This is a genomic window from Chryseolinea serpens (assembly GCF_900129725.1).
Taxonomy (GTDB): Bacteria; Bacteroidota; Bacteroidia; order Cytophagales; family Cyclobacteriaceae; genus Chryseolinea; species Chryseolinea serpens.
In genome coordinates this window covers 576,712-692,054 of the sequence record NZ_FQWQ01000004.1, presented here as the reverse complement: position 1 = coordinate 692,054, position 115,343 = coordinate 576,712, and the positions used below count along the sequence as shown (strand labels likewise).

At 51.9% G+C, this 115,343-nt stretch carries 86 protein-coding genes and 1 pseudogene (1 of these 87 running past the window's edge); 29 read left to right on the top strand and 58 right to left on the bottom strand.

The features are described from left to right. Together BUB30_RS27445 and BUB30_RS27440 are read right to left on the bottom strand one after the other, a co-directional pair. Positions 1-395, bottom strand: partial view of a carboxy terminal-processing peptidase gene (locus BUB30_RS27445; RefSeq protein WP_073141273.1) — the beginning only. It extends 1,651 nt beyond the left edge of the window; 395 of the gene's 2,046 nt are visible here — the first part of the coding sequence; its start codon is at positions 393-395; its stop codon lies beyond the left edge, outside the window. A gap of 237 nt (positions 396-632) precedes the next feature. After that, positions 633-1,523 carry a hypothetical protein gene (locus BUB30_RS27440; protein WP_245804188.1) on the bottom strand — a complete coding sequence of 297 codons (891 nt, stop codon included), beginning with the start codon at positions 1,521-1,523 and terminating at the stop codon, positions 633-635. 439 nt (positions 1,524-1,962) lie between these two features. Between BUB30_RS27440 and BUB30_RS27435 the strand changes: the two genes are divergently transcribed. Further along, complete coding sequence (locus BUB30_RS27435; protein ID WP_073140968.1) at positions 1,963-2,217, top strand: hypothetical protein; 255 nt, start codon at positions 1,963-1,965, stop codon at positions 2,215-2,217. Between the two features lie 17 nt (positions 2,218-2,234). Beyond that, positions 2,235-2,462 carry a hypothetical protein gene (locus BUB30_RS34945; RefSeq protein ID WP_119756451.1) on the top strand — a complete coding sequence of 76 codons (228 nt, stop codon included), beginning with the start codon at positions 2,235-2,237 and terminating at the stop codon, positions 2,460-2,462. Between the two features lie 263 nt (positions 2,463-2,725). Here the strand turns inward: BUB30_RS34945 and BUB30_RS27425 are convergent, their stop codons facing one another. Both BUB30_RS27425 and BUB30_RS27420 read right to left on the bottom strand, forming a co-directional pair. Next, entirely contained in the window at positions 2,726-2,947 is a 222-nt protein-coding gene (locus tag BUB30_RS27425; RefSeq protein WP_073140964.1) for a hypothetical protein, read from the bottom strand. Between the two features lie 121 nt (positions 2,948-3,068). Further along, positions 3,069-3,539, bottom strand: coding sequence for a pyrophosphohydrolase domain-containing protein (locus tag BUB30_RS27420; RefSeq protein ID WP_073140962.1), 471 nt, complete (start codon positions 3,537-3,539; stop codon positions 3,069-3,071). Positions 3,540-3,701: 162 nt separating this feature from the next. Here BUB30_RS27420 and BUB30_RS27415 point away from each other — a divergent pair, with 162 nt between their 5' ends. The 4 genes from BUB30_RS27415 (at position 3,702) to tyrS (ending at position 7,726) form a co-directional block, all read left to right on the top strand. Next, positions 3,702-4,067, top strand: coding sequence for a hypothetical protein (locus BUB30_RS27415; protein ID WP_073140960.1), 366 nt, complete (start codon positions 3,702-3,704; stop codon positions 4,065-4,067). 105 nt (positions 4,068-4,172) lie between these two features. After that, positions 4,173-5,732, top strand: coding sequence for a SulP family inorganic anion transporter (locus BUB30_RS27410; protein WP_073141271.1), 1,560 nt, complete (start codon positions 4,173-4,175; stop codon positions 5,730-5,732). 9 nt (positions 5,733-5,741) lie between these two features. Further along, positions 5,742-6,395 (top strand): carbonate dehydratase, encoded by a 654-nt coding sequence (gene can / locus BUB30_RS27405; RefSeq protein ID WP_073140958.1) that lies wholly within the window; start codon positions 5,742-5,744, stop codon positions 6,393-6,395. Between the two features lie 47 nt (positions 6,396-6,442). Continuing rightward, positions 6,443-7,726: a tyrosine--tRNA ligase gene (gene tyrS / locus BUB30_RS27400; protein WP_073140956.1), complete on the top strand. Its 1,284-nt coding sequence runs from the start codon at positions 6,443-6,445 to the stop codon at positions 7,724-7,726. A 134-nt stretch (positions 7,727-7,860) separates the two neighbouring features. Here the strand turns inward: tyrS and BUB30_RS27395 are convergent, their stop codons facing one another. The 5 genes from BUB30_RS27395 to BUB30_RS27375 all read right to left on the bottom strand — a co-directional run bounded on the left by BUB30_RS27395 (position 7,861) and on the right by BUB30_RS27375 (position 13,285). Beyond that, positions 7,861-8,472 (bottom strand): porin family protein, encoded by a 612-nt coding sequence (locus tag BUB30_RS27395; protein ID WP_073140953.1) that lies wholly within the window; start codon positions 8,470-8,472, stop codon positions 7,861-7,863. A gap of 122 nt (positions 8,473-8,594) precedes the next feature. Continuing rightward, entirely contained in the window at positions 8,595-10,598 is a 2,004-nt protein-coding gene (locus BUB30_RS27390) for a urocanate hydratase (RefSeq protein WP_073140951.1), read from the bottom strand. After that, on the bottom strand, positions 10,595-11,365 hold the full coding sequence (locus tag BUB30_RS27385; RefSeq protein ID WP_073140949.1) for a patatin-like phospholipase family protein: 771 nt from the start codon (positions 11,363-11,365) through the stop codon (positions 10,595-10,597). Before BUB30_RS27385 ends, BUB30_RS27390 begins: the two co-directional genes overlap by 4 nt. Positions 11,366-11,417: 52 nt before the next feature. After that, positions 11,418-12,257: an MBL fold metallo-hydrolase gene (locus tag BUB30_RS27380; RefSeq protein ID WP_073140948.1), complete on the bottom strand. Its 840-nt coding sequence runs from the start codon at positions 12,255-12,257 to the stop codon at positions 11,418-11,420. Positions 12,258-12,337: 80 nt separating this feature from the next. Continuing rightward, entirely contained in the window at positions 12,338-13,285 is a 948-nt protein-coding gene (locus BUB30_RS27375) for an acetyl-CoA carboxylase carboxyltransferase subunit alpha (protein ID WP_073140946.1), read from the bottom strand. A 562-nt stretch (positions 13,286-13,847) separates the two neighbouring features. On the opposite strand from BUB30_RS27375, the gene rhaT reads away from it, so the two are divergent. The 3 genes from rhaT (at position 13,848) to BUB30_RS27360 (ending at position 16,169) form a co-directional block, all read left to right on the top strand. Continuing rightward, the gene (gene rhaT, locus BUB30_RS27370) at positions 13,848-14,927 is read left to right on the top strand and encodes an L-rhamnose/proton symporter RhaT (protein ID WP_073140944.1); all 1,080 of its coding nucleotides are present in this window, start codon (positions 13,848-13,850) and stop codon (positions 14,925-14,927) included. A 20-nt stretch (positions 14,928-14,947) separates the two neighbouring features. Then, complete coding sequence (gene rhaM, locus BUB30_RS27365; RefSeq protein WP_073140942.1) at positions 14,948-15,262, top strand: L-rhamnose mutarotase; 315 nt, start codon at positions 14,948-14,950, stop codon at positions 15,260-15,262. Positions 15,263-15,440: 178 nt separating this feature from the next. Then, positions 15,441-16,169: a hypothetical protein gene (locus BUB30_RS27360; RefSeq protein WP_143165105.1), complete on the top strand. Its 729-nt coding sequence runs from the start codon at positions 15,441-15,443 to the stop codon at positions 16,167-16,169. Positions 16,170-16,326: 157 nt separating this feature from the next. On the opposite strand, the gene bglX is transcribed toward BUB30_RS27360, so the two are convergent. The 9 genes from bglX to abc-f form a co-directional block, all read right to left on the bottom strand. Beyond that, entirely contained in the window at positions 16,327-18,549 is a 2,223-nt protein-coding gene (bglX, locus tag BUB30_RS27355) for a beta-glucosidase BglX (protein WP_073140937.1), read from the bottom strand. 176 nt (positions 18,550-18,725) lie between these two features. After that, positions 18,726-20,684: a glucoamylase family protein gene (locus BUB30_RS27350; protein ID WP_073140935.1), complete on the bottom strand. Its 1,959-nt coding sequence runs from the start codon at positions 20,682-20,684 to the stop codon at positions 18,726-18,728. An 82-nt stretch (positions 20,685-20,766) separates the two neighbouring features. Further along, positions 20,767-22,536 carry a LamG domain-containing protein gene (locus BUB30_RS27345; protein WP_073140933.1) on the bottom strand — a complete coding sequence of 590 codons (1,770 nt, stop codon included), beginning with the start codon at positions 22,534-22,536 and terminating at the stop codon, positions 20,767-20,769. 21 nt (positions 22,537-22,557) lie between these two features. Continuing rightward, a complete protein-coding gene (locus BUB30_RS27340) occupies positions 22,558-24,093 on the bottom strand; it encodes a RagB/SusD family nutrient uptake outer membrane protein (RefSeq protein ID WP_073140931.1) in 1,536 nt (511 codons plus the stop codon). 19 nt (positions 24,094-24,112) lie between these two features. After that, complete coding sequence (locus BUB30_RS27335) at positions 24,113-27,190, bottom strand: SusC/RagA family TonB-linked outer membrane protein (protein WP_073140929.1); 3,078 nt, start codon at positions 27,188-27,190, stop codon at positions 24,113-24,115. 280 nt (positions 27,191-27,470) lie between these two features. Beyond that, complete coding sequence (locus tag BUB30_RS27330) at positions 27,471-29,384, bottom strand: 7TM diverse intracellular signaling domain-containing protein (protein ID WP_073140927.1); 1,914 nt, start codon at positions 29,382-29,384, stop codon at positions 27,471-27,473. 671 nt (positions 29,385-30,055) lie between these two features. Then, positions 30,056-31,450: a glucoamylase family protein gene (locus BUB30_RS27325; RefSeq protein ID WP_073140925.1), complete on the bottom strand. Its 1,395-nt coding sequence runs from the start codon at positions 31,448-31,450 to the stop codon at positions 30,056-30,058. 310 nt (positions 31,451-31,760) lie between these two features. Continuing rightward, complete coding sequence (locus BUB30_RS27320) at positions 31,761-32,573, bottom strand: glucosaminidase domain-containing protein (RefSeq protein WP_073140924.1); 813 nt, start codon at positions 32,571-32,573, stop codon at positions 31,761-31,763. Positions 32,574-32,680: 107 nt separating this feature from the next. Beyond that, positions 32,681-34,270, bottom strand: a complete 1,590-nt coding sequence (abc-f, locus tag BUB30_RS27315; protein ID WP_073140922.1) for a ribosomal protection-like ABC-F family protein — start codon at positions 34,268-34,270, stop codon at positions 32,681-32,683. A 499-nt stretch (positions 34,271-34,769) separates the two neighbouring features. On the opposite strand from abc-f, the gene BUB30_RS27305 reads away from it, so the two are divergent. Continuing rightward, positions 34,770-37,082 carry a T9SS type A sorting domain-containing protein gene (locus BUB30_RS27305; RefSeq protein ID WP_073140918.1) on the top strand — a complete coding sequence of 771 codons (2,313 nt, stop codon included), beginning with the start codon at positions 34,770-34,772 and terminating at the stop codon, positions 37,080-37,082. Between the two features lie 111 nt (positions 37,083-37,193). Here the strand turns inward: BUB30_RS27305 and BUB30_RS27300 are convergent, their stop codons facing one another. The 17 genes from BUB30_RS27300 to BUB30_RS27220 all read right to left on the bottom strand — a co-directional run bounded on the left by BUB30_RS27300 (position 37,194) and on the right by BUB30_RS27220 (position 55,053). Further along, complete coding sequence (locus BUB30_RS27300) at positions 37,194-37,931, bottom strand: SLOG domain-containing protein (protein ID WP_073140916.1); 738 nt, start codon at positions 37,929-37,931, stop codon at positions 37,194-37,196. Positions 37,932-37,934: 3 nt separating this feature from the next. After that, positions 37,935-39,164: a toll/interleukin-1 receptor domain-containing protein gene (locus BUB30_RS27295; protein WP_073140914.1), complete on the bottom strand. Its 1,230-nt coding sequence runs from the start codon at positions 39,162-39,164 to the stop codon at positions 37,935-37,937. Between the two features lie 6 nt (positions 39,165-39,170). Beyond that, positions 39,171-39,578, bottom strand: coding sequence for a hypothetical protein (locus BUB30_RS27290; protein ID WP_073141269.1), 408 nt, complete (start codon positions 39,576-39,578; stop codon positions 39,171-39,173). A 242-nt stretch (positions 39,579-39,820) separates the two neighbouring features. After that, positions 39,821-41,254, bottom strand: a complete 1,434-nt coding sequence (locus tag BUB30_RS27285; protein WP_073140912.1) for an NADH-quinone oxidoreductase subunit N — start codon at positions 41,252-41,254, stop codon at positions 39,821-39,823. Further along, entirely contained in the window at positions 41,241-42,776 is a 1,536-nt protein-coding gene (gene nuoM / locus BUB30_RS27280; protein WP_073140909.1) for an NADH-quinone oxidoreductase subunit M, read from the bottom strand. The genes BUB30_RS27285 and nuoM overlap by 14 nt, the downstream gene beginning before the upstream one ends. Beyond that, a complete protein-coding gene (gene nuoL / locus BUB30_RS27275) occupies positions 42,773-44,650 on the bottom strand; it encodes an NADH-quinone oxidoreductase subunit L (RefSeq protein WP_073140908.1) in 1,878 nt (625 codons plus the stop codon). The genes nuoM and nuoL overlap by 4 nt, the downstream gene beginning before the upstream one ends. A gap of 4 nt (positions 44,651-44,654) precedes the next feature. Further along, positions 44,655-44,963: an NADH-quinone oxidoreductase subunit NuoK gene (nuoK, locus tag BUB30_RS27270; RefSeq protein WP_073140906.1), complete on the bottom strand. Its 309-nt coding sequence runs from the start codon at positions 44,961-44,963 to the stop codon at positions 44,655-44,657. Positions 44,964-44,984: 21 nt separating this feature from the next. Beyond that, a complete protein-coding gene (nuoJ, locus tag BUB30_RS27265) occupies positions 44,985-45,512 on the bottom strand; it encodes an NADH-quinone oxidoreductase subunit J (RefSeq protein ID WP_073140904.1) in 528 nt (175 codons plus the stop codon). Positions 45,513-45,515: 3 nt separating this feature from the next. Continuing rightward, the gene (gene nuoI, locus BUB30_RS27260) at positions 45,516-46,031 is read right to left on the bottom strand and encodes an NADH-quinone oxidoreductase subunit NuoI (RefSeq protein ID WP_073140902.1); all 516 of its coding nucleotides are present in this window, start codon (positions 46,029-46,031) and stop codon (positions 45,516-45,518) included. Positions 46,032-46,058: 27 nt separating this feature from the next. Beyond that, the gene (nuoH, locus tag BUB30_RS27255) at positions 46,059-47,021 is read right to left on the bottom strand and encodes an NADH-quinone oxidoreductase subunit NuoH (RefSeq protein ID WP_073140901.1); all 963 of its coding nucleotides are present in this window, start codon (positions 47,019-47,021) and stop codon (positions 46,059-46,061) included. Then, complete coding sequence (nuoG, locus tag BUB30_RS27250) at positions 46,994-49,714, bottom strand: NADH-quinone oxidoreductase subunit NuoG (RefSeq protein ID WP_073140900.1); 2,721 nt, start codon at positions 49,712-49,714, stop codon at positions 46,994-46,996. Before nuoG ends, nuoH begins: the two co-directional genes overlap by 28 nt. 2 nt (positions 49,715-49,716) lie before the next feature. Beyond that, positions 49,717-50,979, bottom strand: coding sequence for an NADH-quinone oxidoreductase subunit NuoF (nuoF, locus tag BUB30_RS27245; RefSeq protein ID WP_073140899.1), 1,263 nt, complete (start codon positions 50,977-50,979; stop codon positions 49,717-49,719). A 35-nt stretch (positions 50,980-51,014) separates the two neighbouring features. Continuing rightward, entirely contained in the window at positions 51,015-51,479 is a 465-nt protein-coding gene (nuoE, locus tag BUB30_RS27240) for an NADH-quinone oxidoreductase subunit NuoE (protein WP_073140898.1), read from the bottom strand. Positions 51,480-51,508: 29 nt separating this feature from the next. Continuing rightward, a complete protein-coding gene (nuoC, locus tag BUB30_RS27235; protein WP_073140896.1) occupies positions 51,509-53,254 on the bottom strand; it encodes an NADH-quinone oxidoreductase subunit C/D in 1,746 nt (581 codons plus the stop codon). 114 nt (positions 53,255-53,368) lie between these two features. Then, positions 53,369-54,004: an NADH-quinone oxidoreductase subunit B gene (locus BUB30_RS27230; RefSeq protein ID WP_073140895.1), complete on the bottom strand. Its 636-nt coding sequence runs from the start codon at positions 54,002-54,004 to the stop codon at positions 53,369-53,371. Next, positions 54,001-54,429 carry an NADH-quinone oxidoreductase subunit A gene (locus BUB30_RS27225; RefSeq protein WP_084138435.1) on the bottom strand — a complete coding sequence of 143 codons (429 nt, stop codon included), beginning with the start codon at positions 54,427-54,429 and terminating at the stop codon, positions 54,001-54,003. Before BUB30_RS27225 ends, BUB30_RS27230 begins: the two co-directional genes overlap by 4 nt. A 195-nt stretch (positions 54,430-54,624) precedes the next feature. Next, positions 54,625-55,053, bottom strand: coding sequence for a CBS domain-containing protein (locus tag BUB30_RS27220; protein WP_073141265.1), 429 nt, complete (start codon positions 55,051-55,053; stop codon positions 54,625-54,627). An 878-nt stretch (positions 55,054-55,931) separates the two neighbouring features. Between BUB30_RS27220 and BUB30_RS27215 the strand changes: the two genes are divergently transcribed. The 7 genes from BUB30_RS27215 to BUB30_RS27185 all read left to right on the top strand — a co-directional run bounded on the left by BUB30_RS27215 (position 55,932) and on the right by BUB30_RS27185 (position 68,138). Beyond that, positions 55,932-56,321 carry a response regulator gene (locus BUB30_RS27215; RefSeq protein ID WP_073140894.1) on the top strand — a complete coding sequence of 130 codons (390 nt, stop codon included), beginning with the start codon at positions 55,932-55,934 and terminating at the stop codon, positions 56,319-56,321. Positions 56,322-56,388: 67 nt separating this feature from the next. Continuing rightward, positions 56,389-57,438, top strand: a complete 1,050-nt coding sequence (locus BUB30_RS27210; protein ID WP_245804187.1) for a sugar transferase — start codon at positions 56,389-56,391, stop codon at positions 57,436-57,438. A 6-nt stretch (positions 57,439-57,444) separates the two neighbouring features. Beyond that, positions 57,445-58,650, top strand: a complete 1,206-nt coding sequence (locus BUB30_RS27205) for a glycosyltransferase family 2 protein (RefSeq protein ID WP_073140890.1) — start codon at positions 57,445-57,447, stop codon at positions 58,648-58,650. Beyond that, on the top strand, positions 58,650-59,555 hold the full coding sequence (locus tag BUB30_RS27200) for a glycosyltransferase family 2 protein (RefSeq protein ID WP_073140888.1): 906 nt from the start codon (positions 58,650-58,652) through the stop codon (positions 59,553-59,555). Before BUB30_RS27205 ends, BUB30_RS27200 begins: the two co-directional genes overlap by 1 nt. Then, on the top strand, positions 59,546-60,151 hold the full coding sequence (locus BUB30_RS27195; RefSeq protein WP_073140887.1) for an acyltransferase: 606 nt from the start codon (positions 59,546-59,548) through the stop codon (positions 60,149-60,151). The genes BUB30_RS27200 and BUB30_RS27195 overlap by 10 nt, the downstream gene beginning before the upstream one ends. A 533-nt stretch (positions 60,152-60,684) precedes the next feature. Then, a complete protein-coding gene (locus tag BUB30_RS27190; protein ID WP_073140885.1) occupies positions 60,685-66,771 on the top strand; it encodes a PKD domain-containing protein in 6,087 nt (2,028 codons plus the stop codon). Between the two features lie 23 nt (positions 66,772-66,794). Further along, on the top strand, positions 66,795-68,138 hold the full coding sequence (locus BUB30_RS27185; protein ID WP_073140884.1) for a PorP/SprF family type IX secretion system membrane protein: 1,344 nt from the start codon (positions 66,795-66,797) through the stop codon (positions 68,136-68,138). A gap of 12 nt (positions 68,139-68,150) precedes the next feature. On the opposite strand, the gene BUB30_RS27180 is transcribed toward BUB30_RS27185, so the two are convergent. The 10 genes from BUB30_RS27180 to BUB30_RS27135 all read right to left on the bottom strand — a co-directional run bounded on the left by BUB30_RS27180 (position 68,151) and on the right by BUB30_RS27135 (position 85,317). Beyond that, positions 68,151-69,284 (bottom strand): hypothetical protein, encoded by a 1,134-nt coding sequence (locus BUB30_RS27180; protein ID WP_143165104.1) that lies wholly within the window; start codon positions 69,282-69,284, stop codon positions 68,151-68,153. Then, complete coding sequence (locus tag BUB30_RS27175) at positions 69,247-69,891, bottom strand: class I SAM-dependent methyltransferase (RefSeq protein ID WP_073140880.1); 645 nt, start codon at positions 69,889-69,891, stop codon at positions 69,247-69,249. The genes BUB30_RS27180 and BUB30_RS27175 overlap by 38 nt, the downstream gene beginning before the upstream one ends. Next, a complete protein-coding gene (locus BUB30_RS27170) occupies positions 69,888-71,006 on the bottom strand; it encodes an acyltransferase family protein (protein WP_073140876.1) in 1,119 nt (372 codons plus the stop codon). Before BUB30_RS27170 ends, BUB30_RS27175 begins: the two co-directional genes overlap by 4 nt. Before the next feature lie 110 nt (positions 71,007-71,116). After that, positions 71,117-77,800: a fibronectin type III domain-containing protein gene (locus BUB30_RS27165; RefSeq protein WP_073140874.1), complete on the bottom strand. Its 6,684-nt coding sequence runs from the start codon at positions 77,798-77,800 to the stop codon at positions 71,117-71,119. A 198-nt stretch (positions 77,801-77,998) separates the two neighbouring features. Then, positions 77,999-78,706, bottom strand: coding sequence for a TolC family protein (locus BUB30_RS27160; RefSeq protein WP_073140872.1), 708 nt, complete (start codon positions 78,704-78,706; stop codon positions 77,999-78,001). A 74-nt stretch (positions 78,707-78,780) separates the two neighbouring features. Continuing rightward, positions 78,781-79,893, bottom strand: coding sequence for a glycosyltransferase family 4 protein (locus tag BUB30_RS27155; RefSeq protein WP_073140870.1), 1,113 nt, complete (start codon positions 79,891-79,893; stop codon positions 78,781-78,783). 30 nt (positions 79,894-79,923) lie between these two features. After that, entirely contained in the window at positions 79,924-81,819 is a 1,896-nt protein-coding gene (gene asnB / locus BUB30_RS27150) for an asparagine synthase (glutamine-hydrolyzing) (RefSeq protein ID WP_073140868.1), read from the bottom strand. A 73-nt stretch (positions 81,820-81,892) separates the two neighbouring features. Then, complete coding sequence (locus BUB30_RS27145) at positions 81,893-82,756, bottom strand: beta-1,6-N-acetylglucosaminyltransferase (RefSeq protein WP_143165103.1); 864 nt, start codon at positions 82,754-82,756, stop codon at positions 81,893-81,895. A gap of 34 nt (positions 82,757-82,790) precedes the next feature. Beyond that, positions 82,791-83,987, bottom strand: a complete 1,197-nt coding sequence (locus BUB30_RS27140) for a glycosyltransferase (RefSeq protein ID WP_073140865.1) — start codon at positions 83,985-83,987, stop codon at positions 82,791-82,793. 1 nt (position 83,988) lies between these two features. After that, on the bottom strand, positions 83,989-85,317 hold the full coding sequence (locus BUB30_RS27135; protein ID WP_073140863.1) for an oligosaccharide flippase family protein: 1,329 nt from the start codon (positions 85,315-85,317) through the stop codon (positions 83,989-83,991). Positions 85,318-85,368: 51 nt separating this feature from the next. On the opposite strand from BUB30_RS27135, the gene BUB30_RS27130 reads away from it, so the two are divergent. Continuing rightward, a complete protein-coding gene (locus tag BUB30_RS27130) occupies positions 85,369-86,106 on the top strand; it encodes a class I SAM-dependent methyltransferase (RefSeq protein WP_073140862.1) in 738 nt (245 codons plus the stop codon). After that, positions 86,107-86,871 (top strand): FkbM family methyltransferase, encoded by a 765-nt coding sequence (locus BUB30_RS27125; protein ID WP_084138433.1) that lies wholly within the window; start codon positions 86,107-86,109, stop codon positions 86,869-86,871. It abuts the gene before it with no gap. Here the strand turns inward: BUB30_RS27125 and BUB30_RS27120 are convergent. The 3 genes from BUB30_RS27120 to BUB30_RS27110 are packed head-to-tail and all read right to left on the bottom strand — an operon-like array spanning position 86,868 to position 91,413. After that, positions 86,868-87,803: a hypothetical protein gene (locus BUB30_RS27120; RefSeq protein ID WP_073140860.1), complete on the bottom strand. Its 936-nt coding sequence runs from the start codon at positions 87,801-87,803 to the stop codon at positions 86,868-86,870. The genes BUB30_RS27125 and BUB30_RS27120 overlap by 4 nt on opposite strands. A gap of 4 nt (positions 87,804-87,807) precedes the next feature. Further along, complete coding sequence (locus BUB30_RS27115; RefSeq protein WP_073140857.1) at positions 87,808-89,190, bottom strand: MBOAT family O-acyltransferase; 1,383 nt, start codon at positions 89,188-89,190, stop codon at positions 87,808-87,810. A 6-nt stretch (positions 89,191-89,196) separates the two neighbouring features. Next, entirely contained in the window at positions 89,197-91,413 is a 2,217-nt protein-coding gene (locus BUB30_RS27110) for a GumC family protein (protein ID WP_073140855.1), read from the bottom strand. Between the two features lie 110 nt (positions 91,414-91,523). Here BUB30_RS27110 and BUB30_RS27105 point away from each other — a divergent pair, with 110 nt between their 5' ends. Together BUB30_RS27105 and BUB30_RS27100 are read left to right on the top strand one after the other, a co-directional pair. After that, positions 91,524-92,390 (top strand): UbiA prenyltransferase family protein, encoded by an 867-nt coding sequence (locus BUB30_RS27105; protein ID WP_073140853.1) that lies wholly within the window; start codon positions 91,524-91,526, stop codon positions 92,388-92,390. A gap of 3 nt (positions 92,391-92,393) precedes the next feature. Next, entirely contained in the window at positions 92,394-92,990 is a 597-nt protein-coding gene (locus BUB30_RS27100) for an HAD-IB family hydrolase (RefSeq protein ID WP_073140852.1), read from the top strand. Here BUB30_RS27100 and BUB30_RS27095 read toward each other — a convergent pair. After that, positions 92,972-94,207: a PD40 domain-containing protein gene (locus BUB30_RS27095; protein WP_084138432.1), complete on the bottom strand. Its 1,236-nt coding sequence runs from the start codon at positions 94,205-94,207 to the stop codon at positions 92,972-92,974. The two genes, BUB30_RS27100 and BUB30_RS27095, sit on opposite strands and share 19 nt — an antisense overlap. A gap of 211 nt (positions 94,208-94,418) precedes the next feature. Here BUB30_RS27095 and BUB30_RS27090 point away from each other — a divergent pair, with 211 nt between their 5' ends. Beyond that, positions 94,419-95,606, top strand: a complete 1,188-nt coding sequence (locus tag BUB30_RS27090; RefSeq protein WP_073140848.1) for a glycosyltransferase family 2 protein — start codon at positions 94,419-94,421, stop codon at positions 95,604-95,606. A 429-nt stretch (positions 95,607-96,035) separates the two neighbouring features. After that, positions 96,036-96,173 (top strand): hypothetical protein, encoded by a 138-nt coding sequence (locus BUB30_RS35330; protein ID WP_178377212.1) that lies wholly within the window; start codon positions 96,036-96,038, stop codon positions 96,171-96,173. Positions 96,174-96,366: 193 nt separating this feature from the next. Here BUB30_RS35330 and BUB30_RS36025 read toward each other — a convergent pair whose 3' ends face one another. Together BUB30_RS36025 and BUB30_RS36020 are read right to left on the bottom strand one after the other, a co-directional pair. Continuing rightward, positions 96,367-96,669 (bottom strand): glycoside hydrolase family 95-like protein, encoded by a 303-nt coding sequence (locus BUB30_RS36025; protein WP_394334009.1) that lies wholly within the window; start codon positions 96,667-96,669, stop codon positions 96,367-96,369. Positions 96,670-96,723: 54 nt separating this feature from the next. Then, positions 96,724-98,783: pseudogene (locus tag BUB30_RS36020) on the bottom strand (glycoside hydrolase family 95 protein); the annotation flags it as partial. A gap of 317 nt (positions 98,784-99,100) precedes the next feature. Here BUB30_RS36020 and BUB30_RS27080 point away from each other — a divergent pair. Then, positions 99,101-100,063, top strand: a complete 963-nt coding sequence (locus BUB30_RS27080) for a zinc-binding alcohol dehydrogenase family protein (RefSeq protein ID WP_245804184.1) — start codon at positions 99,101-99,103, stop codon at positions 100,061-100,063. Here the strand turns inward: BUB30_RS27080 and BUB30_RS27075 are convergent. Together BUB30_RS27075 and BUB30_RS27070 are read right to left on the bottom strand one after the other, a co-directional pair. Further along, positions 100,060-102,798, bottom strand: a complete 2,739-nt coding sequence (locus tag BUB30_RS27075; RefSeq protein WP_143165102.1) for an alpha-L-rhamnosidase — start codon at positions 102,796-102,798, stop codon at positions 100,060-100,062. The two genes, BUB30_RS27080 and BUB30_RS27075, sit on opposite strands and share 4 nt — an antisense overlap. A 130-nt stretch (positions 102,799-102,928) precedes the next feature. Continuing rightward, positions 102,929-105,523 (bottom strand): ABC transporter permease, encoded by a 2,595-nt coding sequence (locus tag BUB30_RS27070; RefSeq protein WP_073140844.1) that lies wholly within the window; start codon positions 105,521-105,523, stop codon positions 102,929-102,931. 198 nt (positions 105,524-105,721) lie between these two features. On the opposite strand from BUB30_RS27070, the gene BUB30_RS27065 reads away from it, so the two are divergent. Beyond that, positions 105,722-106,477 (top strand): hypothetical protein, encoded by a 756-nt coding sequence (locus tag BUB30_RS27065; protein ID WP_073140842.1) that lies wholly within the window; start codon positions 105,722-105,724, stop codon positions 106,475-106,477. Positions 106,478-106,490: 13 nt separating this feature from the next. Here the strand turns inward: BUB30_RS27065 and BUB30_RS27060 are convergent, their stop codons facing one another. The 5 genes from BUB30_RS27060 to BUB30_RS27040 form a co-directional block, all read right to left on the bottom strand. Continuing rightward, positions 106,491-107,564, bottom strand: coding sequence for a hypothetical protein (locus BUB30_RS27060; protein ID WP_073140840.1), 1,074 nt, complete (start codon positions 107,562-107,564; stop codon positions 106,491-106,493). Between the two features lie 190 nt (positions 107,565-107,754). Next, positions 107,755-108,471 (bottom strand): SDR family oxidoreductase, encoded by a 717-nt coding sequence (locus tag BUB30_RS27055; protein ID WP_073140836.1) that lies wholly within the window; start codon positions 108,469-108,471, stop codon positions 107,755-107,757. Positions 108,472-108,501: 30 nt separating this feature from the next. Next, positions 108,502-109,245, bottom strand: a complete 744-nt coding sequence (locus tag BUB30_RS27050) for an SDR family oxidoreductase (RefSeq protein ID WP_073140834.1) — start codon at positions 109,243-109,245, stop codon at positions 108,502-108,504. Positions 109,246-109,291: 46 nt separating this feature from the next. Beyond that, positions 109,292-109,669: a nuclear transport factor 2 family protein gene (locus BUB30_RS27045; RefSeq protein WP_143165101.1), complete on the bottom strand. Its 378-nt coding sequence runs from the start codon at positions 109,667-109,669 to the stop codon at positions 109,292-109,294. Positions 109,670-109,769: 100 nt separating this feature from the next. Beyond that, positions 109,770-110,702 carry a helix-turn-helix domain-containing protein gene (locus BUB30_RS27040; RefSeq protein ID WP_084138430.1) on the bottom strand — a complete coding sequence of 311 codons (933 nt, stop codon included), beginning with the start codon at positions 110,700-110,702 and terminating at the stop codon, positions 109,770-109,772. Between the two features lie 194 nt (positions 110,703-110,896). Between BUB30_RS27040 and BUB30_RS27035 the strand changes: the two genes are divergently transcribed. From BUB30_RS27035 to BUB30_RS27020, 4 genes are all read left to right on the top strand, one after another. Continuing rightward, positions 110,897-113,527 (top strand): sigma 54-interacting transcriptional regulator, encoded by a 2,631-nt coding sequence (locus BUB30_RS27035; RefSeq protein ID WP_073140832.1) that lies wholly within the window; start codon positions 110,897-110,899, stop codon positions 113,525-113,527. A 179-nt stretch (positions 113,528-113,706) separates the two neighbouring features. Continuing rightward, positions 113,707-114,462: an SDR family oxidoreductase gene (locus BUB30_RS27030; RefSeq protein WP_073140830.1), complete on the top strand. Its 756-nt coding sequence runs from the start codon at positions 113,707-113,709 to the stop codon at positions 114,460-114,462. A gap of 244 nt (positions 114,463-114,706) precedes the next feature. Continuing rightward, entirely contained in the window at positions 114,707-114,904 is a 198-nt protein-coding gene (locus BUB30_RS27025) for a hypothetical protein (RefSeq protein WP_143165100.1), read from the top strand. A gap of 21 nt (positions 114,905-114,925) precedes the next feature. Continuing rightward, positions 114,926-115,192, top strand: coding sequence for a hypothetical protein (locus tag BUB30_RS27020; protein WP_073140827.1), 267 nt, complete (start codon positions 114,926-114,928; stop codon positions 115,190-115,192). The last annotated feature ends 151 nt before the right edge of the window (positions 115,193-115,343 follow it).

The window sequence follows — 115,343 nt, the reverse complement described above, 5'->3', positions numbered from 1 at the left end:
ATGAGCTTGGTCTTGATATAGCTCATGCGGGTGGCAAATCGCTTTCGGAAGACCTTATAGATGTCGTAAGCGGGGTCTACGTTTTCCGCCTTGGTGAGGTCGTCGATCTTTGTCCGGTATTTTTCAAATGCGGCCAGGTCGGGCGCGGTAAAATAAGTCTTATTGTTATCCAGGCTCTTCACATAACCGTCGAGGATGGCCGACGACAGGGAGTCGTTGAGGCTCAGTTTGCGGTAGTGGTTGTTGTCCAGGATATAGGCCATCACTTTCGCTTCTTTTCCATACACCGCGCTGGGTTTCAGGGCCGTAGTATCCGCTACGCCGGTCGCACCTTGTGCGGCCTGAGCGGTCCATAGTACAGTGGCGATTGCCGCCGCTAAAAAAGTTCTTTTCATGTCGTCTTTACATTTCATTTCTGCCTTTGTGACACCTCAACCGGGGACTTTCCCCGGCATGTTTCAAAAATCCAGCTTCACGCCTCTTCGGGGGTCACTTCAGGCTAATTCTGTTCTCTAGGGCAAATGTTATGCCTCGCTTTTTTCTCTGGAACGTAAAAGTGAGCATTTCGATCGTCCTGTACCCGCGATATACCACAAAACGTGGAATGGTTATGTCGCCGGTTCTTTTCTTCGTTAAGGTTTTTCGGAGTCGTATTCTTCCAGGAATTTCTGGGCCTGTCCCACGCTTTGAAACTCAAAGAATTTCTTCCCTCCGGTATTGGTTTGGATCTCCAGTCGTATCATTTCCACATTCTTGCTGCGGCGGAAGGCCATGCGGGGGGAGTTTTTGTAATCGTCGGCTTCGCGGGTGGAAATGTTGAAGGCTGTGGCGCGCACAGACTTGCAATAGTAACATTGATAGTGTTTTATGAGTTCGCCGGGGCCGTCGGGACCGGGCTCTTTGGTGATCTCTTCGCGCACCACTTTCATGGTGTAGAAACCGCAGCTGTTGCAGCGGAGGGCCTGGAGGTGTCCCGGATATTTCTCGATCTTCACTTCACCGCTCCGCTCATCGATCCACACGTCATAGTCGATGGAGAACGCGCTTTCTTCCGCCTTCATGCCCTCTTCCAGGTGCACGTCTTCCTCCTCTTCGCTCAGCAATCGCAATGTATTGCCGGTTTTTCCTTTGCGGGGCATGAAACGCCACTTGCGGAGTTTCCGATTGAGAATGGTGGGATAATAATAGTCCAAAATCAGGAAAGCAACATAGGCGATGAGCGTGCCGCCGGCAATGGAAATGAAGAGGCGCACAAAGAACCATACTCCGATCGTAAACAGTTTCCCCATGCCATACAGGTTGATGATCAGCATGGCAGCGATGCCAAAGCAGAGGAACACTTTTTTATAGTTCTTGATCTCGTGGGTATTGATGTAGTCGTACTTCCCCTTATAGTCCCGGATGGTCGATATCCGCAGGTTGTGCATGATGTAGATGAGGATTCCGATGGCGGCCACGGCGATGGCGCCGACGATCATGCTGAGATGCCAAATTTGTAGAAATGGGCTGGTTTCAGTTTGCATTAGAGAGAGCTTATAAAGGTTAGTTTTGCGGTTGATTAGTGCTTTTAAAGATAAGCATTAAAACGAATTCGCTTCTTCGGGCGTACGCATCGTTCCTAAAAAATTATGCTCCTTTTAACATGTCGGGAAGCGTTGTGTTGTGGGTCAAAGAATTTTCAGGAGGATGATCACGCAAAAGCCGTGACGCCCTCGGATACTCGTTAAGGTTCGTCAAAGGCTATGAAGTTCAGACAGCGCCCCGATCCTGGTTTCTATTCCTCTGGCCAAAACATTGATAATCAATGGCCTTCCTGATGCACTCGGGAGAGCGGATTGTGCAGCTATACCCTGCTTTCTGCCTCCAGTTATGCTATGAAGTCATATAGGTGTGAAAAATTGCACAGTTTCCCTTGGTTTCCTGAAAGGGAAAATCTATCATTGTGTAATAATACACAATTCTATGTCAGATTTCGACCGTAAGAAAATTGAGATGGACCTGTTGGCGTTCACTGCCAGAAACTTCCAAAGGCCCGCAGAATGCAGGAATCTGGAGCAAATCCGGTTCTATGTGCGCGAACTTTGCCTCAAGATCGAGGAACTGGAAAAGCGGTTCAGCTATGTGCCAAATTGCGCATATGCGTTGCTGGCACAATACAATTCCCGTCAGAATTCGATGCTTCATATGGATTTCCGAAACGCTTATCATGGGATGTAAGCCATGCCCAGCCCACTATGAGGTATATCCCCTCTCCCATTCCCCTTCAATTCAGCTTTGTCTATAGCGCCACGGCCAATGCGTCCGGCCGTATGCAATATCATAAGATCAAACCGGGGCACAGCAAGCTCCGGATCAGCCGTTCGGAATTCATAAAAGCCTACAACGACTCGCCTATCCTGGCTATTAATCCGATGCAACTGCGGGGGCAGGATGCGGTTTTTCAGTTTGAGTTTTATATCTAGGCCCAGTCGCTCTTCAAGCCATTTCTTAAGATTGCGCCAATGATCAAGATTTGTTTCTAACCTTTCTATGAGGCCTCCTGGTTATTTTATAGTCGTTAAACGGGGCGCATATTCTGGCTTCCCTTTTTGTTGCCGGAACTGCCTATCCAATTCCCTGTTTTTTTTTGTGTAGTGAATAATGCCGGCAACAAGAGGCACCATGCCTCCCAGGAACACACCGCCGATTATCAAATACGAAAACCAATCACTCGAATACCATGCATTCATTTTAGTAGCTTTTCAGTGTTACTATAAACTTTTAACCCCAATATTCCAGCGGTTATGCCAAAAGCCATACCGCCAAATGCTAGAATTGCCTCTGTGACCGCATCGATGCCGTCAGCAATTAACGATAATGCACCGCCTCCCGTTGTGATGAACAATAAAACCAGAAGCTTGGTGATTTCCGTGTTAAACTTTATGCGCTCTTTTACCTTTTCGTCCAATTTCCATAACTGTTAACGTGAAAAGGGTCACACGAATTTCAACATATTTTCATGAAATAGCAACCTGTCATGACCCAGGTATCCAATACGCAAATCATTTCGACTTCTTGAAAAAGAACAACTACTTCGCGATGATGCTCTCCAGGTCGGCGGGGCTGTAGTTGATGCTCTTCAGGGTTTTGTTGTCGGACGTGCGGTAGATGAGAAACTTGCCGGCTTCTTCGCGGTAGTAGCATTCGGTGCCGTCTTTCTTTTTGTAGTGGTCGATGGTGGCCTGGGCTTCTTCGAGGGTGTTGCAGGCTTTGCTCATGTTGGAGCGTTGCACCTCGTCGAAGAGGGTCTTGAATTTTTCGCCGAGTCCAAATTCCAGGATGGCGCCGGAGAGCACGTACTGGATGTCGCAGAGGGCATCGGCCACCGATACGATGTCCTTTTCGAGGATGGCCACTTCGAGTTCTTTCAGCTCTTCGGCGATGAGGGCCACCCGGAGACGGCAGCGGTTCTCGTCGGGGATGGTGGGACTTGGAAGAATGGGGTGTTTAAAGGTCTGGTGGAATTGGGCTACAGCGTTGAGCGTTTCGGGTTGATTCATTGCGATGACAAGGTTCGTTAGTGGTGGCCAAAAATAATAGATAAGATTTAACATTGCGCGAACCCACGGATTATCAATTCCTTGGCCCGATTGTTGCAAAATCCGCAACGAACGACGGGAAATCTATCCGTCAAAACACAAATTTTGGACTATCTTTGCACGATGAATCTCTGGAGACCCACCCTGCTACGTCGCATCCTGACGGCCTTTACGGGGCTTGTGTTTATCAACATGAGCTTCTTTCTGGTCGAAATGAACGCGCTCGAGCTCCGGAAAAAGAACAAAGTGTTGTGGGAAAATATGGTGAAGGTGTTTGCCGGCGTCAATGAAGAAGAAAAAGGTGGCGACGGAGAATTAGCCGACGAAGCCGACGTACTGACCAGGGAAATTGACCTGGAAGCGAACGTACTCACCTCCATCACCTTGCATTTCGTTATCGTCACCAAGCCTGTTGTTCACATTGAAGGCGCAGCCCTGCGACCCGGGGTCTTCGACATCCAGAATCCCCCTCCCGAATCTTTCGCATAAGTTATTTTTTGACACCGGTACTCTTCCCGTGTTGAGTTTGAATTGGCCATCCATAAAGCATGCGGTGTGCCGAAGTATTCATTCCATTTTTTCTATTTTATTTATATGCGAAACGTATCAAATCCACTTGGGAATCTTTCCCATGATATTCCTGCCAGTATAGTCGTCTTTCTGGTAGCATTACCGTTGTGTTTGGGGATTGCGCTGGCATCGGGCGCACCCATGTTTGCCGGGATCATTGCCGGTATTGTCGGAGGACTTGTCATCGGGTCGCTCAGTGGCTCGCAGGTGAGTGTGAGCGGGCCCGCGGCGGGACTCACTACTATTGTGATCGCCGCTATTCACGACCTGGGGTCGTTCCAGGTCTTTTTGTGCGCGGTGGTACTGGCCGGCGCCATTCAAATTGTATTGGGTTTTGTAAAGGCCGGATCGATTGGCCACTTCTTTCCGTCGGCGGTCATCAAAGGTATGCTGGCGGCCATCGGTATCATCCTCATCCTGAAGCAAGTGCCTCACGCACTGGGCTATGACCGCGACTTCGAAGGCGATGAAAGCTTCGACCAGCCCGACGGTCAGAATACGTTCACCGAGATCATGAATGCCTGGGACTACGTTACCCCCGGCGCCATCCTGATCTGCCTGTTGTCGATCGCCATCATCATTCTGTGGGAAAGACCGCAATTGAAAAAATATGCATTTTTCCAGTGGGTACCTTCTCCGCTGGTGGTCGTGCTCCTGGGCATTTCCGCCAATCTCCTCTTCGAGCATTCCGTGCCCTTCCTCGACATTCCTGCAGAGCACCTGGTGGCCATCCAGGCGTCGACAGGGGTCTCGGATTTTCTGGGGCAGCTCACATTCCCCGATTTCAGTGCACTGACCAACTCCAAGGTCTATTTCACAGCCATAACCCTGGCGCTAGTGGCCAGCCTGGAGAGCCTGCTAAGCCTGGAGGCGGCCGACAAAATGGATCATTTCAAACGCACTACACCTCCCAACCGGGAGTTGAAAGCTCAAGGCATCGGCAACATGATCTCAGGACTCCTCGGCGGGTTGCCCATCACAGCGGTAATTGTGCGCAGTTCGGCCAACATTTCGTCAGGGGGCCGCTCGCGGGCCTCCACCATCCTGCATGGTATGTGGCTTTTGCTGGCCGTCATTTTGATCCCCCGGTTTCTGAATCTCATTCCCCTCGCCTGCCTGGCGGCCATCCTCATCATGACCGGGTTCAAGCTCACCAAGCCCCAGCTTTATGTGGACATGTTCCGCAAGGGTATCGGCCAGTATCTGCCCTTCATTGTCACCGTGGTCGCCATTTTGTTTACCAACCTTTTGATTGGTATTTTTATCGGCATTATCGTAGGTGTTTTCTTTGTGTTGCGGTCTAACTTCCAGGAAGCGTTGTCGCTGGTGAAGCACGGTGAGAATTATTTGCTGCGCATGCACAAAGACGTCTCTTTCCTGAATAAAGCCTTGCTACGCCAAACTTTTGAGAAAATTCCACGGAATACAAACCTGATCATCGACGGTGGAGATTCACAATTCATCGACGCGGACATCATCGAGACCATCGAAGACTTTATGCTGAACGCTCCGAGCCGTCACATTCAAGTAGAAATAAAAAAGAGTTACGCTTCCCTGAACGATTTCTTTCGCAAACACGACTAATAAACCCATATGGATTCTTACAATAGACTTTTATTGCAAAACCAGGCTTGGTCTGAAGAAAAAACCAAACACGACCACGATTTTTTCATACGCAACCAATACACGCAGTCGCCCGATTTTTTGTGGATCGGGTGCAGCGATAGTCGCGTTCCCGCCAATGAGATCACCGGTACCGATCCGGGCGAGATCTTCGTGCACCGGAACATCGCCAACATGGTGGTGCACTCGGACATGAACATGCTGAGCGTGCTCGACTATGCGGTGACGATCCTGAAAGTGAAACACGTGATCGTCTGTGGCCACTACGGCTGCGGCGGCGTGAAAGCGGCCATGAACAATGACCAATATGGCCTGATCGACAACTGGTTGCGCCACATCAAAGATGTCTACCGTTTCCATAGCGACGAGTTGGAAGCCATAACCGACGAAAACGAGCGGTTCAAGCGCCTGGTGGAAGTGAACGTGATGGAGCAGGTTTTTGACTTGAGCAAGACCAGCATCATCCAAAACGCCTGGCGCGAGCGCAACTCGCCCTATGTGCACGGCTGGGTATACGACCTGGAAACCGGCCTGATCAAGGACCTGGAGGTGACCATGAACAGCACCTCCGAGATCCCTCCCATCTACCACATTGCCAGCAAAGTGGTGAAGGGCACCAAATAAGGGCGCAGGGTAAAATTTCATATATTTGCGCCCAATTGAATTTTGAGATGACGAAGAATTTTGTTGAAGAGCTTCGCTGGCGCGGTATGTTACACGATGTGATGCCCGGCACCGAGGAACAGTTGAACAAGGAACGCACGAGCGGCTACATCGGCTTCGATCCGACGGCCGATTCGCTACACATTGGCCACCTGGCCCAGATCATGACGCTGCTCAATTTCCAAAAGGCGGGCCACAAGCCTTACGCCCTGGTGGGCGGCGCGACGGGCATGGTGGGCGATCCGTCGGGCAAGTCGCAGGAACGCAACCTGCTGTCGGAAGATGTGTTGACCCACAACGTGGCGTGCGTGAAGCAGCAGTTGGAAAAATTCCTGGACTTCAGTGGCGACAATGCCGCGGAGATGGTGAACAACTATGACTGGTTCAAAGACTTCAAATTTCTGGATTTTATCCGCGACGTGGGTAAACACATCACCGTAAATTATATGATGGCCAAAGACTCCGTGCAAAAACGCCTGGAGTCGGGGCTGTCGTTTACGGAGTTTACCTATCAGCTGGTGCAAGGCTATGATTTTTATTGGCTGAATGCGCACAAGGGCTGCAAGCTGCAAATGGGTGGTTCGGACCAATGGGGCAATATTGTGACCGGAACTGAATTGATCCGGCGCAAATCGGGTGGCGATGCGTTTGCGTTGACCACCAAACTCATCACCAAGGCCGACGGCACCAAGTTTGGCAAAACAGAAGGCGGCAACGTGTGGCTCGATCCGAAGAAGACGTCCCCCTATACCTTTTATCAATATTGGTTGAATACTTCGGATGAAGATGCCGCGAACTTTATCAAGATCTTTACGCAACTAACACGCGAAGAAATTGAAGCTTTGCTGGCGGAACATGCAACGGCCCCCCACCTGCGCAAATTGCAGCATGTGTTGGCAAAAGACATCACTACGCGCGTTCACTCAGTGGAGGAATTCGACAAGGCGGTACAGGCTACCAATATTCTTTTTGGCAACGCGACCACCGACGAACTGAAGAGTATTGACGAGCGCACGTTGTTGGAGCTGTTTGCTGGCGTGCCTCAGACCACCATTTCCAAGGCTGCTTTGGAAACTTGTGCCAACGTAACGGAACTGCTGTCCGTCGCCACGAATAGTTTGGTGTTTGCCTCTAAGGGTGATGCACGGAAAATGATTCAGGCGGGCGGTGTGAGTATCAATAAAGCCAAGGTCGCCGATCCGAATCATGCCGTGGCATTTGATCTTTTGCAGGGTAAGTATTTATTGGCGCAGAAAGGAAAGAAGAATTATTATCTGATTGTGGTGGAGTAGCATTTTCACCACCTCACCTTCGCTAAAGCTTCGACGGCGCCCTCCTTCGCTAAAGCTTCGGCGGGCAAACAGAGAATACATAAAAAAAGCCGCAAGATGATCTTGCGGCTTTTTTATTGTCAGTATTCCGAGCTTTAATTTCCTTTGCCGAATTTGATCAGTTTGTAGCCTACTGAAATTTGCCAAACCTGATTTTTGGTTTCATACGCGGCCTGATCGCTTACGTCGCTTAGACCTAAGTTATAGCGGCCATCGATGGTAAGACCAAAAGGCAAATCCCAACCCACACCCATCGCGAGGCTGACGTCGGATTTTTTATAGGCATTTTTAAAATCTTGCGTGGAATTTATGGGTTCACCCGTAACCGGATTATAATCAGACTCGGCCTTGGTCAGGAAACCGAACTGAGGACCTGCCTGGAGGTTAATGCCGGCCACAGTATAAAGTTTAACCATGATGGGGATGTTTATGTAGCTGTAATTGGCATTCAAGTCATTCCCCTGGACTTTGATCTTTGAACCTTGTTGTGAGAAAAGGATTTCGGGCTGAATTCCTATCTTCGAAAACTTCATAAGTACAAACCCGCCTGCATGCCATCCTGTTCTTGCTTTATATGTTGCGCCGGGATCCGACACATTCAAGTTTGCAAAGTTAGGCCCCCCCTTGATACCGATGGCGAACTGCGCTTGCGCATAGGCCCCTGCGGAAGCGGCTATAAAAGCTAATACAATAATGATTTTTTTCATACTGGTTAAGTTTTTTAACTACAGGCAAAGATAGTGCCTTAAACTGCAAAATACCGGCCGTTCAGCGGTGGTTTTTACTTGTTAACGTCCTGACTAGCTATAAAGTATCTCTGACTCCTGGCTTAACCCAATCTATCCAAAAAAGCATCATCAACGCTGTGGGCAAACGTCAATGTCATGCCGGTGCCTTTTGTTTGTTCTTGTTGCGCTGTCCACTGAGCGTTTTTATTGCGTGCCCAGGCTCTGCGTGCGATGCCGTTGTTAACATCGTAATATAATATGTTGCGCAATTTGCGCGTGGCATCCGGTGTGCCGTCGAGCACGAGGCCGAAGCCGCCGTTCATCACTTCTCCCCAGCCCACGCCGCCCCCGTTGTGGAGCGATACCCAGGTGGCGCCGCGGAAAGAGTCGCCGATGACGTTGTGTACGGCCATGTCGGCCGTGAAGCGTGAACCGTCGTAGATGTTGGACGTTTCGCGGTAGGGACTGTCGGTACCTGATACGTCGTGATGGTCGCGGCCCAATACTACCGGGCCGATCTTTCCTTCTGCTACGGCTTTGTTAAAAGCTTCAGCAATTTTAATGCGACCTTTTGCGTCGGCGTAAAGAATTCTTGCCTTTGAGCCTACGACGAGCTTGTTTTGTTTGGCCTGGCGGATCCATTGTAGGTTGTCCTTCAACTGTTGTTGAATTTCTTCCTCAGCTTGGGTTAATATTTCCTGCAGCACATCGGCGGCCAACGCATCGGTAAAGTCGAGGTCACTGTCTTTGCCCGAGGTGCACACCCAACGGAAGGGACCAAATCCGAAGTCAAAACACAAAGGCCCCATGATGTCCTGTACGTAGGAAGGGTAACGGAAATTGATGCCGTCCTCTGCCATCACGGCAGCGCCGGCACGGGACGCTTCCAGAAGAAATGCATTGCCGTAGTCAAAGAAATAGGTGCCTTTCGCCACATGTTTTGCAATGGAGGCTGCCTGCCTGCGCAGCGACTCCTCCACCTTTTTTTTGAATACACTTGGGTTGCTCACCATGAGTGCATTTGACTCTTCCAACGACAGGCCTACGGGATAATAGCCGCCCGCCCAAGGATTGTGCAACGACGTTTGGTCGGAGCCCAATGCCACATGAATATTTTCAGCATCAAATTTCTCCCATACATCAACAATGTTGCCGTGATAAGCAAGCGAGACCACTTCCTTTGCGGCTTGCGCTTTTCGTACCCGGACCACTAAGGCCTCCAGTGTGCCAACGATCTCATCTACCCATCCCTGCTCATGTCGCTTGTGTACGGCCTTGCCATTCACTTCCGCCACGACGGAAATACATCCTGCAATGTTTCCTGCCTTCGGCTGCGCACCACTCATGCCGCCCAATCCTGACGTGAGAAAGATCTTGCCCTCCAATCCTTCGCCCTGGCGGCTGATGTTTCTGCCTGCATTGAGCACCGTTATGGTGGTTCCGTGAACGATGCCCTGTGGGCCAATGTACATGTAGGAACCTGCTGTCATCTGCCCGTATTGCGTCACGCCGAGGGCATTGTATTTTTCCCAATCGTCGGGTTTGGAATAGTTGGGGATCATCATGCCGTTGGTCACCACCACGCGCGGCGCCTCGGCGGAGGAAGGGAACACGCCCATGGGGTGGCCGGAATACATGTGCAGCGTTTGCTCGTCGGTGAGGTTGGCGAGGTATTGCATGGTCAGTAAATACTGGGCCCAGTTTTGAAACACAGCCCCGTTGCCACCATAGGTGATCAGTTCCTGCGGGTGCTGCGCCACGGCGGGGTCGAGGTTGTTCTGGATCATGAGCATGATCGCCGCGGCATGCAACGAACGGTGTGGGTAGTCGGTGATGGGCCGCGCATGCATCGCATAGTCGGGACGGAAGCGATACATGTAGATGCGGCCATAGGTGATCAGCTCGTCGTAAAACTCTTTTGCCAGGACAGCGTGATGCCGGGGATGGAAATAGCGAAGGGCGTTGCGCACGGCCAGCTTCTTTTCCTCGGCGGTGAGGATGTCTTTGCGCTTGGGCGCATGGCTGACGGCGGGGTCGATAGGTTTAGGCTGGGGCAACGCATCGGGTATGCCCTGCAGGATCTCTTGTTGGAAGGTTAGGCTCATGGTCGCTTCGGGTTTATCCTGAAATCTTCCGGTTTGAAATTTTCTTTGGTGTAGTGGTAGCCGGTCTCAAAAAGGTCTTTCGCCTTGCTCACATCAAAACCGCTCACGCCTCCGGCGCCTGGGGGATCGATCAACACGTCGCACAACGCTCTGCTGGTCGCGGTGTTGCCGTTGACGGCGATCATGAGGCTTCGCTCGATGACGGACCGGAAATTCAACGTATTGAAATTACCCCGGATGAAATTGCAATTGACCCCAATCAACAGGTCGCACGCGCCGCGGATGCTGTGGGCGGGCAAATTGTCGGTGATGCCTCCATCCACAAAGATCTTGTCATCGAATTGAATGGGGTTGAACACGAGGGGCACGCAACACGATGCCAGGATCGTGGGAATCAATTCGCCTTTTGTGAAATACTCGGTGGTACCCTGCCCGATGTTTGTGGTGGCGACGGTCATGGGCAGCTTCAGTGCTTCGAAATTGTTTTCGGGCATGTATTTCTGGAGGACATCGCGGAGTCCATCCAAACTCAGCAAACCTTTCATGGTCCACGCCGGACGGAGCGACCGAAGAAAACTGGTGGTGAGAATGATGTCCATGATCTTGTCGGCAGAATAACCATACGCGTACAATGACCCCACAATGGAGCCCGCACTGGTGCCGGCCACAACGTCGATCTTCACTCCAAATTCTTCCAATGCTTTCAACACGCCAATGTGCGAGATCCCCCGCGCACCGCCGCCTGACAATACCAATCCGATTTTCATGTCTCTAATGGTGATTTATACCTGTGATGATTTTTTTTAGCAAAACGGTTGATCAAAGAATTTCCGCCAGCCGGAAGGTCTGATCCACGCGAACGCCTTTATCCGTGTGCTTCACCGTACAGCATTCGTTCTCCGGGTCGTGCTCGAGAAAGAGGATGTAACCGTGGGTGGCGGCTTCGTTGAGAAAGCGTTCCTTTTCTTCTAACGTTATCAACGGCCGCGTGTCATAGCCCATCACGTAGGGCAACGGAATGTGGCCCACGGAAGGCAACAGATCGGCCATGAAACAGATCACTTTATTTTTATAGCGGATCATAGGGATCATCATTTTATCGGTGTGCCCCGAAACGTATTGGATGTCGAACGATGAGAACGGCGAAGGCGCATGAATGTCTACAAATTTTAAGTGGCCACTTTCCTGCATGGGGAGGATGTTCTCTTTCAGGAAGCTGGCTTTTTCGCGTGCATTGGGTTGGATGGCCCACTGCCAGTGGTCGGCGTTGCTCCAATATTGCGCTTTGGGGAAGGCCAACCCCACTGCGTCCCCTCTCCTTTCGACTCCACCGCCACAATGATCAAAATGCAAATGGGTGAGAAACATGTCGGTGATATCGCCCGGTTCAAAGCCAGCACGATGCAACGACGATTGGAGTGTTGCGTCTCCGTTCAGGAAGTAGTAACTAAAAAATTTCGCATCCTGTTTTGTGCCCAGACCGTTGTCGATGAGTATGGTCCGGTTTCCGTCCTCGATGAGCAGGCAACGCATGGCCCAGTTGCAGAGGTTTTGTTCGTTGGCGGGATTTGTTTTTTGCCAGATGGATTTGGGCACCACGCCAAACATGGCGCCGCCATCGAGTTTGAAAAATCCGGTGTCGATCACGTGGAGGTTCATGGGTTGCGCTCCGGGTTAGGGTCTCTGAAAAAGAAAAGGCTGCAACTTGCATTGCAGCCTTTGGTATATCGTTTCGTTGATTATTCTTTCACTACGCCCATCGCGCAGAACTTGTCGATGCGTTGGTCGATGCGCTTTTCGGGGCTGAGGGCCGAGAGTTCTTTCGTGGTCTCGAGGATCACGCGCTTGATCTCATTGGCCATCCACTTCACATCGGTGTGGGCGCCGCCCAGGGGTTCGTTGATGATGCCGTCCACCAGTTTCAGGGCATGCATGTCCTTGGCGGTGAGTTTGAGAAGTTCTGCGGCCTGTTCCTTGAAATCCCAGCTGCGCCAGAGAATGGTGGAGCAGTTTTCGGGGGAGATCACAGAATACCAAGAGTTTTCCAACATGAGCACGCGGTCGCCAATGGCGATGCCCAGCGCACCACCTGACGCTCCTTCACCAATCACGATACAAATGACCGGCACTTTGAGGCCGAACATTTCCTTGAGGTTGCGGGCGATGGCTTCACCTTGTCCGCGCTCTTCGGCTTCGAGGCCGGGGAAAGCGCCAGGGGTATCGATGAAGGTGACGATGGGCTTGTTGAACTTCTCGGCGATCTTCATCAGGCGCAGGGCCTTGCGGTAGCCCTCGGGGTTGGCCATACCGAAGTTGCGCATTTGGCGCTGCTTGGTATTGCGACCCTTTTGTTGGCCGATGAGCATGAACGTTTGGCCTTCGATCGTGCCGAAGCCGCCAATCATGGCTTTGTCGTCAGACACGGTGCGATCGCCGTGCAGTTCGATGAAGTCGGACGTGATCTCGTAGATGTAATCCAGGGTATAGGGACGATCCGGGTGGCGCGACAGTTGAACGCGTTGCCAGCCCGTGAGATTTTCGAAGGTCTCCCGCTTGAGGTCCAGAATTTTTCTTTCGAGTGCTTTCACAGCGGCCTGAACTTCCTTGTCGCTGTCGCTGGCCAACTGATTCATATCTTCAAGTTTTGCCTCCAGTGCAGCAATGGGCTTTTCAAAATCCAATAGCATATGGTCGATTTTGTCGGCACAAAGTTAGAAGGATTGTGAAATATCGGTAATTAATGGATAAGTTTCGCACTAAGGCCCTCATATTCAATACACTGTTACAACGTTGAGCATTCATGGGGGGTGTTGTGTGGCTTCCGTTTTGGCTTTTCTGACCTTCCGTTGCCTTCTTTTTTGCCCGGATATATTCTTATGGGCTTTCCAAACCGCTTGCTCTGCGGCCGGAAATAGCCGCGGGTTCTTATGCGTAGAACAGCACCAGCGTCAAGACCGCCCAGGTGACCGTTTCCACCAGCCATTCCGTCCCGCTCATTTTCTTATGCGTTTCCATAGCTTTTTATTTCAGGCCATGACGATTTGCATGCCAATGCCTTTCCCGGGCTAAAAGCAAGGTTTATGCCTTCGGAATGTGGAGAAAAAGAATCAGGGACGTCCAAATTTTGGGGCGTTTCGGTAGCAGGCGCCTGTATTTTCTTTTGCAGACAGTTCATGACGGTTTCGTTTGCGGAGAGTTTCTATTTTTACCTGGATCACTTTGTTCCCTTGAACCTTACTCTACCCTTCTATGCAGGTCATTTTCGGTATCATTTTTCATTTCATCGGCGGGTTCGCTTCCGGCAGTTTCTATGTTCCTTTTAAAAAGGTAAAAGAATGGTCGTGGGAAAGCTATTGGATCGTGGGCGGTCTTTTTTCGTGGCTCATCATCCCTCCTTTCGCCGCCTGGCTCACCATCCCGCATTTTTTCGACATCATTTCGCAAGCCTCCGGCTCCACACTCCGGTGGACCTATTTCTGGGGCATCCTGTGGGGTATCGGTGGACTAACGTATGGGTTAGGTATGCGCTACCTGGGCATGTCGCTGGGCAACTCGGTGTTGCTGGGGTTCACGTCGGTATGCGGATCCATTGTTCCCTCCATATACTACGATTTTGTTCCCACCGTGGGCAAAACCAGCTTCCACGAACTGATGACCACCTCCTGGGGCCGCGTCGTGTTGCTGGGTGTGGCCCTTTGCCTGGTGGGAATCTATCTCTGCGGACGCGCCGGCATGATGAAGGAAAAAGAACTTCCCGAAGAAAAGAAGAAGGAAAGCATCAAAGAGTTCAACCTTGTGAAAGGCCTGATCGTGTGCACGTTTTCGGGCATCCTCAGCGCCTGTTTCAACTATGGCATCGAGGCCGGCACATCCATGGCCGAGCAGGCCGATGCGCTCTGGCAAGCCGCCAACCCCGACGCCACCAGCGAATTCCTCTATCAGAACAATGTGATCTATGTCGTGTTACTTTGGGGTGGTCTCACCACCAATTTTGTGTGGTGCATGATCCTGAACGCACGGAACAAAACGTTCGGTGACTACACGAACTCCAAAACGCCCCTGCTCCAAAACTACTTCTTCGCTGCACTGGCCGGCACCATCTGGTTCCTCCAGTTCTTTTTCTACGGCATGGGCGAAAGTAAACTTGGCAACGGTGCCAGTTCGTGGATCCTGCACATGGCGTTTATCATCCTCGTGGCAAACCTCTGGGGGATCCTGCTCAAAGAATGGAAAGGCGTGCAACCAAAAACACGGGCCACCATCGCCGCCGGGATCCTCACGATTTTGTTGTCGGTGATCCTGGTGGGCTATGGTAACGCCCTGAAATAATTTCTGAATCAAATTGCCCTATGGAACGACTTGCATTTACCATGAAACTTTTTCCAGGCCAGGTGGAAGAATATAAACGACGACACGACGCGATCTGGCCGGCGCTGAAATATTTGTTAAAGGATTCGGGGATCAAGGATTATTCGATTTTTTTGGATGAAGGGTCGCTGACGTTGTTTGGAGTGATGAAGGTGGAGGATGCTGCGGTGTTGGGGCCGATCCGCGATCATCCGGTGATGCGGGAGTGGTGGGCGTATATGAAGGATATTATGGAGACAAATGCGGATGAGTCGCCGGTGCAGACCGCGTTGCGGGAAGTATTTTATATGGCATAGGCCCAACACCCACCCAACGCGCTAGCTGGCCGCTATTGAACCGGCCGGGATGCCTTGAAACGCACCAAAATTTCAGTGCCAAAACCGAGGGCTGCAATTCATACTTTTAGATGCGTTTTAGATTTTACATATTGCACGGTCTTCCACCTTGGACGTTGCACTATCCCCGGTTTATCCAATGAAAAATTCTAATAACGCCTCGTTGCATCTCCTTTCTAAAGTCATTCTCCTTCCGTGTGTCGCGTTGATGCTATTTTGTTGTTCAGCGAAGACGAAAAAAGAAAATATATCTAGGCCAAGGGCCGAGGACAAAATTGATATCTTCTGGAATTGGTTTGCTGACAATAAAGAAAAATTTGAAGACGCACTCGATCAAGATTTAATACACCAAGATGAGAAATTGGAGCTGATACTCGCCCAACTGAGAAAAATTGAAGACGGGCTGGCGGTTGAAATCTCAGCAGAACACAATGGGACAAGGGAAATCATTATTTCGCCAGAAGGCGACCGGTCAAAGTTTGACATCGTCCAAGCCATCGTATCAAGAGCGCCCAACATCGATAAATGGACCGTAACCGCTTTTCGACAAAGGGCCCCCGAAGGCTTCTCGTTAAAGATCGGAGATATTGAATTTGAGCCAGCGAAAATGTATTTCGATCCCCTTATTGACGTTGACTCACTGGACGTTATTGTTTACGCCGAAAATTTCTCAAAACATGATGAAAACGAGGCAGCATATTACGGCTTAATAACACTCGACAACGTGCTTGGAGAATACGACTGCGTCATGAAAGTAAGGCACTATGATTTTCGCGACACCGGGGAACTCCCCAAAAAACACAACCTCAAGCATCTTACAGAGCTCCCTAAATTTGTTGATGATTTCCACAGTGCACGAAAGAGGTGACAGCTAATGACAGCGTTGTGCTGGGTGTTCTTTGGATCGCATTTGGTGCTGAACAAGGATTAAACCGCAGAGGCGCAAAGAGCGCAAGGAAAAGGAACTAAAGACTTGTATTTCCCTGCGCTCTTTTGCGCCTCTGCCGTTCAATTTTTCATGCCTTCTACTTCAACGTGAACGAAGCTTTCTTCAAATCATCTGAATTTCCTCCGACGAACACATCATATTTACCTGGCTCCGTGCCAAAAGACATATCTCTCCGGTAGAACGACAAATCGGATTGCGTTAACGTGAAGCTGATCTCCTTCGATTCGCCGGGTTGCAGCATCACTTTTTTAAACCCTTTCAATTCTTTGACCGGGCGCGTTACACTTCCCACGAGATCGTGCACATACAACTGGACAACTTCCTCGCCTTCACGCTTGCCAGTGTTCTTCACTTTGCAGGTGATGGTGATGCCTTCCTGCTGTGTGATCTCCTGTTTGTTGAGCTGCACGTCGCCGTATTCGAAGGTGGTATAGCTCAGGCCATAGCCGAAGGGGAAAAGGGGTGCGTTGGATTCGTCGAGATATTTTGACGAGTATTTGTTGTTGGGGTCCATGGGGCGGCCCGTGTTTTTCATGTTGTAGAAAATTGGGATCTGCCCCACCGACCGCGGGAAGGTGACAGGCAATTTGCCGGAGGGATTATAGTCACCAAACAACACGTCTGCCACGGCGTGGCCGGCTTCTGTGCCGGGGAACCAGGCCTCCAGCACGGCGACCTTGTTTTGGGTCATCCAGTTTATGGTGAGCGGCCGGCCGTTGAGCAGGACCACCACGATGGGTTTGCCAGTCTTGTAGATCGCTTCCAACAATTGCTGTTGCACACCGGGCAGGTTGAGCGAGGCGCGACTGGCCGCTTCACCGGTCATGAGCGCGGCTTCGCCCAGGGCCATCACGACTATGTCGGCTTGCTTCGCGGCTTGCAGGGCCTGCGCAAATCCTTTGGTGGTGTCGTCGTTAATGTTGCAGCCTTTGGCAAACACTATTTTTGTCGACGGGGTTACCGCAGTCTTAATACCTTCCAGGATGCTCACCGCCTTGGCACCTTCGCCGGCGGCCGACCAGGAACCAATCATTTCTTTTTTGGCATCGGCCAGGGGGCCGATCACCGCGATGGATCGCGTGGTCTTCGACAAGGGCAGCACATGCTGATCGTTCTTGAGCAACACCATGGATTTGCGCGCCACATCGCGTGATGCCGTGAGGTATTCCGGTTTCATGATGGTGGCCTTTTCGCGTTCGGGGTTGCAATAGCGGTAGGGATCGTCAAACAAACCCAATTCGAATTTCTTTGTCAGGATGTGGCGCACGGCTTCATTCACGAGTCCTTCTTTCAGTTTGCCTTCTTTCACCAGGCGTTGCAGCGAGCTGTTGTAGAAGCCGGCTTGCATGTCCATGTCCACACCGGCCTCCAGGGCCAGGGCCGCAGCGGAGGCGGTGTCTTCGGCGATGCCGTGGGGGATCATTTCCATGATGGAGGTGTAGTCGGTTACCACGAAACCTTTGAAGTTCCATTCTTTGCGGAGGATGTCGGTCATCAGGTATTTATTTCCTGTTGCCGGCACGCCGTCGAGTTCGTTGAAGGAGGTCATGACGGTGGCCGCGCCGGCATCGATGGCCGCTTTATAGGGTGGCAGGTACACTTCGCGCAGCATGCGATCGGACATGTCGGTGGTGTGATAATCACGGCCGGCCTGGACGGCGCCGTAGGCTGCAAAGTGTTTCACGCAGGCCATGACCGAATGGAGGTCGCCGATGCCATTGCCCTGAAAGCCTTTTACGCGGGCGATGGCGATCTGTGAGCCGAGGTAGGTATCTTCCCCAGCACCCTCGGCCATCCTACCCCAGCGGGGGTCGCGGGCAATGTCGCACATGGGCGCGAAGGTCCAGTGCAGTCCCTGGGCAGAAGCTTCGTCGCCGGCGACGCGGGCCGACTGCTCCATGGCCGCGATATCCCAACTGGCGGCCTCTCCCAGCGGAATGGGAAAAATGGTGCGGTGCCCATGGATCACGTCATATCCAAAGATGAGCGGTATGTGAAGACGCGTTTCCTTTACAGCCAGTTCCTGCAACTTGCGCGTATAGTCCGCGCCAAAGGCATTGAAGATGGCGCCTACCCTGCCCGCCTTGATGTCTTCGCGATAGTTTTCGCGAATGGTAGGGCCGGTCACGTCGATATCGCTGGTGAAGAGGGTGAGTTGGCCAATCTTTTCCTCCAGCGTCATCAGGGTCAGCACGGAGTCTACACGACCGGCGATGTTTCCAGATGACTTGGGCGCACTCTTTTGGCAGGCTGTCAGTATCAGCATCCCGGCCATCCACAGGAAGATCAATCTTTTCATGCGTTGGTTTCTTTTAGTTTATGCAAACGGCTCGCGGTGTTAAGCGCAGCTATTTACGAAGATCAAATATCATGTTGTCTCGTTATCCAGACCCAAGCAAGCCTCTCAAAAAAATGAGAGACTGTACTTTAGGCTGGGCTCCTCGCGGAGATCTTTGTGAGTTATTCAGTAATAGGTCAATTAAATTCCAATTTTGTTTTGGCGGCCTGCACTTCCGGCGCCGACATAAATAAATTCCACAGCAACCCCGTGCGATAGTTCTCGATCATGACCACGATCGGTCCCTGGTCGATGGCCAAATACGAATTGGCCACCCAACCTTCCGACAGATCGAAGGCATCATAAAATCCATACGGCCCCCAAAGTCTATCGCCCAATGTGTAGTAAAAGAACTTCAGCGCCTTCATCGACTCTTCGGGGGCATAGGGAAACGAGGATAGCGCAGCCGTGGGTGTGATCACTCCCGAGTCATTTGACGGCGAGTGGGCATCATAGCCGCTGCTGGGATCATCGCTGGCGGTCAAGCCCCAACACGCATCGCTGTAGCCTACATAGTTTTTTGGATTGGCCGCGCAATAAGCGTGGTTGATCAGCGTGGCGTTCACGTTTTGTTCCCAATAGTCGGCATAGTCGTCTTTGAAGTGGGGATCCATTCCCAAATAAGAATATTGCACCCAGAACAAAGGACTCGGTGTTCCCAGGGGCAAAGTGTAGCCGTAATATTGCTGTCCTGTTTTTATGGCGCCGTTCTGCCCGTAACCGTTGGTGTATACGCTTTTCGGTATGCCGTGTGTTGGCGAAGCAGCGGCGAGTACGTAGGTGATCTGTTCTTCAAAATATCCCGAGAGGGCGAAATTCATATCCCAGTTGTAGTTGGGCGACCAATGCCAGTAGAGCACTTCCTGACCATCTTTGCGATACCAGTCCCACTCCACGCCTTCATAGAGCTTGGTCATCCGGCGAATGAGGTTGTTGCCAACGGTATCGGGGGATTGTAAATATTGGCGCGCGGTGAGGAGGCCTTGCATAAGGAAAGAAGTCTCAACCAGGTCGCCGCCGTTGTCTTTTGTGCTGAAGGGAATGACCTCGCCAGTAGCGCCGTTGATCCAATGCGGCCACGCGCCGTGGAAACGGTCGGCATGTTCGAGGAAGGTCACAATCTTATTCAACCGCTGAACACCGTCGGTACGGGTGATGAAATCTCTTTCTATCCCCACAACGATGGCCATGATCCCAAAGCCAGAACCGCCACTGGTAACAATGTCACCGGAGTTATCGCGTTCGCGTGCCAGACCGCTGGTGGGATGACCGAGATCCCAGAAGTAGGTGAATGTTTGCTGTTGTACCAATGAAAGCAAGGCGTCGTCGGAGATCACGGGGAACTTGGGTGTTTCGTCCACGGCGGTATAAAAATTTTCCGAGAGACCGTCAAAGGTTTGTCCTTCCGAGCCCTTGAGCGCGTTAGAGAGCCTGAAACTAAACTTGCTTAGATGTTGCAGTGGCGACGCGCTGGTGATCGTGACGGTCTTGTTGCCATTGGATAAGGCAAATACGAGGTCGGTGTTTCCCGGACCACTCAGAACAGCCGCATCTGACAGTGTTGATTCGTCCACAGCGCTGGAGAATTCGAAGACCATAGTGAGGGCCTGCGGCACGTCCATGATCGGGCCAGTACCTGCAATGCTCTTCCCGCCGATCTCGCCGGAAAGCAGTGTAAACGGACCGATGGTCGTAGTGAATTGGACTGTTGCAGGAGAGGCAGGCTGGCCTGCAGCGCTTTTCAGATTGCTGGTGACTTCGAGGGTATAATGGGTGGAGGGTGTGAGCGTACCTACGGGCGAGAGCACTACGATTTTATCTTCCGAGGAAAAGTTAAGCTGTGCATTGACGGTTTGGCCGCCAGCACTCAGGCGTATGCCATTGGCAGCGGAAGCCCGGTCGACGGAGGTCGAAAAGGAAAGGCTGATGGACCTGTCGATCGGCAAGCCTGCTTGTGTGTTACCCGTCAGGCTTATTTCCGTGGACCCAATGAAAACGTGCTGAAGTTCGAGGGAAGTTTTGTCGGGATCGTTATCACCACAAGCCTGCAATGAACAGACAACGATTAAAAAGAGGAACAGCTTTCGAATGTACATGACAGCTTTTTAAACATAAGGACCCCACGTAAACGCGGGATCCTTGTGCTTTGTTAGGTTAATGCCTTACTAAATACTACCGTTAATCTCCGTTCATAACGGTCTGCACTTCGGCTTGTGTAAGCGCCTTGTTGAATACGTGCAGATCGTCCATGAAGCTCTGGTCCGAATGGTGTCCCCACTCCATGAAGCGCGGGTCGCCAGACATGATGGATAAGATATCGCATCCTGTCCAGTCTACACCGGGGAAGTCTCCTTCGGAAGCCACATTACCGTTGATGTAAACAGCGGCGTGCGACTGTGAAATGGTGATCGCGAAATGCACCCAGTCACCGGCAGCCGGATCGACGTCGGCATTTGCACCACCGTCAAACCAATGGTCGGCTGTGCCATCTCCGACGTTCAACTTAAACCTTTGTTTGCCGGCGGCATCTTCTCTGAAAAATCTGAAACCGGAATTACGGTTATTCGGTGTAGCCGGGAGGTTGGGATCCGGGGGTCCGATCACCAGGATGCCTGCACGATCGGGGACGTTGTTGATCTTCATCCAGAATGCCGCGCTGAATTCGTCGCCCAGCAAGTCTGTCGTGGGCCAGGTCAAATACGAATCGGCAGCGCCGGCATAAGAATCTCCTTTCTTACCTTCGCCGGCAAAACCAGGTGTGCCAACGACGGTGGCACCCGTTCCGGTCAGAAAATCATTGTAGTTGCCGTTGAAGGTCATGTAAAGCTTCTCGCCATCGTAGGGCTGATACCGGGCATCGATCATGTCTTGTATTTCTGTCGGCGTAAGGGCCTTGTCGAAAAGACGCAGTTCGTCCAGGAGACTTTGGTCTGAATGATGTCCCCATTCCATGAAGCGCGGATCGCCCGACATGATCGAAAGAAGATCGCAGCCTGTCCAGCTCACACCCGGAAATGCGCCTTGCGATACCACTTCACCATCGATATACACAGCGACATTGCTGTTTGAAATGGTGAAAGCGAAGTTCACCCACTGATCTGTGTTGGGTGCAACGTCAGCTGCTGCGCCGCCGTCAAACCAATAGTCGGTTGTGCCGTCGCCGACGTTCAGTTTAAATCGCTGTTTGCCGCCGGCAGCTTCGCGGAAAAACCGGAAGCCGTAGTTGCGGTTGTTCGGTGCCGCAGGATTAACAAGGTCGGGCGCACTCATGACCAGCACACCGGCGCGGTCAGGATTGTCGTTCACTTTCATCCAGAAGACAGCACTGAATTCATTGCCTTGCAACCCTGTGGTGGGACGGGTGAGATAAGCACCTGCAGCACCTTTGTAGCTACTTCCTCCGGAAGAGCCTTCATTGGCCAGGGTGGGCGTTCCCACGATGGTCGGATCCGTGAACGTCACCAATTCCTTGAATCCTACATCAGCGTCGAATGACATGTAGAATTTTTCATTGGGATACAGCGGTACGTAGGGCGGTGCTTTCTCAAAAGTCGCCGTGGCTGTCGTGGTTTTGTTATCAATATCGGTCGCCGTAATGGTGAGGGTGTGCATGCCGTTTGCCAGCCCTTCATACACCATCTCTTCGCCGTCTACAATGACACGGCGATAGTCCTTGAAATCCGTCAGCGTTCCCACTTGGTCATTGTCGACTTTCACGGAGATGGATTTGACCTCAATGTCGTCCTCGACCTGAAATTGAATATCGAGGTTGGTCACCAGTTCGCCGACTTTGATCTTGGTTCCTTCTAGGGGGAACTTAAGGGTGACGGTGGGTGCCGTCACATCGGCGCCGGGCTCGACGTGCGAAATGGGATCGATGCCATTATTACAGCCCGTGACCAATGCTGCGATCACACCGCCTGCCAGAATATGTTTGAATAGTTTCATTGCTTTCAATTTTCAGTTTAACTAATTGGATTCCGTCAGGCCGGGCAATTGATCGACTTGGATCTGCGGATACGGCAGAAACGTTTTATCAGCCGTGAAGGTACGGCCATCGTAACTCAGTTCGTCGTAGCGCTGGTAGCGCAGCATGTCGAAATAACGGACGCCCCACTCGGTGGCCAGCTCCGCGTATTTTTCATCCAACACATCATCAAGGGTCACGCCGCTCAGGTGTCCAAGGTCAGCACGGTCGCGGACCTGGTTCACCGCTTCGTCGGCCGAAATCGAGCCGGATGCACCTTGCACGCGGGCTTCGGCATGCATGAGCAGAATCTCCGCGTAGCGGAGACAAATGAAATTCTTGTTGGTGCCATAGTCATTGATGCCGGCTGTGAGTTGGTCGGAAGGCAGATAGTGCTTGCCGCTAAGGAACATTTCGCGGGCAAAGTCTTGGAACACATCGCCCGAGGGGGTGGTGACGGAAACATAACTGGGCAGTGTGGCGTATTTCGGATCCTCCTGGATCTTGGCGATCCCACGGGGTGTGAAAATCACGGTAGTGACCAAACGCTTTTCCTCATTGCGATCGAGCATAAACTTGACGTATTTCAGACTCGGCTCGAAGAATCCCCAGCCACCCCCTGCAGTAGCTACTTTCGGTTTCCATGTTTCCGGACCGAAGAAAGCAAAGAGGTAACTCAGGCTCGTGCCACCAGCCACGCCCGAATCCCAATATTGCAACTCGAGCAGGTTCTCGTCGTTGAGTTTGCCCGGAATCTTGAACAGGTTGTAGTAGTCGTCCTCGAGGTGGAACAGTCCTGATTCGATGATGGCGCCGGTAGCATCGGCCACACCCTGGAAGTTTTTCAATTCAAGGTTGGCCAGCGCTTTCATGGCGAGGGCCGTGTAGCGGGTTACGCCGCCCTTGATATCGTCGCGCTGGTTGGGGCGCAGGTTAGGCAGCTGACCGGCGGCGGCATCCATGTCGTCGGCAATGAATTGCATCACCTCGTCTTTGGTGGAAACTTTCATTTCAAACAAATCGGTAGGATCAGAAGTGACAGGAATATAGACACGGCCCCAGGTACGGGAAAGCTGCAGCAACAGGAAGGCTCGCAGCACTTTGGCTTCGGCCATGTACTGATCAGCCAGCGCCGGGTTGGGTGCAAATTCTTTGTACAGCTCGATCTGCTCGATGGCGGAGTTGGCAGCCAGAACATCGTTGTACAAGTTCTGCCATACGGAGTTGAACATCCAATAGTCGGTGTTGGCGTAGTTGTACCGGTCAGAATTCGCAAACTCCTGCTGGTCGCCGAGACCGCCGGCGTTCACATCGTCTCCCCTTACGGAGATGAGCGGGTAATCTTCCCAACCGCGGTTTTGGAATTCGCCGTAGGCACCCAGCAACGGGTTGATCATGTCTTCGGTCTTCGTATAGTCGGTGGCGTTGGTAGCCGTGAGGTTCTCGGCAATCTCGTGCAACTGATCGTTGCAGGAGATCGTCAGCAGCATCATTCCCAGGAAGGCCGCCGTGGACAGGTATTTATGGATTGATTTCATACAGTGTCTTTAAAAAATTTTAGAATTTAACGCTCAGTCCTACCGTGTACACGGCCGGGATCGGGTAAGTCTGCGAATCGATACCGTTAGGCGTTTCGGGGTTGAAGCCGTTGTATTTAAATACGGTCAGGGGTCGTTCGGCAGTGAATGAAAGTCTGGCATCGGGGAATTTGGTGCCGAGCTTGCTGGCCTTGAAGGTATAGCCTACGTTGACGTTCTGGATGCGGAAGAAATCGCCTTTCTCCACGAAGTAATCGCTCATCTTTTGATTCCAGCCTTTGCGCAAGCCGGCCGACGAGGGATACTTGTTGGACGTGCCTTCGCCGTGCCAGCGGTTCTTTGCCAAATCGGCATCGAGGTTACCGTCGGTTGTCCAGAGCATTTCACCGCGCTTGCGGTTCAGGATCTTGGCGCCGTTCTGACCCATCAGATTTACCGACAGATCGAAGTTCTTCCAGGAAGCGCCGAGGTTCACCCCCCAAGTAAGCTTGGGAAGGAACGAGCCGATGACCTCCCGGTCGCTGGCGTTGATCACGCCGTCGTGATTGAGATCCTTGAACCTCAAGTCACCGGCGACGATCGGGTTACTGGGATTAGCTTGGTTATAAGCCACGGCAGCCGGGTCAGCCTCAATCGCTGCCTGGTTCTGATACACGCCGTCTGTGCGATATCCAAAGAACGCCTGAAGGGGTTGATTCAGGTAAGTACGTTGACGGAACTCCGCTGAGCCGCCTTCAATATAGGGCGCGCCACCAAGGTCCGTTGCTTTGTTCTTGAGCGTGGCCATGTTGAAACCGACGTTATACCGGAAGCCATCGCCTATTTTATCAGCCCAATTCAGGGCAAGTTCGAGACCGGCATTCCGCACTACACCCACGTTCCTCATGACCGTCCCACCAATCAACGGTACGGTTAAAGGGAACACGGGGTTCTGTGTATCGCGGGTATAATAGTCGGCCTCGAGCGACAAGCGACTACCTAAAAACTTGGACGTAACGCCAACGTTCACTTCTTCCACGACTTCCCAACGCAGGTAATCAAAAGTGCTCTTGGCATAAGTACCGGACTTGAACGAATTCCCGTACACGCCGGTAATGACCGTCTTTGTAGCAAGTCCATCGGAGGCTTGCACCTTGTCATTACCCAACTTGCCCCAGCTCGCTCGCAATTTCAGAAAATCAACTACCGAATTGCCCTTCAGGAAATTCTCTTCCGACAACACCCAGCCTGCACCGATCGTTGGGAAATAACCCCATTTCTCCTGGTACTTAGAAGAACCGTCGGCGCGGAAGGTAGCGTACAGTAGATATTTGTCCTGATAGTTGTAGGCCACCCGGCCAAAGTACGAGAAGCCGTACTGATGGGTCCCGTCGTCGGTCACCAGCTTCGCCCCCGTGCCGTTGTCTGTTACGGGAATCTCAAGCGACTGATCAAGGTACCACGAATGCTCGTCGTTTACCGGGAAGTACCTGCCACGTGCGGTGAGCATGTCCCACAATTCATTGCGGTACGAGGTGCCGGCCATCACGGTCAGGTTATGGTCACCGAAGCTCTGGTCGAACGTAAGCACGTTATCCCAGATCTGGTTGATGAACGTTTCATTCTTCTTGGTCAGTTCAGGGACGCTGCGTTGCCCGTCGGTAGAAATAAAATACGGAAGATCAACCTCGCGATTGCGGAGGAATGTACTGCCCGTGTTGTAGGCACTTTTAAAGGTCAGCTTGTCCTTGATGAGGGCCAATTTCAAATAAAAGTTGGCGAGTATTTTTCTCGACTGGAGCCGGTTGTTGTTGAATGTCATAGTCGGAAATGGATTCTGCGGCCCGCGGTAGCCGATGTTCTCGGCCGAAGCGTACCTGATGGGGGTCGCTGCGGTGTTTTGTTCATCGTACACCGGAAAAATGGGAACGGCAAAATAAGCCTGATTCCACACGGCATCGTCAGGCGAGTACTTGGTGGAATTGCTCATGTTAAAATTTGCTCCGACGGTGATCCAGTCATTGACATCGAAATCAGTTCGCGCGCGGATGTTGAGACGCTCAAAGCTATTCTTCATGTCCAGGATACCATCCTGTGCGAAGTAGCTGGCGCCCAATGAATAGGTAGCCTTGTCGCTACCACCCTCCACACCGAGGTTGTGGTTCTGGATGGGTGCAGCACGCAATACCTCTTTATACCAATCGGTGTTGACGTTGGGAACGTTAGGGTTCTCGCGGCTTCGTCCGTAGCGTTGCATGGCATTGAGGATGTAGGACTGATCAGCGGCCGATCCCGATTCCTGGGCCATGGTCACAAACTGCTCGGAATTGGCCATTTTTAATACGTTCTGGGCTACTTGTACGCCATAATAACCGTCGTAAGTCAGCCTTGTCTGTTGGTTGCGTTTGCCCGATTTGGTCTCGACGAGCACCACGCCGTTTGCCGCACGCACGCCATAGATGGCCGCCGCGGAAGCATCCTTCAGGACGGAGATCGTTGCAATGTCATTGGGGTTCAGGAAGTCGATGTTGTCAAAAAACACACCGTCCACTACATAGAGTGGCGCTTCATTGCCTACCGGCGTCTGGTCACCTTTAGTCTGCGGATACGATCCAACACCGCGGACGCGTACCGTGGGTGAACCACCGGGTGTACCCGAGCTCACGATCTGTACGCCCGGAACTTTGCCCTGCAACGACTGCATCGCAGAGGCTGCCGGCGTGCGGGAAATGTCTTCGGACTTGACGGTGGTGATCGCAGAGGTCAGGTCTTTCTCCCGCTGCGTGCCATAGCCGACCACAACGACCTCGTCCAGCGAGGTCAGGTCTTCTTCCATGACGACGTCAACGACCGTGCGCTCGCCGACCTCAACGGTAGCGGCCTTGTACCCAATAAATGTAAAAACCAGTGCGTTCTCGGACCCCGGGAGCTCCAATTGGTATTTACCATTCGAATCGGTGGTCGTCCCTTTGGTTGTACCCCGAACGATCACGTTGACACCTGGCAGCAACTCGCCTGCCGCATCTGTAACCGTGCCTTGCAGCGTACGCGTCTGCGCCCATGAAGTGGACGCTAACAAGCTGAAAGTCAACAATGTAACTAGTAATTTTCTGATCATAGGTTAGCGGTTTGATTAGTTTTTCAGTCACTGAATTTTGGATATCTCCAACACAAAAGGGAATTATTTCAAACTTTTGCGCACAAATGCACCGGGTACGCGTGTGTTTTTGTGTGTCTGATTTTCCAGGAAAAAAACATTGTTTTCAAGCCTTTTCAACCGTTATCTATGACATTGAAAGGAGTTCTTTACCAGAAAAAAAACATGCGTGCGGGATCGATTTCTGGGATGGGCAATCCGGGTCAGTTCTGGAGAGATTTGGATTGAAGAGATATTCGGGCTAACGGGCATCCACCGGCTTGCCGGAGTGCTCCCGCTGGGGTCGTTTGGCGTGTGTGTCCAGGATCAGGATCACATCCTCCCAACGCGACGAATGCGGCTTCCTGCCCGACTTTTCCAGGTCGGCCAGCCGTTCGGCCACCTTGTGCCGGAAAGCCCACAGGGTGTTCACGCGCAGCCCAAGCTGCTCCGCAAGGACTTCCAGGGTATATTCTTTGTGACCGATAACGGTGAGATAGGCAATATAAAAGGCCTTCTCGATCGGGAATTTGATGCTGTGGAAGATGGTGTAGGCCGTGATCGACTCGTTGTAGCCGCAGCGCGTGCAGCGGCGGGCAAACTTCTGGGCCCCATCAAAGTACTTCTCGTTACCACATTTTCGACAGTTGAAGGCCTTTTCCCACTTCAGGTTCTCCAGGAAGCGGTGGCAGGCCAGCGTGTCGGGATACAGCGTTTTGAATTGCTGGTAGTCCATGTTCTTTTCCATCAGCCGCTCGCTCAGCACCTCTTTGATGCTGCTTTTCAGCTTCCAGTTGTCCAGGTCCAGGATGGAGTTGATCTGGTTGATCTCGTGCGATTGCCTTTCCAGCAGAACGTTGGACTCCTCCAATTGGTGGTTCTTCTCGTTCAGCTCCAGGGTGCGCTCCATCACCTTTTGTTCCAGCTCGCGGTTCACCTTGTCCTTCAATTGCATGTTCACCTCGTGTTGCTGGATGATGCGCTTCAGGGCGCGGTCGCGCATGTCTTTCAGGATGCGGATCCTGTCGCCCAGGGCGAACGTGAGGAAGAGCATCTCCAGCACAAAGCTAAAGTGCAGGCTGTAGTGCAACGGCGTAGTGAAGGGCAGGACGTTGAAGTAGACCATCGTGCGCACAAAGAATCCCGTGAACAGGATCCCGTAGGCAATAACAAAGAACCGCGCGGGCCGGTAGCCCTGGTTCCAGATGGTGATGCCGGTATAAAAGATCAGCGAAAGCGGAATGATCTCCACATTGCGATAGGTAAGCATTTGGGGAAGAAAGAACAACTCGATCAGGAACCACGCCGACCGCAGCAGGATCATGCCCTTCAAGGCCTTGTCCAACGTGGGCGCGTTGGCTCGCGTGCTTAGGAAGCGGCGTGTAAAGATAAGCCCCCAGACAATAACAGAATAAAGTGTGATGCCGACCGCATAGTCGTTCCACTCCGGGTGGCCCGGCCAGAGGTATTGAAACCCGATGCCGTCATAGCTCATGGCATAGGCGGCCACGCTTAATATGTAGACGATGTAGTAGATGTTCTTGATCTCACGGATGGCGATATACACCAACAAATTGTAAAGGCTGATGATGAGGATCATGCCATAGAAGGTGCCGAACAATAAATACTCGTTCAAGGCATAATTCACAAAGCGATCCACAGAGCGGAAGGCGATGCGGATGTCGGCAAACTCATGCGAGCGTACGTTGAAGTAATAATACATCAATGTGTCGCGCTTGATGTTTAGCAACACTTCGAAATTCTTGTGCGGCAGCAGCCGGTCCGAAAAGGGCTGACTGTCGCCCAGCATCACGTTCTTGTAGGAGCCGTTCTCCTGGGGAATGTAGGCCTCGATCTCGTCGATGGTCTGATCGTAGAATTCCAACAGCCAGACTTTACCCGTAACCGCCCGGTGTTGAATCGGCAACCTGATCCAATACGAAGCGTTGGGTTTAAAGTCCTTATTTTGATAGTTGGGATGCGGGTGAAAGCGATTGGAGAAACTGTTCGAGGAGATCTGCCAGAAAGAAATGGCATTCGTAGTGTCTACATAATATTCCAACTCATAGGGCATGAAGTTGCGCTCGATCAGCGCATCGTTCACTTCGAATATTTTTTGGGCACGCGCGGAACTTAGAATCACGATCGCGCTGAAGAGAAGGGCCCACGGTTTCATAGGGGAAATATACGAATTTAGCGGGAGAAGGGATTAGGAGCCAGAAGCCAGGAGCCAGGAGCTTGGTCTCGGTATTCCAGTAGCAAGTATTCAGTAGCCAGTCCAGTAGCTTACTCTCGGTATTCCGGTTGCCAGTATTCAGTAGCCAGTCCAGTAGCTTACTCTCGGTATTCCGGTAGCCAGTATTCAGTAGCCAGTCCAGTAGCTTACTCTCGGTATTCCAGTAGCCAGTATTCAGTAGCCAGTCCAGTAGCTTACTCTCGGTATTCCAGTAGCCGGTATTCAGTAGCCAGTCCAGTAGCTTACTCACGGTATTCCAGTAGTCAGCATTCAGTAGCCAGTAGCTTATTCTCGGTATTCCAGTAGCGTGTGCCAATCTTTGTAATCAGAGCTCAGGAGTAATTGCACTGCTACCGGTTTTTGTTCGGGTAATCATTTTTGAAGCGAGTCAACTTTTTTGTGAGATTTTGAAGTCTGGTCAGTCGAGTACTAAATTATTTCAAATACACGAGGGCCATAGTCTAGCCTCGAACTGAACTATGGCCCTTGCGTTGAAATACTGAATATTGAATACTAAATGCTGAGTATTAAATATTGGCTACTGGCTACTGAATACTTGCTACTGGAATACCGAGACCAAGCTCCTGGCTTTTGGCTCCTGATTCCTCCCCTCACGGCTGCTCCAGCCATCCTCCCGTAAAGCCTGCTTTCTTCAATCCCTCGCGAATGTATTTGTTCTTCTTCATCGTCGTCCAGATGATCCGCGTGCGCCAGTTCTCCAGTTGGATAAGGATCGGTCCTTGGTCGATGCCGAGGTAGTCTTTGTCGTACCATCCTTGGGTGCCGTCGGCGTAGGTGATGCTCATGTTGTATGCATCTTTGAAACCGTATTTGTCATAGAGTTTCGTGCCGTGGCGTTTTTTCATTTCCACCAGGGTGGGGATGCAGATTTCTGGTGCGAAGGCGAGAGAGCCACCGACCGCTGTGGGGGCGATGGTGCCGTCGTCGCGCAGGTAGAATTGGGATGCTCCGCGGGCGTTGTAGCCTTCGAAGGAAACGTTGGGATTGCTCTTCTTGTCATTGCCGGGACCGTCGCAGGCAGTGAGGCCCCAACTGGTTTTGTCGTAGCCTACATAACCTCCTGGGTTCAGGGCGCAATAGGCACGGTTGGCGTAGGTGGCGCGGCGGGAGTTTTCAAAGTAGTCGATGCCTTTGGTTTTCATGTAGGGATCGGAAATGCCTTTGAAGTCGATGAACATATGAGAATATTGGTGGCCAAACAGCGGGCCGAAGTTCACGAACTCCTGGCCTTGATATTTTGCCCATTGATACGAGTCGGTCCAGGTTTTCCAGCTTGCGGCGGGAATGCTGTGCGTCGGCGAGCCCAACGCTAAAATATAGAGGATCATGGCCTCGTTGTAGCCTTTCCAGTTGGCATCGATGAAGCCATGCTCTGGGTGCCAGCCCATGGACATTACGTCCTTACCGTTCATGGCCCAGTCCCACTCCACACCTAAGTAGAGCGCGTCCGCGATGTCGCGGATTTGTTTTTCGGTGGCGTCGGGGCCGTCAAAATAGGATTGCACGGTGAGAATACCAGCCATGAGCAGGCCGGTGTCGATGGTAGAAAGTTCTACTTGTTGATAGCGCAAGCCGGTCTTCATGTCGAGGAAGTGATAGAAGAATCCTTTATAGCCCGCAACACCCGAAGGCGCTTCGCCCTTGGGAAGGCCTTGCATGAATTTCAGGGTTGTCAACACACGTGCTGCCGCTTGTTCGCGGGTGATGAATTTGCGCTCGACGCCGACAATGTAGGACGTCAGTCCAAAGCCGGTGGCGGCGATGCTGGAAAAGCTTTCCGATGGCCAGCGATCGGGTTGCTGGCCGTTGTCTTTGCCGGCAAGATCCCAGAAGAAATCAAAGGTTTGGCGGGTCAGTGAATCCAGGAATGCCTTGGGCAGCGGCACTTTCGCCGGCGCGGTTGCCGCCTGTTGCGCGAAGGTGCTGTAGAAGAATAGTACGGTGATGGAGCAGGCCAACAAGAGCCGTTGCGACAGTCTTCTCATAAGTAATGAAGTATTAGGTTTTGTGCGGAGGGAAATATCGTAAGAAAAATGAGAAGACAGCGATGTTTTTTATGTGAATGGCGATGAAGTGTCGACGCGTTGCATGCAGAAGCGTGCAAGCCGAAAGCCAGTGGTCACAAAAGGTAATCCCGTTGGGGTTTAATTCGCGAATGCTTCGAAGCCCCGGTCCGAATCCCCATCCCGCCCGACAAGTCGGACTGGGATGGAGTCGGACCGGGGACCATTGTTCGGGAATCCGCCCAGGCGGATTGAATGCTGCACTGCTTCGATGCTATCTTTATCTCACAATTTATTCGCCCTCGATGTATTGCGGGTCGATACGAAAGCGATCGTATTGGGTAAGGTTGTTTTCAAGGATGACTGACTTGAGTTGGCGTGTGTAGGCCGAGCGGCGTTCGGAGAAATATTTCAAGTGTGGCAGAAGCTTGAAGGGATTGTCGGTCCGGAGTCGTGCCTTTCGCAAGCTGCGATAGGCTGTGGAGCGCGCCAGGATCTCAAAGTAATGTTGAATGGATTGCGACATGTCGGGGTACGCGCGCAGATAGATCATCTTGTTTCCCCGCGTGCGGGCCGCGGCGATGCGGGGTTCGCTGGCGTTAAAAGACCAGATGCCAAAGAGATTGCTGGCGCTGAGGAAGAACCTGCTTTGCCCCCACCCGCTTTCCACTGCCGTCTGGGCCAACACAATGCTATTAGGCAAGGTCCGCATGCGGCCGATGAGGTCGTTCACATTCCTGGCTTTGTAGCGGAGTTGCATATCGAGGAAGAACGTGCTGTCGGCGGGCTCCCATTCGACTTTGTCGCGGAGGGTGACCATGCGCTTGCGATCTTCTTCGATGCGGTGTTTGGCTACCAGTATGGACGGCAGCACAGCCGAGATGAACGTTGCTTTGGCCTGGGGTGTGGGTAGGCGGTCAAGGCCGGCGACGTTGGTGTAGAGAATGGGTTTCACCAACTCATCTTTCAACATCACCACCTCATTCAACGACTTCAGGTTCACCACCTCCGTTGCCACCACGGCGCCCCCCCGCGAACGACAACCGGCCAACGCCAGCATCATTGCTACGCTCGCAAAAATCGAAACCTGCAGACGGAAAGCCATAAAACAAAAATAATCAGGAAACACATGAAAACCACCGACGCTAATGACCAGTCATCGGCGTTTCAGGTTAGACGGGCGATGGGCCAGCATTCCAACGCAGCAATAGCTTACCCTACCGCCATTGAGCGCTCTACATTTATCTGTTTCAAAAAATACTCATCATGAGACACCACAAGGAGCGTTCCGTTGTATTCATTGATCGCCGCGGTCAAGATCTCGATGTTCTGAATATCCAGGTTGTTTGTGGGTTCATCCAACACGATCATGTCGGGGGCCTGATGGTTGATCGTTAAACAACAAAGGATCAACCGCATTTTCTCTCCGCCGCTCAATACTTTACAAGGTTTGTCCCAGTACGCTTTTGTAAACAAAAAACGGTTTAGACGGATCTTTACTTCATGCTCCTCCAATGCACCTGAATTGAATTGTTGGGCCTGTTCATAGACACTACGCGTGTTGTCGATCAGCGAATAGTCTTGGTCAATGTAAATGGACTTGACGCCAGCCCGTTCAAGCGTCCCGGATTGCGGCTCGCCTTTGCCTAGAATCATTTTTATGAGCGTTGTCTTCCCCGAACCGTTTGCCCCTTTAACCACGATGCGATCGCCACTCGCGATTTGAAAACTCAAGGCGTTCTTCCAGAGAAGGCGACCATCATACCCAAAATTTATGTCCTTGGCGGTGACCAAGATCTTTCCCCGATGAAGCGCCGAGTCGTCCAGATCCATCTTCATCTTGTCCACACCCGGCAACGCTTTTCTCAGTTGATTCAGCTCCTGCGAAAGACCTTCCACCTTTTCATCGTGAACGTCCTTCATGCGCGCCGTGCTTTTTTCTGCATTGTTTCGAAACGTTTTCATCATGATGGTGGGAAGCCCGGCTTTTTCCTGTTTCTTCTTTCCGCGTGCATCCAGTTTTTGTTGTCGTTCCGTCGCTTCCCGTTCTATTTCTTTTGCTTTCCGGAGTGCCTTTTCCTTGCTCTTCAGGTCTTGTTGCAAAGCCTCTTGCTCGATTCTTTTTTGTTCGGCGTAGAAGTCATAATTTCCACCATAGGCCGTAATCCCTCGCTTGCTGAGTTCAAACACGGTATTCAGAAGATTCAGTAGTGTTCTGTCGTGACTTACCACCATTAACGTATCGGTAGTGGTGGTGATGTAGTCGTAAAGAATGCTTCTACCGAGAGCATCCAGGTGGTTGCTGGGTTCATCCAACAAAACTATTTCAGGACTGTGGATCTGGATACCCGCGAGAAAGACTTTTGTTTTTTGTCCTCCGCTAAGGGTTTCCATTTTTTGAGCGAGATCCAATTCGTCAAGCTTCCAATGGGCAAAGGCTTCCTGGCAACGCTCTTCGATCGCCCAATCGTCGTCGAGGGAAGCCAGGTTTTCATCCGTTGCGTGGCCTTTGAGAATTTCTTTTAAGGCATTCAATTTGTCCTCGACTTGGAGCGCTCGGGCAATGCTATAATCATTAAACTGACCAAAGAGCTGGGGCACGTAGTAGGGCTTTGCGTCCGCTTTTACGTGTCCGGTGGAAGCTGGTAAGGTTCCGGCTAAGATCTTCAGCAGGGTGGATTTTCCCGATCCGTTGTTGCCGATCAATGCAATCTTTTCTTGTTTATTGATGGCGAGATTTAATTCTGTGAACAATAGGTCACGATTGGGAAGGGTATAGGATATACCTTGTGCAATAAGCATAATTTTCTTTCTTTAAAAAGTGAATAACTGTTGGAGCGCTTTTGGGGGCTCCATTTTGTTTTTCTGAAAGAAATTATGGCCTACATGAAGAGATGTGATCTTAAGTACGGGGCAAAAATAAGAAAATTTTAAAAACAATAAACGAGGCTGAATCCTCTTTGTTTTTGTGATCCCAAAATACGCCTTTCTTAACTCCATGAGTTTCAAGGCCATTTTTGAATAGTATTCGAGAATTGATGCATATACCGTTAAGCGAGAGCGTGATGAATTATGATTCTGCAACTTCCCGATCCAAGCTAAATCAATAAATATTTTTCTGCCTCAAGCCAATGGCGCTCAAAAGTTTGCAGTCAAATTAATTTTTATCAGCCTTTGGTCGCTACCCATGGAACTTAAATTGATTTTTTTCAATACATTTGCGGCTGTTATAATATTCGATGTTCCAATTTTTAGCGACAGGTTGCTTTCATCCAAGCACCGATAAATCTCAATAATCTTCATGAAATTTTACTTTACTGTTTTTTGCCTTTTTATTTTTATTTCCGGGCAAGCTCAATTTAAGGAATTCACTTTCAATTGTAACCTATACAATGTCTCGAGTTGCAGTCCCTTTAAGGAAACGACTGATCGATGCATTGATGGGAGCGTGACGACAAGTAATTGGAAGGTCTCACACGGGTCGCCGAGCGTGGTTTTACCCAATGAAACCTGGGGCGTTCTGAAAGCAAAAGATGTAACGAGCGGGGCAACGGTCACAAAAACTGGGGAAGGGCTTTTCACCTCCTATAGTTTTGTAAAGGGAAAGAAGTATGCTATAGATATCTCCGTTTTACGAGCAGATAATAATGATGGAGGTCAGCTTTGGATAAAGGCTGCCAATTCCATTAGCGCAGGAGGCACAACAGCGTGCGAGGAGGGATCGTTACCGTCGGTGGAACAAACGGGGGAAATATTGCCCTTAGCTCGATCCATAGGCCTTACAAGTTCAAAAAGAACGCTCACTGCCCCCGAGTTTCGACCGACTCAGAATTTCAATCAATTGTGGGTCTACGCGGAGGAAATTTTCCCAAACAATTCCTGTGAATATCAAATTGAATACATAACCGTAACGGATCTAGGATGGATTGATGGAACGGGCCCTAAACCACCGACAACCGGAGGCGGTGGTGAATGCCCTGTATTGCTGCCCACCGAGCCGGGGGCTGTGAAATTAACCATACCAACGTCGGGCCAAAGCCTTGCATTTGGCTATGACATGGCTTCGTACGGAGATTATTTGGTCGTTGGTACTTACTATGCCGAAGCCGTGTATGTTTACAAGAAAGAAGGTTGCACTTTCGTCCATAAGGCGACACTTACAGGCGACGCCACGTCCAGATATTTTGGATGGGCTGTCGACATTTACGATGACCATATCATTGTAGGCGCGCCTTCAACTAACAATATCGCAGGGACAGGAGGAAAAGTATTTATTTTTGAAAAGAATGGCGAATCTTGGACGTTACAAGAAAAACTTGCAGGAGTGAGTTCTTTCGGCTATGATGTTGCTATTGATGAATACAATGCCCTCGTGGGCTCCCCCCAGGAGTTCAACAAGTACGGAATGGTTTATTTCTACAAGAAGTTTATTGACGACTGGCTTCTCGAAATTAGGCTTCCGGGTCCGGAGGTTAATTCGTCATTCGGGCAATCTGTCGACATAAAGAAGAATCGAGCCGTTGTCGGAGCGCCGGGTGAAAGCAACAGCGTATTTGTATATGACTGGAAGTCCGTCAGCGGAAGGCTTACTTGGAATTTTTCTCTTGGGTATCAAAGTACAGGATATGATCCTGCCTTCAAAGAGCCGTCCAATGATTTTGGACTCCATTTGGCACTTAACGATGCCGAAAATGAAATTATTATTTCAGGCTTTTTCTTAACCGTTATTCAACTTCGTCAGGACGGAAGTTTCAATTCATATAGGCTTGCTCAAAGAGACGATTCGTCAATGAACCATGAAGTTTCTGTTCATGGCAACTATCTATTGGCTGGTTGTAGGGAATGGGCGACTCTTTATGAAAAAAATACATCCGGGAGTTACGATGTTGTGGAGTATCTTGATAAAGATACGTATGAGGATTGGAGCGGCTATGGATATTCCGTAACTATCTCTGATAATTTCATGGCTGTTGGGGCTCCTGCGTACTACAGTAAATGCGTAAATCCTGGGTCTGCATATGTTTATGACATTTTTGGCTTCCTCCATCGAAATACTGAAAATCTTTGTAACGTCTATTCTACGGGGAAGGAGGATGACATGATGGGAAAATCCATTACCATTGGAGGCGAATCATGCTCAGCTGTATATTACCAAGGAGCCTCGGCTAACTACTATGGAAACATGTATGTCAGCCTAAAGCCTGGGTTTACAGCAAAATCGGGAAGCAATTTCAAAGCCAGTACCCAAGGCTGTCCCTTCGATAATCAATATGTCTATGGAAGAGCAGCCAATGATCCACCTGTACCCACAAAAATAAAAAGCGAGCCAGTCACATCGTCTCCGATTATTTCAAAAGAAAATCCATTTAAAGACTCCTATTTGACGGTCTATCCAAATCCGAGTAAGGGGAATATAACCGCCATGTCTCATTCGGGCGAGATCGAAGACTTGAAAATCTACGACCAGCAGGGCAATGTTATTTATCATATTGAACTAAAGGACCAAACACAGAAATTGCTCAGTATTGATCTTGGAGAAGGCCGAAGCGGCATGTTCATTCTGCAAGCCACGGTCGATGGCAAACAGTATGTTGAAAAGATAATTGTAAGGTAGGATGGTTTAAATATTATTTCCTGCCCGAAGGAGACAATGAAAAACATAAATCCAGCTTTGACGGCGTAGGCTTTCCTGATCCATTGTTGCCGATCAGCGCAATCTATATTGTCAGACATTTTCTAAAATGACTTGTCTTACAATCTCACCTGCCAAAAACGCATAAGGCACATTGAGCAGATAGGCTGCTTCGGAAGACCCCGGTGCCGGCGCGTACTCCTTATCGATCACCGTGATCGGCGAGGGCGACATGCGCGCTCCTGTTTCATCCACGCTTTGCGTTATCTTCTCTGTCGTGCCGCCTGTCGATTTAAATAAAAATATTCTCTGCCCGGGTCTTTCCTTTTTGAAGATCTCAAACTCGTCTAAAACACCCCGAATGCGCACACCGTCGCGGACAACATCCTTGCCCCCAATACAGACCATCGCATGGGGTTTTGGCTCCGTCATCATCCGCTGGCGCATCGCGAGGAGGCTTCTGGGGCAATTGATTCCTGTGTAGGGATTAAATATTTCACCCTCCTCTGCGGGAATCCAGCGTACTTCTGTAAACCCGAGGGTAAATAGGAATTGGGTTTCGCGGGGAATTACATCTCTGTACGCGAGTGATTGGTAGATAATGATAGACGTATAGGGATCGCGGTCGTTCTCAAATTCAGTAGCCACCATGGCGACCAAGGGAGAAATGGAGGGATGACCACCAAATACCAGCGTGCCTCCGGCATGAAAAACTGCCCGGGCCAAAGCGATCACGGCATTCTCAATCTGGACCTGTGACCTTGCATATTGCGCATCATCACCGCTAGGAACGCTCGCAGACATGACGATCGTGAACTTACCCTGCCGCATGCTTTATACTTTGTTGTTTACGATATCGTGCACCATGTCTGCAATCTCAAATTCATGATAATAACGGGTATCGCCTCTTTTCGAGATCCACTCGTTAAGTACCCGGCGTTTGTCTTCGGAGAATTTCGGCCCCAGGATAATACGTTTGTCGTTGGGGTTCAGTTCATAAGATTTAAAATAGTCCATCACCTGTGCAGGTCTGGGGGTCGAAAATATTTTGATCGCCTTCTGCTGCTTTACCTCGATAAAGCCATGGCTATCTACATCGTAGGCAACGCTGCTTAGCGCGAAGGCGGCCTTGATATCGGCAATCATGTTGTATTTCTTCTCCAGCAAGGCCAATGCATGCCGCTCCTTGATGCGTACAATGATTTCCTCCAGTCGATCTTGCCGTAGCTCACCCTTCCCATCCAAAGTAACCAACTCTCGGTACGGATCGTCGATGGATTTTAGCTTCACATTCCTGTCGATGTTAACGGCCATCAGTGCGAGCTTATGTGTTTTTGCAAAGGCGATCTCCATTTCGATCCAAGGCGTGTCATTCAACAAGTAATGTTCTGTTTCCAAAGCCAGAAAGAATGCCTTGTCTGACAGTTCCTGATAAAGCCTGTTTTGAAAATGGATGCCTGGGCCTATACTAAAGCGATCCAGAAATACATCGAACCCCTCTTGGTTGAGCCTGTCGAAAAGTTGCTGCGAAAAAGCAATGGCATCTTTCTTCTTGTAGCTTAGAAAAATCTTGAAATCGTCTTCACTAATGCCCAGTGCTCCCAGGATATCCGGAACTACCTCGCTAATATCGTTTAGCCACCACGCCGCCTGGGGATCCGCAAATGGCGCCTTGAGCTGTTTGAATTTTCGCTTTTGAAATACCGGTATAACTACATCGCTTGGATTGCTTCCAGGCAGTTGCTGAAAGGTATCGGATTGCCCGTCGCACACGCCGATCAGCAATCGTGGGGGTGGACGCCAAGATAGAAGTAACGAGGCCAGTGCGCCAGAATTGGCGGCTGCATTGGGGTCGGAGGTGCCTTGAAGGTATATCTTCGATTCATTGATTTTTGCCACGAGTGCGTCGCGAAGCATGGCGGCCTGTTTCTTCGATTCAGCGTTGTCGACATGGCAAATCGTGATCGTGTCGAAAAAACATTCCGGCGCGACAAATAAAGAAGTTTTCGCAAAACCAACAGGGTCTTTTTGAAGTTCGATGGTCAGTGGGTTTCGGGGGGTCATAATTTTTTATTCACTCCAAAACAAAATATAAGTAGCCAATAGCGTGATCATCAGCAGTCCGCCATGCACGATCCAGACCGTACTGGCAAACAAGCATCTTCTCCAGCTATCTTCAGGCTTTTTGAATTCACTTATGTCCATAGAAAAGTCGATCACGGTATGGTTGACATTCCTGACCTGATTGTAAAGTCCGCGGAATTTCTTTTCCGTGCTCAGATAAAAACCATCCAAAATCCAAAACGGCGGAATAATGACGAAAATGGCGTAGATAAATTTGACATTGGCATTGGCCGCCGCCAACGCAAACAAACTTGCAATGAGCGTGATGGCCCACCCTTTGATGGCAAATGAATTTGTATTCAGGCGCGTGATCACCGCCTGAATGAATTCCAGGTGCTTTATTTTAGCTTCCATGTCCTTGTCAGATAAACCCATACCAATTATTAGAATTAAACATGACTCCTTCATGGAATCATCTAACATTCATTGCCGACAGCGATTCCTGGATGGGCTTGCAGATCGTACTTGATCGAATAGAAAAGGAATCGCTAATGAAGGTAAAAACTCGCGCGTAAAAAGTCAAGCATATGTTTTTATGCGTTGAAACATGGATACCAAAAAGGGTAAGGATCTCTCCTTTAATCAGACACAGCTTATCACAGCAAACTCTTAATAATCCCCATCAACCCCGAAGGAAACACCCCGAGCCAAATCAACGACACCGTCAGAATAGCCAGTGTAACGCTGCTCACGATATAGATAGCCGGATTCAACCGGGTGTTGGAGGTCTCTGCTTTGGTTTGCTGCTCAAACATGATCGCGATGATGCGGATATAATAGTATAATCCGATGACGCTATTCACCGCCAGCATCACGACCAGCAGCCACTCCTGCATGTTCACGCCCGCGGCGATGACGTAGAACTTTCCAACGAAACCAGCCGTGAGCGGAATACCTGCCAAAGACAACAACATGGCCGTGAATGTTGCAGCCGCCCAGGGGCGGCGCCAGAAGAGGCCGCGATAGTCTTCCGTGGCTTCGGCGTCGTGTTCAGTATCGGAGAGCATGGCCAGGATGCCGAAGGCTCCGAGCGTAGTGATGAAATAAGATACGAGGTAGAATGTCACCGCTTCCGTGCCGAGCGCATTACCCGCGATGAAAGCCACCAGCAGATAGCCCATGTGCGCGATGGAGGAATAGGCCAAGAGCCGCTTCACATTGTTTTGGCGCAAGGCAAGAATGTTGCCGGTGAACATGGAGGTGATGGCAATGACCGTAAAGATGAGCACCAGCGTGGGATATTGATGGCCGTTGAGCGTTACAAAGAATCGAATGAGCAACCCCACTACCCCACCCTTCGACACCGTAGCAATGAAAGCGGTGACGGGCACGGGCGCGCCTTCATACACATCGGCTGCCCACATGTGGAAGGGTACAAGGCTTAACTTGAATCCGACGCCAACGATCATCAATCCCAACCCTGCAAACAGCATGAACGACAAACCATCGTTTGCTGTCAAATGTCGTGCGATGCCCTCGAAGGCCATCGTGCCGGTGACGAGATAGACGAGGGCCATTCCAAACAACAGGAACGCGGAAGAGAATGCAGCCAGGATAAGGTATTTGATGCCGGCCTCGTCAGACCGCTCGCGCTTGCGCTGATAGGCGATCATGGAATAGAGCGCGACACTAAGAATTTCAAGTCCCAGGAAAAGCGACACAAAGTGTTTGCTAATCACTAGCGTGGATGCTCCCAGTGTACCCAGTATGAGCAGAATATAATATTCCTCTTTACGTTCTTCGCGTTGTTCAAAATAGGCATACGACATCATGGCGACGATGAGTGACGTAATGAGAATGAGGCCGATATAGAACACGCCCAGTCCATCAATGATAAATAAAGGTTCGATGCTGTGACTCGTGCCGCGCATGTAGACCATCAGGTACACAAAATCGGCCAGCAGTGATGCCAGTGTGATGGCATAGATGACTTTGTGATTTCGCTTCACAGAGATAGAGAACATGATGAGAATGGCCGTACTGGTCAGGATGAACAGCGGCACGATGCTAAGGAAATCATTTGCGGTCATGGGTACCTCCTTTCTGGATGTCTTTGTCGGATATCTGTGGCGTTGTAGGTTTGATGTCGGTTGGGTTCAGGGTCAGCGTGATCACTTCCTTCACCGTGTTCATGACCGGTTGTGGATAGACCCCCAACCAGACGATGACGACCACCAGAGGGACAAGGATCATTTTTTCGCGGAAGGACAGGTCCGGCAGCGTAAACTTTTGCTCGCTTCTTCCCAGGAAAACTTTTTGAACGATGCGCAGGGAATAAGCCGTGGCGGCCACCAACCCGATCGTGGCCAGGATGGTGAGGATGTGCGTGGCTTTCCAGGCCCCCAGCAGGGTCAGGAATTCCGCCACAAAATTTCCGAGCCCCGGCAGTCCCAGCGAAGCCATGGCAAACACCATCCCGATGGTACCCATGAACGGCACCTGTGTCCAGAAGCCGCCCATGCGGTTGATGTCGCGGGTGTGGATGCGTTCATAGAGAGAGCCTGCCAGGATGAAGAGTGCGCCCGTGCTGATGCCGTGCGTGATCATCTGCATGACCACACCCTGGAGGGCCAGCGCATTGAACGCAAACACTCCCAGCATGACAAAGCCCATGTGACTCACGCTGGTGTAGGCTACCAGTCGCTTCAGGTCGGTTTGTGCAAAGGCAAGTACCGCACCATATAAAATACCCAACACACCCAGGGCCATGCCCCAAGGGGCAAATTCAGCGGCGGCGGCGGGGAATAGTGGGATGACAAAACGTATCAATCCATAGGCACCGGTTTTCAGCAGCAACCCGGCAAGGATAACACTTCCGGCGGTGGGTGCTTCGGAGTGCGCATCGGGTAACCATGAATGAAAAGGAACCACCGGCAACTTCACAATGAACGCGGCGAGGAAGCCCAGCATGAGGAGGCGGCCGGTTTGGGGTGAGAAGTGCGTGTTCAGCAACTGAAAATAGTCGAACGTGTAGGTGCCGCTGGCGATGCCGTGAACAAAATACAAGCCGACGATGGCCAGGAGCATGAGCAGCCCGCTGGCCTGAGTGAAGATGAAAAATTTATACGCGGCATAGCGCCGGTTCTCGTGTCCCCAGATAATGATGAGAAAGAACATGGGGATGAGCATCACTTCCCAGAAGAAATAGAACAGGAAGAGGTCCATGGTGAGAAACACACCGGTGATGCCGGCCAATACCCAAAGGATGTTGAAATAGAAGAAACCGACACGGTATTGGATCTCGTGCCACGACGTGAGTACGGCGGCCAGTCCCAAAAACATGGTAAGCGTTAGCATGAGCAAGCTCAGTCCATCCAAGGCCAGGTGGAAATGAATGCCAAAGTCGGGGATCCACGGGATGTCGTATTGCATGAGCCACACATTGAGGCCGCCGGAGGTGTTCATTTGCATCCACCAGGCGAGCGTCATCCCGAACGCGGCGGCGAGGGCGAGGAAGGCGATCCATTTGGAAAGGGAGGCGTTCACCTTTTCAATGAGCCAGGCGATGATGCCGCCGGCCATCAGCCATACGATAAGCAGTGGTAACATCATAGCATCAGTCCCAGGGTTAGCATTAAGATCGCGCCGATCACAATTCCCATCACATACCATCGCATCATGCCACTTTGCGTTCGCACCAGCACGCCGTTACAGTATTGCGTGAACGTCACCATCCCGCCATACACTTTGTCGACGACGTCGTTTTTATTGAGCGTGGAGAGAAAGACGAACGGGCGCACCAGCAAGGTATTGTAGAGCGCATCGAACCCCCAACCGGTGAACCAAATGTGGTGCAAGCCGGGCACCGCTTTCTTGATGACGGTGGGCAAATCGGGTTGTTTCACATAAAAGAAATAAGCGATATAGACGCCGCTCAGCGCAACCACCGCGGCGATGGCTTGAAACAGAACTTCCAAATGTTCCAGTTCAGGTTTCAACGCGACCGTTGGAAGAACGGGGTTCAGGAAATCGGAAAATAAAGTGACGTGCCCGAACGTGTGGGGCAGTTCTATAAATCCGGCAATCGTGGAAAGGACGGCCAGCACGATCAGCGGAACGGTCATGGACCTTCCGGCATCATGCCCGACGTGCGTATGCTCATGGCCAAAGAAGGTAACAAACACCATGCGGAAAGTGTATACGGACGTGATAAATGCGCCTCCCAGCGCCGCTGCATAGAAGACCGGATTTCCCTTTTCGCCGGCCAGGGCCAACCATAGAATTTGATCCTTGCTGTAGAACCCCGCCGTGACAAATGGGATCGCCGCCAGCGAAGCAGAACCGATCAAAAAGGTCCAATAAATAACCGGAAGTTTTTTGCGCAGCCCTCCCATCTTGAACATGTCGTGTTCATGATGCAACAACATGATCACCGCGCCTGCTCCCAGGAAGAGCAAGGCTTTAAAAAAGGCGTGGATCATAAAATGGAAAATGCCGGCCGACCACGCTCCAATGCCCAAAGCCAAAAACATATAGCCAATCTGACTGATCGTGGAATACGCCAGCACACGTTTCAAGTCGTATTGTGTTAGCGCACTACACCCCGCCAACAACAGCGTTACGGCACCGACGATGCCTACCGCCATCTGGGCGTCCGGGGCCAACTCAAAGATCACGTGTGTGCGGGTGATGAGATAGACGCCGGCTGTTACCATGGTGGCAGCGTGGATCAGCGCACTCACCGGCGAGGGACCGGCCATAGCGTCGGGCAACCAGGTTTGCAGGGGCAGTTGTGCCGACTTGCCGACGGCTCCACCCAATAATAAAAATGCGATGACCACCGCCGCATGGGCACCCACCTGCCAGGTTTGGGATGCATGCGTCATCAACTCCTGTATATTCAACGTGCCGAAAGCCTGGAACAACATAAACAAACCAATCGCCATCGACGTGTCGCCCACGCGCGTGACGATGAAAGCCTTTCGCGCGGCATAGCCATTCTTTTCTTCCTGGTACCAGAAGCCGATGAGCAGGTAACTACAAAGCCCCACTCCCTCCCAACCCAAATACATCAACAACAGGTTATCGGCCAGCACAAGGATGAGCATGGCGCAAACAAATAAATTGAGATAGGCAAAGAACCGGGCAAACCCATCGTCGTCGGCCATGAAGCCGGTGGAGTAGATGTGAATGAGGGTGCCCACAAAGGTGATGACAAACAGGAACACCATCGAGAGGGCATCCAGGTGAAATGCAAATTCGGTGTGAAAACCCTCCACGGCCATCCATGACCACAGCAACTGATCATACGGGTGGGGTGATGAAAGAAATTCGAACCCGATCAGCAAGGTGATGATGGCCGACAGTCCCACGCTGCCGCAGCCAACCCAGCCGGCTTGTGCGCGCGAAAGCTTGTCGCCGGCAAGGATCAGGATGAGTGCACCTGCCAGGGGTAATGCCGGTATGAGCCAGAGTAGTTCTTTCATAGGGTTATCCGTTCATTTTGTTTGCTGCGTCGCCGTCGAGTGTCTTCAATTGGTGGTAGATCTGCAGGATCAACGCCAGGCCTACCGAAACTTCGGCCGCGGCCATGGTGAGGATGAAGATGAACATGACCTGTCCGTCAGCCTGCGCCCAGCGCGAACCCGCGACAATGAAGGCGAGGCCCGCGGCGTTGAGCATGATCTCGACAGAGATGAGCATGAAGATGATGTTGCGGCGGATCAGCACACTGATCAGACCCAACACGAACAATATGCCGGCCAGCAGTAGCCCGGCTTCAATAGGAATGGTTTTCATGATGGTTCATTTTTTTACTGCTTATTCTTCGGCATGTTCTAAAAACCGGTGCACGACTTTCTTCTTCTGGCGACCCAGGTGATAGGCGCCTACGATACCCGCCATGAGCAGGATGCCGCTTAGTTCAACACCAATCACATAAGGTCCATACAGTGAAATACCGACAGCTTTTGCATCGATGGCCTTTGTGGCGATCTGGCCCGTGTCGCCCTGAATGATGATGTAGACCAATTCGGCCAGGAGCAAAACAGAAAGTATCGCGGGGCCGATAAAGACATCGCGCGTCAACCAATGACGCTCTTCCTCCACGGCCTCCTCTTTCAGGTTCAGCATCATGATCACAAAGATGATGAGCACCACGATGGCGCCCGCGTACACAATCACTTCCAGCGCCGCTACAAATGGTGCACCCAATACAAAGAATACAAGGGCAACGGCCAGGAAGGACACCACCAGGTAAAGCAAGGCATGGATCAGGTTATAGCGCGTGATCACCATGATGGTAGCCACAATGGCGATTCCTGATGCGATGTAAAACGTTAGTTCCATAGGTCAGGGCAATAAGCTTTTTACATCCACGGGAACTTCTTCATTCTCGGCTTCGCCTTTACCCTTGCCACCGATGGCCAGGCCGGCCACTTTGTAGTAGTTGTAACCCGGATATTTACCTTCCCCATTTATGAGCAGATCCTTCTTCTCATACACCAGGTTCTGCCGGTTGTATTCACCCATTTCAAAATCGGGGATCAGTTGGATGGCATAGGTCGGACAAGCTTCTTCGCAATAGCCGCAGAAAATGCAGCGCGAAAAATTGATGCGGAAAAATTCCGGGTAGCGACGGCCGTTCTCGTCTTCGGTGGCCTGCAGGGATATGCAATCCACGGGACAGGCAGCAGCACAGAGGTAGCACCCGACACAGCGCTCGCCCATGTCGGGGTCGCGGGTCAGCACGATGCGCCCTCGCCAGCGGGTGGCAAGTTTTATTTTTTCTTCCGGGTATTGGATGGTCTCACGTTTATGGAACATATGCATACACGTGATCCAAAGGCTGCGCAAAATGCTGAACATACAGTTACTTTTTATAGTGTTATTCCCTCACGACTCCATCCACAACAAAATGGTGGCCGTGGCCAGGAGGTTCACCAGGGTTAATGGAAACAAGATCTTCCATCCGAATTCCATCAGTTGATCATAGCGCGGGCGCGGCAAGGCGGCACGCAGCAAAATGAAAAACGCGATGAACGCAAAGGTCTTCAAGGCAAACCAGGCCACCGGCGGCAAGAATGCCGGACCAAGCCATCCGCCAAAGAACAACGCGACGGTTACTGCCGAGATAAGGGTAATGCCGAGATATTCACCCACGAAAAACAATCCGAACTTCATGCCCGAATATTCCGAGTGAAACCCCGCCACCAATTCACTTTCCGCTTCCGGGATATCAAAGGGCAACCGGTGGGTCTCCGCGATGCCCGCAATAAAAAAGATGACAAAGCCGAGGAACTGCGGTACGACGAACCAGAGGCCGCGTTGTGCGTACACGATATCCTGAAGATTGAACGACCCTGCCATCAACACCACGCCCATGAGCGAGAGGCCCATGAACACTTCATAGGAGATCATTTGCGCTGCTCCGCGCATCGCTCCCAGCAAAGAATACTTATTATTAGAAGCCCATCCGCCGAGGATGATGCTATACGCTCCCATCGACGACATCGCCAGGAAAAACAGGATGCCGATGTTGATGTTAGACACGACGAAGCCCGGCGCGAACGGCACCACAACAAAACTCATCAGCACCGTAATAGCCACGATGGCCGGTGCCACCACGAAAACAAACTTGTCGGCAAACGGTGGGATCCAATCTTCCTTGAAGAAAAGTTTTATCGTGTCGGCCAGCACAATCAGTACGCCGAACGGTCCCGCGCGGTTCGGGCCATAACGATCCTGCCACAACGCAAGCATGCGTCGTTCCAGCCAGATGAGGCCTGGCGCGATGGTGAGCAAAGCTGCCAACACCACGCCGACAATGATCATGGGGTGTAAACCTCCTTTTTCCATGACATGTTTGTTTTAAGTATACACCACGAGGGGCACTCAACATAGGGCAGTCCGGCCAGTCCATAAGGCAACCCTGCCACACCTTGCGGCATGTCGGGACTGATCTTCACGGGCATGGCATAGGCTTGGTCTTCGATGTCGAAGTTGAAGGTGTCGTCGGCCTTCAGGTTTCTTTCTTCGGCATCCACGGGGTTCAGGAGCACATACGGTTGGGGTATGCGCGTGGCCACCGCCGGCGACCAGGCGCTCAATTCTTCCGAGCCGTAAATGTGATGGAGGTGCACGGCCATCAAGTGGCCTTTGCGAGGAACAAATTGTTCCGGTATGCCAATGAAGTAGGTGGCCTTCGTGCCGCGTGGCTCCAGCAGGCGGACGCCCGGGTCGCCATCGCGCAACGAATGGCCAACTTCATCTTGATATTTGTTGACGGATTGGATCGAGTTCCATCCCGGCGACCAGAAGAAGGGAATCATTTGCGAGGGCGCCAGGCCACGATAGCCTTCCATGGTATAGGACAAGGATGAATCCGGATCTTCCGGTGGCTTGGGTTCGCTCACATTGATGGCGGCGTTCATGGACGTGCGGCCGCTGTAGCGGTGCGACTCGCGGGGAATGCGTTGGCCGCCGGCCATGCGGAAAGATGCGGGGGGCGTGATGTGATCAACGCCTTTCAACAGCGGCTCTTCCTGTGCAAGGGCCTTTGTGATGTCTTCAAAGTTTTTCCATTTGGTCAGCCTGGGATGGTCGATGGCCGCGCCGATGGTGAGCAGCCAGCGCCAGCTTTCCTGGATCACGTCGGTGGATTCATACACCTGGAAGAATCGTTGCGCGCGGCCTTCGTTATTGACCAGCACGCCGTCGGATTCGGCGAATGTGCCGGACGGGATCACGATGCGGGCCTTGTCTGTCGTGGGCGTTTGGGTATGATCCAGTACGATCACCTTTCTGCAGGTCTTCAAAAATTCATCCACCATCGATGCGGGACCGTGGCGGTAAAGATCATTTTCCATGATGATCACCGTGTCGGCGTGTTGGTTCAGGATGGCGTCGAGCGCGGAGTGCAGGCGGTGGCCTCCCATGAGGGCCAGTCCCATCGAGTTTGACTCGGGGAGCGTGAGCACGATACCCGTCTGTTTGTTCTTTTCATGCAGGGCCCAGGCGACATTGGCTGCAGCCCTGACAATGTGCTCGCTCTCGCACGATGTCCCTGAAATGACAACCGGTTGCTTAGCCTCCAAAAGCTTTTGCGCAATGTGCTGTGCCAATTCCACCTCCGCTTCCGAGAGATTGTTTACTCCCGGTGCCGCCGGATTGATGAAGTGCGCGACCGCAAAACCGAGACGCGCGATCTCATCGGGCGCGGCCCGATAAGTTCTTGTGGCTACGTCGTCAAGCTTTGTCGTGTGTACGGTGGCGATGTATAAGGGGCCTTTTTCTTCCTGGATAAATTCGCGCGCCGCCGCATCGTTCCAGGGAGCGATGTTTGAAGCGGCAGCATGTTTCAAGGGCTGCTGGCGCACACTTTGTCGCACCGACAGCGCCAGCATGGGCGCGGTATTGGTGAGGTCTTCGCCGAGGACCAGCACGGCGTCTGCGCTTTCCACTTCCTTCATCGACGGCGTGCGCACCGGACCTTCTTTTAATATCTTAATGACAAGTTCTCCCAGGTTGTGGGTATTGTCGGAAACTCCGTGATAGAAATGATCTTCCCCGACCAGGGCCTTCAATACAAAATTAGCCTGTAGTGAGGCACGCGGCGAACCGATACCTATCACCCGCTGACCAACGATGGCTTGTCTCACAGCGTCGATCGCCTGTTGTTTGTCGGTTTCCACTTCATTTACCCGGGGCTTACGGATGCGACCTTCTGCATTCACAAAACCATAGCCGAAGCGGCCGCGGTCGCAGAGGAAATAGCCGTTCACTTTTCCGTGATACCGGTTGGTGATCGAACGCAATTCACCATAGCGTTCGCCGGCAATCGTGTTGCAGCCCAGACTGCAATGCTGACAAATAGACGGCGCCGTGGTGAGATCCCACTTGCGTGTATAATGCTCTTTCAATGTTTTGTCAGTAAACACACCCGTGGGACAAACCTCTGCCAGGTTGCCACTGAATTCGCTCTCGAGCGTGCCGGGTTCGTGACGTCCAAAGTAAACTTGGTTGCGCGATGCAAAGGCGTCGAGGTCTTTGCCGCCGGCGTAGTCTTTATAGAATCGTACGCAGCGATAACACTGGATACAGCGATTCATTTCGTGGTTGATAAACGGACCCAGGTATTGATTTTGGTAGGTTCGTTTCTTATAGGTGTAGTGGCGATAGTTGTGACCGGTCATCACGGTCATGTCCTGAAGGTGGCAGGAGCCGCCCTCGTCGCACACGGCGCAATCGTGCGGGTGATTGGTCATGAGCCATTCGACCACGTGTTCTCGGAATTCTTTTGCTTCAACATCATTAATGGAAATGCGCTGGTTGTCGGTCACGGGTTCCATGCACGACATGATGATGCGTCCCTTCTTATCGTCGGCGTCCTTGTACACCTTCACCGCGCATTGGCGGCAAGCCCCCACCGAACCCAGCGACGGATGCCAGCAAAAGTACGGCACGTCGAGTCCCAGCGACAGGCACGCCTCCAGCAAATTCTTTCCAGTGCCCGGGTCATACGGCTTGTTGTCTATATATAATGTGGCCATACTTAAGCAGAAATTTTATGACGGATCAATTCTTCAAAGTCTTTTCTGAAATATTTCAACGCACTTTGCAAGGGCTCCATGGCACCGGGTGCAAGGGCGCAAAACGTGTTGCCGGGGCCCAGGTATTTTGTGTGAAACTCCAGCGTCTTGATATCTTCCGGCTTCCCCTCCCCGATCTCAATGGTACGCAATACCTTTTCAATCCAAGGCAATCCCTCCCGGCACGGTGTACAAAATCCACAGGACTCCTGGGCGAAGAAATGTTCGAGGTTCCTCACAAATCCCACGACGCTCGTGTGATCGTCCAGGATGATCATGGTGCCTGTGCCTAAGCGGCTTCCTGCAGCCGAAACGCCGGTGTAGTCCATTCGTATATCAAGATGCTCTTCTACCAAAAAATCGGTGGATGCTCCGCCGGGCAAAGCGCCGCGGAATTTTAATCCATCCTGCATGCCGCCTCCGTAATCTTCAATCAATTCTCGCATGGTGACGGTCATGGGTAGTTCCCAGGCACCTGGCTTTTTCACTTTACCACTCACACCATAAATTTTTGTACCGGCATCTGCACCGGGACTCAAATTCTTAAACCAATCTGCGCCACGATTCACAATGTGCGGAATGCAACAAAGGGTTTCCACGTTGTTCACGATCGTGGGCTTACCAAACAAACCGCTGATCTGTGGAAAGGGTGGCTTTGCCCGGGGCGTGGCACGTTTGCCTTCCAGTGAATTGAGCAACGCCGTTTCCTCGCCACACATATAGCGGCCTACACCAGTGTGCAAATGCATATCGAGATCAAAACCCGACCCGAGAATATTTTTGCCGAGATAACCTGCAGCATACGCCTCTTCAATGGCTTGTGTGATCACCTTTGCCGCGAGCTTATACGCCCAGCGAAGAAATACATAGGATTGATCGGCCTGGATCGCATAGGCCGACAGGATCATTCCCTCAATCAGTTGATGCGGTGTTTGCTCCAGCAGGATCCGGTCTTTAAATGTGCCGGGCTCCATCTCGTCGGCGTTGCAGATGAGATACTTGGGCTTCGGTGCATTCATGGGGACGAAACTCCACTTCATGCCCGTGAGAAAACCAGCACCACCCCGCCCTCGCAAATTGGATTCCTTAACCAAAGCAGTAACGGCCTTCGGTTCCATTTCTTTCAAGGCTTTTCGAAGGGCTTGATAGCCACCGGCCCGCTCATACTCCTTCAAGCTGAGCGGTGCGCCGTCGCCTCGCATATGTTGTGTTAAGGGTTTCTCCATACGGCTTTGCCTTCCGGCGATACGTTCAACATTATTTATGCATACTTTCCAAGGATCTCTTCCAGTTGTTCGGCGGTCACGTCCCGATACAAATCGTTGTCGATCATCAACGCCGGGGCGTGGTCGCAGGTGCCCAGGCATGGATTCGGCAAGAAGGTATAGCGGCCGTCAAGCGTGGTCTGGCCGTAACGGATGCCGAGCTGTTTGGTGATGAGGTCGGTGAGCTTCTCCTGGCCCATCACATAACAGCTGATGCTGTCGCAGATCAAAATGATATGCCGTCCCACGGGGCGGCGGAAAATCAGGTTGTAGAAGGTGGCTACGGAATCCAGTTCTTCCGGCGACATGTCCATGTAGGCCGCGATGTCTTTTATGCTCTCATCCGAAACCCAACGGCGTTTCTGCTGCACGACCTTCAGGGCTTCGATGCAGGCGGCCTTCTTCACGGGGACTTCGTGGATCGCTTTGTCTATTTCAATTTTTTCCTCTACGGTTAACATAAGCTTATCAATGCGTGGTTGTTGATTTTTTATCGGTCGATATCCGCCAGCACATAATCCATCGCGCCCAGAATGCTGAGCAGATCCGCTACCGTATATCCCTTGCTGATATAGGGCACCGTCTGCATGTGCGCAAAAGATGGCGTGCGGATGCGCATGCGATACGGCGATGTGTTGCCGTCGCTGATCGCATAGTAGCTGTTGGCCCCCTTCGTCGCCTCCGTGCACACCATGGCTTCGCCGGCGGGAATGACAGGTCCCCAGCTCACGCCCAAAAAGTGCGTGATCAGCGTTTCGATGTCTTTCATGGTGTGTTTCTTGATCGGGGGAGTTGTCAGAGGGTGGTCGGCCTTATAAGATCCTTCGGGCATATTCTCCATACACTGTTGAATGATGCGAAGGCTCTGCCGCATTTCCTCCACCCGCACGCGGGCGCGATCATAGCAATCGCCGTTTTCTCCGGTGGGTATATCGAACTCAAAATTTTCGTAGCCTGAGTAAGGTTGTTTTTTGCGGAAGTCCCATTCCAGTCCACATGCTCTGAGGCCCGCGCCGGTCACGCCCCATTCGATGGCTTCTTCCGTTGTAAAAATGCCGATGCCGACCGTGCGCGCTTTAAACAGGCTGTTGCGCATCACGAGGTTGTCGTATTCTTTGAGGCGTTTGGGGAAATAATTCAGAAAATCTTTTACGAGCTTTTCCCAGCCGATGGGCAGGTCTTGCGCCACGCCGCCAATGCGGAACCAGTTGGGATGCATGCGGCCGCCGGTGATGGCTTCGACGATATCGAAAACCCTTTCACGATCTGTGAACATATAGAAGACGGGCGACAATTGACCGACATCCTGGGCGAAGGTGCCGTACCACACCAGGTGGCTGGCAATGCGGAAGAGCTCGCACATCATCACGCGAATGACCTTCACCCTTTCGGGGACTTCAATGCCAGCAAGTTTTTCGATGGATAAGAGGTAGGCGAGATTGTTGTTGACACCGCCGAGATAATCGATTCTATCGGTGTAGGGGATGTAAGTGTGCCACGACTGGCGCTCGGCCATTTTTTCGGATCCGCGGTGGTGGAAGCCGATGTCGGGCACGATATCGACAATGTCCTCCCCGTCAAGTTGAAGTACCAGACGGATGACGCCGTGAGTGCCGGGGTGTTGCGGGCCGATGTTGAGGAACATGAAATCGCTGTCCTCGCTGTGGCGCTGGAGGCCCCAGTCTTCGGGCAGGAATTGCAAGGCATGTTGCTCGCGGTCCTGTTTCTCATCCCACAAGCGGAACGGACCCATTTCCGTGGCGCGCGCAGGATGCTCTTTTCGCAAGGGGTGTCCCTCCCAGGTCAGCGGCATGAGAATACGCGTGAGGTGGGGGTGGCCTTCGAAACGTATACCAAACATGTCGTACACCTCGCGCTCATACCAGTTGGCGTTGGCCCAAAAACTGGTAATGCTCGGCGCCGACAATGCGTTTTCTTTCAGGGCTATTTTAAAACGTAAGAATTGGTTGCCATCATAAGAATAGAGATGGTATACCAGGGTGAATTGCTCAGAAGGATAGTCAGGTTCTCTTTTGCGGGGCCGCTCGTCGATGGCGGTGAGGTCGTAGAGAAATTTGTAGGTGGGGCGGAGGTCGTTCTTACAAAAGAAGAGCACCTCCTTTAAACGCTCCAACGGCAACCAGAGGGTGAGCATGTCATCCTTTGTCGTTTGCCTGGTGAAAATATCACCAAACTTCAACACCAGTTGTTCGGTTGGATCAAACGGTTTTTCCATACGTCGGCCTGAACACGTAGTGCGTCCAGATTTTTAAAGTTTTACTTTCTCAATCACTCATTCGAACTCTTTATTTAATGTGCGTAACGTTTAACCAACCCACGATCCAGTTCTTCAAACTTCATCGGGAGAGCGGAAGGAGGTCATCTCCTGCCGTTTTTCATAGCGTTGATCTTTCATTGAAATTTTTGCCGGCTTGATCACACCTTGTTCGCCGATCACCCAGCTTAATGGACGTTGTTCTTTTCCTACGGAATTCGCCAATAACATCAGCCCCTCCATAAAGGCGTCGGGGCGCGGCGGGCAGCCGGGGACATAGACGTCAACGGGCATGAATTTATCCACGCCTTGCACGACACTATAGATATCGAACATACCACCGGAATTGGCGCACGAGCCCATGGAGATCACCCAGCGGGGTTCCATCATTTGTTCGTATAAGCGTTTGATTATGGGGGCCATTTTGATGAATACCGTACCGGCGATGATCATCACGTCGGCTTCGCGGGGTGTGCCGCGAATTACTTCGGCACCGAAGCGGGCCACATCATACTTAGGGGTCATGCTGGTGGCCATCTCAACGAAGCAGCACGAGAGCCCAAAGTGGAAAGGCCACATGGAGTTTTTTCGGCCCCAGCCCAGCAGGCTTTGTACGGAGGTGAGCATAATGTTTTGCTGTACGGTTTCCTCGAAGGAACCCGGTCCGGCCAAGGTTGCTGTTGCGCCTGGTTTTGTGATCCACCAATTCATGCGGTTTTGCCTTTTAGTTTTTTGTATGCTTTCAGAATTTTACCGCCATCGGGACCAAAATCCAGGGCGCCATTTCGCCACTCATATATAAGGACTACGACTAACAGGATAATAAAGGTGACCACCCCGGCATAGCCGTACCAGCCCAATTCCCGGAAGGCGATGGCCCACGAGAAAATGAAAATGGTTTCCACGTCAAAAATGACGAAGAGCATGGCGATGAGGTAGAACTGGGAGGAGAAGCGCAGGCGCGCGCTGCCGGTGTTGAGGATGCCGGATTCGAAAGGCTCGCCCGTAGCCCGGTCGTTATGATGCTGACCGAAGACATACGAAAGTCCCAGTATCGCCCCTACAAGGGTGAATACGATTGCCGCATACGCGAGTATGGGCCAAAGCAGTGCAGTATTCTCAGACGAAGCTTCCAAAACACATTTGCCTCCGGCAAATCGTTTAAAAGTTCTTACTCCAATAAATAACTACAATTACCTGTCAATAAAGACGAATGCAGCGGGTCTCTCCTACGGGCTGCGCAGTGGGGCGGTGCTAGTGTGGTGCCTTTTAAGTAGTAGCAAGTAGCCAGTAGTCAGTAGCTGGTAGTTGGGCTATGACTCCAGTCTATATTAGTGTGTGATGTACTGTTCTAGGTTTTCGATGATGAAGCGTTGTTCTTCCAGCATAAAGCGGATGAGGTCACCGATGGAGACGACGCCGACCAGGGTTTCGCCATCCATGACGGGCAGGTGGCGGATCTGGCGATTGGTCATCACTTTCATACACTCTTCTATCGTGTCGTCGGGACAGACGGTGACGGGATGCTCGGTCATGAGCTCTCGGATCAGGGTTTCTTTCGAATTTTTTCCCTTTAAAACGAGCTTGCGGGCGTAATCGCGTTCAGTAAAAATACCGACAAATTTTCCTTGGTCGCAGATCAGCAGGCCTCCTACGTTTTGTTCAACCATTAATTCCAAGCCGTGATAGACGGTGATGGTAGGTTCAACTGTAAATACGGCCTCCCCTTTACTCTGCAGGATGTTTCTGACTTTTCCCATAAAAATAAGGCGATTGATGTTGAAATGAAGATATGTGGAAAAAATAGAAAAAGCAAGTTGCAAACGATTTAGTGAGGCGGGGGAGCGGATGGGCGGAAAATAACCAGGAGTAACTGATAGCCTGGGGGGCGGGCGTTCAGGAGCCGGGAGCCAGGAGTCAGGAGCCAGGAGTTGGGAATCGGCATTCAGAGTAGCCAGTAGTCAGTAGTCAGTAGCCAGAAGTCAGTAGTCAGTAGCCAGAAGTCAGTAGTCAGTAGTCAGTAGACAGTCGTCGTTCGTGGGCTTTGTGAAATAGCGTTGAAAGGTCGTGCGGGGTTGGATTTGTGCTTTGCGGTTGAGGAGATTTTTCTTCAGGGGTGGGTAGATTATACCCTGTGTGGGCGTGGTGCGTATAGCCTTCCCCGTGATGGGAACAGCTGCCCGGCGACAAATGAGCAGCCTGGGCCGGCGAAATGAAAAAAAAGCTTACGAAAGTTAAGATTCGGCAAACTTCGGCAGCCTTGTTGCGTATGGAATGTACCGCAGATGGTGTGGGTAAAGCGGGGGACCGGTGCTCGGAAAGGCGGCGAGCGATGGAGAAAATCGACCGGTTTTAGTCCCAAAATTGTCCAAAAAACCTCAAACTAGTACATGAAAAAAAAGGCTGTTATCTGTTTTTCAAGGCAAAATACGTTCACTTATCCCCAAAAACGGGCTTATTCACACGTTCGCGGTAATTTTTTTAAATAAATTCTTGCAAAAAATTACATGCATACTGATTTTTTGCTAGTTTTGAAATGTCTAATAATAGTTTGGCTTTAAAGATCCCGAATCCAGTCCTAAGCGCTCTTCACAAATCTTTAAAGCAATAGTTTGTTCGGTATTTAAATTTTAATACCATGAAAAAAGTGTTGCTGATCGAGGATGACGCTCCTCTTTGTTTGCTTCTTGAGAAAATCCTCAAGAATACTTGCGAGATTTTTATCATTAATGACGGTATGGAAGCCTGGTCGTGGCTGACCGATGGCAATACGCCTGACCTGATCATTTCTGATCTAAAATTGCCCAATCTCGACGGCATCGAACTTCTTGAAAATCTGAGTAACAGCGGGCTGTTCACCAACATCCCCGTCATTGTTCTCTCAGGCTATGAAGATGGAAGCAAGCGAAGAAGATGTCTTGAACTCGGTGCGTTCACGTACCTGCTCAAACCCTTCGACCCTCAGTCCCTCGTGACAGAGGTAGATCGTGCATTAGCGTTTCGTAAGGAAAATTTACTTGTAAATTAAAATGGAAGCGGTTTTACCCTTTGACCCCCAAAATTTCAGCGCAGGCCTTAGCCTTGACTCCCAGTCTTTGACTGCAAAAGATCACACACGGCACATTCTGCGCGTAGGTTTCCCCTCCGCAGCCTTCGAAAATGAATATTCGTTGGGCGAGACCTTATTTACCAATACTACGCTGCAAGGCGCGATCAACAGCATCATCTCTTCCGAGCAGATCGATGCGGTGTTTATCCACCCTGACCAGCTTACCGCTGCCATCCAACCCCTGAAATCCCTGGCGAAAGCCCAAGCGATACCCCTGATCGTCTATTCTTCCAAATACGATCAGCTTTGCCGCGACCGCGCGCTCAAGAACGGTGTGGACGACTACTTCTATGGTAGCATCACCGCCGCCTATCTGAAGCGCCTGGATTTCATCCACAAGCTGAAAAACTACAAAAACGCCCGCGGCAACAAGCCCTATGTGAAGCAAGCCATGGAAGATGCCCCCAAAATCAAGCTGTGGGCTCTGAAACGGACTTTCGACATCCTGGTGTCCGGTACCGCGCTCCTTTTCCTCTCTCCTATTATGTTGCTGGTGGCCCTGGCCATCAAACTGGAGTCGAAAGGACCCGTTTTCTACATCTCGAAACGGGCTGGTTCGGGTTATAAGATCTTCAATTTCTATAAGTTCCGCAGCATGCGCATTGGCGCAGATGCCGAACTGGCCAAATTGGCCCATTTGAACCAATATGGCGAACAATCGACCGACGGTAGTGTCTTCTTCAAACTGAAGAACGACCCCCGCGTGTCTAAACTGGGCCAAATCCTGAGAGACACCAGCCTGGATGAGCTTCCACAGTTGATCAACGTGTTGAAAGGCGACATGTCTTTGGTTGGAAACCGTCCCCTTCCTTTATATGAGGCTGAAAAGCTGACCAAAGATCAAATTGCATGGCGCTTCCTCGCCCCTGCCGGCATCACCGGTCTGTGGCAAGTGACCAAGCGCGGCAAAGACAACATGTCGGAAGAGGAGCGCATCCAGTTGGATATGGAGTATGCCATGAACAACTCGTTCCTGTACGATATGAAGATCTTTATCGGCACCTTCCCGGCCCTCATCCAAAAGCAGCGCGTTTAAGCCGCCATGTGGGTTCTTGAACTGCTGGTGCTGTCGTATTTCGTTTTCGTAGTCTCTTACACAGCCCTCTTTTCGTTTGGTGGATTGTTCTACCGGTCGCTGACGTTGCCTCCCGCGACGTCCTTTAAGAAGTTTTGTGTGCTCATTCCTTCCTATAAGGAGGATGCCGTGATCTTGTCGGTTGCCCGGCAGGCCGTGAAGCATCCCTACCCTGCCGATGCCTTCGACGTGGTGGTCATTGCCGACTCCCTGAAGCCGGAAACCATCGTGGCGTTGAAACAGCTTCGCCTGCAGGTTGTGGAGGTTTCATTCACGAACAGCACGAAAGTAAAATCCATCAACAAAGCCCTGGAGGTTTTGCCCGACGGCGTGTACGACGCCGTGGCGTTGCTGGACGCCGACAATGTGATGGAAGACCAGTTCCTCCACCGCATGAACGGTCTGTTGCAAAAAGGTTATCGCGTCATCCAGGGACGCCGCAAAGCCAAGAACGACGACAACTCGCTCGCCTTCCTCGACGGTGCCAGCGAAGCCATCAACAACTATATCTATCGCCAGGGCACGGTTGCTTTGGGCATGCCCGCCTCCATCATTGGATCGGGGATTGTTTTCGATTATAAGATCTTCAAGAGCAAACTCACCAGCATGGTGTCGGTTGGCGGGTTCGACCGCGAACTGGAGCTGCTGTTGCTGAAGGATCACGTGCATGTGTATTACGACCGCGATGCCATTGTGTACGATGAGAAAGTGGCGGTGACCAAGTCGTTCGAGAACCAACGGAAGCGCTGGATCGCGAGCCAGTTCTTTTACCTGCGCAAGTATTTTAAGGAGGGCATGGTGGCATTGTTCACCGGCAATTTTCTTTTCTTCAAGAGTTCTATTCTCACCAACATTCAATTGCCGCGCCTGATCAACCTGGGCTTGCTGACGCTGCTCACCTTCGGGCTCTTTTTTGTGCGGGGTTACCTGCACTATGGCTATACGATCTGGGCGGTCCTATTTTGCGTGAACATACTGGCCACATTACTCTCGCTTCCACGCGAATTTTATTCCCGCAAAATGTTTAGCGCGCTGCTCACTTTGCCGATGCTTTTTGTGCGCATGTTCTCTTTGCTTTTTAAATTGAAAGGCGCTAATCGCAAATTCATCCACACGCCGCACGGGCAAGCACAAACGCTCGCGCCGGAAGAACCGCTAAATCGAAAAGTCTAATGGGGCACACGCCGTTAGTTTCGCTGATCTCCGTCAACTACAATTCGCTGCCTGATACCATCCTGATGTTGGAATCGGTAAAAAAGCTCTCCTACCCTGCGGTGGAGATGATCGTGGTGGACAATGCTTCGAAGCAGTCGCCGGGACCGGAATTGACGTCGCGATTTCCCTGGATAAAATTTATCCGGAGCGAACAGAACCTCGGTTTCGCGGGGGGCAACAACATCGGCATCAAGGCTTCTAAAGGGGACTATATCTTCCTGGTGAACAACGACACGATCATGTTTCCCGATTTCCTGGAACCGATCGTCGCGTTCATGGAGTCGCATCCCGACGCGGGCATGGCTTCTCCGAAAGTGCTTTATCCCGACGGCAAGACCCTGCAATATACCGGCGCCATCAAGATCAGCCCCTATACCGGCCGTGGCCGCCGACTGGGTCTTTTGGAACAGGACCAGGGGCAATATGATAAAAATTATAAGACCGACCTCGGTCATGGCGCGGCGTTGATCGTTCCCCGCAAGATCATCGACCTGGTGGGCCTGATGCCGGAGCTTTACTTTTTATACTATGAGGAACACGACTGGTGCGAGATGGTGAAGCGCGCCGGCTTTTCGATGTATTACATCGGCGATTCAAAAATCTTGCATACCGAATCGGTGAGCACCGGCAACGATAGCCCGCTCAAGGTCTACTACCTCACCCGAAACCGTCTCATTTTTATGCGGCGGAATTTCTCGGGCCTGCCCCTGCTGAGCGGCATGCTTTTCTTCTTTACGTTTTCCGTGCCGTGGAATATCCTGAAGTATACGGCGAAGGGGAAAATGAATTTATTAAAGGCATTTTTACGAGGCGTAGGATGGAATTTGACACACTTACGCGTAGCTTTGAGTGTATGTCTTTAAGTGCTACCATCAAATCCAAACAGCAGGCTTTCAAGAGCAACAACCCGGACGGCAGCGGTTTCGATTTTCTCGTGAGCCTGGTGCAAGGTGGCCTTCGCGTGTTCATGGCAAAAATTTACCTGCGCAAATGCACGTCCCTCGGGCGCATGGTGTCCATCAACAAGAAGCCGATCATCGACAACCAGGGGCAGATGATCCTCGGCGACGAGGTGCGCGTGTGGTCTAACATCGTGCAGGCAAAATTATATACCGGGCGCAAGGGCTCCCTGATCGTGGGGACCAACTCGCGGCTGAACGGCGTGCACATCGATTGTCAGCATCGCGTCGAGATCGGCGCCAACGTGCGCATAGCCCCCTACACCATCATCCTGGACAGCGACTTTCACGATTTGAAGGATCACTTCTCGGATGGACCGGCCAAGGCGATCATCATCGAAGACGATGTGTGGATCGCCACCCGCTCGACGATCTTAAAGGGTGTGCGTATAGGCAAAGGTGCTGTTGTGGCTACCGGGGCCGTCGTCACGCGCGACGTTCCGCCCTATACGGTGGTGGCCGGTGTGCCGGCGAAGGTGGTCAAGAAAATTGACCTTTAACTATACTTTCCCAGGTGCTTTTAGTATCTTGTAAGAGGTTCCCCCGCCCATCGTTGTCCTGTACATGGCCGTCTTCAACGCCCAACTTGAAGCAGAAAATGACGAACAGATTTTCACCGGCGACACTGGATTGGCGACAACATCGTCGCCTGGAATTTTCTGTATCCTGTAACCTTGCATTCTCAAAAACAGGCAAGACCATAGATCGTCCGCAGCGCGTTTATGATCGCGAGAGCGTAATCGTTGGCGGTGCGAGGCAAGGGTTGTTCATGTGTTGTGGTCGTCGTGAAGGGAGCATCCATTCTGTTTTGCCGTAAAAAGTAACCGTGAGAGACCATCCCAATCCTGGACGTCTGGCTAGGGGTGGATTATGAATGAGGGGCGCTCAACGTTACCCGGGTAAACATAAAAGACATTAGAAACACATTAACTCGAATTTCCTGCCATTCAAAGGTTTACGTTAAATTAACTAATGGAAAGCAGTTATTCTTGTTATGGTTTTTTGTAGATTAAGTATTTAGATCAAACGGATTATGGCTTGTCGACTCTCTACCCTGGCAGTTCTTACTGCACTGTTCACTTCATTATGCACACAGCTCTACGCGCAATGCGGCTGTAACTTCATCATCTCCACTTCCGCAGCCGAATGGCAATTCGACGGCGTCAAAAAAGGTGTGAAGCCCGGTGACAAGATCTGCTTCGCGTCCGGCACGCGAACGGGTATCGGGCTCCTGAACATCCACGGCACAGCAGACAAACCTGTTATCATCACCAACATGTGCGACGGCAAGGTGACCATCGATGCACCGGCCAGCTACGGTAACGCCGTGCAGTGCGATAACCTGACGTTCGTCCACATGACCGGTTCGGCAAACCCCGCCGTAAAGAACGGCATTGAAATCCGCGGTGGTCAGATGGGGATCAACTTTCAATCGCTCTCCAGCGATCTCGAAGTCGATCACCTGCAAGTGAACTTCACGGGATGCTGCGGCATTGTAGCCAAGACCGACCCTACTTGTGACAAATCAACCTGGCGCGGCAACTTTGTGATGAAGAACCTGATCTTTCATGACAACTACATCGGCGACACGGGATGCGAAGGCTTTTACATCGGCAACTCGCACTATGATAGTGGTGTGGACCGTGGCTGCGGACAAACGGTTTACGAACACGACATCGAAGGCTGCCTGGTCTACAACAACGAACTGCGCAACATCGGTAACGACGGCATCCAGATCGGCAGCGTGACCAAGGGCTGCGAGGTGCACCACAACACGGTATATAACGTCGCCACCAAGGCCAACTACGGACACCAGAACGGCTTCCAGGCCGGCGGTGGAACAACGCGCGCGGTAGTGCATGACAACATCATCGACACGGGAACCGGCCACTGTTTTTATGACTCCGGTGGTGGAGGGATTTACTATAACAACCTCGGTATAAACGGTCTTCAAGGTGGCTTCCTGCTGCAGGATACCAACCCAGGCTATGCGCCTACAGGATTTATTGTTTCCAACAATACGCTGGTCAACTGCCAGTTGGTGGGCTTGCTGATGTTTAGTGAGAACCCCGCCCAAAGCCAGTTTGTCAACAACATCATTGTGGCCACCAACCAGGCCAATGGTTATGCTTATATCAAACTGAACAACCCCAATGCCATCAAGCTGACGGAGACGAACAACATCAAGACCAACGACATCAACCTTCCGAAGTTTGTGGATGCCGCCGGCAAGAACTTTCACCTGCAGTCAAGCTCCACGGCCATCGACGCGGGTAAGGATATGTCGGCGTTCGGCATTTCCGACGATTTTGATGGTGCCATCCGACCTTCAAACGGGAAGTATGACATTGGTGCGTATGAATTTCAAAGCGGCAAAGTTTCCGCCAACGCTGGAAAAGATGTGATCATTACGTTACCCACCAACACGGTGACCCTACCCGGCACGGGTGTGAGTCTGACCGGCATCACGGGCTACTTGTGGACCAAAAAATCCGGAGGCGCCGCGACGTTGGTGAACGACAATACCGCCACCCTCACGGTGAACGGCCTTGTCGCAGGGAGTTATGTATTTCAATTACAAGTGACCGATGCCGGTGGAACGGCTTTCGACGATGTTATGGTGACGGTGAACCCGGCAGCCGTGAATCAGAACCCCACGGCAAAGGCTGGCGCAGACCAGGTGGTGACGCTGCCCACGAACACACTCACGTTGAAAGGCCAGGGCACTGACCCAGAGGGTGGCGCGCTGACCTATGCCTGGACGAAACTCAGCGGCCCGGCCGTGACCCTTGCCGGCGCTGGCACCACCGATCTGTTGCTGACGGCCTTGTTGCAAGGCGTGTATCAATTTCAACTCACCGTAACGGACGACAAAGGCGCAACGGCTACCGACATTGTTCAGGTGACCGTCAATCCCGTCGCGACCAATAAACCTCCCGTTACCAATGCGGGGGTGGACAAGACCATTTACCTGCCCCTCAACCAGGTGACGCTTACGGCCACGGCCTCCGACCCGGAGGGTGGTGCGTTGACCATTTTGTGGGAGAAAAAATCGGGCTCCACCGCTACGCTGACCAATGACAAGACGCTATCGCTCACCGCGAGCAATTTACTTTTGGGAACCTATGTTTTCCGGGTGACCGTGACCGACGACAAGGGCGCCACCGCCTTCGACGAGGTAACGGTTTCCGTGTTACAATCGAACCAAGCTCCGAAGGCCAACGCTGGTGTAGACAAAGCCATCACATTGCCCACCAGCACCGTTGTGATCGTGGGCTCAGGCTCCGACAGTGACGGAAGCATTGCTTCCTATGCCTGGGTGAAAGTGAGCGGCGGCGCAGCCACCTTAACGAATGCTGGTACCAGCACGCTTACCGTGAGCGGCATGGTGGCCGGCACCTATGTATTTGGTCTTACCGTGACTGACAATAACGGCGCTACCGGCTACGACGAAGTTTCTGTCGTGGTGAATCCGGTGCCGGTGAATACCCCGCCCGTTGTGAGCGCGGGGCCTGACAAGAATCTAACGCTCCCCAACAATACCGTTGTCCTTACCGGTACCGCTACCGATGCGGACGGTATCGCCAGTGTGGTGTGGACCAAGAAGAGCGGGCCCACGGCTACGCTGGTCAACCAAACTACCTTGAGTCTGACCCTTCAAAACCTGGTGGCCGGCGTGTATGTATTTACCCTGGAAGCCACCGACAAAAAAGGCGCAAAAAATTCTGCCGACGTGGTGGTGGCTGTACAGCCCAACACCGTGAATCAATCGCCGGTGGCCAACGCCGGTGCCAATAAGTTTATAACGCTCCCGACCAATTCAACCACACTAACCGGTACCTCGTCGGACCCCGACGGTTCCATTGCCAGTGTGCTGTGGACAAAGGCCAGCGGTCCCGCGGCGACGTTGGCAGGCGACAATACGGCTACGGTTACGCTCACCAACCTGGTGGAAGGCATCTACGTGTTTCGCTTTACGGTAACAGACAATCAAGGCGCATCGGCAAGTGACCTGGCCACCGTGACCGTGACGACAGGCAACATCGCGCCCGTGGTCTATGCCGGGGGTGATAAAACCGTATCGGTCTCCGCCGGTTCTTATGACATCACCGCCACGGCCAACGACCCCGATGGCACCGTGGACACGTATACCTGGATAAAAGTTTCCGGGCCTGCGGCTACGTTGAGTGGACAAGGATCGCCAACCCTCTCGGTGAACGGCCTGAATGTGGGCGACTATGTTTTCCAGATCTCCGTGCTCGACAACAACCTGGCTTCGGCAAGCGACCAGATGACCCTGACCGTGTTGCCAGCGTCTACCAACCAGCTTCCGACCGTGGTCGCCGAATCGGATCAGATCATTTATCTTCCTACCAACAGTATCGTACTCAACGTGACGGCGAACGACCCCGATGGCACCATCGCTTCGTATGCCTGGACACAGACCGGTGGCCCCGCGGCATTGTTGAACAATGAGACCACCGATGCCCTGACCGTTTTGAACATGGTAGCGGGCACGTATAAGTTTAAAGTAGTGGCACTGGACAACGATGGCGGCAGCGGCACAGACGAAGTGCAGGTGACCGTGCAGCCTGCCACCGCCAATCAGCCCCCCATTGCCAATGCTGGTGGCAACAAGATCATTCAACTTCCCACCAACACCATTACCCTTGACGGCTCCGGAACGGATAGTGACGGCTCCATCGCCTCCTACGCCTGGACAAAAGTTTCAGGCCCAACGGCCAACCTGGTTACGCCCACACTGGCTTCTTTGCAGGTGAATAACCTGGTGGAAGGTACATATGTATTTCGCCTCATGGTGACGGATGATAAAGGTGCTACGGGATCCTCATCCGCCACCATCACCGTCTTGCCGGCGACCGTGAACCGCGCTCCATTCGCCGACGCGGGACCGAACCAATCGCTTTATCTTCCCGCCACCTCAACGACCTTGTCCGGATCGGGCTTTGATGAAGATGGCACCATACAATCCTATGCCTGGACGCAGTTGAATGGGCCGAACACCGCCGCTATCGGCACACCCGCCGCAGCCAACACAACTCTGGCAGGCCTGGTGACGGGCACCTATACTTTCCGGCTGACGGTGACTGACAACAACAGCGCTACGGGATCTGACGACATCCTGGTGGTCGTGAGCGACGGCTCGGCCAACAAGCCACCGCTCGCGATCGTGCAAGACAATCAGACCATCACGTTGCCGACGAACAGCATCAACCTCGTAGGCTCGGGCTTTGACCCGGATGGTATTATCGTCTCCTATAAATGGATAAAAATAAGCGGTGGCACGGTCACGCTGACCAATGCCAGTACCCCTACCGTTACCGTCAGCGATCTGCAGGAAGGGCAATATTCGTTTCAACTGACAGTGACCGACAACGGCGGCGCTACCAACTCGGACGTTACGGTAGTGCTGGTGAGACCAGCCAACGTAAACCAACCGCCTATCGCCTTTGCCGGTGGCGACAAGCGTCTTTACCTCCCCGTGAACGCGACCTCGCTTTTAGGAAGCGGCTCGGATGTGGACGGCACCGTGATCTCCTATGCCTGGACCCAGGCGGGTGGCCCCACGGCAACCCTGGCCGGGCAGGATACACAAACATTAAAAGTCAGCAATCTCTCACAGGGCACTTTCTCCTTCCGCATCACGGTGACGGACGACATGTTGGCTTCGTCGTTTGACCAGATGACGCTGCTTGTGGTGCCTCCCACAAACAACCTCGCGCCCGATGTAAAACTCGGCAAGGACACCACGATCTATCTTCCTCAGAACACCGTGCTGCTGAACGCCGACGTCAGCGACGATGGTGCCATTCAAAGCTATTTGTGGACAAAAGCCAGCGGGCCCACAGTGACGCTGGCAAACCCTACCGAAAAAGACCTGAACTGTTTGAACCTGGTGGAAGGCGTCTATACGCTTCAACTCACCGCGATGGACAATGCGGGCGCATCATCATTCGACCAGATCGTGGTGACCGTACTTCCCAGTACCGTCAACAAACCGCCTGTGGTGGACGCCGGGCCGGATAAGCAGATCTTCCTTCCCACCACGCAGGTAACGCTCACGGGTACGGCCACGGATCCTGACGGCACGATCGCCACGGTGAAGTGGAAACAAATAAGTGGTGCGGCAGCTGCACTCTCCGGCGACCAAACGCTGTCGCTGTCGGTATCTAATCTCGCGATCGGCACCTATGTATTCAGCCTTGAAGCGACAGACAATGCGGGCACCACCGCCTCCGACAACGTACAGGTGGTCGTTGGCCCCGTGCCTCCCAACCAGCCACCCGTGGTGAGCGCTGGCGCAGGACAAGTGGTTAATTTGCCCACTACCCAAGCTACCCTGAACGGAACCGCCACTGATACCGATGGCACGGTTCAAAGCGTGAAGTGGACGCAAGTGCAGGGCCCCAACACCGCCACGATCTCGGGTGCGACCACCCTTACCCTCGATGTCAGCGGACTGGTCCTGGGCATGTATGTATTCCGGCTGACGGCAACCGACGACGAAAATGCTTCGGCCTATAGCGATGCCATTGTTTATGTTACCGAAGATTCTCAAAACGTGAAGAAGAAACCCGTGGCCTATGCGGGCGATGACCTGGTCATCGTGTTGCCCGACAATGAAGCCATCATTGCCGGCCAGGGCCTGGATCCTGACGGGTTTATTGAACGCTATTTCTGGGAGCAGATCGGCGGCACGGAGGTACCGTTCTCGGTGGATGCCAACGTGATCCACATCACCGACATGCCGTTGGGCGACTATGTGTTCCGGTTGACAGTAGTGGACAGCGACACGTTAAGCGCCAGCGACGAGGTTAATATCAGTGTGATCGACAAGTCTGATGAGATCCCCAAATTCTTCTCCCCGAACAACGACAATGTCGGCGAGTATTGGACCTTCCGCAACGTGGAGTCGTACCGCGAATGTAAGCTGGTGGTCTTTGCCCGCTCCGGGCAGCAGGTGTTCGATGCATTTCCCTATGAGAATAACTGGAATGGTACCTATAAAGGCAAACCGCTCGGTGAAGGCGACTATTACTATACGCTTTCCTGTACGGATGGACGAAAACTTACCGGTGCCGTTCGCATCCTGAAATAAAAAGAAAAAAGACCTGTGACCCTATGCAGAAATTTACCCTCGTTTCGGTATTGCTATTCCTAACCTTGTCGGCGACTGCGCAGCAATATCCTTTCTATACGCAATGGATCTTCAATCCATACACCATAAATCCGTCGATGGTTGCGGCGGGCCGGCGCACGGAGGCCAACGTTTCGTATCGTCAGCAGTGGACCGGGATCAAGGATGGCCCGCGCACGATGCAGTTCGACATTCAGCATCCCATAGACCCGCGCATGGCGATTGGTTTGACGGTGTATAATGATCGTACTGTGCTGTTGTCGGCCACGTCGGCCATGCTCACCTTCGGCTATAAAGTACCCATTGCCACAAACCATTCGATCGGCTTTGGTATTTCTGCGGGCATCTACTCGAATCGCATTCGCCAGGAAGAAATCTCCAATGTCGACTCAAACGACCCGGCCATTCTCAATAGCACCAACAACAACTTTGCTTTCAACGGACAGTTCGGCGTGAACTATTCCTTCAAGAACCTGACCCTGGGCTTCTCCATGTTGCAGCTGGTGGATCACCAGACCCTTTCCGAGGACAATTTCCAGAAGGTGACGTTCAGCCAGCTCAAGAACAAGATCGCTTTTGCCACCTATCGCTTTAACCTGGTGCCCGACACGTGGGCTTTGCAGCCGTCGTTTACCTATCGTTTCAATGAAAACAATCTGAACCTGTACGAAGCCGGCGCTTTTGTGTCGTATAAAAACATCCTCGATGTAGGCGGTGGCTATCGCCAGTATTTCGGAGGCAACGCCATGCTGCGGGTGCACATCAAGGACATCGAGATCGGCTTTGCCTATGACTTCCCTACCCCCAACATGCAAGTGTCTACGGGTGGCTCGAACGAAGTGCAGTTGAAATGGCGCTTTGGCAAGTTTGTTGACCCCGTCTCGCGCAAGACCAAGAAGGAAAGCTCCACCATCAAACAAGATGCTGTGACGCAAGCGCCTGTAGTACCGCCTCCCGTAGAAGAGAAGAAGGAAGACGACACCGCCGACACCAAGAAAACAGACGCGGCCGCCATCCCCGAGACCGCCGCGGCAGAACCCACTACGCCAGAACGCAAACCCGCATGGCAAGACCACATGGAAGTGGACGACAAACTGCCTGGCAATTACTACTACCTCATTGTGGGAACGTTCAAGAAGCAATCCAATGCAAACAAGCTGGTGCGCAACCTGGCCGAAGACGGCATGGAGGCCGAAGTGAAAAAAGTGGATGACTACTACTACGTGCACATCAGCAAATACAAAACCAAGGTCATCACGTTAGACCGTGTGATGGAGATACGGCACCAGACACCGTATGCCGACGCGTGGTACAAGCGACTTGAATAAGACCCTTTTTAATCAGGCCAGGCGTTGCCTGGCCTGTATTTGATTTTCGATGTGCTGCAACACGGCCGGGAAAAAGATGAGCAGTGTGGGCACCAGGTACAACCGGCTTTGATAGGCCACCACCGAAATGACGTGGACGCCAAACCATACGGGCACGATCAGGATAAAAAATATCTTCAGGTACGGATTCATCTCCTTGAACAGGAAGAGGCACCAGATGGGCAGGAATCCGAACACGCCATACATTTCCATATACGTTTTCACACTCACCCCGCTGAACAAATTCATCTTCAGCATGGGTAACCCGGCGGGTACGCGCCAATCCGTTTGTGGCCGGTAGCCAAAGTGCGCCCGAATGGCCACAAAAATAGCAATGAAACAGATCATGGAAAGTGCGGCGACCATCAGCGGCTTGAGATCGGTGAAGAATAGTTTTTTGAAATTGGGCCATGCCGTCCAGTCTACCTTCGAACAAAAATAGAGGGCGGGAATGAGCATCGACGTTTCGCGGTTCAGCGCTCCCACGATAGTGATGAGCAAGATCCACCAGTCGTTGTAGCCTTTCACGATGACAAGTCCTGCCAACAGGTACAACGTGTTGTCCATATAGGTGTTGAACGAGAGATCGCTGTCCACCACTGCGTTGCCCATCATGATCGGGATGAACATGATGCTGAGCACCACCACCGCGCGGGTTTTCACGAAGTGCGAAAAATAAACAAAGGCGAGGCCAAAAATGAGGGCGTTTTGCAAAAAGCGGAAGCCGATAAATACGATGCTGTATTTGATGAACTCCGGCTGCTGAGCGAGGGCCAGCAGCTTTTGCGTGACTTCGTTTTTATCGCTGGTGTTGCCCGGCAAATTCAGCTGCGGCTCGCGAAAGTGGATGAGTTTGAATACGGTGTGGTCCAATACCTGGTAGGTCCCCTCCACGATCTCGTAGCACAGGATGCGGTATTGCCAGGGGTTGTAGAACATCGAGTTGCCGGCTTTCCAATCGAGGAAGCGCTGGTATTGTTCGACGGCCTCGCCACGATAAAAATTCTGATAAATGGGATACGTCGCCATCCAGGCGACGATAAGGACCAGTAAGACGGTGTAGGCGGCCTTATTTCGTGAGGATGACGGTGTAGTGGGGATAAACATAGATTTGCTTTTTACTCGTGCTAAGGACCTTAAAACCGGCTTGTTGGGCCGTGTCGATGAGGCGTTTCATGGACCATTCGTGGCCGATCTCGCGGGCGAAGATGAGGTCGTGCATCTTGTTGAACAGCACGAAGGGGCTGCCGCCGTTGATGTCTTTCACAATGAACCGCGCGCCGGGGCGCATGTGGTCGTATACTTTTTTGATAAACGATTCCTGGAAGGCTACGGGAATGTGATGGAGCACGTCGATCAAAAAGATCAGGTCGTATTCCTTCATGCTATCCGGCAGCGTGCTGCCATCGTAGGGCTGGAAGTCGGTGGTCACCTTGCCGCTGTAGGGTTGCAGCAGGTCGCGGGCGTTGGTGATGAGGCGCTTGTCGATCTCGATGCCACCGATTTTTTTGATGCTGGTGAATTCGGCCAGCAACAGGGCGAACTGGCCCGAGCCACAGCCGATGTCGAACGCGCTTTGAGCGTCTTTCACTTCATTCAGCAATTCGTCGAATGGGCAGATCAGGGGGCGGTAGCTGACTTTAATTTGATCCAGGAATCCCGAATGCACGGTCTTCAATTTCAAAAAAGAAACCAGCTCGTTGGTCTGAATCATGTCGCGATTTGGTTACGATGGAAAAACTTATTTTTAAAAGAGAGCAATGGCTTTTCGATCAATATAAAACTAAGATACGCCACGCCGATGCAAATAACACTGTAGCAGACAAAACCGAGTAAAGGGAAAGCGAAATATGGTTTAAGAAATCTGCCAAACGCCATCCAGATCACCCAGTGGTACACATACAGACCATAGGAGATCCTGCCCAGGAACACCATGAACGGATTTCCAAACACGGTCTTCACCACGATGTTGTGGCTGTATTTCACGCAGATCAAGATAAAGCCCATGCAAACGAGGCTGAGCAGCGAATACGACCACACGTGCTGGTAGTTGTTCAACACTCCCAACGGGAACCCGAACGAAGTAAGCCCCACATTTTCGCCCTCGGCCAGCAACATCTTATAATTGAAGATCCCAAATCCGACAAACAGCGCCATACCCGCCATCAGCAGCTTATAGGGGTTGAACGTCGACGCCTGCAGCTTGAACACCGGTATGGCCGCCCCAAAGGCGAACGCATCCCATTGGCTGAAGGTGAAGCGGTAGACGATCTGCTCTGTAAAGTCTTTCGAAATGCCATCGTCCAGCAAGTAATTGGCCAGCCAAAACCGGATCACGGGCGCCACCAGGATCATGACCACCAACAGCACGCGCAATTGCCGTGTCGAGAGGAAATACACGACGATGGGCCAGAAAAGGTAGAATTGCTCCTCGATGGAAAGCGACCAGAAGTGGGTAAAAAAGATGTCAAAGCTGAATTCATACACCAGCGGAAACAGGTTGTAGGTGTACGTGAACAGGAAAGGAGCCGTCTGTTTGAAGTCCTCGGGCGTATGGAATTTGGCGTATACCAACGCCACGATCAGCAGGTATAAATAATAAATCGGGAATATGCGCAACGTCCGGCGCCAGTAAAACCCCTTGAGGTAGTGGCCCAGGGGTTGATTTTCGCGGTCCTGCATCAGGATGGTGGTGATGAGGAAACCGGAAAGAACAAAGAACAACTGTACGCCTACCCAACCGGCTTCGATCAGATAATCATAATGAAAGAACATCACCAACACAATGGCAAATCCACGGATTCCGTCAAGATTTTTAACGTAATTCAATAGTCTCTGATAAAGTGTACAAAAAAGGGTTAATACCCACAAAGGTATTAAAATGAGAGCAAAAAAAAGACCTACCTCGTTGTTGAGGTAGGTCTTTCAAAAAGACATGCTTAGTATTTGACGAACTTCTTCAATTGCACTTTTCCGTCAGGATATACCAGCTTGATAAAGTATACCGAATTCTGGAAGCCGCTGCCCTGGAGGTCGACCGTGAAGTTGGACGACACTTCGTCGTTGGCGTACGTGCCTTCCTTCATCACTTTACCCATGGCATCCACGATCGAGTAGCGAACATCACCGATCGAAGAATCGAGGGTTTGAACGTTCAGCTCGCGTTGTGTCGGGTTAGGATAGAGCAACACCGAAGGGTTGGATTCTCCGTAGCGCACTTCGCGCATCGTACCGCTGGTGTTGGTTCTGCCACCGGCTACACCCGACTTGCGGTCGTCTGTAGGATAGGCTTCGATCACGATAGCGTTGAGGATCGACCAGGGTGATCCGAGGGCTTCCTGCACCTGGATCTTCACTTCGCTGTTCTGATCAGGTTGAACGCTGCGGATGTACGATACATTCGAGATGTTCTGATCCTGGCGGTTCGACACCGTTCTGTCGCCGATAGAGAAGTTGGTGGTCACGTTCAGCTGCACGTCGATGGCGCCCATGAAGCCGAAGTTATAGTTGAATCCTTGATCCAAGCCTTCCACGGTCAGCTTGCCGATACCGTTGTAGGCGTTGGTGTAGTAGAAGCTCTTCAACACCTTGTCGGGGAAGATACCGGAGTCATTGCCAGTCGACATACCCCAGTCGTTCATACCTTCCATGGCTTCCTCGAAGCGGAGGCGCAGACCCGTTTGTTTGCCCAACTCATCTCTGAGGTTGAAGAACACGTCGTTGTCTACTGCCAGGCGGCTCAAGTTGTTCCAAGGTGCCGGTGCATCGTAAGCGGCTACACCGTTCACGTTGATGTACACTGCGAAAGCTACCGTTCCGGCGCTGGCCGTGTTACTGTAGGCGGTGAATCCACTCGGGATCGCTGCTCTAACTTTGTAGTAGTATTTCTTGCCGTTGGTGGCACCGGTGTTGTCGGTATAGGTCGCTACGTCAGGGCCGGTGGTACCGATCAGTGAGTACACGCCGTCTGTGGTCGTGGTCGAACGATATACCTGGAAGCCGGTTTCCGTAGGCGAGTTGTCGGACCAGTTCAGGATGATGTTGGTCTTCGAATTTCCGGAAGCCGTCAGGTTCGTCGGTGCAAAGCCCGAAGGATCGATGGCCACGGCTTCGATGATCAAACCGTTGATATAACCCACCGTAGCGTCGCCGCCCTTGGTGATGTCGATGGTCACTTCGCCGCTGGCGTTGGTCACCACGTCGGTGATCACGGCCAGGTTAGAGGTGTTGCCTTGTACGTTTACAGAGGACGAACGTGCGCCGATCGTGAACACGGTGCTACCGTTGTTGATGATCGAACCGTTGTTGTTGAAATTACTGCTGGCAACGAACTTGAACGTATACTTGTTCAGCTTATCCAGACCAGACACTTTCAGTTTAGCGGCATCCGGTGCATTGAAGGCACCGAACCAGTAGTATTCTTGCAGTACGGCATCGGGCACTACACCGGAGTTTGTTCCGGTCACGGCACCTTCGCCATATACACCACCAAACGAAGAGAGCAAAGTCACGCTCACGTTGCGGTTCACGCCACCTTCATCTTTCAGGTTGGCGAACACATCGTTGATCACAGGAGCCTTGTTGGCATTGTTCCAAGGCGCTGCAGCCACCGAGTTCTGGTTGAAGTTCAGGTCTATTCTGTACACCAGGGTCTCGCTCACCGTTACCGTAACATCCTTCGTGGATGTGGCACTCTTGTTATCCGTAGCGGAAACCGTGAAGGTGAACACACCCAGGTTAGCCGAGGTAGGATTGAAGGTGATGGTACCGGTGGTCGGCGTGGTCTGCTGATACGTTGCGAACGAAGGCAGGTTGGTCACGGCCATGGTGAAATTATTCGCAGGAAGATCGGTTGCGGAAACCGTGATCGAAGACTGCACGCCGCGGGTCAGCGAAAGGTTGCCGTTGATGGTGATCTTCGGTGCAAGGTTCGGCACACTGATCGAATCGAGGTTCGAATAAGGAGACGTTCCGATATCGTTGAACGCTCTCACCTGATAGTAGTACTTCGTGTCTTCCGTCAGGCTGGCGTCGGTAAACGACGTGCTGTTGGCAGCCACAGGCGATGCGTTGATCTTGGTATAGGTACCGCCCTTGGTCGTCGAGCGGAATACGTCGAAACCAGTTTCGTTGAACGGTGCATCGATCCAGGTCAGCTTCGCTTCGTTGTTCGGTGTCAGGGCAATATCCAATGCGCGGGGAGCGGCAGGAGTCGTTCCGGCTTGGTATTGAGATTCTACAATAAGGGCATTCAGGTAACCTACTACCGACGCGCCATCTTTGCTCATGGTGAAGGTCACGGAACCGTCAGCGGCAGGGGTCACACCATTGATGATCGCCAGGTTGCTGGTGTTGTTCTGCGCATTCACAGCAGAGGTCAGCGCTCCAATCGTGTAGCGGGTTGTTCCGTTATCCGGCACACCGGTCCACTTGCTGGAGGCGAGGAATTTGAACGCATAGGTCATGGCAGGATTCAAACCTGTCACCTTCACATCTACTGTGTTCGGCGCTCCGAAGATACCGAAGTAATAGTAGTCGCTCAGTACGTTGTCGGGAACCACACCGGAGTTGTTACCGGTCTGGGTACCTTCGAACCAGGTGTTCCATGCTGTAGTTTGGAAAGCCAATCCCACAGTGGTGGTCGCACCGGTATTGTTTTTCAGACCTGTAGTGGTCAGTCCGGTAATGTTGTTCCAAGGTGCATTCGCATTGGTAGAGTACACCAGGTTCATCGAGATCGACGAATTGGGGTTCACATCCAATACGGTCACTTTAAAAGTTCTGGATGACTCCCCTCCTACGTTGTCCTTCACCTTCACGGTCAGGTTATATTCACCGGAGTGGATATAGCCAGGGTTCAGGGTTACGGTTCCGGTTCCGAGCGCATCGTTTGTCAATGTTGCGAACGAAGGGAAGTTCACTGCGGTCCAGGTCAGGTTTGCCGTGCCGGCGTCAGACGTTGCTGTGATGGTCACAGCACTGTTAGAACCTTCGTTCACCGTTACATCGGTCACAGGAACGATGGCGGGTACGTCTTTGTCGGTTACAGTTATTTTGAATGTAGTGGTATCCTTGCCGTTGTGCTGGTCAGCAACAATGATGCGGACGTTCGGATACTGGCCAAGGTTGCCGATGAGCGGCGCAAGGGCCAGCGTACCGGTGCCATCGCCTTGGTCGGCGAAGGTAGCCCAGCTTCCGGGAAGGCCTTGTGCGGTCAACGTCAACGGCTCGTGATCATCGTCTTGCGCGATGACACTCAAGCTCAGGGTCTTGCCGTATTTCACAGTAATGTCGGCTACGTCGGTGATCACCGGTTTGGTGTTCAGGGTGGCAGCGCTAACAATCGGTGTGGAGTTGCTTCCGCCTACGCCAACTGCCGATACTTTATAATAGTATGTTTCATTCGGGAACAGTCCGGCATCCAGGAACGAGTTGGTGTTCGGTGCCAGGGTCTTGAACAACACGAAGTTGGTGTTCACGTGCACGGAACGATACAGTTCGAAACCGGTTTCCGTTGTGCTGGCATCCGTCCAGGATACCTGGATAGAAGACTTCGAGAGCGGTGTAGCCGCTAAGCTGGTCGGCGCTGCAGGGGCAGCGGGCAACGCAGGCGTTGTGGCGTTTATTTCATCTTGCGCCAATACGCCAGCCGGGATCACGGCCTTTGCAATGTTGGGACCTTGCCAGCTTACGTTCAGTGAGGCACCACCGGAGAGCTGTCTGTAGGCGACCACGATGTCGTGTGCACCAGCCGTCAGGTTATTGATAGTAGCTGACTTTTCAACACTGACTTGAGTGTCATTCGATACACGAAGCACGCCGTCGATATAGAGCAAGCTACCGTCGTCGGAAGTGGTGTAGAAAGTATAGTTACCGGTAGTCGGTACGTTGATCTTGCCCACCCACTTGAAGGCGTAGTTAGTCGTGCGGTTGCGCACCGTCAGGTCGAAGGTCGAAGAGGTGCCGGTTTTCACCGGTGTCAATGAGTTGATCGTATTGAGATTAGACAAGGTCGCCTCGTAATATGAATAGGACAGGCTCCTTGCAATTTCATTTGACAAATTAGACTCACCGTAACGGCCGATGGCTTTGATACGGTAGAAATATTTTGTTGCAGGCGCAACGGTCTTGTCGCTAAACGAGGTGGTGTTCGCCGGGATCGTGCCAACGGTTGCATAAGGACCTGCTGTGTTGGTGGCTCTGTACAATTGGAACCCTGTCTCGTTCGAGCTGTTGTCTGTCCAGGTCAGGTTGATCTGGTTGTAGGCAACGGCTTGAGCGGCCAACTGGGTAGGCGCTGCAGGAGGTGCATCAGGCATCACAAAGTTAGAGGCAAAGGCGCTATTCGGGATCAACTGACGGGTAGTGATACCGGTAGGCGTGTTGCTCCAATACACCTGCATGGTCATTCCACTGGTGGCCTGGAAGTAGGTGATCACGATCGGATATTGACCGGGAGCCGCAAAGGTCTTGGTGCCCGAACGATAGCGCACACCATGCGAGCCATCGTTGTTCACAACCTGGTAGGCAGAACCGTAGCCACCGATGTACAGTTTGCTGCCATCATCGGAGTAGGTTTCAAAAGTATAGGTACCCGCAGCAGTGATGTTGATCATCCCTTCCCAGTACATCGCATAGTTCGTAGTCAAACCGGATGCGCTGAGGTCGACGTTGGGGGTGTTACCGATCTTGATCGGTGTGATGGCGTTGAAATCCACCGGGAGGTTAGTCCAGGTGCCAGCGTATACCTTGTAGTTAAGACCGTTGTTGACGGCGGGGGCAGTCACCTGGTTGCTTTCGGTAGAGCTGTTTCCGGTCACGTCTCTGGCCTTCACGGTGAAGTTGTACACTTCGCCTGCGGTGAGGTTGAATACGGTGCCTTGCACATCGTTTACAGCCAATACCTTCACGCCATTTTTGTAGATGTCGTAGCGGTATACGCCCACATCATCCGTTGCCGCAGTCCACGACAAAGAAACTGAAACGGGGCTGGTTCCGGTAATGGTCAGGTTTGAAGGAGCCGTCGGAGGTGTGGCATCCACTTTCGTGGCAACACCAATGGTCGGCGATACAGGACCTGCAGACGAAGCGTTGATAGGTCTGACGAGATAATAATATGTAGTGTTCGGCGTCAGGCCCGTGTCAATAAAAGAGTTGGCGTTGGCAACGGTCGTGCTGATGAGACTAAAAGGGCCGGTGATCGTAGGACCTCTGTAGACCTCAAAGCCGGTCTCGTTATTGAGAGGCGTAGGGTTATCGCTCCACGCCAGGGTAATTTGCGTTTGTGTATTGGCATAGCCCAGGAAACCGCTGATGCCATCCGGCTTGTTCGGACCGTTGGCGTTCACTACCGTGAATGCGGGCGATTCCACACTGGAGCAACCGTTCTGTTCCGTAACGACAGCTTTATAGGTTCCTACAGTAGCAGTGGAAAATACCTGGGTGTTGGCCACCACGGCATTGGTTGTCGCATTCTTCCAAACATAAGCGGTATAACCATCGGGCTCTTGCAGCGACGTGGTAGTGGATCCATCAGGGGCGGGCAACACGATGGTCTTACCCGGTGTGGCCGTAATGGCTGGCGTATAGGTAGGAGGCTTCGTGCCTACAACCACCGGGGTAGCCCAATCGGACCAAACACCGCGGTTCTTGATGCGGCCTGTGTACGAACCAAATGCTGTAGCCGTAATTTTAAATGCTGTTGCTCCGGAGATGGTCACGCCATCCTTCTGCCATTCATAGGCATCGAAACCGGGCGTGAAGCCCATGGTTACAGAAGTGGGTACGCCGGGGCACAGTAGATTCCTATTAAAGAGTACTAAGATCTCATTTTTCTTGTGGGATAAAAACCAGGGGAAGAAGTCAGCGCGGTTATACATGGCATCCCATGTACCGTGACCTACGCCGAGTAAATAGAAGTATTCCAGGTGACCGCCGTTGGTGTTGAACCAGTCAACGATAGTTTGCGTCCATCCCGGGTTAGGGTTGTTGTCTCTTTCACCTTGCGACTGGCGCAGGTTCATGTAAAGCATTTTCTCTTGCTTGGCATCGTCGTTGGAAGCCGACATCGGGAAGGCTCCCGCGATCAGGGTCGGGTTCGCAATGGCAAACTTCCAGGTGTCACCACCACCACCGGACAAACCGTGGATGTAGATCCGGTTGATGTCGATGGGCAGTGTAGCAATCAGCTTTTCAAGCTGTGCTTTGATCTGGTCCAGCGTCGAGGATTGCTCATAAAACAAAAAGCCAGGGAACTTGCCGGAGAGCACAGCATCCCTGTGAATTTGACCGCCGTGTTTCAGCTGGTTGTTGTTATCGGTACCCGCTTCGCCGGCACCGTGTAGAAACATAATGAGCGGGTATTTCTTGCCCGGCTCAGAGAATGTCCATGTTTTCGTAGCGGCGGTGTAGGAAACCCCGTTCGGGGGCATCAACCTAAACCAACGGCCTTGATAAATGAACGGCAGGAAAGGTGAGGTGTCCCAATTGGTACCCACTTGCTGATAACCCCAATTTTCAAGGGCATTGTTATCGCGTGGGCCTGTAGGAAAAGGGACTGACTGGGAAAAAGCTGAAAATGCAACCAACAGCAAGGTCACAACTAAAGCCAGGGACTTTTTCATAAAAGGTAATAGATTAAAGATTAACTATAGACAGCCGACAAAAGCACAGCACGAAATTAAAAATATTACCATAACGGACAAAAATATTACATAGTATTTTTTTTGTCTTTTTTAACTAACCGCCAAATTCGGCTATTTAAAGGGGTTTCAAAGTATTTTTTTACTTTAGTGGTTACTTTTTTAAGTCAAAAAACCTCATTAAAGTACTTCTTCAAGCTTTACACCGATGACCTGTTCGAGGTCAAACTTCGATTTATCCCAGTCGCTTTTTGCGGTCGCCTCCTGGATCTGAACGTCGCGAAATACCCGCTGGGCGCTCACATACTCCTCCAACGTGGCGGCGCCATCGCTGAATTTTTGCTCTATCGTGTTGACTCTCAGCTTGAAATCGTCCAATTCTTCCTTCCGGATGCGCCAAACGACCTCATTTTTGCGGTATTCACTGTATAATTTCAGCACCCGGGCCCGGATGTCAAGCTTTAACATGTTGGACTGCTCCTGTTTAATGCCCATGCGCTCGCGGGCGGCCTTTTTCTGGTTGGGAAACTCAAAAAACGCAGAAAGCGGCACGTTGAGATAGACGTTGTAACGCGGATAGAAATTGTTGGTCGTCTGCGTAGACCCGGTGATCTGTTTTACGGTAAACTCGTTCAAGTTGCCCTGTGCCCCCAACAAACTGGTCCAACGGGTGGCGGCTATTTTCACTTCGTATTGGGAGGCATTTACGTCGTGCTGGACGGCCTTGACCTCCGGGTTATTCTTCCATGCCAATTGCACCAGACGTTCTTCAATGCTCAGGTTGGTAATGCCATCGGGCAGAATGATCTTCTTATAATCGATTTGCTGCGCACGGGCGGGGAGACAAAAAACGAGCACTCCAAACGTAAGGATCAGTAGATTTTTCATGGTCAGGGGTCTATTGATAGATGGTAAAGTTATATCGAATTTCAGAATTATAAAGGGCAACACAAAAACCCGTATCAAACCAAAGTGTTGTAAATATCTTCCACCTGGTGCACCATGTGCTCCACACTGTGGTTAGCTGTCACATAGCGCAGGGCGTTGCTCGCCATTTTTTCGCGCAGAACGTTGTCGCGCACCACGCGGTCCAACGCCTGGCGTAGTTCCTCACCGTTGCCCGGAGTGGTCAGCAGGCCGTTTTCGCCGGGCTCGATGATCTCTTTCGAGCCATCCACCGCGGTGGCGACGATCGCTTTTTGCATGGCCATCGCCTCGATCACCCCCAGCGGAAGCCCCTCCCACAACGAGGGCAGGCAATACACGTCCATGATGCCCAGCAGCGCCGGAATGTCTTTTCTAAATCCCGGCAACACCACATTGGACGCTATGCCCAGGGCCTGGATCCGCTCTTTTACCTGGGGCATCAATTCGCCGTCGCCAACCATCAGCAGTTTCAGGTTGGGGTGGTCCTTTAATAAGGAGGCAAACACCTCCACCATCAGCACGGGCGATTTCTGGTACGTGAACCGGGCTATAAAGCCGATCACGATATCGTCGGCGCGGAGGTTGAACTGATCGCGTAGCCCTTTCGTGTTGGTCTGGGTGGCGAATTTATTCAGGTCCACGCCATTCATGATCACCACCGACTTGAAGCCGGAGATCTTGTTTTTACCGGTTTGCTGGTTGGATTGGGATACCGAAATATTGACGCTGGCCCTACGCGTCAGGAAGCCCTCGCTCCACGCCCGGATACGCTGCACCAGGGGTCGCTGATTGTCATGGAACGACCAGCCGTGGATCGTATAGAGTAAAGGGATCTTCAAAGCCCGCGACGAGCGGAACACATTCGACATGGCCCGCGTGCCATGCGCATGCACCAGGTCGGGTTGGATCTCGCGCAGGAGCGCTGTCACCTTTGGCCATACCCGGAAATCGAACGGCGTGGTGGTGGGGATCACATATGTTTTCACCCCCATGGCCTGCAGGGTCTGGATCATCTCTCCTTCTGTGAACGATAACACGACGGGCTCGAAACGCGCCTTGTCCAGGTGCTTCACCACGTCGATGACATGGCTCTCCCCGCCACCTATGGAACCTTGCCGGATGGCTTCAACGATCTTTATGCGCTTCAAAAAACTATTGGGGGTTTACGGGTTGCTGACTTACTTCATCCACTTCTCCATCCACATTTCAAATATCAGCAAATTCCATAATTTTTGATGATTAACTTTTTTACCCGACAGGTATTGGTTGCGCATCGCCAGGATGGGCTCGGCGTTCAACAGGCCTTCGCGGCGGATGCGGCCTTCGTCGAGGTAGTTGAGGAAAAAGTCTTTCAACTCGTTCATGAACCACACCGTGAGCGGGGCAATGAACGGCTTCTTGGGCCGGTCCATCAACTCGCGGGGAATGTGCTTATAAACGATTTGTTTCAGAATATACTTCGTCACCCCGTCGCGCAGCTTCAGGTGCGATGGGAGCCGCGCCACGTATTCGATAACCTTCTGATCGAGGAAGGGCTCTCTTCCCTCCAACCCCACCGACATGGTGGCGCGGTCGATCTTCACGAGGTTGTTGTCGTTCAAAAACGTTTTGTAGTCGATGCCCAGCATCTTGCTCAAGGCATCGTTATGACCGGCGAATTCTTCTTTCAGGTCGAAGAAGGTCTTATAATCTTTGAATTCCTTCGCCACCAGCCGTTTCACTTCCTGTTGCGGAATGTACTGGCTGATGATGTTCATGGCGTCGGAAGGATCGTTGCTTTGCAAAATATGCTTCATCTTCTCATAACGCGTCGAGAAGTTGTATTGCTGATTGAGCACCGGGATATGATCGGGATTGATGATGCCCATGGTCTTGGCAATGGAGCGTTTCACCCACTGCGGATACCCGTTGGCATATTTTATTGACTGGCTGAACTTGTTATAGCCCGCAAAGATCTCATCGCCACCATCGCCCGAAAGCGCTACCGTCACTTGCTTGCGCGCCAATTGAGACACCAGCACGGAGGGAACGGAGGAGTTGTCGGCAAAGGGTTCGTCATAAATATCCGGGAGGTTGGGGATGATATCGAAGGCATCCTTGGGCGAGCAATAGTATTCGGTGTGATCCGTGCCGAGGTGCTTGGCGATCTTTCGAGCATCGGGGGCTTCATCAAACCCGGGAACGTCGAAGCCGATGGTAAAGGTCTTTAAGCGATCGGTCCTGTCCTTTTGAATGAGTGCCGCTACGGCCGAACTGTCGAAGCCACCGCTGAGGAAAATGCCCACGGGCACATCGGCCACCATGCGGTAGTTGAACGACTCGCTCAGGATCTTTTCCGTTTCGCGGATCGCTTCTTCGTCGCCCACATCCAGTTTCGGTTGGTTATAAGCGTCGACCACATCCCAATATTTATGGAGCTTGATGTCGCGGTTGGTCAGCGATATTTCCAGGTAATGGCCGGGCAGTAATTTCTGGGTATGCTTGAAGATACAATGCGGGCCAGGGATGTAGCTATACTGCAAAAACAGCCCCAGACTGGCCATATCGACCTCCTTATGAAAGGCCGGGTGGACGTGGAAGGGTTTCAGCGTAGAGCTGAAAAGGAACGTATTGTCCTTGTGATAATAATAGAGTGGCTTTACTCCTACGCGGTCGCGCACCACATACAGCTTCTGTTTTTCCTCGTCATACAGGGTGAAGGCAAACATGCCGCGGAAATATTGCAGACACGAAGGTCCCCATTGCTGAAAGGCATACAGGATCATCTCCGTGTCGGAATGGCTCTTAAAGGTGCATCCCTCCTTCTCCAGGCGCTCACGGATCTCCATGAAGTTATACACTTCGCCGTTGAAGGTGATCACCATTTTGCCAACGCGCATCGGCTGGTGGCCCAGCGGCGACAGGTCGAGAATGGAGAGGCGGGTATGGCCAAAGCCGAGGGCAAACCCGGATTGCTCTTCGAAGAACGTTCCGGAATCGTCGGGTCCACGATGGTGGAGCGACTGCGTCATTTTCTGCAACACGTCTGCGTTGCTACGCTTGTTGAAATCACAAAAGCCAACTATTCCACACACAGCAATTTCAGATTAGAGGGTTAAGAAAATTAGACATTCTAAAAAGCATACAAAAACAAAAGTCGTGAAAAACTTAAGCAATCGTTTGTTTCTTACTGTTGTCCCATGCACGATTGCTTTGGTCCAGCAGGTCGAGGATCGTTTCGTCCACCGTGTCGTCAAACTTGCGCGCCAGGAAGGCCGGGCTCTCCAGTAACACAGGGAGGTCTTCCGTTTTAAAGATCTTCGGGGTCACGTTGCCTTCCGACCAGTCGATGTGCCGGAGATTATTGAACGTAACTTTCTCACGAAGGTACGAGTTCATAGCGAGAGTATTGAAAATAAATTCATCCGGCGACCAAACGGTTTTCATGTGCCGGATAAACTGGGGGTTATTTTCAATAAACGCCACCGCGTGATCCACAAACCGGTCCGTGGCCGTAAACCAGGCCGACCGCCCAAAGGGCTCCAGGCCGGGAAAGAACCCGCGCTTGGGGATAAACCGGTTGATCAGGTTCTCTAATCTATACCGGCCTTTTATTTCCCACTCAATCAAATGATAGCGCTCATAGCGATGATAGGCCTGTGGCCACGAAGGCATGTCGTAGATCTCGAAGAACTCGGTGCCATACGAAGCTTTCAAAAATTCATAAAACGCCTGTGTCGATTTCACGGGGTAGTCCTGCCCGCTCATGACGTTAAAATATTGAAAGGGCTCTCTGGCCTTCGCCAAGGCAAATGCATCGAGCACCACCTGCACAAACCCATAGCCCGCATACACGAGCCTGCGCCGGATGGGCATGAGCGTTACGTGCGGGAGTTCATTGAATTCGCCTGCATAGGGACAACGCACGTCCAGGTGTACAAAATGATGGAAGTGGCGCGCATCGTATTGCTTCATCAGGCGCAATACCTGCTTGGGATTTTTATGGGCGACAACAATATTGGCAATCCGCACGCGATCGTGTTTAGGGGGTACTTGTCTTGTTTTTCTACTTCGCCGGTTTCACCTTTTCGATAGCCTCCAGAATGAGCTCGGCATTTTTCTTCCACGTATGCTCCAGGGCGAAATCGCGGCGGGCGGCCGCCTTGGCGGCGTTGTTCTCGGCGATCGCTTTCGGGATCAAAGTTACATAATCGTCAACGCTTTCACCAAGGTAGACGTGCTCGCGGAACGGATTCATGGCGTGCGTCTTGGTGGCCACCACGGGCTTGCCCGCGGCCAGGTATTCGTCGACCTTGCGGGGATAGTTACCGATGGTGATCTCGTTCATGGCTTGGGGATTGATGGTCACGTCGACGCCATACAGAAACGCCGGCAGTTCAGAAAAATCCTTCTTGCCGAGGAAATACACGTTCTTCAATTGGTGCAAGGCGCTTTGCTTGAAGGTCTCGTCCTCGATGCCGATGAACACAAAACTGTAGTCCGGCATTTTAGTAGCGATGCCTTCAATGAGGCTGATGTCGAGACGCTCGGCGTTGATGGCCCCCATGTAGCCCACGATGGGCCCGGGAATGTCCTTCAACATCGCGTCGATGTCGGTTTGGGGTGGTCGGGTCAGAAAATGCGTGACGTCACATCCCTGCCCCACATAGTAGCTATGCTTGTTAAACTCCGCCGCATAGTCCGACAGGTATTCGGAGTTGGCCACCACCACATCGGCCGACTGGATGAGCGAAGGCTCTACCCGGCCCACATGAAGCTTCCAATACTTCATGGCCGAAAGCTTATCGCGCAGATAATACACATATAACGATGGCTTCACCAGTTCTTTTATGGTGAGACCGTTGTAGACCTCATTGTCGTTGATGATGATGAATTCATCGAAGCCAATCTGCTTCACCGCTCGGAGAATGGACTTGGAAAATCGTTTGTTGTTCACCCCGTTCACCAGGTTGAACAAGGAGGCAGACTTCACCTGGTTCACCGATTCCAATATTTCCTGGGGAATATAATGCCACAGGTTCTCTCCCACCTGCTTCAGGAGGTTGCCTGATTTTATGCGTTCCTCCACTTCCTTCACAAAGGGCTTGTCGCGTTTCAGCCAGCGGTCTTTGCGCTTCAGGGGTGTGTCTATATATAAGACGCGGTGGTTGTGTTTAGCGAGCTCATAGCTGAGGTCCTTGATGTTAGCTCCATAATTGATGTTCCAGGGCGACAGGCTGAAGATGACAAAATTGTAGGGCATGTTATTTTTTTCTTGAGATAAAACCCCGGATATGGCCCGGGGCCGTTTTATAGAATTCCACCAGCTCCTTGCCCGTGCGCAAGAGGCTTATGCCCATTTCGCGCCGGAGCAACACTTGGCTGACTACAAATATAAAGACGTTTGTGATGAGCATCGCCCACACGGCCCCCATAATCCCGAGGCGGGGAATGAGCAGGAGGTTGACCACCAGGTTCACCACGTTAGCAGAAATGTTAATATAAAAGCTTACGTGGGGTTTTCCGATCACCTCGAAGGCCGAACCCACTTGCACGTTGAAAGGGATCAGGATGGACGCTGTGGCCATAATGCGCAGGATCGGCGCGGCTTCCAGATACGATTTACCGGCCGTGATGAGCAACACGATGTGGGGAAGCACCAGGATGCCCACGATCACCGGGAGGATAATGCCCACAATGGTGGCCACCGACTTCTCATAGAGCCGGCCGGCGGCCTCCTTCCCTTCCAGGTTGGCGCGCTCGGCGATCTTCGGGTAAACGATGTTGGAAATCGACAGCGTGGGGATCTCCACAAAATTCATGACCCGGACGGCGGCGTTATACAAAGCCACTGAACTGTGACTGATGGAACCCAACAAAATTTGGTCGGCGTTCTTGCCGATGGTCGATGCCACACCGGTTCCCAAAATGTATTTCCCAAACTTAAACAGGCTCCGCACCATAGCGCGATCGGTTGCAAGCCTCCTCGGAGCAAATTGTTTCGACAAGATCCACGCGGTGACAAGCCCGGCGATGGCGCCCACACTTTGCATGGCGGCAAAAAAATTGAGCGACAGATCGGGCACCCACAGAAAGCAGATCACCACCACGCTAAAGAAAAATCCCTGGCGCACCACGGCGCTCCAGAAGACGCCGCGAAAACTTTGGTTCGCTTGTTCCAGGTAGTTGAGCTGCGTGAGCGGGACCAGGATGAGCGATGTGGAGCAGTACCACAAGATGAGCCCCATGATTTCCTTGGTGTGCCAGAAAATGGTCAGGACGGGGATGAGCCCCAGCATGAGCGCTATAAAGACGAGCGTGGAAATAAAATTAAGGGTAATGCTTGCGGTAGTGAGCGAAAACCTGTCGATATTGGGCTGACTGTAAAATTTTACGAACGCGTTCTGAATGAAGGCAGACCGGCTCATCTCCACAATGGAGGTGATCACCACAAACAGGGTCCAGACGCCAAACGTATCCTTGGAGAAATACCGGACCATGAAAAAATAACTCCCGAAGCCAAAAACAAAAATGGCCAGCCGCTGAAGGGTAACGTAGGTGCTGGCGCGAACCCAATAATTTTTTTCGGTCATGAAATATTATAATTAACCTTATCTTTGAATCTTCGTAAGTTGATAAAACATATGAAAGTAAGCAACCCTACCTCTCGCTTTAAGCTCAAAATCCCATCCCAGTTCAGCGTGCTGGACGTGGGAAGTGGTCACAACCCACACCCCCGCGCAAACGTGGTCACCGACAAATACATCGAGGACAACTATCACCGCGCCGGCGACATCAAAGTACTGAAGAAACAACGTTTCGTGCAGGCCGATGGTGAAACCCTCCCTTTCACGGACAATGAGTTCGATTACGTAATTTGTTGCCATGTGGTTGAGCACGTCGACCACCCCGCGCAATTTATGGATGAGCTCAGCCGCGTCGGCAAGGGCGGATACCTGGAAGCGCCTTCCATGATCGGCGAGTTCATGATCCCGCGCGGCGCCCACAAGTGGGTGTTGCTGGAGATCGACAAAAAGATCGTTATCGTTGACAAAGAGCGCCTGGGCATGAAAAGCACCCACGATTTCGGCGACCTCTTTCTCGACTACCTGCCACGCAATTCCTTCGGCTTCAAAATCCTCCAACGCACCCAGCAACAGATCTTCACCGTCAACTACGAGTGGAAGGAACGTATCGAGTACGTTGTGGAGCCCACGGATGCCGAGTTGAAAAAATACTTTACTCAAGTTTGGGACAAAAGCATGTACGAACACATTGTTCCCAAACGAAGCCTCGGCAAGGAATATATGGCCGCCATGGGCGCCACGGTCGATATCTTCAAGAACGTTTTCAAATCCAAGGTATTAAGCCGATTCCGCTAGATGAGAAACAGAGTACGTTTTTACGAATTGGGTCTTTGTGTCAAAAGCTATGGTTTTTGGAAAGGCCTGGTCCTCTTCATTAAGCTCAAGTTAAAGAAGACACAATCCATTAACGTGGCGGATGCACGCTATCCCATCTCGCTGCGCAACGGCAGTTCCGATCAATTGGTATTCAAGCAAGTTTTCCTGCTGAAGGAATACGACCTCGACCAGGACTTCGGCATGCCCGTCCCCTCGGACATAAAAGTGATCATCGACGCCGGCGCCAACATCGGCCTGGCCTCTGTTTACTTTGCCAACCGCTATCCCAACGCCAAGATCATCGCCATCGAACCGGAAAATGGGAACTTCGCGCAGCTGAAGAAAAACACCGCGCCCTATACAAACGTCATCCCCTTACAGGCGGCTCTGTGGCACGAGAAAGATGAACTGATCATCAACAACCCGGACTCCAGCGACTGGGGTTTCATGGTAGAACAAAACACTTCCAAAAAAGCCGGTGCTGTGCCCGCCCTGTCGGTAGCAGACCTGATGGAACAATACAACATCAAAAGCATCGACTTGTTGAAGATCGACATTGAAGGTGCCGAGAAGGAAGTATTCGAATTCGGTGCAGAGAAATGGCTGCCACACGCCAAGACCATCGTCGTGGAGTTGCATGATCGCATGAAACCAGGATGTTCCCGCGTCTTCTTCGAGGCCATTAAGAAAGAGAACTTTGCGCTGCTGGTTTCGGGTGAGAACCTGATCTGCGTACGCGCTTAACGCTGCCTTAACATATCGGCCTGCGTGAGAATCTCGCGCAACAGATATTGTTGGCCCTTCTCGCTCAGGTGGCCGTGATCGATATAGTTGGAAAGATCCTTCGTAAAGAATTCATACTCCGGCGTATTGAAATCAACGATCCGCGCATTCGGCATCACCGCCAGCATCTTTTGTTTATATTCTCCCAGTGGCCCACGGAACTTATCGAAAAGCGGAAAGGGCAGCGGATGAAAATAGCCGATCACCTTTACGTTCTTCTCTCTGAACGCTTGCAGCAGCGCCACAAACTCGGTCATGGCGACGGAGTCGATCTCGGTCTTGATGGCGTCGGGGCGTTTTAACTGCTCCTGGATCTTTTCTTCCACCGGCATCACCTGCAGGATCTTGTCATAGAAATTGTAGCCGTAGTCGTTGAACTGGTTTGGCGGATATTTGCCGGGCATCAGGTTGTGATCGCGGATGAAACGGATCGCGTACGTCTTGTACAGGCTCATAGATCCCAGGGCACCGTAATATTCCTTCGGATTGATCATCCCCGTCTTCATACCGTGATCGTGCGTCAGATAGGGATGGAGACACACCAGCACGAACTGCGGGGCCTTGTGTTGCAGCGCCTGGTCCACCACAGCCTTCTGTTCCGTGATGTTCGCCCCCATCATGCTGAGGTTATAGATCTTGTGTTCCGTGATGAGCTTCGGGTTCAGGTTGGCCGACAAGGACGGCCCCAGAATATAGCCCTCAAAATTTTCGGGCACGTAGCGATGGGCCAGCAAATATTTGCTCGTGCGCTCGTCGCTGTAGATCGAAATACTGCGTCCCTTCACCGGGCGGAACAATCCATAGAGATCGACATACGCATTGATGGCGACCAGCACGACCGTGAGCAAGATCACGACGAGTGTGCAGCGCAAAAGAAATTTACGAGCCGTCATACGTTTAGAAATCAAAGTATAAAAACTCCTGGTTCGTGGCCGAATTCAGGAACAACAGGTTGAGCATGACCACGATGATCAGTGTGGCCAACCGCCGGTAGTCGGGCTTGAATTCAGCACCCAATTCATTCGTGTTTTTGGTGAACAGCAAAACAGCCGCGGCGATCCAAATGGGCGCCATGTAGTAATCGCTCACCAGCGATACATCGGACGTTTGTACGCCCTTGCCCACCATCGCCTTCAGCAAATCGATTGCCGATCGCCAGGAAGGTGCGCGGAAGAACACCCACGTGACGTTCACGTACAGGAAGGTGAGCACCACCCCAAGCCAATCGGCCATGCGCAGGTTGAGCCGTGTAAACTGCCGGTGGATCACCAGCGCGGCGCCGTGCAGAAATCCCCAGAAAATAAAGGTCCATCCCGCGCCGTGCCAGATGCCCCCCAGGATGAAGGTGATCATCAGGTTGCTGGCCGTACCCCACTCCCCTTTCCGGTTTCCACCCAGGGGGATATAAATATAGTCACGGAGAAATTGACTGAGCGTGATGTGCCACCGCCGCCAGAACTCCTGGATGTTTTTCGATTTGTAGGGGGAGTTGAAGTTCAGGGGAAAGTCAATATTGAACAACAATCCTAAACCAATAGCCATATCGGAGTAGCCGCTGAAGTCAAAATACAATTGCGTGGAATAGGCCAGCGATGTGACCCAGGCCTGCACCGTGGTGAGCGCCGCGGTGTCTCCATAGCCCTTGGCAACAATAGTCGACAGCGTGTCGGCGACAATGATCTTTTTGGCCAGCCCCAGGTTGAAAATAAAAAAGCCGCGCGCCAGGTTGGGAAAATTCAGGAACGCATTTTTTTGATCGGCAAACTGCGGCATCAGTTGCGTGTGGTGCACGATGGGGCCGGCGATGAGGTGCGGAAAAAATGTGACGAACAGGCAATAGTGCGAGAACTTGTAGTTGCCCACTTTCCCCTGGGAGCTATCGACCAGGTAGGCGATTTGTGTGAACGTAAAAAAGCTCACGCCCAACGGCAGCACTACATTCAGCAGGGCATAATGCCCTTCGAACAAGCCATTGAAATTGGTGAGAAAGAAGTTGGCGTATTTGTAATAGAACAACACGGCCAGGTTCGCGGAAACACCCACGGTGAGCAGCCATTTTTTCCGGTGCCGGATGATGAGATTGCCAAACGTGAAATTGAAGATCATCGACACCCCGATCAGGATCAGGTTGGCCGGGTTCCACCAGCCGTAAAAGAACAACGATGCCACCAGCAACCACAATCGCGACGCCTCCACCTTCTGGCTCGACGACAGCAAAAAGTAAACAATTAAGGTTACCGGTAAAAAAGCAAAAATGAATTCAGGTGAACTAAAGAGCATATAATGCTAGCTTTTTTCCTCCTTTGGAACATTGTTCAGCACAGCGGGTCCCAGTTTATTTTGCAATGATTTGAGGAAGTTAAGCGATTCTTTATCCTCTTCCGTAATGGAAGAATCGGCCGAGAACACGGGGATGACCAGGTCGACAAAACGCACCAGTTCGCGCGAGTCGGAGAACTCGTTCAGTCCCGCGCCTTCCAGGATGATGTAGTCGTACTGCACCTTCAGCCACTCCAGCAACACTTTAAAATCGCCACCCGGAATGATCTCCGAGGGAGAAAGCTGGCTCATCTTGTTCCCGATAATGTCCACCATCGGGTTGGTTGTCGGGGTAATCAGGTTCGTTTCCGGATCTTTGGTCTCGCTGTGTTTGGCGGTGCCGATCAGCTTGGTATTCTTGTTATAATATTCCATCAACTGCTTCAGGCTGAAGCGCGCGGTCAGCATCGTCGTGAGGCTGTTGTTGCGCATGTTGGTGTCGATGATGAGGGTGCGTTTGTGAATGAGGCCCAGCGAATAGGCCAGCGACATGATGGAGAAGGTTTTGCCTTGCGCCTTCTTCGTGCTGGTCACTAAAATAACCTGCACCTTCCGGTTCTCGATCTCATAGCGGATCTTGCGCAGGTCGTGGTTGAGGCGGTTCAATTCCTGCGACTCGTTTGCCGGTGTAAAGAAATTCCAGTTCGGTGCCCCGCCGTTTTTTGGCAGTTGTTCCAGTATACCCGCCAGTGGCAGTTTCGCCAGGTTTTTGAACCGTTGTGGCGTCTTAATGCGGGTGTCGAGCATTTCCAGCAGGATGACGACAAACGCGCACAAACCGAAGCTCAGCACGCCCGTGAAAACCATGAACACAATGGTCTTGCGCGACTCGGGTTTCTCGGCTACTTCGCCCACCACCACTTGTTTGATAGGCATTTTGTTGGTCACCAGCTTTTCGCGCGCTTCGTTAAAACGGGTTTGCGCGGCCAGGTATTCTTCGCGCGCCACTTCCACTTCTTTGCCCATGGCCTGGCTCACGGCCTCACGGCTGGCAAAATTGCCCACGCTGTAGCGGATGGAATTCAAAATGTTATTGAGCGACACCAGGTTCTCGCGCGAGATCTCGAGGTCGATCTTGGTCTGGTCGCGTTTATCTTTTAGCGCATTCAACTCTGCGGGGGTGAGCTTGGTGGCCTCGCCGGCAGCGTTCATCATCCCTTGCAACTGGTTCCTGAAAGCGGTGATGCTATCCAGCAGTACCTGGTCGGTCTGCCCGCCGGCAACGTAGCGCTCGTTGAAGGTGTTTATTTTTTTCCGGAGGTCGACGATCCGGCTGTTGGGTTTGTTTCCCCGGCTTTGGTCGGCCTGTTCTATTTTCATTTCCAGGTTGGCCAGGGTCAGTTCGTTGCCGCGGATGCTCTTTTGCTCGTCGGCGATCTGGTCTTCATAGTCCTGGATCTGGCGGATCTTGCTGGCGCCCTCCGCTTCCGAGTTGATCATCTCGTGGTTGGACTGGAAGTTTTTGAGTCCCTCGGTTTTCTCGTCGAGGTATTGCTTGCGTTGGTCCACAATGGATTGCAAAGACTCTAATGACACATTGGAGCGGCTCAGTTTGATGTTGGTATAATACCGGATGAATTCGCTACACAGCGTATTCACCACATAGGCCGAGAGGTAGGGGCTTTCGGAGCTATAGCTGATCTCGATATAATCGGAAATATTGATGCGGTTGATGGCCAGCTCTTCGTTCAGGGCTTCATAGTTGTAGCCATAAACATCCATCACTTTTTTGACAAGCTTTTGCTTGGGGTCGGTGAGGTCGAGCAGGGTTTGGCTTTCGAGCTTCTCGTTGAGGATCTTCTCGAATTCGGCCTTGTGACTGTTAATGTCCACGTTGGCGAGCTCTTCCAGCTTGGATTGGGATGGTTTGCGGAAGGGCATTTCCTTGCCGTCGAGGTCGCGGAGCAACAACCGGTAGGATACCTGCGAAAGCACCACCCGCGACTTGATCTGTTCGATCAGGTTGGTGAAGGTGATCTGCATTTCGTAGGGATTGAAATATTTCCCGTTGTCGCCGATCAGCTCATCGGTGACGGTGATGCCGGTGGCCATCTGGGCGCTGGACCGGTACTTCCATTCGCCCAGCATCCGGATGAGGAAAGCCCCGCCAACCGATAGCAGCGGGATGATGATGAGTATCCAACGTTTTCTCCACAGAACACGGAAGAGGGTTTGTAAATCCATACACTAGGGCATAAGGTATCAAAGTTCACTAAAAAATCGTAGCCTTCAAAAATATTCGTCAGTTATACAGCAGGATTGTTTCAACCCTTTATATTTACGAAAAACAGTCTATGCTGGCGTATATCAAACTCATTCGGGTTCACCAATGGGCTAAAAATACTTTCATTTTCGTTCCCATCTTCTTTGCGGGTCAAGCGTTCGAATGGGACCACTACCCCAACCTGATCCAGGGATTTTTTGCCTTCAGCTTCATGGCCAGCGCTATATACATTCTCAACGACTATCGTGACCGCGAGGTAGACCGGCTCCATCCCAAAAAACGGTTCCGGCCGCTGGCTTCGGGGGCGGCGAATGTTTACGTCAGTTTTGCACTCCTGGGCGCCCTGCTGGCGTCCTCCCTGTTTATTGCCTTTTCGCTCGATCGCAATTTCCTGATCCTGCTGAGCATCTACGGCCTTATGAACGTAGCCTACACTTTTGGGTTAAAGAATTTATCCATCGTCGATATTTTTATTGTCGCCTCCGGATTCCTTTTCCGCATCTACTCGGGCAGCGTGCTCTCGGGTGTGCAGATCTCGCATTGGCTCGCCATCATGGTGATGCTGCTGTCGTTGCTGCTGGCCCTCGCCAAACGCCGGGATGACCTGGTGCTGGGCAAGGATGGCGGCGTCGTGCGCAAATCGTCACGAAACTATAACGTGGAGTTCATCAACGCCTGCCTGGCCATCTTTGCCGGTATCATCATCGTTGCGTACATCATGTACACGGTGTCGCCCGAAGTGACGCAACGTCTCAACACGCAATGGCTTTTTGGCACCACCATTTTTGTGATCGCCGGGGTGATGCGCTACCTGCAGATCACCTTTGTCTCTGAAAACAGCGGATCACCAACGACCATCCTGCTCAAAGACAAATTCATCATCCTCACCCTGCTGGGTTGGATCGTCAGCTTCTACCTCATCATCTATATCCACTAAGGCATGGCGCAAAAGCACCTGGTCCTTTTCGATTTTGATGGAACCCTCACGCGGAAGGATACACTCTTTGCCTTTATCCGCTTCTATCACGGTACGTTCCGGTTCCTGCTGGGGTTCGCCTGGCTCACCCCCGTGATGGTGCTTTACATGACCAAGCTTATCCGAAACGACCGGGCCAAGGAAATTGTTTTAAAACATTTTTTTGGCAACGTTCCCGTAACGCGACTCCGCACAAAAGGGATCGAATTTGCCACCACCGTCGTCCCGAATCTGCTGCGCGAACAGGGACTGGCCCTGCTCAAGGATTACAAACAGAAACAATACGATATCGCTGTGGTGTCGGCCTCACCGGAGGATTGGGTTGGTCCCTGGTGTGCCCAATGGCAAATCCGCTGCCTGGCCACCCAACTGGAAACCCGCGATAACCTTCTCACGGGCAAGATCAAGGGACAAAATTGTTTTGGAGAAGAAAAAGCCCGTCGCATCCGCGAAGCCTATGACCTGGCCGGCTACGACCGCATCATTGCCTATGGCGACTCGCGCGGCGACCGTGAAATGCTGGCCCTGGCCACCGACCCCCACTATCGCTCCATCGTCTGACGCATCAGCACCAGTTCGATCTGGTCTTTGCCCGCGCCTTTTCCGCCCTTGCTCAGCTTGTCGATGCGCGACCCGTCTATTCCAGCCAAAACCAGTTGGTTGATCACTTCCAAAAGACGCTTCGAGGTCAGTTCGTCCTCTTTGTCAAAATATTGCAATTGCACACGAATCTCGTGCTTGCTCACCAGCTTGTTGGTGAGAAACCAGATCAGTTCGCGCTGGGGCGATGTCAGTGTAGCAACCTGGGGCGCGAATTCTATTTTGCGGATCACCTTGATGCCCAGCAGTTCCTCCGTTTCTTTTTCCGTGAGATAGGTGGCCGTGGCCGCCGAGGGACGAAGTTTTGCCTTGGTCCGGTAGATGTCGTCCGACTTCCCGCCGCGGTTGCTCACAAAGTAGGCCGACGAATCTCTTTGCAGGGAAAAATACGCGTCGAATTTCGGGGAGTTCACTTGTGTTCCCAGGTTCTTGGGCACCGTCCAGGTTTCCCAGGAGTTATAGAGACGGTCGCTGTAGAAAATATCGGCGTCGCCCGACCCGGGGTGGCCATTGCTGGAAAAGAAAAGCCGGGTCTTGTCGGCCGAGAGGAACGGCGATATTTCGAAGCCTGACGTGTTGATGGTCGCGCCCAGGTTCTGCAACGCCGACCATTGGCCATCGGCCCCTTTCAGACTGAGATACAGATCTTCCTCGCCCCGCGAGTCGGGACCTTTCATGGAAACAAACATGACATCAAAATCCGGCGACACATAGATCCCCAGAAACCCTTCGGAGCTAAGGCCCTTGATGGGGACCAACTCCGGGCGCGACCATCCCGTTTCGGTGCGCTGCAAAAAATAAATTCCCTTTGGTATTTTCGAGGAGGTAGTGTTGAGCATGTAGACCACTCTTCGCCGGGAGTTCACACCCACCACGGCGTTGTTGCCCTTGTCGTTTGGCAGTTCGTCGTTTACGGCCCGGCCCCAGTCGTTGGTGGTGGTGTTGAAGTGACTCACCCAGGCGTCGGTGCCCGCAAACTTACCCCCTTCATTCTGCACGGAACCCGACCGGATAAAATACAGCGTACTGCCGTCCTCCGACAACAGGGGCGCGGACTCATTCTGATCGCTGTTCACCCCTGGCGGCAACTTCACCGGCGGACTAAAATCCAACTCCTGCCCTACTGCCAGACCGGCCGGAAGAGAAAGTAATATGATGATAAGACTAGCTAAGCGCATCCGCCCATTTTTTATTTAATATGCCTTCGTTGTCCACACGGTAAAATGGGGCCACGCCTCGCGGCAGCAACCCACTCCAAATAAGATGCCAGGGAGACGTGAAGGCGGGGATTACACACGTTGGCAACTGACAAAAATAACAAATATCTTAACTTCTCCGTGTTCCTATTTAAATTGCCCCTTGTAGCATAAACTCCCCAAAACCCTCGCTATGGATACGCTTGCGTTCTACCTTTTCTGGCTCGGCAGCGCCGTGGTCCTCTACACCTATATCGGCTATGGCATCGTGGTCTACGTGCTGGCCAGGGGCAAGGGCAAGCCCACCCCAATCCAGCCCCTTCCCGACGCTGATCTGCCGGAAGTAACCCTGCTCATCGCCGCCTATAACGAGGCCCCCTACCTCGAAACAAAGGTACACAACACCCTAAGCCTGGACTACCCCGCCGACAAACTCATCGTCAAATTTGTGACAGACGGTTCGTCCGACAACAGCCGCGAGGTGCTGGGCAAGTTCCACAACATCGCTGTTTACCACCAGCCCGAACGCCGCGGCAAGATCCACGCCGTGAACCGGGTGATGAAATACGTGACCACCCCCCTGGTGATCTTCTGTGATGCCAACACCGACCTGAACGACCAGGCCATCCGCAACATCGTCCGCCACTACCAATCGCCCGACGTGGGTGGTGTGGCGGGTGAGAAACGCATCTTTAAAAAGGCCAAGGACAATGCCTCGGGTGGTGGCGAGGGGTTGTATTGGAAGTACGAATCGTTTCTCAAGAAAAAAGATTCCGAACTCCACTCCGTGGTGGGCGCGGCAGGCGAATTGTTCTCCGTGCGCACAGCCCTCTACGAGACACCTCCCGAAAACATGATCATTGAAGACTTTTACCTGTCCATGCGCATCGTGGGCCAGGGCCACCGCTTCATCTACGAGCCCGAAGCTTATGCCACCGAAATGGCGTCGGCGTCGGTAGAAGAAGAATGGAAACGCAAAGTGCGCATCTCTTCGGGCGCGTTCCAGGCGATGGGCATGTTGATGTACCTCCTCAATCCCTTCCGCTACGGCATCGTAAGCTTCCAATACTTCTCGCACCGTGTGCTCCGCTGGACCCTGGCGCCACTCTCGCTGGTGCTGGTTCTCGCGAGCAGCCTCTACCTGGCCTGGCAGGGTTTATTCCTCTACCAGTTGGCCTTCGCCGCCCAGGTCTTCTTCTATGCCATCGCATTTTTAGGGTATCTCAATCGCGACAAAGAAATTTCCATCAAAGGTTTTTTTGTGCCCTACTATTTTTCCGTGATGAACCTCGCTGTGTTTGCCGGACTCCGGAGATTTATGAAAGGAAGTCAAACCGTTTTGTGGGAAAAAGCAAAACGCTCCGTCGTGAACGAACCCTAAACATTTGCGCCTCCAAACGAAAGAAAAAATTGAAAAACGCGAAGCACTTTGCTTCAACTTTACGAGCCTGAGTGATTGCGGTTCAAAAATTCTTCACATTCGCCGTGCACACACACCAAAAATTTAAAAACTACCCGAAAACATGCATCACATTTCCAAAACAGTGTTGCATTTAGCCCGATTCACCCAAGAGCCCCGAAACGAATTTTCCATCAAAATATTTTATTACCGATAGGCTATCCGTAACATTCGGCTCCGTTTTAAGCCCGTCTGGCGACGCGGTAGGTGGCAGTTTTCCGCCGATCACACGTAGAAAGGAAAGTTTCCCCAAGTAAATAAAAGGGCCAGAATAAAATTGAAAACAATACACCCTTGATTAAACACAATATTTGAAATGATTTCTCTGCACCCGATGCTCTACCTTGGTGTATGCCTGAACGTGTACACGGAAAATATGAAATAAACCCCATAAAAAGGGGGGTGATCATCGCTCTCACCATCAGTTTACTCATCGGAATCGCCATCGTGCTCCTGGTGTTCATCGTCATCGATTCATTCACCCGCTAAAAAAGTTTTTTCATCGCCATTTCTCTGCAAAAAGAGACGTCGTCTTCCCTGTGAAAGCGCATCGCATTGACGAATGGACGTTATCAGCGATAAGCGCGCAGTTCTTTACTGTCTGGCGCCATCTACTTTTCTTTTTTGAAATCCATCCGAAAACATGTCCCATTTCATAGGGTTCCCTGCGGATTTTCAACACTCATTTCCGGGCTTTGATCGTGTAGGTGATTCCTTTTTTTGTTGGAAATGTCGTGACGTAACCGTGTTCGCTTTTCGTGGAGGTAGTCTTCGCTCCTTCTACCCTTATCGGGGCGGCTGACCGTATCGTGCACGTCGTCCCATTCAATGACAGGACGCTGGCTTGTTGCAGCGCATTATTCTTCCAGCTCATCTCCACCACAAATCCTCCCCTTGCTTTGAGACCGCTAACGGTACCGCTAGACCATTCGCGGGGAATGGCCGGCAAGAGATGCAATTCCTTGAGATGACTTTGCAACAACATCTCCGTGATGCCCGACGTGCCCCCAAAATTCCCATCGATCTGGAAGGGCGGGTGGGCATCGAACAGGTTGGGATAGGTTCCGCCGCCGTGTGAATAATCCGTTCCCTCCATGCCCGTGAGCGTGAGTTGCTCGCGGATGAGTTTGTGCGCATGGTCGCCGTCCAGCAAGCGCGCCCACACGTTGATCTTCCATCCTTTCGACCATCCTGTGCCTCCATCGCCGCGCAGTTCCAACGATTTACGCGCGGCGTTGGCAAACTTCGGCGAGGTTAAGGGTGAGATCTCGCGTCCGGGAAAAAGTCCGAAGAGGTGGGAGATGTGGCGATGCTGTGGGTCCTCTCCATCCCAATCCTTATACCACTCCTGCAGGTCGCCTTTCTTGCCTACCTGTAGAGGAAAAAGCCTGGCCCGCTGGGCGGCTATCGTTTTTCGAAACGCCTCATCGGTTTCCAGCACCGTGGAGGCCTCCATCACGTTGTCGAAAAGGTCGCGGATAATGGACATGTCCATCGTGCTGGCAACGGAGACCGACCCCTTGACCCCCTTGTCGGTGACAAAAACATTTTCCGGTGATGTGGAAGGTGCAGTCACGAGGTTGCCGTCTTTATCTCTGATCAACCAGGCATTGCAAAACACGGCGGCGTCTTTCATCACGGGATAGGCGGTGTTGCGGAGATAATCTTTGTCGCCGGTAAATTGATAGTGTTCCCACAGGTGTTGACACAACCATGCGCCGCCCACCGGCCAGTTTGCCCACGAAGGGCTGCCGCTCACGGGATTGGTGGTGGCCCAGATGTCGGTGTTGTGGTGCAACACCCAGCCCGGAGCATCGTAGAAATTCTTTGCCGTCTCCTTGCCGGTAACCGAGACGTGTTGAATGAGATCGATCAGGGGAGATGCAATTCAGAAAGGTTGCACGATTCCACCATCCAGTAGTTCATTTCGGTGTTGATATTGGTAGTGTAGTTTGCACTCCATGGCGGCCGCACTTCCTGGTTCCACAAACCCTGCAAATTGGCAGCGGTGCCCCCTGGCCGCGACGCGGAGATGAGCAGGTAGCGGCCGAACTGGAAATACAATGCCTCCAGGGCTGGGTCTGCTTCGCCTTTGGTATAGCGCTTCAGGCGCTCGTCGGTGGGAAGTGCGCTGGGCGGATTGCCGTTCAGTTCCAGGCGGACGCGTTGGAAATATTTCTGGTAGTCGCCAACGTGGGCTTGTTTTAGTTGATCGAATGAAAGTCCCACCGCGGCTCCCATTTGTTGCGTCGCGATAGCGTGTTCGTCTTTGCCATCCTTCAATGGGCATTTGTCAAATCCGTTAAAACTCGTGGCCGCCGAGACAAACAACAGGGCCTCCGTTGCGTTGCTCACCTGCACTCCTGTTCCGGAAGTTACAACCTGTCCGTCGCTGGTCTTCACATTCACCTGGAGCTCAAAACGCATGCCTTTGCATTGCTGTGGGTCGTTATAGATCACGGGCAATTCCATAGTTTCCAGGTAGCTGGGATCGGTGTGGGACGGGGCATTTCCTTTCAACACGATTTGATTGTCGCTGGCTTGAACCTTCGCCGTCAATGGACTGGTGGCTAGCGCTGTAAAATTCAGGGCTCCCTTTTTGCTGGCCGTCAGGCGGATGATCATCACGCGTTGGGGTGCTGAAATAAATTGCTCGCGCGTATACTCAACGCCGTTCACCGTAAATCGGGTGGTGGCCACGGCCCGGGAAATATCCAGGTCGCGATAGTAGGCCGTAGGGGGCCCGCTCAATTCTTGTTTTAACTGGAGGTCTCCCAGGGGTTCATACGACTCCGTGAAAAGGCCTTGCATTTTTTTTGTCAACGCTTCGGCAACTTGGTAATCTTCTTCGAACAACGCTTTCCGGATCGCCGCCAGGTATTGTGGCGCAGCCGGATTAGGATTGGTATTGACGGGCCCACCTGACCACAGCGTGGCTTCGTTGAGCTGGTAGCGCTCCTCGGCGACGCCGCCAAACACCATGGCGCCCAGGTGGCCGTTGCCCAGCGGCAAGGCTTCATTCCAGTTTCGCGCGGGTTGTTGATACCAGAGCTTCAGATCGTCCTGCGCCAAGACACTTGGGGAAATTATGCAGAACATAAACCATACAAGACAAATCAGGTGTGCGGAGGGACGGGGCATAGAAAGAGTAAGATTGACGTTGTAAACAATGAGACGCAATACTAAAACGAGCGATCAATATAGCACACTTGCGGATGGGATGACAGACTCTTTTTTTTGGAAGCTATTTTTTTAGGACGGCAGGAGACGTCCACAAATAATCCCGCATCTTTCCTATCTTCACTTTTTATTTTTCTGTTTTTTGGAAGCTTTCCTTACCGGTCGAAAATTTTATGCGGTCTATTATTTGTGAACATCCTGATTTGCTGTCCTTTCAAAGTAAACCTGAGCCTTCGTTGGAAAACGGGAAGGCCTTGTTGCGGGTAAAGCGCGTGGGCATTTGCGGCACCGATCTTCATGCGTTCAAGGGAAACCAACCGTTCTTTACCTATCCCCGCATCCTGGGTCACGAACTGGCCACGGAGGTGATGGCCATCGACGGCCCGGATCATGGGCTGAAGGCTGGCGACAAGGCCGTAGTCATTCCCTATATCCACTGCGGCCAGTGTGTGGCCTGCCGCGCGGGCAAAACCAATTGCTGCCAGAACCTGAAGGTCTTCGGGGTTCACACCGACGGCGGCATGCAGGACATCATCTCGCTGCCACCCCATTTGCTGATCCCGGCCAACGACCTGTCGTTTGACGAGATCGCCATTGTGGAGCCGCTTTCCATTGGCGCGCATTCCCTGCGAAGGGCGGGCGCAAAAAAAGACGACCTCGTGGTGGTCCTGGGATGCGGGCCGATCGGCATGGGGATCATCCAATTAGCAAAATCTGTAGGAGCCACGGTGGTGGCCGTCGATATCAACGAGGGCCGTTTGGAAATGGCGCGGCAACACTTCGGGGCGGACGCGACCCTAACGGCAAACACCGAGGCTATCGAAAACCTTAAAAAATTCACCGGTGGCGACCTGGCCCAAATTGTCATCGATGCCACGGGCAGCAAGCGGGCCATTGAAAACGCTACCGACTATATGCGCCACGGCGGAACGTTAGTGTTGGTCGGACTCTTCAAAGGCGAGCTGGCCTTTCAGCATCCCGTGTTGCATGCCAAGGAAACCACACTCATGTGCAGCCGCAATGCCACGCGCCAGGATTTTGATTTTGTGATGAACGTGCTTCGCGAAAAGAAATTCAATACAGAAGCTTATATCACCAAACGTGCGTCGTGTGGAGATATCCTGATCGAAATGTCCACATGGGCAAGTCCGTCCTCGCCCGAGATCAAGGTGATGACGGATTGGGATGTACGGATTTAATTCCCGGCCATTTCAAAATGGTATTTGCCCGCTTCCAATTCCAGCACGACCCTTCCCTGCTCCGTTCCCGCGATGCGAATCCCCTGGCTTGCTATGGTTTTCCCGCTCTCTTTCAGGTTTGCCGCTTTTCCCGTGGGTGCATAGTAGGTGGCCGTAGTGTTCGCGGGCACTTCGATGTCGTGGACGAACCTGCCGTTCTCATTTTTCCATTCGCTTGACAGGGTTCCATACGCCGATTCATATTTTCCTTTTGCCCATTGGAGGGTTTCCGTGTGCTCCGTTTTGATGATGAAGTGTTTGAATCCGGGTACGTTGTTATCGAGCCGGATCCCCGTCAGCGCTTTATAGAACCACGAGCTCATGTCGCCGAACATGATGTGGTTGAGCGACCACTCGCCTTCCCAATCTTCCCATTGTGTGGTGGCTCCCTTCGAAAGCCAGTAGCCCCAACTGGGATACGTGGTTTGTGTGATCACCTTCAGGGCCAGGTTGGCCTCTCCCGCATCGGTCAACGCATGGGGCATATAGCGGGCGCCAAGAATGCCGGTGTCGATGTGATCGTTTTTGAGGTGCACGGCCTGCACCAGCTTTTTGCGCACCGTGTTCACGAGGTTGTCGGGCACCAGCCCGTGAAAGAGTGCCGTGCTCAGTGCGGTTTGTGAGCCATTGGCATAGGTCTGTGTTTTTGGGTTATAATATTTCTTGTGGAAAGCCTCTTTTATTTTGGCGGCCAAGGCCTGGTAGGCTTGCTGATCGGCTGTGTTGCCCAGAAGACCGGCGGCCTTGGCGACCGTCGTAGCACCATAATAAAAATATCCGGTTGAGGTAACCCCAACGGGCGTTTCCGTTTCCACCGGTATCCAGTCGCCAAGACCGAAGTCGGCGATGAGTTCGGGGGAACGCGTGTGCATGTAGTCGACATACTTTTTCATGGTGGTGAAATTATCCTGGAGGATGCGGCGGTCGCCGGTGTAGCGGTAGGTTGTCCAGGGAATGACGATGCAGGCGATGTCCCAGGCGGGACCGTTGCCCCAGTAGTAGCCCCATCCGGGTGTGGGTATGATGCCGGGCAAGTTGCCGTCGGGTTGTTGCTCGTCGCGAATGTCGCCCAACCATTTTTGATAGGCCGTTGCTGCGTTGAAATTCGACAGGCCACCTTCGCATGCCAATTGCGCGTCGCCGGTCCAGCCATTCTTCTCGCGCTGAGGGCAATCGGTGGGGAAGCCTACAAAATTGTTGCGATACGACCAACGGGTGGCCTGCTGTATTTTGTTAACGACTTCGTCGGAGCATGTGAAATCGCCCACGCTCTCAAACGAAGTGGAGATGGCTTTCGCCTGAATGCTTTTCAATTGCGGCAGCTCGCCATCGGCCCACACTTCCACGTAGCGAAATCCGTGATAGACAAACCGCGGCGACCACTGCTCGTCTCCCCCACCCTTCAGGGTATAGCGGTCGACCTGGAACAGCGAGTCCGCCAACAAGTTGTTGATATTCGACTGGTCGGCCGCCCCATTGGCGTCCACCTTTTCGGCATATTTGAATTGCAGTCTGCTGCCGGCTTTCCCCGCAACGTTCAGGCTCACGAAGCCTGCCATATTCTGCCCGAAATCATAGACGATATGGCCATTGGCCAGGCGTTGGGACTTTACGGCGTCCAGCACCTGCGTTACCTGGACCGGAGGCTGCTTTTGAGACCGCAATGTTCCAATGGGGCCGGCCACCCGGCGCACAGGCTGCCAGTTTTTTTCATCGGCTTCTGCTTCACTCCAGCGTGGCACTTCCAGGCGGGCATCGTAATACTCTCCCTGGCGGAGCGCTGTAAACAAGGTTGGCCCGGTGGTGGCCAGCCAGCTCGCGTCTGTGGCTACAATTTGTTTTTCGGCATTGTCGTAGGTGATCTCCAATTGCAATTTCAGTGCGGGCAAGTTCCGCCAGGGAGCCTTATCAAAACCCCATACTTCTTTTGATGTGGAGTTGTACCAACCGTTTCCCAACATCACGCCCATGGCATTGGCACCGCCTTTCAGGAAAGTGGTCACATCATAGGTTGAGAAGAGAACAGTCTTGTCGTAGTTTGTGAAGGCAGGATTGAGAATGTCGTCGGAAACTTTCTTTCCGTTGATAAACAGTTCAAAAAAGCCGGGCGCCGCCACATAGACGGTGGCCTTTGCGACGTTTTGTTTGAGGTCGAACTTCTTGCGGAGCAGGGGCATCGGTTCCAGGAAGTCGTGAGTCTCGCCTTTGATCATAGCATAGCGGTGGCGGTTTAGTTTCTGAAAATCAAACACCGCAGGAGCGCTGATCCATGCTGCCATAAAGTCTTGCGTGTTCACCGTCATCTCCCAAAACTGCGCGGCGCTATACAGCGTTTCTTTCCCGTTGCGATCCCAGACTTTCACTTTCCAGAAATAGCGTTTGCCGTTTTCCAATGCCGGGCCACCATAGGGAACGAGCACCGATTGTTCCGACATCACTTTCCCCGAATTCCACACCGGCGAACGTTCCACATCGTTCTCGGTGAGGCCTACCACGATCTGATACGCAGTTTGCTTTTCGCCACGTGCAGTCGAGGCGATCTTCCACGAAAGCGCCGGATGCGCATCATCGATGGTGACAGGATTTGTGGCGCTGTTGCAACGCAGATCGTAAAGCCGGATGTCTTGCGCTTGCGCGATGCAGCATATTGAAAGTGAAGCGACGAGGGCGCAGAAAGCGGACAGTAATTTTTTCATGATGTAAGAAGTATATGGAATTTTGTCCAATGTCCTTCTTAAAATTAAATCATGCAAAATTCATCACCGATAAATCGCGCGCGGTGATACAGGATAGATCAGGATGGTTATTACAGTTAACACCGCCTTGTTATTCACATTTCATTGCATCCACCGGGCTTCGTCTGGCCGCTGCCACCGTAAGTGCACCGGTGGTGATCAGAGCGAGCGCGGCAATGATCATCACCGGACCGGCAAACATCAGGATGCCCAATGGCATTTTATAAGCATATCCTTCAAGCCATGCCTTCACACCATAACAAACCAATGGCATACCCAGTGCTCCGCCCAGCGCGATGAGCCTGAGGAGGTCTCGTGTTAAGAAGATAACGACATCGGAAACTGAGGCTCCGAACACTTTCCGGATACCGATCTCCTTCACTTTTCGATTGACGGAATACAGGGTCAGGCCGAATAGGCCCGTACAGGAAATGAATGCCGCCAGCAGTGAAAGTGCAGACACCAATGTTCCCAACTTTTGATCGGCGTTATATTGCCTGTTGAAAAACTCATCGAGGAAATAATATTTGAAAACATTCCCCGCATACGCTTCCTTCCATTTGGATTCTATGGCGGTCAAGGTCTGGGAAATATTTTCCGGAGCGATCTTGATCGCGTACCGTGGATTGCGCGGATACCCTTCCATATACAACAGCGGCTCAATGCTCGTTTGCAACGACCGGTAGTGATAATCTTTCACGACACCGATCACTTCGAACTGTCGGCTGCCCACAAAGATCAATTTTCCCAACGCCGCTGCATTCGTGGAGAAACCAAACCTCCTGCATGCGGCTTCGCTGATGAGCATGGCTTTACGATCGTTTTCCGATGCCGCATCAAAATTTCTTCCTTCCAAAAGCGGAAGTTGGAATACCTCCAGGAACTCGGTGCCTACCGCAACGATGCGGCTGTCATACCTCGGGGTAGCGTTTTCCTGTCCTACAGTAATGTCCATCCGATGCCAATCGATCTCCGTGCCGGCAAAGGTCGAAGCATAAGTAACGCCCTGCACGCCGGGCAACAGCTGCAGGTCGTGCTGGAATGTCTCAAACTTTTGCACGGTGGTGGCATCGGTCAGCAAGGGCTCCTCCACGATGAGGGTTTGATCGATGGCGATGCCCAGGTGTTGGCCCTGCATAAACCCGATCTGCTGTTGGATGGCCACCACGGCCGTGATCAAGATCATCGATACCGACAATTGGACCGTCACCAATATTTTTCGCAGTGCAGCGCGATCTGCGTAGCTGGCAATCTTCCCCTGCAGCGACGACAAAGGCTTGAAGGAGGACAAAACCAATGCCGGGTAGAAGCCCGCGCAGAGCGACGTGACCAAAATAAAACCAGGGATCAAACCAAGGACCCATGGCTCATGAAAAAGCGTGACCGGGATGGGCTCCTGCAGAACGTTTGTCACCAAAGGCCATGCGACAAAAAACAAGATCACGGCAAACCCAAACGAAAGCACATTAAAGAAAAAAGACTCCATCAAAAACTGAAAGACCAACTGGCGCCGTGTGGCCCCCATCAACTTGCGAATGCCAACGGCCTTCATGCGCTCAAAGAAACGGGCGGTGGAAAGATTGATGTAATTGAATCCTGCCAGCAACAGGATCACTGACGCCAACAAGATAAAGAAACGCACCACCGCGCTATGGCCACTTCCATCCAGTGCATGGAGCCGGATGTCGCGTATCGGCTCCAACAGGTAACGGTCGCCGGTGTTGTCGTGGTGATGTTCTTGGACGATGCGCGACAACGCAAAGGTCAGGTCCTGGGGCTGCACGCCAGGGGATAACACCACATACGTGTTCACCTCGCTCCAATCCCAGTCCCCATTCCAGGCCTGCTCGTCCTTCGGCGGCAGCACGAATTGAAAATGCTGGTGCGCGTTTACGGGAATGTCCTTGAACACGCCACCGATGGCGTATGCCGCGCTGTTGTTGTTGAATCCCACCTCCAGCGTCTCGCCCATCACGTCGGGCCGGCCGAAATATTTCAACGCTGCCGATTCGGAGATCAGGATAGTGTTTGCATCGCGCAGCATTTTGGCTTTATCACCTGCCGCCATGTAGAGGCCCAGCACGTCAACGATGGAGGGATCAGCAAAAACAATCTCCTCTCGGTCCTCGACCAGGCGCGCCTTATGTGTTACTACGCCCCGCGTCTTGTAACCGATGCGCGCCACGGACTCGACACCGGGCGCGGTTTGTTTCAAAGCATATCCCAGGCCAGCAACCGTGTTGGGAGTGATCTCGTCGAACACGCCATTCTCCGTGTTGTATAGATTAACGCGATACGTCCGATCGGCTTGTTTATTGATATCTTCAAAGCTGTTCTCGAACAAAACAAATTGGGTCACCAGCAAACAGACGGTCACACCCAAAGTGAGGCCGGTCAGGTTCACAAACGAAAACGCCTTGCTCCTGCCCCATTGGCGAGCGATCACCCTGGCATTTGTGCGGAGCATGAGATTGTGGTGTGGGTGCCGGTGAAGCTTGTTCCTCAGCAAAATGCCCGGCCGGAAAAAACGGAGCACATTCCACATCAGCCTTTGGGAAGCTTTGCGTTCTCCAAAAGCCATCAGGTCCTTTTCATACCGCTGCAGGAGGTCCCCTTCAATGGCTTCATGCAGATGGGGTGGGCAAAATCCTTTTAAGAAGCGGAGGGCCAGGGCGCGTAGCTGCATAGTATGAGGTTATATCCTTATATTTTGTTAAGTAAATAACAAAATAAATTTCTGAATTGCAACGAAGCCGGTATCGATCACTTTTGTCCAGTTACGGGCACCTCCCTCGCAAACAACGCTACGAAGAGGTGGTGCCCGTGGGGCTGGCAAGTTCTGGCATACACATTGTCATTGCCGTCGCACATATTACCCTGTCTTATGATGCGCCCTATCAAATTATTTGCAGTCCTTCTTGTCCTGGCATTCGCGGGATACGTCGAAGCCCAAACCCCGAAAAAAGCCAAGCACCGCATCGTTATCGATCTGGCCCACAAGCAAATCTTCTGGAACGATCCGGCGGGTGTGGAGGGAAAGGATCCCTCCCTGGTCAACCGGATAAAATATATGACCGGCGAGATCACGAAAACCGCCAACTCCGTGGATGCGGAATTGGTGTATGTCAAAGATGAAATAAAACCGGAGCAGCTCACCAAAGGCAGCCTCTTGTTTATCCATATTCCATCGGGACAGTACACTCCCGCAGAAGTCAGCGCCGTGACCAAGTTCGTCAGCAACGGGGGCTCGTTGTTCGTCGTCATGGATGCGGACTACTGGTCCAACTTAAAACAAACCAACGTCAACGATCTGATCCGCCCCTTTGGCATACAGTTCGACGGCGCCAATCCCGATAGTCTGTCGGGAGGCACAACCAAGGCCGGCCTCATCACGCCCAAGCCTTTGAAAATATCCTATCACGGAGCCAGGATCATCAACGGCGATGGCACGCCGTTCTGCTATAACATCCGCACCGAAAAATTTCCTTTCGGCGTATACAAGGAAATAAAAAACGGTGGCAAGATCATCGTGATGGGCGACGGCATGGTCTCTTTATACATGACCAGTTGGGAGGGCGTCAATGATTATCAATGCCAGGAATTTATGCACGACACCTTTCAGTGGCTTTTGAAGCGATGACGCCATCGTCCGCTCACTCGGTCAGCGGTCTTTTGAAAATTTCATCCCAGGCGTCCAGGGCAGGTTTGGGTTGAAAAAGTTTGTCGACCAGTCCGAGATAGGCAAAGTAGGCTATGTTGGCGGGAACGTCCGCGGGCAGGTGATCGACATCGATGTCGGTGAACGTCAATTGAAAATAGCCGATAGATTTCACGGCGCTCAACAGTTGGGCCTGGCGTTCGATATAGTGTTGTTGTATTTCCGGTGAGCTCGTAAATGTCCGCGTATCGGTGGTGACGGATGCGGAGGTCCAACCGCCTTCAGAAATAAACACGGAAATGTCTTTGCCATCCACCAGGCGAGAATAAAAGTCCGACGGAATCTCCTCGGGCGTGTCGAACCCAAAGTAGGGATAAGATGATATGCCCAGTTCTTTCATAAACGGGAAGTCGGTAAAATCCTGTGCAATGCCCTGGTATGTTCCACCGGTAAGTCTTCCCCATGCATGATCGGCCTGAACGCTCACGCTCACCTTCGCATTGGGCTTCACCGCGAGAATATCCTGGGCGGCGAGGTTGGCCGCTTGTTTCACGCCGTTATAGATGGCCGCCGAGGCGGCGGAACGGATCAGGTTGGTCTCTAAGGCAAGTCCCAGGTGATCGGGAGCCAATACGCTGTCAATAACAAATACGAATCTGCGGTAAACATTCTGCACGGCGGGATCGGCAATGGTTTTGCCTGCGGCGACCAGGGCCAGCGCATCCGCGCTACGGTCGAGCCCGTTTTGCGGATCGATATAGACCCAGAGTTTGAAATTCTTAGTGCGGTAATAATCCACCAGACCTTTGTAGTTACTGACGACAAAATTAACGACGTCTGTCCCGGAGTAAATTTCTTTCCAGGGAACTTCGGTCGTGATCATGGCAGCATCGGCGCGAGTGGTCCACATGTTTATGGATTGAATAGCCATATTTAAGTCATCAAAGCGCGGTGCGGAATTTTGAAACCCCATGCGGTAGGTGCGCTTCTCGCCCTCGGGTGCTTCGTTACAGGATGTGAGGATCAGAAAAAGCAACAGCAGTGCGGATGAACCTCTTAACATTTTCATAATGTTACTATTTAAACCAGCCGCCTCTTCCCGGAGATAAATCGCCAAAGACGTGCGTCACAATTTAACACGAAATTTTATAGCGCCAATGGGGATTCATATTTTCCCAGAGTCGCTGCTCATCCCTATCCGCCCGTAGGCGCTATCGGTTACTTGAATTCACATCATGAACCTCTGCCAGAGCAATGTCTTATGTTAAGCGTAACCCACCATCGATTTCCAATACCGACCCGGTCATGTAATCGTTGGTGACCGCGAAAAGTATTGCCTCAGCGATATCGCCGGGCTGTGCCACACGACCCACGGGAATCTGGGTGGCATACTCACTGAACGTCTTCTGTTTTGAATCTTCATCGAGGAAGTCCCACCAGGCCGTGTCTACAACGCCCGGCGCGATGGCATTGATGCGCAAGGGCTTCAGTTCCCGGGCCAGCGACGGTAGCATCGCCTCCAGGCTGGCATTGATCGCAGCGAGGCCCGACACACCGATGGCCCTTGAGCGGGATGATATCGAAGACACCAGGGTTATGCTGCCCCGCACATTCAGGTAAGGCAGCGCAGCCTGTATGATGTTCAACTGCGGAAACAATTTGCCTTCCAATCCTGAGCGAATGTCATCCAGGTTCAGGTCCCTGAACAAGCCACCTCCTTTGCCGCCACTCAGGGTCACGACCAGGTGATCGAATGTCCCGTAGCGTCTAAAGAAAGCATCCAATTGTGCTCTATCACCCGCATCGATGGCGGCGGTGTTTATTTGTGGAAATTTATCCGTTACCGCTTTGAGTTTATCTGTGCTGCGACTCAGCGCGGTTACGGCGGCGCCGGTTTCCGCCAGCATGGAAACCGTGGCCAAACCAATGCCGGAGCTTCCGCCGGCAACCACTATTCTTTTGTCTTTCAATTTCATATTGTTTGATCGTTATTTTTTTCAACCCATTCAAATCGCTCCGCCATTCACCTTGATATTCTGACCCGTCACCCAACTGGCTTCGTCACTGGCCAGGAAAGTAATCACGTTCACAACTTCCTCCTGGCGGGCGATGCGATTCATGCCACTCATCGCTTTCACCCGGTCTTTCAATTCCTGCGGGCGCGTGGCAAATTCGGCAGTGTCGGTTGCACCCGGCGACACAACGTTTACGGTGATGCCCTTGTGACCGATCTCTTTCGAGAACACGCGGCTGATCTGCTCCACGGCACCTTTGTTGGCGTCGTATAACCCGTAGTTTGGAAAAAACAGGGCTGTGGTGTGCGACGAAAGGTTGATCACGCGGCCGTTGTCGTTCATCAGCTTGCCGGCCAGTTGCAGGGAGAAAAATACACTCTTCACATTCACATCGAACATGCGTTGATAGTCTTCTTCCGTCACCTCGACGATCGGTTTCAGGATGGCAATCACGGCGTTGTTCACCACGACATCGATGCCTCCAAAAGCTTCCTTTGCCTGTTGAAACAAGGCCGTAAGCTGGTCGACCCGACTCACATCTGCTTTTACGGCGATGGCCTTGCCACCGGCGCTTTCGATGCGCGCGATGCTTTCTTGTACGCTGGTGTAATGATTGTCGTCCAGGTAATTGATCACCACGTTGGCACCCTCCTCCCCGAAACGCTCGGCGGTGGCTTTGCCGATGCCGGTGGCTGCACCGGTGATAATGGCTGTTTTATGGATTAGCTTCATCATTGTTTTTTGTTGTGTTAAAAAGATCCGAGGATCCTACATTCGTTAATCATACAATCGGGTTGCCGCTTTTGGTGGAATCGGGAACCTCGTGCGACAAGTCCCAGTGTTCAACGATCTGGCTGTCGGCCACCCGGAAAATATCCACCACTGCCGTGCCCCGGTGGCCCGCGGCTGCCACGGCCAGGCTATGCACCACCACCAGGTCGTTCTCGGCGATGACGCGCTTAACTTCCCATGTGCCCTGGGGCATGATGGTACCAAACAGATAGGGCAGAAACTGTTTCAAGGCTTCCCTCCCATTGTCGAGGTTGGGATTGTGCTGGATAAAGGTTTGAGGAGAAACGTACCGGTCGACGGCATCCACGCGACGATTCACCCATACTTCCTGCATGTAGTTTGTGACGATCTCTTTTGCTGTTTTCATTGTCTTGTTGATTTTGATTTTTTGATTGGATTCAACACTACAAAGGTGCAGCGCGCAAGGGCCGTGACGATTGGCCGGATCCGGCACGGTATTGACCGGATTATGCTTTTTGACGAAAATCGAGGGGTGTGACGCCGGTGGAGCGTCGGAAGAAGCGGTTGAAGGAGGCGGGATCGCTGAAGTCCAGGGCGTAGGCGATCTCGGAAATGGACAGGTCGGTGTGCCGCACCTGGGCCTTGGCTTCCAGCAAAAGCATTTCCTGGATATTTTCCAGCGCGGTGAGCCCGGTGTGTTCTTTGATGACTTTATTTAAATGATTGGGGGTAACGGCCAGCCTATCGGCATAGTCGGATACGCGGCGTTCCTTTAAAAAATGTTCGGCCACCAGCTTTTTGAACCTGGCCACCAGGATATTGCTTTCCGAAAAGCCATTGTAGGAACTCAGATCCTGACGTTCGAAACTGCGCTTGCATTCCAGCAAGATGAGTGTGAGGTACATCCGCACGGCCTCTACCCGTCCTGTTTTCCGATGATGCAATTCTTCATCGATCTTCTGTGCAAAGTATATGATCTGGTCCAATTCCTCGGGCGACAGGTTCAGAAAATGCATATTGGACGGGTGCCAAAATGGATATTCATCGCCCAGCTTTCGCGACAACATTTGTTCTTCCTGCATGAATGCGGGTGTGAACAGCATGTAGTAGCCAAAAAAATCGGGCGTCGGGTCATAGAGCGAAAAGATATCGTTGATGGCCGTGAAATTTACCGTCCCCCTGCTGTGGCGATATTTTTCCAATCCTAATTCAACTGACACACCCCCGGCCAGCGTGAATCCTATCCGATAGAAAAAAGATTTGAGGGGGCCGATGCGATCCTTTAACCCTTGGGTGGAGTATAATTCGAACCCGGGAATTTTAACAGAGGGTTCCAGGGTGTTATAACCAAAATCGGCGCTCTGCTCCCTGGAACGGTGCGCGTCGACATAGTGTTCGAGCTTGTATTGCGGAAGTTGTTCTTTTTTTGTCTTGCCCAAAGAATCGTCCTTAAAAAAATAAATGCATCTCCTGCGCGGTTGATCCAAAGATAAACCTTCCACCAATATTCATGCAAAACACGACCTCTATTAAGCTAAAAAAAAGCCGCAGCTCAAAATAACGCGTGCATTTAAAAAGCCGGAGGGTGTCGAATATTTCTGTCTCCAAACCGTATTTTACATAAATTGCTTTCATGAAAAGCGCAAAACTCCCTCCTCCTGAAATAGCCGCTCCAACCCCTGCGGCGCTTGAGCAGGAAAGAAGGGTTTTGCTGGAATTGGGAAATGACATTACCCGGGTTCGGGAAAAGAACGACCTGCTCACGCTTTTTGGAAAACGGATCAAACAGTTATTTTACTTTACGCATACGATTGTTACCCTGATTGACCGCAAAGATGAAACCTATGTCCCTTTCCTGCTGGACAATGAAGGGTCCCCTATCCGGTCGCATGAGCGCTACCAGGAAATGGTGGAGGCCCGGTTTTCATTGAACGAACCCTTCATCCAGGCGGTGTTGCAGGCAGAAGAACCGATATCTTTTTTGCTGGAAGACATCATGGACAAACCAAAAAGTCCCGCTTTTCTCCGCGTTAACTACGAGAAAGGTGTTAGAGAAATTCTCATGACCCGGCTTATGAAAGAAGGACAGCCGATGGGTTTTATTCACATCTATTCCGATAAACCGGGCAGCTTTAGCAACGAATTCCGAAATGTTATTAAAGGCATCGCCCCGCAGTTGTCGAGCGCCGTGTCCAATATTATCAAAAACGAGGAGTTGTTGAAGAAGGAAAAAGAAAAATCATTCCTTCTCGATTTTAGCAGCGACATCGCATCGGTAAGAACGAAAGACGAGCTTGCGCGTGCCGTTCGCGCCGCACTGGGTAAGTTGAATCCGCCGGGTGGCTTTGTTATCCGCAGGATCAATGAAGACAACACGACCATGAGCCCGTATGTCTACGACCTCAGTAAAACACACGATCCAGAAATATTGCGGGCGCTGGAGAGCGCAAGGTATCCCATCGACGACGGGCTTCAGAACCGCATACTCGACAGTGCCATCCCTTTATTGTTCAATGTGGAACGGGAAATACAACGGGGCATCACCTCGGCATACTTGCAGTATTGGAAAGGGATGGGATTCAAAGAAGTGGTAGGCATCCGGTTGCGGAACGGGGAGACAAATCATGGAATTTTATTCCTGGACATTGGAGAGATCAACATCCCATTGCTGCAAGGAATTTGTGCGCAAATATCTATCGCGCTGGCCAATATTATGGCCAACGAGCAAATCAGTAAGAAACAGGAAGAGCAGGCCTTCCTCCTGGATTTCAGTAACGATGTGACGCAGGCCAGAACGAAACTTGAGCTGCAGACCGCCATTTTCAGGGTACTGGATAAAACCTTGCATACAAAACTCGCCATGCTCCGGGTGATCGATGAGGATGGTCTCCACATGTTGCCGTTCATGTTTGATCGTACGTTGTTTGAAAACGCAAAAGTGGATTTTGAGAAAATGTCAGCCCACCGCATCACGATCGATGAGACCTATGCAGCGCAGGTGCTGGCCAGCAAGGATGGATTAGTGTTTAACGTGGAGGAAGAACTGAAGAGTGGCAACGCCTATGCACAACTCTGGAAGACAACCGGGTTAAAGAATATGTACAGTCTGCCCCTGCGCGTGGGCGACAAAAACATCGGCACGATCTGGTTGCTGGCGAATCGCTTGAGTCCTTTGATCCTGAAAGGCATCTGCGCGCAGATCTCCATCGCCATTGCCAATATACTGGCCAATGAAAAACTACTGGCCTATAAAAAGCAACTGGAGGTGGAAAATGATTACCTCAAGGAGCAGATCAAAACCATTTATAATTTTTCAGAAATAATAGGCGGTGGCGAACAGATGCAAAAAGTATATCGACTGATGTCGCTGGTAGCCGATTCCAATACAACCGTGTTGATCCTGGGTGAAACCGGCACCGGCAAGGAGCTTATCGCGCGGGCCATTCACAATACATCGCCACGAAAAGACAAGCTGATGGTCAAAGTCAACTGCGCCGCCCTGCCGGCAAATCTCATCGAAAGCGAATTGTTTGGCCATGAAAGGGGCGCTTTCACCGGGGCCATTGACCGTCGCATCGGCAAATTTGAGTTGGGCAACAATAGCACCGTGTTCCTTGACGAAATTGGTGAACTGCCACTCGAAGCGCAGGCCAAGTTGCTGCGTGTCATCCAGGAACGCGAGCTGGAACGATTGGGAGGCAAACAAACGATAAAGATCGATGTCCGGTTAATTGCAGCCACCAATCGCAACCTGGAAGAGGAAGTAAAGGCCGGGCGGTTTCGTGCCGATCTGTATTTCCGTTTAAATGTATTTCCCATTCCGTTGCCCCCGTTGCGTGACCGGTCGGAAGACATCGAACCCCTTACCCATTTTTTTGTAGAGAAGTACAGCCGGAACACCGGGCGTAAGATCAAGAAAGTGGCGCCAAAAGTAATACAACAACTGCGTAGCTACACGTGGCCAGGCAATGTGAGGGAGCTGGAGTATTTAATAGAACGCAGCATACTATTGGCAACCAACGGTACATTGGAGAATGTTTACATACCCCAGCATGCCGACGCCGAAAAGAAAGAGCAGGCGTTTCTTTTGAATCGTTCGCTGGAAGAAGTTGAACGCGATTATATTATTGAAACCCTGAAACGTTGTGCCGGTAAAATTTCAGGTGCCGGTAGCGCGGCTGACCTATTGAAAATCCCCGGCAATACGTTGCACTCCAAAATGAAAAAGTTAGGCATCACCAAGGCCGACTACTTTTCCAATTGATCACGCTGTCCGTACGCCGATTAGTCCTCTTATTTCGTGAAACGTTTCGTGCTTTCACGAAATACAGTGAAAAACGAGCGGCTGAATTTTCCCACATAGCTGATAATCAATTATTTGCTGAATTGGCATCTCGTTAGCCTTTAGAAAGGCAAATCAAAACCACACTAAAAAGTAACATTATGAAAATCGTAGTTATCGGGGGCTCCGGCCTCATTGGAAGCAAAGTAGTTGCCATTCTTCGTCAGGGAGGTCACGAGGTGATCGTCGGCGCTCCTGCCACCGGCATCAATACGATTACCGGGGAAGGCCTGGCAGAAGCTATGAAGAACACGGACGTTGTTGTTGATCTGGCCAACTCGCCCTCTTTTGAAGACAAGGCGGTCATGGAATTCTTTGAAACCGCGGGCCGCAATTTGTTGGCAGCGGAGATCAATGCCGGTGTAAAGCATCACCTGGCACTTTCTATCGTAGGCGTCGACCTCATGCAAAACGTGGGTTACATGCGTGCCAAACTCGTTCAGGAAGATCTGATCAAGCGATCGGGCGTACCCTATACCATCATCCGAAGCACACAGTTCCTGGATTTCCTGCCGGGCATCGCGAACCAGGCCACGGATGGAAATCAAGTCCATATTTCGAACGTTCAATTTCAACCTATCGCCTCCGATGACGTGGCCGCCTTCGTAGCTGAAGCGACGCTGGCAGCACCCATCAAAGGTATCCTGGAAATAGCCGGTCCCGAGCGTTTGACCATGCCTGAGTTCGTCATCCGCTATCTGCACGATACGAGCGACGCGCGCCAGGTCGTACCCAACAGTCGCTCCCAATATTATGGCGGTGAAATTCCCAATGCCGCGTTGGTGCCGGCAGGGCATGCCAAGCTGGGGACCATCAACTATGAAAAATGGCTGCATAATCAACCCCAAAAAGTTTAAAAAATTTCTTCTTTGGTCTGCTGGCTGTTGAAACGAAGATGACGGGTGACAGCTCGCCGAGGCGGTTGTAAAGACGGGAATGCACTTTCCACCTGTTTGTGCATCAGGATATCCCTATGCCGGCGTATGGATCCTTATGAAAACCAACCAGCAACACGGCAATTAACAAGTCAGCAGACCAAACTTTCACTCCACTTCTCCATTGGGAAAAGAAAATCTATTCAACAACCTAAATCAAAACATCATGAACCTCTTCTTCTTACACCCCACGAATCATGATCTGAAAGAGCCATCCGATACACACACGCTTATTCATCACGAGCACCCGCTCTATATGGATGAGGGTAGTGAATTTCTTGACGATGCCCTCCGTATGGAGGACCTGCCGTTCTCTTCTGCCGAAGAAAACGCTTCCCCGGAAAGTGGTCAAAATAATAGTTGATCAACCTAAAAATCAAAAGATATGAAAAACTATGAATCCCTTGGCGATGCTTTGTCGGCCCTAAAGAAAAAGGGCTACGAAGATGATCTTGCGACAGACTCCTTCTGCCTGTACTGCAGCGATCTGGACCTGCGGCTCGATCCGGAGGATTTTCATGTCGACGAGATCGACCGGGTGGAAGGAAATTCCAATCCCGGTGATAGCACGACGGTCTATGCCATTTCTTCCTCCGCCGGAGTAAAGGGTACGGTGGTGGTGGATGCGAAAGGTGCGCCGTCCGCGACCTGAAATTTTGAAATGAGGCTAGGTTACAACAACATAGATGTCACCATTCAACAGCGGCTATGGAGCCTCAACGCTGTGGATGCATGCTTTGCAACCGTTGTCATTTTTAGCATAGGCCGGCCGTCATAATCCCGACCGGCGTTGTGTAATTTTG

Coding starts and splice junctions, on each gene's coding strand:
- nuoH (WP_073140901.1), bottom strand. CDS start 47,021: ATGGAAAAAGGAGGTTTACACCCCATGATCATTGTCGGCGTGGTGTTG.
- nuoE (WP_073140898.1), bottom strand. CDS start 51,479: ATGTTAACCGTAGAGGAAAAAATTGAAATAGACAAAGCGATCCACGAA.
- BUB30_RS27160 (WP_073140872.1), bottom strand. CDS start 78,706: ATGAAAAATCTACTGATCCTTACGTTTGGAGTGCTCGTTTTTTGTCTC.
- BUB30_RS27230 (WP_073140895.1), bottom strand. CDS start 54,004: ATGAATTGGTGGATCACAAAACCAGGCGCAACAGCAACCTTGGCCGGA.
- BUB30_RS27335 (WP_073140929.1), bottom strand. CDS start 27,190: ATGATCAGAAAATTACTAGTTACATTGTTGACTTTCAGCTTGTTAGCG.
- BUB30_RS27070 (WP_073140844.1), bottom strand. CDS start 105,523: ATGCAGCTACGCGCCCTGGCCCTCCGCTTCTTAAAAGGATTTTGCCCA.
- BUB30_RS27200 (WP_073140888.1), top strand. CDS start 58,650: ATGGGGCACACGCCGTTAGTTTCGCTGATCTCCGTCAACTACAATTCG.
- BUB30_RS27035 (WP_073140832.1), top strand. CDS start 110,897: ATGAAAAGCGCAAAACTCCCTCCTCCTGAAATAGCCGCTCCAACCCCT.
- nuoK (WP_073140906.1), bottom strand. CDS start 44,963: ATGAAAACCATTCCTATTGAAGCCGGGCTACTGCTGGCCGGCATATTG.
- BUB30_RS27075 (WP_143165102.1), bottom strand. CDS start 102,798: ATGAAAAAATTACTGTCCGCTTTCTGCGCCCTCGTCGCTTCACTTTCA.
- BUB30_RS27220 (WP_073141265.1), bottom strand. CDS start 55,053: ATGGGAAAAGTCAGAAACATCCTGCAGAGTAAAGGGGAGGCCGTATTT.
- nuoG (WP_073140900.1), bottom strand. CDS start 49,714: ATGGCCACATTATATATAGACAACAAGCCGTATGACCCGGGCACTGGA.
- BUB30_RS27110 (WP_073140855.1), bottom strand. CDS start 91,413: ATGGATTTACAAACCCTCTTCCGTGTTCTGTGGAGAAAACGTTGGATA.
- BUB30_RS27030 (WP_073140830.1), top strand. CDS start 113,707: ATGAAAATCGTAGTTATCGGGGGCTCCGGCCTCATTGGAAGCAAAGTA.
- BUB30_RS27395 (WP_073140953.1), bottom strand. CDS start 8,472: ATGAAAAAAATCATTATTGTATTAGCTTTTATAGCCGCTTCCGCAGGG.
- BUB30_RS27195 (WP_073140887.1), top strand. CDS start 59,546: ATGTCTTTAAGTGCTACCATCAAATCCAAACAGCAGGCTTTCAAGAGC.
- BUB30_RS27215 (WP_073140894.1), top strand. CDS start 55,932: ATGAAAAAAGTGTTGCTGATCGAGGATGACGCTCCTCTTTGTTTGCTT.
- BUB30_RS27390 (WP_073140951.1), bottom strand. CDS start 10,598: ATGAGCCTAACCTTCCAACAAGAGATCCTGCAGGGCATACCCGATGCG.
- BUB30_RS27125 (WP_084138433.1), top strand. CDS start 86,107: ATGAGAAACAGAGTACGTTTTTACGAATTGGGTCTTTGTGTCAAAAGC.
- BUB30_RS27290 (WP_073141269.1), bottom strand. CDS start 39,578: ATGGAAGCTAAAATAAAGCACCTGGAATTCATTCAGGCGGTGATCACG.
- BUB30_RS27050 (WP_073140834.1), bottom strand. CDS start 109,245: ATGATGAAGCTAATCCATAAAACAGCCATTATCACCGGTGCAGCCACC.
- BUB30_RS27090 (WP_073140848.1), top strand. CDS start 94,419: ATGGATACGCTTGCGTTCTACCTTTTCTGGCTCGGCAGCGCCGTGGTC.
- BUB30_RS27410 (WP_073141271.1), top strand. CDS start 4,173: ATGCGAAACGTATCAAATCCACTTGGGAATCTTTCCCATGATATTCCT.
- BUB30_RS27325 (WP_073140925.1), bottom strand. CDS start 31,450: ATGAGAAGACTGTCGCAACGGCTCTTGTTGGCCTGCTCCATCACCGTA.
- BUB30_RS27440 (WP_245804188.1), bottom strand. CDS start 1,523: ATGCAAACTGAAACCAGCCCATTTCTACAAATTTGGCATCTCAGCATG.
- nuoI (WP_073140902.1), bottom strand. CDS start 46,031: ATGTTCAGCATTTTGCGCAGCCTTTGGATCACGTGTATGCATATGTTC.
- BUB30_RS27140 (WP_073140865.1), bottom strand. CDS start 83,987: ATGCCCTACAATTTTGTCATCTTCAGCCTGTCGCCCTGGAACATCAAT.
- tyrS (WP_073140956.1), top strand. CDS start 6,443: ATGACGAAGAATTTTGTTGAAGAGCTTCGCTGGCGCGGTATGTTACAC.
- BUB30_RS35330 (WP_178377212.1), top strand. CDS start 96,036: ATGCCTGAACGTGTACACGGAAAATATGAAATAAACCCCATAAAAAGG.
- BUB30_RS27185 (WP_073140884.1), top strand. CDS start 66,795: ATGCAGAAATTTACCCTCGTTTCGGTATTGCTATTCCTAACCTTGTCG.
- BUB30_RS27025 (WP_143165100.1), top strand. CDS start 114,707: ATGAACCTCTTCTTCTTACACCCCACGAATCATGATCTGAAAGAGCCA.
- BUB30_RS27105 (WP_073140853.1), top strand. CDS start 91,524: ATGCTGGCGTATATCAAACTCATTCGGGTTCACCAATGGGCTAAAAAT.
- BUB30_RS27320 (WP_073140924.1), bottom strand. CDS start 32,573: ATGGCTTTCCGTCTGCAGGTTTCGATTTTTGCGAGCGTAGCAATGATG.
- BUB30_RS27055 (WP_073140836.1), bottom strand. CDS start 108,471: ATGAAATTGAAAGACAAAAGAATAGTGGTTGCCGGCGGAAGCTCCGGC.
- bglX (WP_073140937.1), bottom strand. CDS start 18,549: ATGAAAAGATTGATCTTCCTGTGGATGGCCGGGATGCTGATACTGACA.
- BUB30_RS27420 (WP_073140962.1), bottom strand. CDS start 3,539: ATGAATCAACCCGAAACGCTCAACGCTGTAGCCCAATTCCACCAGACC.
- nuoJ (WP_073140904.1), bottom strand. CDS start 45,512: ATGGAACTAACGTTTTACATCGCATCAGGAATCGCCATTGTGGCTACC.
- BUB30_RS27380 (WP_073140948.1), bottom strand. CDS start 12,257: ATGAACCTCCACGTGATCGACACCGGATTTTTCAAACTCGATGGCGGC.
- BUB30_RS27135 (WP_073140863.1), bottom strand. CDS start 85,317: ATGACCGAAAAAAATTATTGGGTTCGCGCCAGCACCTACGTTACCCTT.
- nuoC (WP_073140896.1), bottom strand. CDS start 53,254: ATGGAAAAACCGTTTGATCCAACCGAACAACTGGTGTTGAAGTTTGGT.
- BUB30_RS27300 (WP_073140916.1), bottom strand. CDS start 37,931: ATGCGGCAGGGTAAGTTCACGATCGTCATGTCTGCGAGCGTTCCTAGC.
- BUB30_RS27375 (WP_073140946.1), bottom strand. CDS start 13,285: ATGCTATTGGATTTTGAAAAGCCCATTGCTGCACTGGAGGCAAAACTT.
- rhaT (WP_073140944.1), top strand. CDS start 13,848: ATGCAGGTCATTTTCGGTATCATTTTTCATTTCATCGGCGGGTTCGCT.
- BUB30_RS27340 (WP_073140931.1), bottom strand. CDS start 24,093: ATGAAATCAATCCATAAATACCTGTCCACGGCGGCCTTCCTGGGAATG.
- BUB30_RS27330 (WP_073140927.1), bottom strand. CDS start 29,384: ATGAAACCGTGGGCCCTTCTCTTCAGCGCGATCGTGATTCTAAGTTCC.
- BUB30_RS27360 (WP_143165105.1), top strand. CDS start 15,441: ATGAAAAATTCTAATAACGCCTCGTTGCATCTCCTTTCTAAAGTCATT.
- can (WP_073140958.1), top strand. CDS start 5,742: ATGGATTCTTACAATAGACTTTTATTGCAAAACCAGGCTTGGTCTGAA.
- BUB30_RS27205 (WP_073140890.1), top strand. CDS start 57,445: ATGTGGGTTCTTGAACTGCTGGTGCTGTCGTATTTCGTTTTCGTAGTC.
- BUB30_RS27120 (WP_073140860.1), bottom strand. CDS start 87,803: ATGACGGCTCGTAAATTTCTTTTGCGCTGCACACTCGTCGTGATCTTG.
- BUB30_RS27115 (WP_073140857.1), bottom strand. CDS start 89,190: ATGCTCTTTAGTTCACCTGAATTCATTTTTGCTTTTTTACCGGTAACC.
- BUB30_RS27165 (WP_073140874.1), bottom strand. CDS start 77,800: ATGAAAAAGTCCCTGGCTTTAGTTGTGACCTTGCTGTTGGTTGCATTT.
- BUB30_RS27180 (WP_143165104.1), bottom strand. CDS start 69,284: ATGTTTATCCCCACTACACCGTCATCCTCACGAAATAAGGCCGCCTAC.
- BUB30_RS27415 (WP_073140960.1), top strand. CDS start 3,702: ATGAATCTCTGGAGACCCACCCTGCTACGTCGCATCCTGACGGCCTTT.
- BUB30_RS27065 (WP_073140842.1), top strand. CDS start 105,722: ATGATGCGCCCTATCAAATTATTTGCAGTCCTTCTTGTCCTGGCATTC.
- BUB30_RS27285 (WP_073140912.1), bottom strand. CDS start 41,254: ATGACCGCAAATGATTTCCTTAGCATCGTGCCGCTGTTCATCCTGACC.
- BUB30_RS27175 (WP_073140880.1), bottom strand. CDS start 69,891: ATGATTCAGACCAACGAGCTGGTTTCTTTTTTGAAATTGAAGACCGTG.
- BUB30_RS27020 (WP_073140827.1), top strand. CDS start 114,926: ATGAAAAACTATGAATCCCTTGGCGATGCTTTGTCGGCCCTAAAGAAA.
- BUB30_RS27130 (WP_073140862.1), top strand. CDS start 85,369: ATGAAAGTAAGCAACCCTACCTCTCGCTTTAAGCTCAAAATCCCATCC.
- BUB30_RS27345 (WP_073140933.1), bottom strand. CDS start 22,536: ATGAAACTATTCAAACATATTCTGGCAGGCGGTGTGATCGCAGCATTG.
- BUB30_RS27305 (WP_073140918.1), top strand. CDS start 34,770: ATGAAATTTTACTTTACTGTTTTTTGCCTTTTTATTTTTATTTCCGGG.
- BUB30_RS27045 (WP_143165101.1), bottom strand. CDS start 109,669: ATGAAAACAGCAAAAGAGATCGTCACAAACTACATGCAGGAAGTATGG.
- BUB30_RS27100 (WP_073140852.1), top strand. CDS start 92,394: ATGGCGCAAAAGCACCTGGTCCTTTTCGATTTTGATGGAACCCTCACG.
- nuoF (WP_073140899.1), bottom strand. CDS start 50,979: ATGGAGAAACCCTTAACACAACATATGCGAGGCGACGGCGCACCGCTC.
- BUB30_RS27295 (WP_073140914.1), bottom strand. CDS start 39,164: ATGACCCCCCGAAACCCACTGACCATCGAACTTCAAAAAGACCCTGTT.
- BUB30_RS27060 (WP_073140840.1), bottom strand. CDS start 107,564: ATGAAAATGTTAAGAGGTTCATCCGCACTGCTGTTGCTTTTTCTGATC.
- BUB30_RS27350 (WP_073140935.1), bottom strand. CDS start 20,684: ATGTACATTCGAAAGCTGTTCCTCTTTTTAATCGTTGTCTGTTCATTG.
- BUB30_RS27435 (WP_073140968.1), top strand. CDS start 1,963: ATGTCAGATTTCGACCGTAAGAAAATTGAGATGGACCTGTTGGCGTTC.
- BUB30_RS36025 (WP_394334009.1), bottom strand. CDS start 96,669: ATGTTGTTGCAAAGTCATCTCAAGGAATTGCATCTCTTGCCGGCCATT.
- BUB30_RS27190 (WP_073140885.1), top strand. CDS start 60,685: ATGGCTTGTCGACTCTCTACCCTGGCAGTTCTTACTGCACTGTTCACT.
- BUB30_RS27385 (WP_073140949.1), bottom strand. CDS start 11,365: ATGAAAATCGGATTGGTATTGTCAGGCGGCGGTGCGCGGGGGATCTCG.
- nuoM (WP_073140909.1), bottom strand. CDS start 42,776: ATGATGTTACCACTGCTTATCGTATGGCTGATGGCCGGCGGCATCATC.
- BUB30_RS27095 (WP_084138432.1), bottom strand. CDS start 94,207: ATGCGCTTAGCTAGTCTTATCATCATATTACTTTCTCTTCCGGCCGGT.
- abc-f (WP_073140922.1), bottom strand. CDS start 34,270: ATGCTTATTGCACAAGGTATATCCTATACCCTTCCCAATCGTGACCTA.
- nuoL (WP_073140908.1), bottom strand. CDS start 44,650: ATGAAAGAACTACTCTGGCTCATACCGGCATTACCCCTGGCAGGTGCA.
- rhaM (WP_073140942.1), top strand. CDS start 14,948: ATGGAACGACTTGCATTTACCATGAAACTTTTTCCAGGCCAGGTGGAA.
- BUB30_RS34945 (WP_119756451.1), top strand. CDS start 2,235: ATGAGGTATATCCCCTCTCCCATTCCCCTTCAATTCAGCTTTGTCTAT.